Origin of the sequence: Pleurocapsa sp. PCC 7319 (assembly GCF_000332195.1) — a bacterium.
Taxonomy (GTDB): domain Bacteria; phylum Cyanobacteriota; class Cyanobacteriia; order Cyanobacteriales; family Xenococcaceae; genus Waterburya.
Genome location: NZ_KB235919.1, coordinates 260,052 through 375,394 on the forward strand (window position 1 = coordinate 260,052; position 115,343 = coordinate 375,394).

Genomic DNA, 115,343 nt, shown 5'->3' on the forward strand with positions numbered 1-115,343 from the left:
ATCTCTTTGAGAATAAATACCTGAATACCCTAATCGTTCTTGTAGCTTGGAATTGAGACGATTTTGCTGGGAATTTTGTCCATTCATCTGACAACTTTTGATTATAGCTTCAGGCATTACATCATCATCTTCTAATTTAAGAGAGTTGCACAGTTTTGCGGTTTAAGAATTGTTGACTATTATTTAGACTGACACTGGTTGATTTAGCCTTGAAAAGCGAATTGATCCATGTCGTTGATATTTTTTGGCTTTAGTATGCTTTAAATCTGGCATTTCTTGCCAACAGTTGCGACAAAACCAATATTCTCGATTGTGATCTAGATAGTGAAGCATTGGACTAGAGCAACATGGACAGACAGTTGAAACATTCATGATTATTTAAACCAAATTGTGTGAGATTACTAAGTGTTAGGCAGATTAGATTTTTGACAATGAATTTAAGTGTAAGTTTTGATAGAGAATAATGCGCTCAATACCCAGCTTGGCTGCTTGGGAGGTACACATTTCTATATTGTTTTTTAGGTATTACTTCAAACCAAATTTTTAATTGATGATATAAGCTTTTCCTCTCTTTTATCTGATCCTGTTCTTAATCATAGTTTTGAAATTTGAAGAAGCTGTGAAGAACTTAGAAGAATATTAAAAGAATTTTTATTAATTGATAAAAACACAAATAATATTCCAATGTGGTTAGAGACACAATGTCTTATATTACGGGAATTTCAGCTAGAAGATTTATCTCAATTTGCACCAATACTTGCAAATCCACAAGTCATGAAGTTTTCTCCCACTGGTATTCTCTCCGTCGAGCAAACGCAAATAAAAGTAAACAGTTTTATAGCTTCATACAATAACATCACCCTAGATCTTAATTAATTTAATTTGAATTGTTATTCTGTTGATAATATTTATCTTCATAAGAGCGATCGTAAATATATCCTAAATTCTTCTCAGTGCCCAAAGTTTGACGCACTACGTTCATGGTTCTGGCTAAAAGATAATTGGACTCTTTGGTGATGGCAACAGGAGCATAATTTAAGCCTAGCTTAATCACATCATTAATTAGACTGACAATTCCTTGTAACAGGTTTTTATTTTCCGAGAAGAGACGCATTTCATAATCAACAAATATGGGCTGCCAACTGATGTCATCGTCGTCATAAAATCCCTGATAACGTTCTATTAAGATTGGTAGATGATCGCGATGTTCTTCGATGTTGGCAATTGCCTCTTCTGGGTTTTCAGGAGCAAAATATTTTCGGACTACTTTCTGAGCAAACTTAGTCATGGAATCCTGTCGGGAAAAAGTCGAGAAGTATAGATTAGAGCTAGATTTGTCTGAAGCATATCCCGAACCTAAATAAAGAGTTGCCTGTCCCCCAACATAACTATCAATCCATCCTCCCGCTACACCCATTCGAGCATTGAGTAGCTTATCTTCTTCCAGCAACGGTTGAGACAAAGGACGAGTACTTGATAATAACTGAAACTGAGGTTGAGAGTACCAATTTTTTTCCGCTAGCGGTTGATAAAAATGACTAACTCCTGTTGCCAGATCTGTAGTAGCTTCTTCCAGCAAAGGTGATAGACGGTAAACCCCTGGAGGCATCATTTCTGGTTCTTTGACTCCGTGTCGAATCATGGTGTAATAATCAGACACAACACAGATGACATATTGCCCAACGTAGGAGTCGTTCTGTTGCACTTGTGCTTGATAAAAAGGCGATTCAATAATTTTTTCAGCTGTTGCTTCGTTAACGAAGACAAAGGGGACTAAAGTTGCTGCTGTTGGAGGTTGCGATCGCATTTCCTTATAATCAACCGTTGATTCGGTAAAGGCTAATTCAGCATAAGTTAGGGCTAAAATTCCATCAGCAGGTTTTTGTGCCAAAGCTTGACGTACTGGATGAGTAGGGTTATCGCGAAAATCATCACGATCTTTTTCTCTTTGCTCTCTTTTATAGTTAGCATCTTGATAAAGTTCATCAAGAATCTCCTGAGATTGTTGCCAGATACCATGGGTAACCTGGCGGTATTGGTCACGAATTTCTTTATCTTCCACTGCGGAGGCTAATTCATCTAGGGTTTGATAGGTTACAAACTGATCTAGTTGTTCAACTTGATTAACATCCCCCTGAGAAATATGCTGCGCCAACATAACTCTAGTACCAAAGTCTAGCATCACTCTTGCCAGACTAAATTGGGATTTCCACCAAGGAAGATCTGGTTCGGAATCCCCATCGAGAGTCGTGTAAAAATTAGATACTTCAGGACGAAAGTCCGCAGCCAATGCCATATACAACAGAGAATTAACTAAAATTTCTGCTTCTTCTTTAGTAATATTTTGAGGATTAAAATCTGCCCGATTAAATAATTGTTTATTTTGCAACAAAGAACCGTAGGTAGCCACAAAAGCACTGCCAGAACTGGCACCTGAAACACAGGCAACATTGAATCTCGCATTTGCAGGAGCTTTATCGGTTGCATCTCTAATTATTTCTGCTGCCCAAGTTAGGGTAGATGCCCAATTATAGCCATTGCCCGAAGCCGAAAGACAAACAATATTTTCGGCTATTTCGGTATTGTGGTTAATTTTAGTTTCTTTCGCCTCTACCAGTTGACTAGATAAATTAATCGCGACCACGCTAGCGAGCCAAAGAATTTTTATCGAGGCTTTCTGTAATATTTTCAAGACTTATTCTTTATAGTTTAATGACAAAAAAATTGTAATATTTAATCTAATTAAATAAATCTTTTACTGTAATCGCCTGCTCTTAATTGCCTAAAAACTATTAAAAGTGATTTTAAAACGTCTGTACTTTATCTTGTTTATGAGTGTTTGCTTGCTGCTAATAGCTGTAAACTCATCATTTAAAGCGATCGCCAATAATCCTCAAGCTCAAAGCGAAGAAATGACCTGGACTGCTGAGAACTCAGACCCTAGAACACTGGAATGGATGGTCGGTTCACCCCCACCACCTGATAAAATAATTCGCTTTGACGATAACAGTTTTGCCAAGTTTCCTCAGTGGCGTTGGACGGTATGCAACTTTCAGCAGTTGATGCCCACAAAGCCAGTTAGTCGTGAATTGTCAGCAGTTACGCAGTTGAAAAGCAAGGAAGTATCAGGGATTGACGATGTAACCTTTATTCCGTTAGGTGCTGAAGAACCTATGACCTGGAAAGAGTCTTTGGCAGCCAATTTCACGGATGGTATTTTGGTGATGCATCACGGCAAGGTTGTTTACGAAACCTATGCTGGTTGCCTAGATCCCACCAAACGTCATGGAGCGATGTCCATGACCAAATCCTTTATTGGATTGCTAGGAGAGATGTTAATAGCTGAGGGTCAACTTGACGAAAGCAAGTTTGTCCGAGATTACATTCCCGAACTGACAGAAAGTGCCTTTGGTGATGCTACGGTGCGACAGGTTTTGGATATGACAACAAGTTTGGATTATAGCGAGGACTATTCCGATCCCAACGCTGGAGTCTGGCAACACGCAGCAGCAGGTAATCCCCTACCAAAGCCCGCAGACTATACTGGTCCTAGAACCTATTTTGAATTTTTACAAACGGTTCAGAAACAAGGAGAACATGGAGACAGCTTTGCTTACAAAACTATTAACACTGATGTTTTGGGTTGGTTAATTAGTAGGGTTACAGGTAAACCTGTCACTGAAGTACTGTCGGAAAAAATATGGGGCAAAATAGGAGCCGATCTGGATGCTTATATGTCGGTGGATTCTATTGGCACGCCATTTGCTGGGGGTGGTCTGAGTGCTGGTCTGCGGGATATGGCTCGCTTTGGTCAAATGATTCTGAATGAAGGGATGGTAGATGATGAAAGGGTTTTACCTGTATCAGTGATTGAAAGTATTCAGGGCGGAGGCGATCGCAATTCCTTTAAAGACGCAGGTTACTCTGCACTTGAGAATTGGAGCTATCGCAGTATGTGGTGGATTACCCACAACGATCGCGGTGCATTCATGGCTAGAGGCGTACACGGTCAAGCCCTCTACATCGATCCTGGGGCAGATATGACGATCGTTCGCTTTGCTTCCCATCCTGAAGCAAAAAATGCTGTCATCGATCCGACATCTTTGCCAGCATACGAGGCTTTGGCTAATTATTTAATGCAGGTCGATCCTTAGTCGATCCTTACAAGATTTTTCTCCCATTTTTTCCACAAATTTAATTTTTGGACAAGTCTACTGATTAATTGGCAATCCCGTAACGATGAAGCTTTTAGTGCGTAACATCAGTTATTTAAGTAACTTACACGAACATAATTTAGCATCACTTGCCTTTCTGAACAGCTTTCAGTAACGTTGTTAACATTAAGTAAGAAGAAGTTGCGCCAGGGTCTTGATGTCCGACACTTCTTTCTCCTAAATAGCTAGCTCGTCCTTTTCTGGCAATTAAAGGAATCGTTTTTTTCATTCCTTCTTCAGCAGCATTAACTGCTTTTTGCAAGCCTTCAACCACAGAATTATTATCAGCCAGACTTTGTTGGAAAGCATCGACAGCAGGAGATAAAGCATCGATCATTGTCTTATCTTCCAACTGAGCTTTTCCTCGGTAAATAACTCCTTCTAAACCTGCTTGTAATAACTTGACTAATTCCTCTGGTGTTAACTCCTCTTTTTGGGCAGCAACAGCACTAGCTTTGAGAAAAAATGTCCCATACAGTGGACCACTTGCTCCCCCAACGGTAGAGATTAAAGTCATACTTACAGTTTTCAAAATGGTACCAATATCTTGATCGATAACCGTAGGTAACTTTTCGCTTACTTTTTGAAAACCTCGATTCATATTAATCCCATGATCTGCATCGCCAATAGCTGCATCTAATTCCGTCAAATAGTCTTTTTTTTCGGCAATAACAGCAGTAAAACCATTTATCCAGTCAATAATTTGTTGTTGGCTGACCATAATTAGAGATTATATTCCCCAACGAAAAGATATAGTTTTAACAGGAGCATCCCAGAGTTTAACTAATTCATCATCCATCTTAAGCAACGTAATCGAACATCCTTGCATTTCTAAAGATGTGATATAACTTCCCACTAAGTTACGGACAATTTTCAAGCCTTTTTTCTCACAAATTTCTGCTAATTTTCGATAGACAATATACAACTCAGGAATCGGAGTTCCTCCCATGCCATTGACAAAAGCCAAGACTGAATCTCCAGATGCTAAGGTCGGATCGATTAATTCTAAATCTGTCCATTGTTCCTTATCTTCATCCCACTCTCTTAAAATTCTTTTGTAAGCAGAATCTTCAATAATAGAAAGAGCCATCATTTCGGTAATTTCATTGGCAGTTTTCCAGGGTAATCTTTCTCGACCTGGTTCACCATGAATCCCAATACCAAATTCTATTTCATTGTCACCTAAATCAAATAGAGGAGTACCTTTTTGGGGAGTAATACAGGAAGTGAGTGCCATTCCGATACTGCGACCATTAAGATTAACTTTACGAGTAAGTTCGGCAATTTTGGTTAAGTCATATTTAGCTTCCGCTGCCGCCCCGCAAATTTTAGCGGCTAATACAGAAGTTCCCACTCCTCTTCGTCCCTGAGTGTAAAGACTATCTTTAACAGCAACATCATCATCAATGATAATATTTAGCACTCTAATTCCTTCTGAAATCGCTAGTTCCGCAGCCATTTCATAGTTCATTACATCCCCACTGTAGTTATTAACTAGATATAGGACTCCTGAACCAGAATTAACCATTTTTGCTGCTTCTAACATCTGATCTGGTGTCGGTGCAGTAAAAACTTCACCAGGACAAGCTGCATCTAGCATTCCATAACCAACACAGCCATTGTATAAAGGTTCATGTCCACTTCCGCTACCAGACACGATCGCGACTTTATCTTGAATAGGTGCGTCGGCACGATAAATAAAGTTAGGCTCAAAATGAACTTTAATAATGTCAGGATGGGCAACAGCCATACCTGCTAGGTTTTCTTGAACAACATCTTCAGGGTTATTAATTAATTTTTTCATTAGATATTCCCCGAGCTTCAAACTGCTTCTAATTGAAGTCTAAAATTAATTTTGCCGCGCAAAACAGTTGTGTTGCAAAAAGTGACAATAAAGGGCTTCGCCCTAGCTATTAGCTATTAGCTATTAGCTGTTAGCTGTTAGCTCCAATCAAATAGAGTCTTAAACTTTTCTTACGACAATAGCTTTAACAAGGACAAAGGCTTAAGCTGCATGTACTCTCGCAACGCTTTGTCGCGCTACCTGATTGTGGACACCGCCAAGTCAGTGGGGTCTTTACCCAATCTACGCTTTTAGTAGTGAATTTAAAGCTAAAAGCTAAAGGCTAAAGGCTAAAAGCTTTTTGATAATTCTATTTCTATCGTTTGCTTCTAGAAATTGGGATCGCTTTCAAAGCTTTACGATCAATTTTGCTATTAATGGTTAAAGGTAAGTTGTCTAAAAAATGGATTTCTGGAGGAATCATATAATTGGGCATAGTTTCTCCGCAAAAAAGACGAATTTCCTGAGCTGTAGGAACTGACTTATTTTCTTCTACGACTAAAAAAGCAGCCAGTGTAGTATTTTCTTGATTATTCTGGGCGATCGCTGCTACTTGGGCAATGCGTGGATGTTCTCTGAGTCGGCGTTCGATTTCTTCTAATTCGACGCGATTGCCCATAATTTTTACTTGTAGATCGCGACGACCTGCTAGGTAAAGTTCTCCCTTTGACCCCTTATAGGCCAAATCTCCAGTACGAAATACTTTCTCTTCAGATAGAGGGTTAAGAGGATTGGGAATCAAAGCCTTATTAGTTATCTCAGGATTTCGCCAGTATCCAGAAAAGAGATTTGCCCCCCGTAAATAAATTTCTCCAATCTGGTCTGGTTGGTTAATTTCATTTTGCTCTTCATCTAATAAAAGCATTTCTGCACCAGGGTGAGCAAAACCAATGGAGAGATTTTTGGTGTCTGGAAATAAAGGATTGGGGACTTCTGTAAAAGAACAGGCGATCGATTCTGATTGTCCAAAACAGTTGATAATTCTGACTTGAGGCAGTAGAGATCGGAGTTGAATTATATCGGCGATCGCAAATGATTCTCCAGCAAATAAAGTAGTTTTTAGGTGTTGTAGTTTGGCTATATCTTGAGCAGCATAGTGCAATAATAATTTCCAAATTGAGGGGACACAGTTGAGCTGAGTAATTTGATGTCGATTTATATAGCGTAATAATTTTGGGGGAATTAAAGTAAGCTTGCGAGGTATTTGAACTAAAGTCGCTCCACTTCCTAAAGCTAAACCCATGTCTAGTAAGGAAAAGTCAAATTGTAACGGTGCGATAGTACCTATTCTTGCTGGTGATGATAATTGACAGTAATTTACTAAAGCTCTAAAAAAAGCAATTACGGCGCGATGGGTCATCATAATCCCCTTGGGATTACCAGTAGTTCCTGAAGTAAAAATGATATAAGCTAAGTCTGATTCTAGAACCGGTCTTCTACGAGAACGAAATTCTGTAGGTAATGTATCTGGGATGTGGAGAGAATTACCATCTAAAAATCCTAGAAGTATTTGATCGGAATTAGAAATATTTTGTTCATTAGATGATTCCTGAATATGTAGCTTGGCTTCTGTAGTGACTACAATTTCTGCTAATCTTCCTGGTGGAGTTTCTGGACTGACTGGAACAAATACTAAACCTAACAGAGAACAGGCAATTATTAAGGCGATCGCTTGGGGACAGGATTCTAACTCTAAAATTATTCTATCTCCAGCAGCTAAACCGCGATCGTCTAGAATATCTGCATAGGTATGAGAGTAGTTAAATAAGTCTTGATAACTCCATTGACAGTTAGCAGAGATAATGGCGATCGCATTTGGAGAATTTTGAGCGTATTGCAGTAAATATTGATGCAGTAAAACAGGTTGCCAATTGTGGGGATAAGTACCTGGATAAATCTTACAATCGTTCATGAATAAAAATATGGATAATAAAAAGTTAGCAAGCGATCGTGGCTCTAGGAAATTACCAAATTTAGCTTTTGGTAAAGAATGGGCATTATTAGAGTTAGTTACTCTTGGTTTAAATTCAGCTAGCGAACAAGAAATGTTTGCCGAATTAATTAGTGACCAAGATTTGGATTGGCAAGAATTACTAAAACAAGCAACAAGGCATAAAATTACTTGTCTTCTAGCATTTTATATAATTACTAATAACTTGTCTGAAGTCATTACTTTAGATCTAAAACAGCAGTTAGAAACTATTTTGTTTTTTAACAGACACAAGATTAAGATATATCGCAGCAAAGCGGCAGAAATTATTCGAGCTTTAACTAAAAATAAAATTAAATTTGTAGGCACAAAAGGTATTTCTTTAGAATCGACACTATATCAGGGTAATGGTAATCGTACCTTGTCAGATATTGATTTTATGATTTTGCCTAATGATAGAAAAGTTGTTAGTGAAATTTTGGCAGATTTAGGATATCAGATGGGTACTTTTGAGCCAAAAACTGGTACTATCAAACCCCATAGTCGAGAAATGATGATTAACTACAAGTTAAATCCAGATCATTTACCTGCTCATATTTTATTAATTGATGATGTTATCGTTCCTTTTATCGAAGTAGATATTGCTAATAGTTTGACTTGGACTTTGTCTCCTTTTCAAATTCCTGTTGAGGTTGCCTTGGAGAATATTGTTTATCAACCTATTCCAGAAATAAAAGATATTAGTTTACCTTCTTTTGCACCTCAATTTCAGTTTATTTTTACGATTCTTCATTTATTTAAAGAAGCCTGGATTGAACTTACTTTAGATATGAATGGAAAAGATGTATCTTTAAGTAAATTTAGTGATGTAGTAAGAATTTGGAGTAGACATCAAAATGAACTTCAGAACGAAGAGTTTGTAAAAATACTTGAGCAGTTTGATCTTATACAACCAGTAGTTTGGGTATTGGAACATTTAGATCGGACATTGCAAACAAACATTATTTCTAGTTTGGGTTTAGAAGGGAAAGTTACAGAAGAATGGTTGTCTAGTGCGGCTCCAAGTGGAACAAAAGCACGACTATGGCGAGGAACGATGAGAAAACGTCTTTTTACTCAAGATCGTCGTCAACTTTTTAGACAGTAAAGCGGCAAAGCCGCAGCTATTAGCTATCAGCTATTAGCTTTTTGATTGATTTACTAAAGGAGTGAAAATTATAAAATCATACCTCTATTCAGCAACGCCATTTAAGTAAACTTTAGAGCTTAAAGCTTAAAGCTTAGAGCTTAGAGCTTTAAGCTTTCAAATAGCAATTTTCAATTTTTCTGATACTATATCGACAATATCAGAAATCGCTCTAAAGCTTTCATAGCTTATTTCATCCATATCAAATTCAAAACCAAAGACTTCTTCTAGTCCTAAAACTAAGGAGACGGCATTGAGCGAATTAAGACCTAGACTAAACAATTCTACGTTATCGGTTAGTTCACTGGTAGAAATATCTGGCAAATTATCTGATATCAATTGGCGAATTTTTTGTTTAATAGTTTCTATTTGATTCATCTGATTTCCTCCTATTTATTCCGTAAAAGTATAAATTTGCTATACTTGTAGTACTCCCATTCTGGGAGTGACAGGACATTATAATATTTAGTCATATTACCTATACCACCGATTACAGTTTTGCCTCGACTTTCTACCCAAGCATGGGCAATAAATTGACCTTGGTTATCTTTACTAATGCCGATACGTAATTGATTAGGATAATTTTGTTTTGATAGTATTACTTGAGCTGCTATTGCTCTAGCAAGACATTTAACTCCAGGTATATAGGGGCTAACTATCGTTATTGCCCAAATAATTTTATAGATCGAGACTTGTTTATTTTGTTTGGGTTGAGCTATTTTAGCTAGTAGATTACGTAAGGTTTGAAACTGAATAAATTGTAATCCTACTCTAATTAAAATTAGTAGTATTGCTACTTTCAGTAAAAGAAAGCGATCGCTCCAATTATCCTTGACTATTTTATACAGTTGTTCTACTGTCTTGAACATTTTTAAGAGAATTAACTTTGTTTTCTATAGTGGTAATTACCTGATTGATGATGCTGAAATCTTGAGGACGTTCTAACTTGAAAGCAGGAACACTTTTTAATAATTGAATACATTGACTAAAGTGTTTTTCTAAAGCCTCATTCTGTAACAATTGAGCTGGACAAGGAAAAAATTTAGTCAAGGTCATAAATGCTTCCGTGCCCGTCATTGGAGTCATTCTTATTTGATTTCCGATATCTAACGCAAATATCCCCGCTAATGGACAGGGTTCTGAGGTAAATTTTTCTGGTTGTCGAATAACTCTTTTTCGTGAACCAGGAAACAAAGGAGATAAGTTAGAAATATTAAAATCTAAACCTTTGATGGTTGCAGGCCAAATTTTTATCTGCGGAAAAGCAGGATAAACAGTGGGAATATCTTGAATATTATTTATCGCAACCATGTCATCAGCTAATACAGGATAGCCATGTTTGGCAAATGCTGCCGCCATAGTAGATTTTCCAGCACCTGGAGCACCAACAATAACTACAGCATAATCCCCAATTTTTACAGCACTAGCATGAAGCAGAAAAAAGCCTCTTTGATAGAGAATCAAACCTAATGCTTCACTTAAGATATACAAATTGAGGAGTTCTGGCTCGATATCATCAGAATCTGGATCTACAGTTAAATTATTGCCATCTTGGGCTAAAAAAGATCCTACTCCAGACCATTGCAAGTAAGCTTCTTGACTATTACTTTTAACTCCAAAGTAAGCTTGATTGCCTTGACGGAAAATAGAAGTTGATTCTAATGCTGGTAAGCCAATGGTATCTTTTTTAAGATATATATCTGCGTTGGGGTTTCCTTTTGGTAGTACTGGGAGAAAAAAGTCGGAGATAATGTTCAGACCATAGGCTTGATGAGTGAACATAATTTATAGCTGTAATATACTAAATAAGGTAAGCAGAGTTACCAACAAAGAGCTTAAGATGATTTAGCTGCTTACCTTACATTTTTCTGATATAGCAATACGAACTTTTATTAGGACACTCATTACTCGATACTCGTTACTCACCCTTCGGGAGGTGCCCTAAAGGACTTCCTTCGGTCGCGCATTCCCTTGCCCAGATAACGCTCCTGGGTAAACGCCTTACGTCGACGCGGTGAAGCAGTGCGGTCTTGGGGGTTTCCCCCATGAGCAACTGCTGAATCCTTTAGGGGGTCGCACCTTTACTTACGAGCAATCAAATAAACTTGTCCTAACGTAACTTTGTACGGCTATACATGGCGATCGCTTTAAAGATTAGAAATTATCTCTGCTATCCCAAACGGTAGGATCGGATTGATAATCTCTAGATTCACTATCTGCCGAATCTCTCGTTGACCAAAGATCTGGTTCATGATCTCCATCACTATCATAGGCATCTAACACAGATCCATTGGCTGTCTCGACTGTCTTCCCTATCTTCTCTACAGGGTACAATCTGTCATTTACTACTACAGCTTCTAGATCTTTATCTCTATTAATTAAAATTTCATCAGAATTATTGTCACCTGTGATATCAGTAAAATCATTTAAGCTGCCATTGTTAGCTTTTGTTATATGTTGTATTTTACCTAAATTCTTAATAGTTGGTAGTTCATAAGTTTCTTTGATATTCATTATGTCTCCTCCGTTATTATTTTTTATTCTTGATGCTAAAACTTGATTGGTTTCAATTGAACCTGATATTAGCTGGATTTCTTATTTCAACTAATCCCTCATGTTCTAATTCTTCTAGAAAAGATTTCAAATCGCGATCGCATTGTTCTAAATCAACATCATATTTATTTAGAATAATACTTTTAATTTCACTAACAGCTTTAGGTTCCTGTAGTAAGTGCCAAATAGTAGCTCCAACATGATTTAAGCCATAATATTCCTCAGACTTAAGATCGAGAATTACCACTTCTTTATTTAAGTTAGAATAACGTTTATCTTTGGCTGTTACTACGATACTCATTTCTTCTATCATTAGCTTAAGATCTTATTTGGACAGATCAGGATAATTACGGATATACAGAACAAGGACTCTACATTTAGTAGTTATGCATGGTTTTTAGTTAAAACAAGAAGCTTGATTCGCTAATAATACAGAATAATGTCATTCAATTTACACCATATGCTAGCTTGTTCTCTAAATATGTAAATCAGTATTTTCAACTAAATAATTTTAACGATTAAAAATGCTAAATAAGTATTTACACGTAAATATAACTATTTATTAATTATCTTCAATATCTTAATTCTTAAGTATATTAAAATACTTAAAATTAATACGCAATAAAATTTTTTGATCTAAGGTGATCGACGTATGAATTTTGATTTGCTAAAAGCTTCTGACTGAGGATCTAAGTTGAATATAAAAAATTCTAGATAGTTTAAAGCTAAGTAGTGAAAGAGGAAATAGAGAGTACTCTGAACTTTTTAAGCACTATTATTTCAAAATTGACAGACTGGCACAGATTTAGATCTATTTAAATCTTGTAGTGTTTGTAAGCATTTAGATTAATTGGCTACACAGCTTTAATAAAGCTAAAAGCTAACCGCGAAGCGGTTTAATAGGCTAGTTTTTTGGGTTTTGATGTTTTTATAAATTAAGGTTGGCTGAAATAACAATCATGCAAATATCTAAGGTTCATTCTTCAAAAAATCCGGCAAATTTTTGGCTAACTGTTAGAAAAACACTAATTAGACAGCGTGAAGCACCTATCATCAAACAAATTTCACGCGCTCAAAATTTACCACTCTCTTTTGCTCAAGAACGTCTCTGGTTTATTAACCAATTAGAGCCAAACAGTATTGGCTATCAATTTAGTCAAGGATATTATCTAGTTAGTCCTTTAGATATCTCTGCTTTAGAAAAAAGTCTCACGGAAATCCAACGCCGCCACGAAACACTAAGAACTACTTTCGCTATCAAAAAAGGAACACCAGTTCAAATCATAGCTTCTTCCATACCTTATAAATTACCCATAATAGACCTATTAAACCTTTCAGAAGCTGAACTTAATTCGGAAATTAAAAGATTATTTAGTGAAGAATCGCAAAAACCTTTTAATTTAGCCCAAGAACCCTCCTGGCGAGTAAAATTGTTACGGATTAAAGCAGAAAAATATGTAATGCTGCTATCAATGCACCACATTGTCTATGATGGCTGGTGTTTAAGTCTCTTTTTTCGGGAATTAGTCAAGCTTTACCAAGCTTTTAATTACAATAAATCTTCTCCATTACCTGAACTGCCAATTCAATATGCTGATTTTGCCTACTGGCAGAGAGAATGGCTTAAAGATAACGTCTTAAAATCTCAACTAACTTATTGGAAAACAAAATTAGGTGGTTCCTTACCCATCTTACAACTACCAACAGATCGTCCTCGTCCAGCAATTCAAACCTATAGAGGTGCATCTCAATATCTCGCTTTTCCTCAAGATTTAACCAATTCAATTAAATCTCTAACTCAGCAAGAATGTACAACTCTGTTCGTAACTCTTTTAACAGCATTTAAAGTCTTACTTTATCGCTATACGGGACAGAAAGATATTATTGTGGGGACTCCCGTAGCCAATCGCAATCGAGCTGAAATTCAAGAAATCATCGGATTTTTTGCGAATACATTAGCATTAAGAACTGACTTATCAGGAAATCCTACTTTCAGACAGTTATTAAATCGAGTTCGTCAAGGGCAACAAGAAGCCTTAGCCCATCAAGATTTACCCTTTGAGAAACTGATAGCGGAAATACAACCTGAAAGAGATTTAAGTCGTAATCCCCTGTTCCAAGTAATGTTGGTTTTCACTAACACTCCTACTTCACTGGCAGCATCAGAACTATCAGATTTGATTGTGCGAACGATTGGTATTCCCAAAAAAACAGCCAAATTCGATCTCACTTTCTTCCTAACAGATACACCTCAAGGATTAAGAGGAATATTAGAATACCCCACTGACTTATTTGATGCTAGTACTATTACCAGATTGTTAGAGCATTTTCAGATTTTACTAGAAGGGATAGTTGCCAATCCCGATCGCCCTATATCTGAATTACCGCTCCTGGGAAGAATGGAGCGTCAGCAATTATTGATAGATTGGAACAATACCAAGACTGAGTATGCTCAAGATTTATCCATCCAGCAACTTTTTGAAACCCAAGTAGCCAAAACTCCCAAGGCGATCGCAGTCAGATTTCAAGATCAACAGCTTACCTACCAACAACTCAATAACCGTGCTAATCAACTAGCTCGTTATCTGCAAAAACTAGGAGTAAAGCCAGAAAGATTAGTTGGGATATTTGTCGAACGTTCCCTCGATGGAATAGTAGGTATATTAGGAATCATCAAAGCTGGTGCAGCTTATGTTCCCTTAGATCCATCTTATCCTCAAGAACGTCTGAGTTTTATACTCAAGGATGCTCAAATAAGTATCTTGGTAACTCAAAAGAATCTAATTGCTAAGTTACCAGCTCATTCTTGCCATCTAGTTTGTTTAGATGAGGATTGGACTGAGATTGAACGAGAACTGCCAGAAAATGTATCAACTGGAATTCTATCTGACAACCTAGCTTATATAATTTATACTTCTGGCTCGACAGGAAAACCTAAAGGAGTTGCCTTAGAACATCGAACTCTGACTAATCTTATCTCTTGGCAATTAGAAAATACGACAATATCTCAAACTGATAAAACATTACAATTTGCTCCCATCAGCTTTGATGTGTCTTTGCAAGAAATCTGGGCAACTTTGTGTAGCGGGGGAACCTTAGTTCTAATCACAACCGAATGGCGACGAGATACGAATGTCTTACTAGAGCTGCTAGAACAAGAAAAGATCGACAGAATCTTTTTACCTTTTGTTGCCCTCCAACAACTAGCAGAAGTAGCTCAAAGTAGAGAATTTGTTCCCACCAATCTACGGGAAATTATTACTGCTGGCGAGCAACTACAAATAACTCCCGCAATTAAAAGCTTATTTGAGCAACTTCCTCAATGTACTCTATACAATCACTATGGACCCTCAGAAACTCATGTAGCTACTTGCTTTAAACTTCCGAGCCTAACCAAAGACTGGTCTAATCTTCCATCTATTGGTCGTCCCATAGCTAATACCAAAATATATATCCTCGATTCTGATCTTCAATCCGTACCCATTGGTGTCCCTGGTGAGATCTATATTCAGGGCATGGGAGTAGCTAGAGGCTATCTCAATCTGACTCAACTAACTGCTGGAAAATTTATTCTTAGTCCCTTTAACTCTAAAGAAAAACTCTACAAAACAGGTGACTTAGCTCGTTATTTACCTGATGGCAAAATTGAATATATAGGTCGTTTAGACAATCAAGTCAAAATTCGAGGTTATCGTGTCGAATTAGGCGAAATAGAAGCTAATTTGGCTCAACACCCTGGGATAAAGGAAACAGCAGTTATTGTAAATCTAATTTCAATTACAGAGAATGTTCCAGACGAAAAGCGTTTAGTAGCCTATGTTGTTTTAGAAGCTGATCGACAAACTTCTAAAACCGAACTCAGAGAATTTCTCAAACAAAGATTACCAGAATACGCAGTACCAGCTACATTTATTATTCTCGATAAACTACCCTTAATTCCTAGTGGAAAAGTAGACCGTCGTCTTTTAGAAACTGTCCCTTTAACTTCTGAAGGTCAAATCGAATTAAATGCTATTCCCCTGTCAGATTGGCATTTATCTAAACAGGAGCAACAACTATTTTATCCTCAAAATCTAACTCAGGAACTGCTGGCAAGAATTTGGATCGAAGCTTTAGGAATTGAAGATTTTAATCGAGGAAAAACTGAGATTAATATTTTGGATAACTTCTTTGAAATAGGCGGTCATTCTTTAGCAGCAACTCGGATTATCAATCGGATCGAAGAAGTTTTTCAGCTAAGATTGCCCCTACGCTATTTGTTTGAAAACCCTACTATTGTGCAACTAGCAACCAAAATTGACAGTGAACTACAAACTCAATCCGATCGCGCTGTCAAAACCTGGTCTCCTTTAGTAGCAATTCAAAAAGGGGGCAACAAAATACCCTGCTTTATCGTTCCTGGGGGAGCTGGTGGGGAAAATGAATTAATGATTTATGCCAAACTCATTTACCTCCTAGGACAGTCGCAACCAGTTTATGGATTACAAATTTATGGTTTTGAAGAGAGTGGTTGGCAGGGAGAACATGGCTTTCATCCTAACGTTGAGAGTTTAGCCGCAGCTTATCTCCAAGAAATTCGTCAAGTTCAACCCCATAGTCCTTACATTATCGTCGGGGAATGCGCGGGTGGAGTTATCGCTTTTGAAATCGCGCAACAACTTTTTCAACTGGGAGAAGAAGTGTCTTTAATTCTAATGGATACTTTGTGTCCTATAAGGAAGAATACTAAGCCTATTTCTCTCGTCTCGCAAAAGTATTTTGAAGCAATCAATGTGAGTATAAGGAATAAAAGTAACGCTCAACTGATCAGAGAAGCTCATGAAAATTACAAAGCGATAATTAGAAATTATCAACCTCAAGATTATCAGGGGAAAATGAGCTTAATAGTTTCTCGGGACGATCCTAATCAAGAGTTAGTTAAAAACTGGCAATCTTTAGCCAAAGAATGCGAAATTTATGAAGTCTCAGGAAACCATGACTCTTATCTGGGTGAGTTTGTGTCAACTACTGCTCGACAACTAAAAGCCTGTTTAGATTCAGCTCTACCAAACAGTAATTATTTAGAGATAAATCAAACAGAAGTCTGGGATGATTTAGTTTCACAGCAGCAAAGAGAAACTGATAGTAGCAATCTAGTTAAACTAGAGACAGCAACACAGAGTAATTATGCTGAGCTGCTAGGAAAAAATCACTTCTGGCATTTTTTAAACCCACAAGAACGGATAGACGCAGTTTACCAAAAGGCTTTTGATTTGCAACCTAATAATCCTTCGGTTTATTGTGCCTTAGCTGCAACTCAACGCCGAAGAAAACAATTTACTCAGGCGATCGCTGCTTATCAAAAAGCGATCGCCTTAGATCCTTATCATTTTGAAGCTTATCGAGGTCTGGGGAATACCCTTTGTGAGCAAGAAAAACTAGATGAAGCTTTGATTGTCTTTGAGCAAGCGTTAAACTTAGATCCATTTCATCCCGGAGTTTATACTGACTTAGGGGAATATCAAATCAAAAAAAATGATCGAGAAGAAGCTTTAAAATACTGCCAAAAATCCTTAGAATTGCTCAAACTAAATCCTCGAATCAGTTGGGGAAATTATAATAAACTGGCACGAGTATTTAGAGAATTACAAAAATACCCTGAAGCAATTTCTATCTATCAAAAAGCATTAGAGATCTACCCGCAACAACTAAATATTTATGTTCTATTAGGCTCTACTCAAAAAGAACAAGGAAATTTAGCAGCAGCAATATCTAGTTATCAACAAGCAATTAAATTAAATACTCAGCAGCCATTTAGAGTATATAGAGACTTGGCTGAGGCTTTGATTGAAGCTGGAGAAATAGAGCAAGCAATCGTGATCTATCAACAAGCTGTTAATTTATATCCCAATCGAGCTAACGGCTATCGATTATTAGGAAATGCACTGCGCCAAGCAGGACAAATAGAAGCAGCCATTGTTAACTATCAGCAGGCAATTGAACTTAGTCCCCAACAGTCTTTCCATACTTACAAACATTTAGGAGCTATATTTACCCAGCAAGAAAAACTAGAGCAAGCGATTGAGAGCTATCAAAAAGCGATCGCTCTTAATTCAAATCAATCTGGTGCTATTTATCAGAAGTTAGCGGAAATTTTTGGTCAACAGCAAAAATTCAGAGCAGCGATTAATAACTTACAAGAAGCTCTCAAATTACAACCTAAAAATTCAGAAATTCGCCGTCAATTAAATTTATATCAAGCCGAGCTGAAGTGGATTCAAGCTAAGAAATTTAGACAAGCAGGTAATCTAGAGCGAGCAATAAAACTATATAAATCTGGATTAGATATCGATCCTCATAATGAGCCTGCCTGGAGGCAACTTGCTCAAATTTTGCTCAAACAAGGCAATTGGAGCCAAGCAATTGACTGCTACCGAAAAGCACTGAAGTTACGACCAGATTATCCTCATCTGTATCGTCTTTTGGGTTCTGCTTTTCACGAGCAAGGAAATTTGTCAGCAGCAGTCAAACAATACCAAAAAGCGATTGAATTAGAACCTAAACATGTTGAAAGTCATTTAATTTGTGGCAATATTTTACAGCAATCTCACCAACTGGATGCAGCCATTGATTGTTATCAACAAGCGATTGAGTTAAATCCTAATAAGCCCAGAAATTATCGTCTTTTGGGTCATTGTTGGCGTAAACAAGGAGAGTTGGAAAAAGCGATCGCTGCTTATCAACAAGCGATCGAGTTAAATCCTGCTCAATCTGTTGAAGTATATAGAAATCTTGGCAATAGTTTGAAGCAACTAGAGCTTCTAGATAAAGCGGTTGAGAGCTATCAGAAAGCGATCGCATTATATCCAGACGATCCTCATCTCTACCACGGTTTAGGGAATGTTTGGATCACCAAAGGAAATCTGTCAGCTGCGGAGCAAGCATACCATCAAGCTCTGGAGATTAATCCAGAATTGACTCAAGTTGAAAGTAAAATTTCTGCTTTAATTTTTAATCAAGCTGTACCATTGTGGTCTCAAGGAAATATCGAAGCAGCTCGAGAAAAATTCCAAACAATTAATTTAGCCGGTAAACAAGAAGAAATTCAATTACTATGGCCAAGTATTGATAGTATTGAATGGCCAGGGCGATCGTTTAACTTAGCAGATATCTTTGAAACCATGAAACCCCGAGAAATGTCATGGCCCAAGATAACTGTCGTCACACCATCATTTAATCATCAAGAATATATCGAAGACACAATTCGCTCGGTAATTTATCAGGAATACCCAAATCTGGAATACGTTATCGTTGACGGAGAATCTACTGATGGAACCCGGGAAATTCTGGACAGATATCAAGAACAGGTATCAGAAATTATTATCGAACCCGATCAAGGACAGTCTGATGCTATTAATAAGGGTTTTAGTCGCACTACTGGAGAGCTAATTACTTGGATCAACAGTGATGATATGCTCGCGCCAGGAGCTTTGCACATGGCAGCCTTAACTTATTTAAATCATGACTGCGATGTAGTTGCGGGTATTGCCATAACCCATGAGGATTCCCAAAACCCCGAAGAGTTTAGAAGCATTAGGGTCAAAAAACCTAGGGTGAGACAGCATGACTTTACCGTTGAAACTCTTGCTGACTGTTGTCATTATTGGTTTAAAGGTCATTTCTTCATTCAGCCAGAAGCAATATTTACTCGCCAAGCTTGGAATCAAGCCGGAGGAAAGTTAGATGAAGAGCTGGAATATACTATGGATTGCGATTTCTGGTTTAGGATGGCTCAAATCTGCGCGCGTCTGGAGGTAATTAGCTGGCCCATAGCTTTTTATCGTAATCATCCAGGTCAAAAAACTGCCAATCGTATAGTCTCTGTACGAGAACATTTAAAGCTGAGAAATAAATACCACTTAATTGCACCCAGACCAGAGCGCAAACTAGAGATCTTAGATAAGATTAGTTCTTTTCTTACCTCACTTCAGAGAAGGGTACTAGTAATCAGTAAACAAGCTGACTGTTGTTTTTCTGAGCATACCGAATCACAGTTACATAACTTTTTCGCTAAACGTAACTACCATATTTCTTTTTGTAGAAATCTCAAGCACATAGAAGTTACTGCATTCGATGTAGTTATCGTACTAGTTCATCTCAAAAAAGAAGTGGAATTGATTAAAAAGCTTAGAGAACAAGGCTTTTCTGGAACAATTATTGCCTGGTTTTGGCAAAATAATCGCGGTTTCTTCCCTAATATTGAAGTGGCAGATGAAGTAGACATTTCTATTCCCGGACACAAATTTATTGGCGAGGTACTAAGAAACTACAGCAGTATTGTAACCCCAGCTATTTCCGTATGTTCGGCAGAATGGACGGTTTTTCAGGCGCGGAAATTCTTCTCTAGTTGCGGTTATCAAAATCGCTCCGATCAACTTCTAGTAGGTTTTTGGAATTATGAAGTTGTTGAGAAACAGCAACATATGCTGATACCTTATCAAGTAGTTCAATTAGTCGAGCAGCTTAAGGAATCTTTTCTTAATTGTCAGATTTGTTTTGAAGACAAAGCTCAACAAAATGCTGATTTAGGACTCTCATCACAGCACAGGTTTTCCCATTGGACAAAGTATAAAGTATCTTTGCTGTTGACTCTGGAGCGAGAACTTCCTTTCCGTTTATTCGATACTTTATTGTGGGGACAAATTCCGATTATTTCTAGTGATATCTTTGATTTAGATCAGGTGATTTCACCACAAGAGCAAGCGCAGTTACCGATTATTCGACTAGAAAGATACGATTTAGATTGCGTTCGGGATGCTTATCAACAAGCTTTGACTCTATTCGAGCGAGATGGTGCTGAGGGCATTAAGAGAAGACATAAATTTGTCAGAAACAACCATATGTTAATTCATCGTCTTAAAACAATATTCAATCTGCTGGAGAACTCAATATACTAAACTCGATTCCTAAAGTTATAGTATTGGTGCTAACAGGCGAAATACTCTAGCTGATAATTTGAACCAAAAAGGTTTTTGCTGATAAGCATTCAAATTAACTGAGCGCGAAAGATTTAAGTCTTCTTGGAGCATGGATTCCACGTTATTAATGAATTTTTCTGCAATTGAAAAAGTCATTACTTCAAAATTTAAGAAGAATGAACGATTATCGAGATTCGTCGTACCTACTCCAGCTATATCGCGATCAATCAGGATAACTTTTTGGTGCATAAATCCCGAACGATAACGATATAGTTTGATCCCCAATGCTTGAAGTTCAGTGTAGTAAGAAAAAGAACAGAGATATACTGACAAATGATCGGGACGATTGGGTAAAATAATTCGCACATCTACACCCCTTAGAGCAGCTAATTTTAAAGCATTAAGAATCGAATTATTGGGTACAAAATAAGGACTGGCAATCCAGATTCGGCTTTGCGATCGCTCGATTAAGCTCAAAAAAAATAAATTACAATTATCAAATTTATCAGCAGGTCCTGTTGGTAAGATCAAAGCTGTTTGATGATACTTTGTTGATTCTTTTACCTCCCAGGAAACTTGAGGGATTTCTCTAGTTACCCAATACCAATCCCCTAAAAAGACGCTTTGAAGGCATTGTACCGCAGTACCTCGAATTTTCAGATGAGTATCTCGCCAGGAGCCAAAACGAGGGTTTTTCCCTAAATATTCATCACCAATATTTAAACCCCCCATAAAAGCTATTTCTCCATCGACAATTAAAATTTTCCGATGGTTGCGAAAGTTGATTTGAAAACGATTACCTTTTCTTCTGGTACTGCCAAAACCTTTGACTTGAATGCCATGCTGTCGCAGAGATTTAAGATAATTACGGGATAGTTGGCGTGAGCCGATTTTATCGTAGAGTAAATTGATTCTAACTCCCTGGTTGGCTTTATCTATCAAGGCCTGTTTAAACTCATTCCCTATGCGATCATCATTGATAATGTAGGATTGCAGCAAAATATAGTCTTGAGCTTGAGCGATCGCCCGCAACATTTCTCGATAGGTTTGCTGACCATCGATTAACAATTCAATCTCATTGCCTATGGTAAAAGGAAGAGACGTAAATACCGCCGCAAGTTTTTCTAAGGCGCAGAATTTGCCTGGTAATTCGGCTTTAAATTCGTTTATGGTGCTATAAACTTGACTGACTAGTTTATGGTGTTCGAGATAAGCATTTTGTAGGGCTACTGCATATTCCTGAAACTCATTTTTGCCTAAAATCCAATAGAGGGGAATCGCTAACCAGGGAAATGTGATTAAAGAAATTCCCCAGGCGATCGCACCACGAGATGAACGCACAACCATCACTACACCATGAATAATTAGGGTTAATACACTAAAAATAGAGACAAGGTTAATCCCTGATAGCATTTATTTCCTCAAATATAAAGCTCTACAAATAGAGGATTATGATCCGAGGAAGAGATACTATCGATAACCATAGCACTAGCATTTTTTTGTTTAAATCCTCGATAAAAAATATAGTCTAAAGGAGGTGACAACAAAAAACGTTTAATTTTGAGTGCTTCGAGCGGGGGAAAAGTAACAGGGGTCAAGCCCAATTTAGCAGTCATTTGTAAGAGTAGTAGCCAACGAGAACGATTCCATGTATTAAAGTCACCTGAGAAAATTACTGCTCCCTGATGCTGAGCAATCATGGCTTCTATTTCTTGTAATTGAGCTTGAAATTTACTGGTTTCGACAAAATTAATTAAATGAGTATTAACTGCTAAGAGAGTTTCACCATTACTACCAAGAGAATATTCAACAAACAGAGAAACTTTAGGGGTTCCTGTAACTGGTTCTTGGTGTTTGGTAATTTTAGCTTGACTGTTAAGGCGATCTGTCTTGGTCGCAGTTAAAACCCCCGAATAGGTATTGTCAAAAGTATCAATTAAGTTAGGAGCAAAACTCCAACCCATTGAGGCTAATTCCGGAATTTTTTGTTTGATGGTGCAGAGGCGAACTTCCTGTAAAAAAATTTTATCCGGTTGATATTGTTCGATAATGGTCAAAAAATCTTGACTCCAGTTGCGGTTGTGGTTATTTTTGGCGATGTTCCAACTGAGAACTTTAATTGAGTCGTGATTGAGGAAAGAGGGACGAGGATGAGTATTGTCAATAGTTGTTTCGGCAACTTGACCAAATCTATGGGTTGGACTGAATTGTTTCAGATAAGATAATGGACTTTGTTCTTGTAACTCGAACATTGATTAACAGTTATTTGATATAAGCTAGTTTAACATTTAGGAAATTAAGACGATTGAGTATGACACGCCATTCCTTTCAACATGGAGGGATTGAAATTTCTTATTTAGAATGGAACGATCCCATAGAAAGACTATCAGAGGAAAAAAGCTTTAATCAGAATGATTACACTCCCCCCTCAAGGACTAACTTCGCGTCGCCTACTGCTAGAGGCAATCGCCCAAAAAATCATCTCTTACTTTTACATGGTTTGGCTGATTCTGCTATGGTCTGGTCTAGCTTGGCAGAATTTTTAGCTAATGGTTATCACATTGTTGCTCCTGATTTACGGGGACACGGAGAAACTAGCAAACCTGAACATGGCTATACTTCTACAGATATTATTGCCGATTTAGAAGCTTTGATGGCACATTTAGGCTGGACTCAGGCTCATATCGTAGGTCATTCTTGGGGAGGAAAACTGGCTACTATTTGGGCAACTCATAATCCACAGCTTTTTTCCAGTCTGATTTTAGTCGATCCTTTTTATGTCGATAAATTACCCAGTTGGTTCAAATACACCTTTCCTTTGCTATATCGAGTATTACCATTTCTGCAGGGTATGGGACCTTTTGCCAGTGAAGCAGCAGCCGAACAATTAGCTCAAAACCTCAAACAATATCGTCAATGGACTCCTCTCCAACAAAAAGCTTTTCGTGCCAGTATTGAACCCAAGAATGATGGGACTTGGGGAAGTAAGTTTACAGTAGCAGCTCGCAACGAAATTTTTGTCGATGTAATGCTGCAGTCTGGCTTGACTAAGCCTTTAGAGATTCCCAGTTTATTTATCCAACCCACTAAAGGTCTGAATCGCACTCAATGGCAACTCAAAACTTATCACCGTTATTTATCTAATCTGGAGATTCAGCAAGTTTCAGGCAATCACTGGGTATTTTTAGTTAATCCTGATGAATTTAATTTAGCAGTGGCTAATTTTCTAACTAAACACAATAGTTGATTATTACAACCTTCTTCTCTAACTCCTAACTTCTAACTCCGAATTCCGAACTCATTTTAACTAAGTTGCTAAATTGCATTTTTTTGGTTTAACTGGCGATCGCGCAATCTCCCCTTCACAGTAACCCAAGTCATACATACTTGCTGCCTGAGGATCGTGTTCAGGAGTTTGTTTGGATTTTCCCGACCAGGCATCGGCTTTGCCTTGGTTAATCCAGTCTTCGTCAGTCATAAAGGTAGTAGGGATCTCAGTCATCATTACTTACCTCTCATTTTTGGATGTCTTTATCCTTGTTGTATCAGCTTTTATCTTTAGTAAATACTAATTGCAACTATTTGATAACATTTAGCCTTTTGTTCTTCACAAGTTTCTCAAATTAGTAGTCTATAAGTTGAATTAGAGTCATTGGTTAGTACCAACTGATAAATCGATTATTTTGCTGGGAATTTGTTTGAGGTAATCAGCTGAACGAGGAAAGACCATGAAAGCCGCCGACATCATGACTACAAAAGTATTCACAATTCATAGTTTAGCTACTGTAGCTGATGCGATCGCCAAGATACAAGATAAAAGAGTACATTCTCTGATCGTTGAACCTAGTAGTAGTGATGATGCTTACGGAATTATCACTGAAACCGACATTATTTACAAAGTGATGGCACAGGACAGAGATCCTGAATCAGTAATGGTCTATCAAATTATGACTAAACCCTGCATTGTAGTCAATCCAGATCTTAAATTAGAAGATGTAGCCCGATTGTTTGCTGCGACTGGAATTCAAAGAGCTCCGGTAATTCAAAACCAACTCTTAGGAATTATTTCTTTGACTGATTTGATAATGAAGTCAAAAGTATTGCCTCAATCTGCTTCAGACGAATTATCATCGAAAATTTATAAAACCATTCTGCACAACCCAGTAGCTTCTGACCTACAAACACAAATCGATCAAGATTGTGAAGTTGCCTGGGATGTAGTTGAAACATTAGAGATTGAACCTTAATCTTCTATGTCTTGCTATCCCAAGCATGATTGAAAAAATCTGGGAATATGGAGATAGGAGTTTTTTAGCTTAAATTAGAGTCGAGATTAAACATTTAAATTATGGTTCATCAAATCTTTACATAGCATAGGTTTTAGCTATTATATAATCATCTGGCGCGAGACAACAAAAGTAATATCTCCGCTTAAATTAAGCTAATTAGAGTGTTTACCTGATGGCTTTGCTTTATAGTCAACTGGTAACTAGAAGCTCTATATTAGTCTTAATCGATTAGTTACTGGCATGATGCTGAATTCTAGATTCAGTATTGAAACAAAAAAGTATAGATTTCTGGCTAGAAACAACAAATTTCAGCGGTGCAAAAAACTTGTGTCGTCAGATTCGGCTGGAAAACTTCTATCTCAATTAAGGTTTTGGATTTAGTATGGAGCGGTTTGTCGTGCGGAGTGTTGGAAATCAACTGCTCATCATAGCGATCGCCAAGTAACTAATGGTAATTAATTAATTTTTATGTTTAATTTAGATGATATAACTCAGATTGTCGGCTTCGGAGATAGTCTATCTGATTCTGGTAATTCTTTTGCCCTCACTATGGGAGCAATTCCTCCTCCTCCATATTTTTTCGGTAGGTTTTCTAATGGTCCAGTAGCCATTGAATACTTAGCTGATGATCTAGAACTTACTTTAGATCCTTACTATGATGACCTGACAGGCAATAACTTTGCCGTAGGTGGAGCAGGAACTGGAAGTACTAATTCTAATAATGATGATATTGCTCCCTTTTTACCTGGTGTAACTTTGCCAGGATTAGCAAACCAAATTGATGTTTTTATCAGCAGTCTTGATGGTGACAATGCAGATTCCGATGCTCTTTATTTAGTCTGGGCAGGACCCAACGATTTTCTCGATTATCTTGGCGGTAGTATCCCGGCAGATCCCGCAGCATTAATCGAACAGGGATTTAACAACATTGTCGATGGTGTTACTCGTCTGGCAGATTTAGGGGCGAAAAATTTTGTTGTGCCCAATATGCCATCTTTAGGTCGCTTACCTTTTAGTCAAGCTTTTCGGGATGAAGCCACTGCAATTAGTATTGCTTTAAATGGCGGTTTATCGCTTGCATTAGATAATCTGGAATTTTCTTCTAATGCTCCTGAAATTGTAGAAGTCGATTTATTTTCTGCCAATGAGAACATAGCAGCTAACCCAGAGCAATTTGGCTTTAGTAATGTAACCGACCCTTTGTTATTTTCGGGATTGCCATTGCCGACAGATCCAACTGTAGCAACAGGATTTTTCTTCTGGGATCTCTTTCATCCAACCACAGAAGCACATGCTTTATTAGCAGAGACTATTTCGCAAACTGCTACTGGAGCAATACCCCAACCCAATTTTAATGAAATTGTTGGTACGGCACGAAGAGATTTACTGGTGGGCACTTCAGCAGCAGATAATGTTAGAGGCTTGGCTGGTAATGATTTTATTTTGGGCTGGAATGGAAACGATCGCATTCAAGGTGGTACAGGTCATGATCTGCTCGGAGGACATCAAGGTAATGATACTCTCGATGGTGGAAGTGGTCGAGATTTCATTCGAGGTGGTTCTGGAGACGATTTAATATTTGGTGGCAATGACAATGACCGACTGTTAGGAAATGCAGGTCAGGATATCGTTATTGGAGGTAGCGGTCGAGATTTCATTCGAGGTGGTTTGCAAGATGATTATCTCTTAGGTGGAGATGATGATGACTTTCTACGGGGTGATCGAGGAGATGATACTCTTAATGGCGGTGATGGTAATGATACTGTCCAAGGTAATCAGGGAGAAGATTTAATTGACGGTGGAGCAGGAAATGACATCCTAATTGGTGGTCTTGGGGCAGATATATTTGAGTTAACTTCAGATTTTGGCACAGATAAAATCATCGACTTTCAAGTTGGTAGCGATCGCCTTATGCTCTCTGGTGGTCTAACCTTTGGTGATTTGTCTTTTGTGGACCAACAGATTTCTGTCACTACTACTGGTGAAACTTTAGCAATTTTACCGAGGGTCGATACTACTGCTCTAAGCGAAAGAGATTTTGTGGCGACTTAGGTGGTTAACCTGACGTGAGTTAAATACTGCTTTCTTTTCCCTATGATGCTCTAAATTAAGAACTTTATTTATGGAAAATTTACATGAAAAGCTAAGTTTTTCATCATAAATTTACCAGTTTAATTAATAACTGGGTAATTATGGAGTTGGCAAATTAAAAAAATAAATAAATCAACTACTTTTATGCGTATATTTAATGTTTATACAGCCCTAGTAACTACTGTGTTAATGACAGCTGGTTCGGCTCAAGCTTTTGAATTACTAACAGCAGAAGATCTTAATTACAACGGTTTAAATACTCGTGCTGCACTAAATCTTACTCAACAAAAAGAACAGCAGTTTTTAAGTAATTTTGACAGTAGTATTGGTACGGAAGAATTTGAAAGTTTTAGTGATTTAACTTCCGCCAACATGGATTTAAGTTTCCCAGGAGCTGGAACTGCCACCTTTAGTGGAAATGGAGTAATTCATAATATCACTAATACTGCTAATCCCGATATTGCTTACGATCTTGAACAGGGTCTTTATCCAGCATCAGGAAATCAATATTTATACACGGAAGCTACCCCCAATGCTGATGGAACTTTTACTATTAACTTTAGTGAAGAGATTGCTGGTTTTGGATTTTATGCCTATGATTTAGGTGATTGGGGAGCAGAACTTTCTCTGAAACTATATCATGACGAGCAATTAGTAGATACAGTTAGTAATTTACACACAACACAACTTGATGGCAGTACAACAGGTTCAGTAATTTATGTTGGGATTTTAGGCGAACTTCAACCAGATGATACCCGCCAAGTATTTAATCGAGTAGAATTCACTACAGCAGGAAACAATATAGTTAATACTAATCACGATATTTTTGCTTTCGATAATATGACGATAGCTACTGCTAATCAGATTATTACTAGTAATATTTTTGCTGATTAGTATCGATCTTTAAGAACTTACTAAGATAATCCTGAGTAGCTATCGGCTATTTCACATCAAGTGTCTAGCACGCAAAAGCTGATAGCTGATAGCTGATAGGTAGATCCACTTTATTAAACATGGAATGGTTAAGATCGGGGTTAGATGATAGGGGTTAGGGACTAGGGAGAATCATCTTCAATTTTTTTACTGTTCTATTAGACGTTTTATTAGGTGGAGCTACTTAGCTAATCCAATAAAATTACCTTAACTCAAAGCAAAGTTAGTTAAATTGTTAACCTACAACCAATACCGCAGCACCATTAATCTTACCATTGCGCAAAGCCTCTAAAGCCTCATTGGCTTTGGATAGAGGAAAAGCAGTAACTTCGGTGTGAATGGGAATCTGTGGGGCTAAAGCCAAAAACTCTTCCCCGTCTCGGCGAGTAAGATTAGCAACAGAACGTAAGACTCGTTCTGACCACAAAATTTGGTAAGAAAAGCTAGGAATATCACTCATATGGATTCCAGCACATACTACTATGCCACCTTTAACCGTAGCTTTTAAAGCTGCGGGGACTAATTTACCAACTGGGGCAAAGATAATTGCAGCATCTAACTCTTCTGGGGGTAACTCTTCTGACCCCCCAGCCCAGACTGCACCAAGGTTACGAGCAAACTGTTGTCCTTGAGTATCCCCTGAACGAGTAAAAGCATATACCTGCTTGCCTTGATGATTCGCTACTTGAATTAAAATATGTGCTGCCGCACCAAAGCCATAAAAGCCAATTTTCTTTGCATCTTCTGTCATTCGATAGGAACGATAACCAATCAATCCAGCACATAGTAGGGGAGCTGCCTGTAAGTCGGGAAAGCCTTCGGGAATAGGAAAGCAAAAACTTTCATCAGCAACTGTATATTCAGCATAACCTCCAGGGCGATCATATCCTGTAAACAAAGCGCGATCGCAAAGGTTTTCTTTACCAGCTAAACAAAAACGGCAAAATTTGCAAGTATGACCCAGCCACGGTATACCTACACGTGTACCTAGGGGATATTTAGTAGCCTTATTTCCAGCTCCGACCACTGTACCGACAATTTGATGACCTAATACCAAAGGAAGTTTTGGTTTGGCTAGTTCGCCATCAACTATGTGTAAATCGGTACGGCATACTCCGCAGACGTGAACCTTGAGTAATACTTGTTCGGGTTTTGGTTCAGGCAGAGGTAGTTCTCCCTTACGCAAAGCTTGTCCTGCCCGATCTAAAATCATGGCACGCATATCAGTTAACCAAGATGAATTGATAATTTAACCATAGCGAAATACTAATCAACAATGAAGCCATCATCAACTATAGCCGTACAAAGTTACGTTAGGACAAGTTTATTTGATTGCTCGTAAGTAATGTTTCTACAATTCTCACAACTTCCTCAAACTTAAGATTTATCTTAATAATTAGAGTTTAAGGCAAGTAAATATAATGAACGCAGTTTTTCCTAACCGGCGAGAAGCAGGAAAAAAATTAGCCAAAAACCTAACCGTTTATGCCAATCATCCTCAGGCAACGGTTTTAGGATTACCTCGTGGTGGTGTACCAGTGGCTTATGAAATTGCCAAAAATCTGAATCTTCCTTTTGATGTTTGTTTAGTTAAAAAACTAGGTCTTCCCGATCATTCGGAAACAGCAATGGGAGCGATCGCCGAAGATGCTTTATTTCATGATTACAGTGGCAACATAACTATCATTGACGAAGATACAACTCAATATTTCGGTGTTGACGAAGAACAAATCAAAGCGATCGCAGCTAGGGTAAAAGCAGAATTAAGATGGCTTGCTTGTTGCTATCGACACTTTCGTCCTATGCACAAAATTCGTAATCAGATCGTGATTGTTGCTGATGATGGTATTGCCACTAGTTTAACTATGCACGCTGCGGTGAATGTTTTACGTCAACATCAGCCCCAGAAAATTATTATTGCTACACCAGTCGCATCTCTAAAAGCAATTCAACAACTGAAAGCTATGGCTGATGAGATCACTTGCTTGAATACTCCCAGGTCTTTGAGTGCTGTGGGTTTCTGGTATGAAGATTTTAGTCAGATAACCGATCAAGAAGTTTGCGAATTGCTTGCTCAAGAGACTCATCAAACTCTAGCAGAGTCTTGTTAACGGAAAAGCCGCATTAAAGGGAGAAATATTGATGCCCAAACGCCAAAACCCTACTAAGACACCACAATCGAATCCCATGGGATGGAGCTTGATTGTAACTGCAATCTGTCTAATTTTATTTAGCCTATTTTTACCTGTAAACTCTCCCCATAAATCTCAACCCTATAGTCAGTTTATTGATTTAGTAGAGAGCGATCGGGTAGAGAGTGTGACTATCGGCTCTAGTCATATTGAATATATTCTTAAATCTGAATCAGTTGGTAATGAATCAAAGCAGGTATTTACTACAGTTGCAGTAACTCAAGATACAGAGTTGCCACAATTACTTCGTCAACATCAGGTAGAGTTTTCGGCAATTCCTGCCACTAGCAGTGATGGGTTTTGGGGTTTTATCAAATTCTTATTTTTCTTCTTTTTAATTATTAATCTCAGCGCCCTATTATTCAATCGTAGTCAAGAAGGAGGAAAAAGTCCTTTTGCCATTGGTCGTAGTAATGCCCGGATCTACTCCGAAGGGACAATGGACATAACTTTTGATGATGTTGCCGGGGTAGACGAGGCCAAAGCAGAACTATATGAAATTGTTGATTTTCTACAACATGGGGCTAAATATATTCTTTTAGGGGCAAAAATCCCCAAAGGAGTTTTGTTGGTTGGTCCTCCTGGTACCGGTAAGACTTTATTGGCTAAAGCGATCGCTGGTGAAGCAAAAGTTCCTTTTTTTAGTATTTCTGGTTCCGAATTTATTGAAATGTTTGTTGGGGTAGGTGCGTCCCGAGTACGAGATTTATTTGAACGTGCCAAAAAACAAGCTCCTGCCATTGTCTTTATCGATGAATTAGATGCCCTAGGTAAGTCTCGTGCTGCATCGGGAACTTTGATGGGTGGTAATGATGAACGGGAACAAACTCTCAATCAGTTATTGGCGGAAATGGATGGGTTTGAACCCAATGCAGGAGTAATTCTGCTGGCAGCTACTAATCGTCCCGAAGTCCTCGATCCTGCCTTATTGCGTCCTGGTCGTTTTGATCGTCGTATTGTAGTAGATCGCCCTGATAAGTTGGGAAGACTGGCAATTTTAGAAGTCCATGCCAGAAATGTCAGATTAGATAACAATGTTGATTTAAACAAACTAGCAGCCAGAACTCCGGGCTTTGCTGGTGCAGATTTAGCTAACCTAATTAATGAAGCCGCGTTGCTTGCTGCCCGTCAAAATAATACTGCTGTAACTATGGAGGATTTTAATGAAGCGACAGAAAGAATCCTCACGGGATTAGAGAAGAAATCACGGGTACTTAACGAGACTGAAAAGAAAACCGTAGCGTATCACGAAGTTGGTCATGCCATTGTTGGCTCTCTAATGCCTGGAACGGATAAGGTAGAGAAGATTTCTATTGTCCCTCGTGGTATTGGAGCATTAGGCTATACATTGCAACTACCAGAAGAAGATCGTTTTTTAATGATTGAAGACGAAATTCGTGGTCGTATTGCCACTTTATTGGGAGGACGAGCTGCTGAAGAATTGATATTTGGTAAGGTATCTACAGGTGCCAGTGATGATATCCAAAAAGCTACCGATCTGGCTGAAAGATATGTCACTCTTTATGGCATGAGCGATCGCCTAGGACCAATTGCCTATGAAAAGATCCAGCAGCAGTTTTTAGAAGGGATTACCAATCCTCGTCGTCAAGTAAGTCCTCACCTCGCGGCAGAAATTGATCGTGAAGTGAAAGCGGTAATCGAAAATGCTCACCACATTGCCCAAGAAATTCTCCAAGAAAATCAACAACTATTAGTAACATTGGCTCAAATTCTCTTAGAACAAGAAATCTTAGAAGGAGAACAACTGCGATCGCATCTCGCTCAAGCTCAGAAAACAGTCGCCATTGAAAAATGGTTGCAAACGGGAAAGCCAACACGAAATAATTTGCTTGCTCCTCAACTTACTCACAATGGCAAACCAGCAAAATTATCTAAGCTTTGACGCATTCAAACTGCATCCCCAGATTTTGCGAAAGGCAATAGGCATTGGTGACAAGTTAAGGGTGTGTGTTGTTTGTCAACTAGTTTTGAGTAACGAGTAACGAGTAACGAGTAACGAGTTTTGTCACTAAAATAGTCTTTTTGTACTATGAATTATTCTCTAACCTTGAATCTACATATAGTTCTAAAAAATAAATAAGACACTATATATAGTAGTTGACTTAATGCAAATTAGCTTAACTTGTCACGGTTGGGCAATAGGCAATAGGCAACCTAGGTGAATCTAAGCTTCAACTTCAGGAGTAATCAGTAATCAGTAATCAGTAATCAGTAATCAATCAGTAACTTCAGCTCTAGATTATGCTAATTTTGGAAAGCTTAACTCCTTGACGCAAAATCCTACTTTTGAGAGCGCCTTTTGACAGCGTTCAGGACTAGGATCTCCAGCAACAATTCTTCTATTGAGGCGGCTGGCGATCGCCAGCATCTCTTGATCGGGTAGCCAGGGCAAAATTATAGTGTCTCCTTCTGCTGACAACAGAGATATTATTTGTTCGATTAGCCCATTACGAAGAGAGGATTCTGGAAGCAAAATTAAATTGTGCGCTTTCTCAATCAACCAATCGTGGTCCCAGTCATTGGAAGTAACTGCTAGAGCCAAAGTTGCTTTTTGCGATCGATGGTAAAATTCCGGTAAAGCAGTGTCTCCACAAAATAAGACGTTGTTCTCATTGAAAAGATACCAACAGCCCGATTTAATCTCGATTTGAGTTGGTGTCATGATTGCTTCAGATCTCGAAGATATATCCAGCTGCTCAATCGCAGTTGTTGATATTTCTGCTGCCTTGGGAATGATTTGCAGGACTTTTTGCGAAACTGGGAGAATTGACTGCGGTTTTTTGACTAGATCAGAATTTTTGGTGGCTGTCAGCGCCTGACTAATTTCTCTGTGAGTGATTTTTTTACCTTGTTGAGCTTTGGCTAAAAATTCGTGACGGATTGACTTGGGAGTTGAGGGTGCTGCTAACTTATAAAGGGCAGAGGTAGCAATATCCAGTTGATAAAAATTGGTAGTTTCACTAAAAGCTTCATAGACATTGATAAAGTTATAAGCAGTACGCCGACTCCAACCAAATTCTGCTGACAACCAACCTTCAAATTGACCATGTTCCAGTTGCGCACGAACTTGAGTCAATTTCTGTCCAACTTCCCAGACATCTTGAGCTGTGCGGCGCAAACGCTCCTTAATCTCCCCTGTGTATTGTAAAATAACGGCTCTTTGTTGGCGAGATAAAATTTGATAGTTAAAACCAGCAACTGAATGTGTGCTTTTTTGATTAGATATCAACACCATGTGATCAGATTATTTTTGTTCGTGTGAGTGAAAAACTGGGATTTAATGTGTAAGTCTGATTAACTTATCTATTTTAATATTTGTCTATTACGTTTTACTCTGTCAATAGCCATACTTCATCAGTAGTACTACTTAATTTATCAAGGGATAATTAATTAATTTAGTTTAATACTTCTTCATTAATGAAAAAAGAACTAAAAAGCTTCCCTTAATTCAATAACTCGATTTAGTATGAGTATGCTGGACAAAGGCTTGAGATAACTTCTATATTTTATGCCTCTTGAAGGATAAAATGGTTTTTTCTCAAATTTCTTAAGCTTAACAGTTAAAACAAATATTTAAAATAAGACTAAATGAAATTTGTCTCAGATCCTGATATATCCGTCAAAATTGAATTAATGAAACGTCGGATACGTTGGCAAGAACCCGCAATTAAAGCCAGAAAAATTGCTCAAACTAAATTAGTAATTAATGACAACAATAGCGATAATCCGGAATTTTCTTTTTTAATTATTGGTGATAGTGGCTGTGGCTCGCACCTTAAACATCATCCTCAACGAAAAATAGCCGAGATGATGTTGCAGCATCAATCAGACTCCAGTTTTATTCTTCATACTGGAGATGTTGTTTATCAGGTAGGTTCGAGTGAATACTATCAGCAAAATTTTATCGATCCTTATCGTGAGTTTTTAGTTGGTAGTGAGCATCCCCAGCAGCTTGAATACGATCAGTTAACTTTCAAATTACCTTTTTTTCTGGTTCCTGGCAATCATGATTATTACGATTTGCCTCTAATTTATGGTATTTTGGCCCAAGCAACTTGGCTACCCCGTCGTTTTTTGAGGGGTCGAATCGATTTAGATGTGGGTTGGCATGGTTCTCATAAAGGAGAAACCTATGCTAGAGCTTTTTTAGATTACTTAATTGATCTTAAAGTAAAAGCTAATTTAGAACAGTATTTAGATACACACTATACTGCGACTTATAATGGCGATCGCTGCTTAGACTATCAGCCAGGTAAATTTACCCGTTTACCCAATCGTTACTATACTTTTCGCTATGGTGGCATTGATTTCTTTGCCTTGGATTCCAATACTTTTAATCAACCCTTAGCCATACCTGATACAGCAGAGGGAGAAACTCAAAAAGCCAAATTATTAGAGCGTCAAAGTGAATTAGAAAATCGAGAACAGCAGATTCAGGAAGCGATAGACAAACTAAATCGTGAAAAACCCGAAGAGGCCGACCAAATAGACGATTATTATGCCAAATTAGAGCATATTGCCGAAAGTCAACAAGATATTAATAAACAGTTGAATCAACAGTCAGAAACAACTGATTGGGAACAATTAGAATGGCTTAAAGACAGTTTAGTAGCTTCCTGGCAAGATCCAGCAGCCCGGGGCAGAATTATTTTTTTACACCATCCCCCTTACGTAACCGAAACTACGAAATGGAATCAAGGGCAGACTTTGGCAATCCGCGATCGCTTGCGTCAAGTATTTAATGATGCAGTTAAAGAAATAGGTAAATTACCTGAAGGACGTTCGGTAGTGGATCTAGTTTTATCAGGTCATGCTCACTGTCTGGAGCATCTTTACACCAAAGATACTGGAGCTGCCGATTCTTATACCAACTGGATTATTTGTGGTGGTAGCGGTCACAGTTTGCGTCGTCAGCGAAGAGAAGGCACAGTATTATTTCAAAATGCTGATTTAAATTCTCAACCCATTGGTCAATCACACTTGTATGTTGGACGTTATGGTAAGGGGAAAGAGCGAAAACGTCCCTATTCTTATTTAAGTATTAAAGTTCAGGCTGGCGATCGACCTCAATATATCGTCAATCCCTATATCGCTGAATGGTATAAACGTCAATGGAATGAATACGCCCTCGATCCTTTTACAATCGGAGGTATGCCAGAAAAAAGTTAGTGTCAAGAATTAACAGCATACTCTTCCTCTAATAGCTCTAGTAGCTTTTCTTCTAAGGTAGTTAGATAAGGTCGGTTTAATTTAGCTAGTCCATTGAGAATCCAGAAGGCAGCTTGGTCTAGAGAACCTGTTTCATATAACTTAGTCATCCGTACACCTATGTTTTCCAGTGCTTGATATTGTTGAGCGTCAAAGCCTAAAGATTCCAAATTCTCAATTGGTACTTCAAACTCATCTGACCAGGTATTAACCGTACAACTAGAGAGATATACTTGGTCGACAATACACCAACACCCTCCTTTGCCTTTGAGTTGTGAATTATCTCGAACCACGAGGCGACAAATTTCACCTGAAGTAAAAGGGTTGACTAAATTTTGCTCCGCGGCTTGATGAAGACGCACAGCTTGGGCAACAATGGAGCTTGTAGGAACTTGATTGTGGGCTAAATCAACTGCTTCTTGCCAAACTTGAACTTGTACATCATCCTTTAGCTTGGCTTTGATGATGGGACGTAATTGTCGTTGACGAGTTGGCAGGGGTACTTGCCGACCATTGGTCGGCAGATTATCAAGTAAGTTCTGATAAACTTGGGCTGCTGTCATTTTGAGATAGGCATAATCTCGACTATAGCCAAATACATCTTGACAAAACTCTTCAAAGCTGAGGTGAGTGCTTCTATAGAGCCGTAGTTCCTTCAGTTGAGTTAATGCCATCCCGGCAGTATAAAAGGCACTTCTAACTTGATTTTCTAGTTGAGAACGTAAATCTAATTCTGGTGAACTCAAAGGAGTGAAAACGGGAATTGTCCCCACATAATAGTTGGTGGAGGTAGATTGGCGTTGTCTCGATTTACTCACGATTGTCTTACCAAAGAAAAACCTATTTGAGCTAATTGTACCGTTTTTGCTGCCGGAAACTAGTCTTCTCGGCAGTAAAATATTCTTAGTATCCCATATTGTTTTATGCCGATTATCAAACGGAATTACCATTATCCCGGAAGTAGCCATAAACCTCCTCAATTATCTCGGTCTAACAGTAAAACTAAATTTAAAGCCCTGACTTTACCGACCACAGAGGCGATGAAGCAATGTTTTCGGCGATATCTGGAATTAGAAGTAGCAAATGGTAATGCTTGCCCTGATACCGTAGTGACTTATCAACGTCGAATTGATCGCTATCTAATCTGGTGTAGCGATCGCAATTTATCTCCAGCCTTAGTCAGTCGAGAGGAAATTTTAATCTACCGACGATATTTGATAGAAGTACGTCAGCTAAAGTCTTCTACTATTGCTCTGGCATTAGTAGTAATGCGCTCTTTTTATCATGCTTGTCTTCAACAAAATCTGATCAAAGAAAATCCTGTAGTCGGCGTTAATCCTCCCAGAGCCAAGGTTGATGTGGTCGAGCAAATAACCTTTCTTACTTTGGAGCAATTACAACATTTACTATCTTTGATTAGTAACGATAACTCAGTTAAATCATTGCGCGATCGCTTTTTGCTCAGTCTCATGGCATTAGAAGGATTGAGGACTGTAGAACTCAATCGAGCCAATCTTGGCAATATTAGAGGAAGTAAAAGTTCTACTTGCTCTCTTTCTGTTGAAGGAAAAGGAAAAATTAGAACTGTTCCCTTGCGCTCCGATCTGGCAGAGTTAATGTGGCGTTATTTAGAGGCCAGATTAGTAGCAGGAGAACAACAAACACCAAATTCTAGTTTATTTATTTCTCTCTCAAATCGTTTTTATGGTCGTAGATTATCCCGTCGAGGTATCCGCTACATAGTTGATGGTTATCTAGAACTTGCTCGATTAAAAGAAATCGACTCGGAGTCATCTCGGTCTTGTCATAGTCTGCGTCATACCGCAGGAACCTTAGGATTAGCTGGTGGCGCAAGTCTCAGACAAGTTCAAGAGCTTTTGGGACATAGCGATCCTAAAACTACAGCAATTTACGCTCATGTTCTAGAACGACATGAGAATAATCCCGCACTTTGTATCGATGTAAAAATTTGAACCTGACCAAGTAATAACTGATGTCGTATATTGCAAAGTTTTGTAACAACTTGCGTGATCGCTAGGATTGTAATCGGAATAACTAGTAGAAGAGAACTTTACTTTTTGCCAGCTAAAGAAAAATTGATACTATCGTTCAATTTTTCTCGCAACAGCAGAAGTACTGTAGCAGTATTGATGTTTTACATCTTAGCGATCGCATTTTGTTGTTCAAATAAGGAATTTTATGCTAAGTAACCAATCAAATAAAACAGATGTCAATCAACATATAACTAATTACCAAGAATATTCTAGTTTCAGTTTTTCTGACCACAAGCAAAGAGTAGAAACTAGTAATAGAGCTGATTATAACCTTAATCTTGAACTAATTATCTACACTTTAGATCTTTTATTCTTTGAGATGTGCGATCAGTCTCTTGGTACAGCAGAAGTATTGATACTCAAAGGTGTATGGCAAAATAAAACTTATAGTCAAATTGCCATAGAAAACAATTATAGTGCTGATTATTTTACTAATGTGGCAGCTCCAAAGTTATTTAAAAAGCTTTCTAAATTAATTAAATGTCGTATTACCAAAAAAAACTGTCGCTCTTTAATTACTAAATATATCCTTGAATATATATCTACTAATCAGGAAAGCTCTTTAGCTCCAGGAACACAAATTAAAAAAAGTTCGAAGATGATGTCTAAGTATTATTCTAACTTCAAGCAAAAGAATAATCTTTTAAACTCTTCCTTTTTGAAGGATGCTATTTTCTTAGCGCAGGTTATTTAGAAAGTAGGTAAAAATAAGCAATTTGCCTAATAGTTTAAATCAATTTAAATTTAAGTTGTTAATTTAAATTTAGCTATAAGATCTATAGGATTGTAGATAAACTGAAAGTCCCTAAGGAAGTATCAACGGTGAATGAGTTTTCAGGTGATGATTTAAATAATAAAGATTATGAAGAATACCTTAGAAAATTGGCAGTTGAAGCTCAAAGATATCCATCTCGTAGTAGTCAAAGACAGCTAGCTATTAGTCGCTTGGTGAATGAAATTTGCCACTCACCTAAATTAGGTCATCCTCAACAAGGTTCTTGGGCATTCAATTTTTACGAAGATATTTATCATGAGGCATTACAAAAAACTCTACTAGAAGTTTGTCATCGTATCGAGCTTTATAATCCTCAAAATCCCGTAATGGCTTGGGTCAATTTTCGCTTGCAAAAACAGTTTATTAATGTAGTTAATGATTATCGTAAAAAAGGGATCACTAATATTCCCAAGGCTCAGCAAAAGGAGATGATTTGTCTTCCGAATTTAGATAATTTAGATAATTATTTGTCGGTTTCAGACTTGTCTAATGATGAAGAATTATTGCGACAATTTATTGAAAATGATCCAGAAAGATTAATGGGAGCTGAATTTGTCAAAAATCGACCATTTGTGACTTTTCAAGTATTAGCTAAAGCCAGGTTGATTGATAATCGTAGTTGGGCCGAAATTGCTAGTGAATTTGATATTGCATCAACAACACTTTGTAGTTTTTTTAGTCGTCGCTTAAAAAAATTGATGCCCTATTTCAAAAAGTATTTACAAGCATAATTATATGTTTGTACCCTTGAGCGAACAATTATGAATAAGTATTATCTTTAATTTTCCAACAATAATCAAACATGAAAGAGCTAACTTCAACTTGTACCTTCACCGTTTCTCTAGGTTATGCCGAACACAATCTAGCGCAGAAATATAGTCAGCTGCAAAATAGTGTCTCCAAAGCGAAGCAGGTGTATTTAAATATCTTAGCTATATGTGCAGTCAACTTTTATCTTCATTGCTTATCTATTGAAACTAGTTTGCTGGAAAGTGATAGTTTTAATCCTCTATTAGTTAAATTTATGGACGTAGCGGATATATCGTTACCACAATTAGGTCAGGTAGAATGTCGCCCAGTATTACCAGATGCAGAAAATTTAGATATTCCTCCAGATGTCCACTCAGATAGAATTGGCTATATTGCTGTCAGACTAGAACATTCTCTCAAACAAGCTGTAATTTTAGGATTCACTACTGCTGCATCTGCACACATCCCGCTAGCTAAGCTACGCTCCTTAGAAGAATTTCCTTCCTATTTAGCTCAGCTTAAACAGAGTTCATCTAGTTCGCAGTCGTCTTTAGTTTCTAATCAGCCACCTATTCAACTTCATAACTGGTTTGAGGGAGTCGTGGAAACCGGTTGGCAAATGATCGAAACCTTAATACAAGTTAAGTCCGCTCAACCAATAGTAGTGAGGGATATAGAGCAACTAGAAAAAAAGGTTAAACGGGCTAAAGCGATCAATCTAGGAATAGAATTAGACGATTATTCAGTGGTGTTGGCGTTAGTGCTAACTACTCAACCAGATGAAATGATTAATATTTTGGTGCAAGTGTATCCTCGCGCTGGAATACAGTATCTACCCAGTAATCTTCAATTAAAGATGCTTGACCCCTCAGGGAAAATACTTCAAGAAACTGTTTCTGGTAGTCTTCATAACTATGCTCAACTACGTAGATTTAGCGGTCATCAGGGCGATCGCTTTAGTATCGAAATCACTCTTAATCGGGTAACAGTTAAAGAAAATTTTGTCTTGTAGCTGCTGTTCTCATATTTGAGAAGGAGTTGGATTGTTCACAATATGGCTGTGGCAAGAGTACAGCTGGGGACTAAGCTGGTCAACATCAAATTTTTCGGTTGAGACTGATAGGGAGATGGGGAGATGGGGAGAGGGTTGTAAGGTCTGGTTCCTAATTAATAAATATGCAAGTTAAATGTGGATTAGCTTAGCTTAGTTGATTTTAATTCGACCATAACGCGCTTGTACCAATAGACTTACAGCATAGGCTATTAATCCCAAAGCCATCAAAGCTAATAAAACTTTTCCATAAGGTTGCTGGGTTAAGGTCAATAATGCGCCATCTAGTCCTTTGACTTTATTGGGATTAAATTGGTGAGCAGCTTGCAAAACAAAAAAGCCAATCATGATAAAAACAACTCCTCTGGCAGCAATACCAAAACGACAAATATTAATCAACCAGTCTTTATATTGCCAACTCAGCTCACTCAAATCGAGTTTCTTACGAAATTTAATCTTGTAAGCCTCATAAAGTCTCCAAAAACCAATTCCAATAACTACTGCACCAACTAGACCCACTAACCATCTTCCTAAAGGTTGCTCCATGACCATCGCAGTCCAGTCTTGCTTAGAGTTACCGCCACTACCACTATTGCTGGAACCGATAGCTAATAAAGCGGCATTAGCAGCTACCCCTGCATAGCTGACCCCACTAAGAACATAACCTAAGCGAGTGATTATTCCTTTAGCATCTGTACCTTTGTTTTGGGGATCATTAATAGCTTGGACTAAACGCCACATAACGTATCCGACTAAACCAAAGGCGATCAAAGCTAATAATATTTTTCCAAAAGGTTGGGTGGCGATCTCTTCTAAAGCTCCCGTAGTATCAGTAGTTTCTCCACCAATACCAAATGCTGCCAGTAGTGCCAAAATGCCGATAGCACTATAGACAAAACCTTTAGCTGTATAGCCAAATCTGGCAAATGTTTCCATACTGAATAAATCACAAATTCATTATTCAGCTTATTGAATAAGTGTCTTATTTTTATCTATCTAAGTATGTAAGATTATCCCAAATTACTTTTAAGATGATCGCTTACTCGTAAAGCATTAGCGATAATAGTCAGAGTAGGATTGACCGCACCCATACTGGGAAAGAAGCTACCATCAACAACATAGAGATTTTCTACGTCATGAGTACGACAGTTAAGATCGAGAACGGTAGTTTCAGGGTCTGAGCCAAACTTACAAGTACCTACCTGATGCCATACTGCTTTCAGAGGCACTTTTTTGACCATAAACATAAAAAAGCCCACTTTTCTTAGATATCCTTGCCACATATTGACAAAATTTTCATGGGTTTTGGTGTTGTTAGGGGTAAAATTAACTTTTATTTCGCCTGATTCGGTTAAGGTGATGCAATTATCGGGATTGGGTAAGTCTTCACTAGTTAACCACCAATCAACGGAATGTTCTGCTAAATATTCTAATGTGGTTTTGGGTACGGAGTCGGGAGAAAACTCTGCTAATCGATTCCATTTAGATTTACCTGTCATTTGAATTTGTCCTAAGGGATAATCATGTTCGGGACTGCCGAAATAGAAATCATTAAAACCGAGGGTTTTTTGAAAAACGGTAGGATTTGGTTTGTCGGCGATCGCCATAATTGCTGAATGATTGTGTAGCATTAAGTTACGCCCTACCATACCCGAAGAGTTGGCTAATCCATCAAGATGCTTTTCGTTAGCAGATTTTAATAGCAATGCAGCAGAATTAATTGAACCACATGACAAGACAAAAGTATCAGCGGTATATTGTTCCTTATTCCCGCAAATTTCTACTTCGACAGCTTTAATTTTATCGCCACTACTATCAGTAATTAATCTTGTTACTAAAGCATTAATTTTTAACTCTACGTTGTCATATTCTATTGCTGGATCGACACAGGCTTTTTGAGCGTCCATTTTGGCATCGATTTTACAGGGATAAGGATCGCAGGTAGCACATCGAATACAGGGACTGTTATCAGTATCTTCCGTATTGCGATCGACTGCTAATGTCAAATGATGAGGATGTAAACCTAATCTTTGTAAGTCATCTGCAACTTCTTGTAATCTTGATTCATGAGGCAGAGGTGGAAAAGGATATTCCGCAGTCATAGGTGGTTCAGTGGGATCTTCTCCTTTTTGTCCGTGGATCTTAAAAATACTTTCAGCACGAGTATAATAGGGTTCGATATCCTGATAGCTTAATTCCCACGCAGGAGAAATACCCTCCTGATGTTTTACTTCTCCAAAATCAGCTTCTCGCATTCGTTGCAAAGCCGCACCATAAACTTTAGTATTACCTCCCACGTTATAAAAAGCTTGAGGTAAAAAACCATTGTTATCTTTATCGAACCATTTCTCTTGTATTTGATATTTTCTGCCCTGAAAAATTGCGTCAGGATTCCAGTTATCATCTTCTTTAGGCAGGTATCCGCCTCTTTCTAAGATTAGGATCCGTTTACCTGTGGAAGCAACGGAATAGGCAACAGTACCGCCACCTGCGCCTGCACCAATAATAATTATGTCGTAGTGATTCATTTTAATTACTGATTACTGATTTGTCTAACCCAGTTGATTGCCTGATCTTTAACAGTTGCTGCATCAGGCATTTTTTGCAGACGCATCAATTCAGAAATAGCAGCAATATCTCGATCTCTGTTTACTCCTGCGATCGCCATAATCTTGTTATTTTGAAGATAAAACGCGAGGAATTCTGCTCGATCTAGATCGCCATCAATATGTATTTCATCCCATTTTTCTGCGTGTCCTACATATCGTAGTTTTAAGTCGTATTGACCAGACCAAAAGAAAGGAACAATCTGACTTACAGTCAGTCGATTATCAGTATCTTGATGCAACATATTCTCTGCTGCAATCCGTCCCTGTTGTGCTGCTAGTCGCCAATGTTCAATGCGGGTTGATTCTCCCATCGGTGCATAGGGAAAATGAGCTATATCCCCTGCTGCGTAAATGTCTTTAATCTCAGTTTGTAAATATTCATTAACAGGAATACTGTGATCTTGTTCAACAAGTTTGATTCCTTCAAGATAGCTAGTATTAGGCTCGACACCAATACCGACAATAACTAAATCAGTGGCAATTTTGGCACCATTATCTAGAACTGCGTGTTTAACTTTATTTTCACCAGTAAATTCAACTACCTTGGAGCCAAATTTAAAGGTTACGCCATGTTTCTCATGCAGTTTTTGGAACATTTTTCCCAACTTATCCCCCAATACTTTTTCAAATGGGACATTGCTAGGAGAAACGACAGTAACTTCTAATCCCTGTTGGGTTAAACTAGCTGCTGTTTCCATACCGATAAAGCTAGAACCAATTACTAGAACTTTTTGAATATCTTTAATTACATCTAAAATGGAGTTGACATCTTCTGGCTGACGTAAAGTAAATATATTCTCTAAATCTACCCCTGGGACATCAAGATTTCTAGCTTTTCCGCCAGTAGCCAATAGTAGAGAGTCATATTCAAGAACAGATTCATCTTCAAAAGTAAGAGACTTTTTCAGTGCATCTACTTTAGTTACTGCATTACCAAAACGCAATTCGATGTCGTGTTGAGCGTAAAATTCGCAACTACGCAAGGACAAAGAATTTTCCTTGGCTTTACCTTGAAGATAATTCTTACTCAATTTAGTACGGTCATAAGGTAACTTTTCTTCAGCACTAATTAAAACTATTTGACCCTGAAAACCTTTCTGACGTAACACTTCTACAGCACTTATGCCAGCAGCACCCGCCCCTAAAACAATAAAAGTGCGATCATCAGTATTAGGAATACATTTAGCCATTTCCAAAGTTCGTTGTTGAGGGATCTCTGGAGGTAACTTAACTAATACTTGTTCCCCTTCTACCCTTGTAGCGAAAGTTGCTAAAGAATCTAGTCCTGGAGGTTCTTGTTGCTGTCCGGCGATCGCATTAAAACAAGCATTATGCCATGGACAAACAATTTTTTCTCCACATAATATTCCTGTCTCTAGTGGTGCACCGTAGTGAGTACAGAATGCACTGGTGGCATAGAATCGATCATTAATCTTAGATAACAAAATTTGCGAATCTTCTACAGCTATCTGCTGCATTTGTCCGTTTTGTAAATCGTTTACCTTGGCTACAGCTATTTCTTTCATTTATTGTTAACTATCAAACATCTAATTTATCAACTACGGCTGTTATCTTTAAGTAATTTTCAGTTCGATAAGTTCTATCGACACGATTAATCAGCTGTAACTTTTTGACTTGAAAACCATCGCCTGCATATTCTACTTAATCAGAATCGCAGTAAGTCAGAGGTATTTCAGTTACTATTTTCGGTAAATAAAATTTTTTTAGTATCTAACTTTAGTCTTAAATAATTTGACAAGTCTCGATAAAAGAATTTCTTTTCAAGATTTTATAACCTTTATCACTTATTTTTGGGTTCTAAAAGGCTAAACCATATATCTAACTCTAGGAAGATAGAAATAAAGAGTTTTTACTTTAGCATCTAAATATTAAGAATTAGGAGACAATAGGCTATGTTCAGTTCGACATCTAGCATATTTAAGTTTTATGCCAAAAAACTAACTATTATTATTAGTGCAGTTACCATAGTAATTCTCGCTTGGACAAATTGCTTTGCCAATGTCAATTTAAATGCTAATGCTGCAACCATTAGTGATTTACATCTTGCTGCTACTGTAGAAGGAATCAGCGATAAGGTAGAAGGAAAAGTAGAAAAAGATATTGGTACTGTCAAGCGAAATGTTGGTAAAGTAACAGGTCAAACTGAAGGTGCATTAGAACAGGCAAAGGGTAAAGCTAAGCAAGATATTGGCACTACCAAAAACAAATTAGATGAAGCGGGAGATCAAATAGAAGATACATCGGAAAACTTGATTGATTCTGTCAAAAATTTCTTTGAGTAATTACCTAGTTTTAGTGGTAGAAAGTCTGACATTTAACCAATTTAAAGAAAATAAGTAAACTGGTGATAGTTTAGATAATTATTTAAGATCGACTTAGATTATTTTAAAATAATCTAAGTCGATTATTTATTCTATTGTTCGTATTTCCTATGTCTTTTGATGGAGAACATATTATACTTAGATAGTATTTCAGTCTTGGCTCTAATTTGTAGTAGGTATTTAGCTTCTTAAGATCTCAATCATCGGTCAGATTAAATTGGAAAAGCAACCGCAATATATTGGAGATCAATATTATATTTATATTGCCAAAAACTATGTCTGAACCTCAAAAACTTACCCAAGAAGAACTAAGATTACAAGAGGATAGAGAACGTGAAGCGTATTGGCGTAGATGGGGTTGTTATTTAAGTAATCGTCAGTGGGGAACCGTACGGGAAGACTATAGTGCAGATGGTTCGGCATGGGATTATTTTAGTTTTGAACAATCGCACTATCGAGCATATCGTTGGGGAGAAGACGGCATTGCAGGTATTTCGGATAATCATCAACGGGTATGTTTCTCATTGGCGATGTGGAATGAAAACGATCCCTTTTTGAAAGAAAGATTGTATGGTTTGACTAACAGTCAGGGTAATCACGGAGAGGATGTCAAAGAGTATTATTTTCATCTCGATAATACACCAACTCATTCTTACATGAAGTTTCTTTATAAATATCCACAGAAAGCTTTTCCCTATTGGCAATTAGAACATGAAAATAAGAAACGAACTTTAAAAGACAGAGAATTTGAGTTAATTGATACAGGTATCTTTGATAACAACCAATATTTTGATGTCACTGTGGAATATGCCAAAGCCGATGATGAAGATATTTTGATATTTATTCAGGTGGCAAATCGTGCTGAGGAAACTGCAACCATTCACTTACTTCCTACTCTTTGGTTCCGTAATATATGGTCTTGGGGTTATGATGTCGAAAAACCACAACTAAAAATATATAATCAGGCAAAACAATATAGTGTTATCGAAGCGCAACATCCTGATTTGGGCAAAAGATGGTTATATTGCGCCCAACAACCAAAGTTATTATTTACAGAAAATGATACTAATTTTCAAAAACTATCCTGTCAAGAAAATGTTTCTTATGTCAAAGATGCTTTTCATAAATATGTAGTAGATGGAAAACATGATGCAGTTAATTCAGATAAAATTGGTACGAAATTTGCAGCTTACTATACACTAGAAATCGGTGCCGGAGAAACCACTGGTATACAGTTAAGACTCTGCAACAAACCAGATTTAGATATTCCTTTCGGACAACCATTCAATGATATTTTTCAGGTAAGGCAACAAGAAGCAGATGAATTTTATCAGCGTGTTTCTCCTTACTCAAAAAGCCTAGAATTACAGAATGTAGAACGTCAGGCTTTTGCGGGAATGTTATGGAACAAACAATATTATCATTACGTAATTGATACTTGGTTAGAAGGAGATCCTGCCCTACCCAAACCACCTGAGCAACGCAAACAGGGAAAAAATAGTGGTTGGATACATCTTCATACCGATGATGTTATCTCTATGCCTGATAAATGGGAATATCCCTATTTTGCAGCTTGGGATCTGGCTTTTCATATGATTCCCTTAGCGGTAATTGACCCAGATTTTGCTAAAAAACAATTAGAACGTCTTACTCGAGAATGGTATATGCATCCCAACGGGAAAATGCCAGCTTATGAATGGGATTTTGACGGTGTCAACCCTCCAGTTCATGCCTGGGCTGTGTGGCGAGTTTACACTATAGAACAGAAGATTTATGGACGATCCGATAAAAAGTTTTTAGAAAGAGTCTTTCAAAAGCTACTGTTTAACTTTACTTGGTGGGTAAATCAACACGATAACAACAATAACAATGTCTTTCAAGGTGGCTTTTTGGGTTTAGATAACATCGGTGTATTTAATCGTGGTGGCGAATTACCGACAGGGGGTAAATTATCTCAATCCGATGGTACTAGTTGGATGGCAATGTATTGTTTAGATTTACTTACTATTGCTCTAGAGTTGGCACAAGATAATGATGTTTACGAAGATATCGCCACTAAATTCTTTGAACATTTTCTTTACATAGTTGATGCCATGAATCATATGAGTTCAGAAGGTACAGACTTATGGAATGAAGAAGACGGTTTTTATTATGATGTCTTGCATCTACCCAATGGCGAAAATATCGATCTCAAAGTGCGATCGCTGGTAGGTTTGATTCCTCTATTTGCAGTGACCACCATCGAACAAAAAACTCTCGATAAACTACCTAGATTCAAAAAAAGAGTTGAATGGTTTATCAATCAACGCCCTCAACTAAGTCGTAATTTAGCCTGTATGGAGGGATGTGATAATAACTCTCGTCGTTTATTAGCAGTAGTAAATGAGGATAAATTACATCTTCTACTGCAAAAGATGCTCGATGAAATGGAATTTTTTAGCGATTATGGTATTCGCTCTGTTTCTAAATATCATCAAGAACATCCCTATATTTTTGAAACAAATGATGAAACTTACGATGTAACCTATGAACCTGCTGAATCGCCCACTAAGATGTTTGGTGGTAACTCTAACTGGCGAGGTCCTATATGGTTTCCAATTAATTATCTGCTAATCGAGACATTACAGAAATTTGACTATTACTACGATGGTGATTTTAAAGTAGAATGTCCTACTGGTTCAGGTAAGATGATGACTCTCTGGGAAGTATCAACTGAATTAGAAAGACGTTTAATTAATATCTTTCTACCGCAAGAAAACGGAACTCGACCATTATACGGTGACTTTACCAAATTCCAATCTGATTCTAACTGGAAGGACTTGCTACTATTTAATGAATATTTTCATGGTGACAACGGTGCAGGTTTAGGTGCATCTCACCAAACTGGTTGGACTGGTTTAGTTGCTAAGCTGATTATGCAAAGAAGCGAATATAGTAATAACTAATTGATTTGAGCTACTTGGAGACTGGGTAGTAGGTAATTACTTATCACTCAACTAAGCATTGCCACTACACTTTCTTATCTGGCAAGTTAGTGACCGCTCGATCTAACTCATTTAAAGACTGATTATAATTAATAATCGCTTGAAGATAGTTAGCTTTTGCACTTGTCAATCTAGTTTGAGCTTGGATTACATCTGTTTGTGTACCTACTCCTGATTGAAACCGAAGTCTTGCTAAACTCAAACCCTCATCAGCTAATTTCACTGCTTGTTTTGAGGTTGTAATATTTTTTTGACTGGCGGTAAGAGCGTAATAACCTTGCTCTACTTCAAAACGAATTTGATTACGTTGATTGGCAAATTCTGTCTCATTTATTTTAATGTCTGTTTCTGATTGTTTTGCTCTAGCTCTAGCTCCACCCCCATCAAATAAAGTCCAATTTAATCTTGCTCCAATGGTGTAACCATCACTTAGACCTACGTCATCATCATGAACATCAAGAAGATTGTAACTAGCAACAAAACTTACTTGAGGTCTAACACTAGCTAACTCAATTTGCTTTTGTTTTTCATTAATTTCTCTTTGTACTAAAAATTGTTCTAGTTCAGCACGATTTTTATATGCTGTAATAATTGTTTCTTCAAGAGAAAGTTGCCAATCACCGGCTAGTTTAATCGGATCGGCAGTTTTTAGTTCTACTTGTTGTCCCACACTTAAAGTTGTTGCTAGTTGTCTTCTAGCTTCTTTTTGCTCTGCCTTAGCTGTAGTTAGTCTTTGTTGAGCATCTGCTAATTCTACTTCGGCACTTAACACATCAAATTTGGTTCCTAACCCTGCTTGTTGTAGCAATTGAGCATCTTTGAGGGTTTGCTGTGCATCCTCTACCGCTGATTGTTCTATTTCTACCTGAGAGTCGGTATTTTGCAAACTATAATAGTCTCTAACAGTTTCAAAACGGGTTTCGAAATTAATTTCTTCTAATTCTAATTCACTTAAGCGAACTTGGTTTTTCGCCCGTTTAATATCTGCACCTCTTCCTCCTCCTGTATAAAGATCGTAAGTAAAATTCAATCTACCATCGAAAGAACTATTACTTGTGTCTTCATCAATATTTTCTATCTCTTGTTGTCGAGCTAATTCTAATTCTATTTCCGATTCAGCAGTATTAGCTTCAGATAAATTTAGTTGGGTATCAAAAGTAGGAAAAAGTGCTGCTTTGGCTTCTCTTAATTCTCGTTGAGAGCGTTCTAGATTTAGTCGGGCTATCTGCAAATTTTGATTATTGCGAATTGCTATCTCTATAGCTTTTTCTAAAGTAATTGGTTGGTTGGTTTCAATTTGTACTTCCTGAGTTTTAGCGGGAATTTGTAAGGGATTAGCACTAGAGTTAAGATTATTAAAGGTAGAAGCTGAGTCTACTTGTGACTGAGTTAATGACTTGGCAATCAGAGATGAATCATCATTTTCAACCTTAGCTTGATTAACTGTAAGAGGTGGAATGCTATGGGTCAAATCTTGTGCCGTATTGGATTGAAACTTGACTATTTTCTGGTTATTTTGCTCATGATTGATATCAACCACATCTTCTGCCTTAGTTGGAGTTTCAGTACATAAAATAATCGGTACACCAATAGCAATAGCTTTAACTCCTCTAACAGTATCATTCATTCTCATCTCCATTTTTCTAGAAAAGTTTTTAAAATAAATAAAATCAATATACTTTAATAAGTTGTTTCAAAAACAATTAATATAATTCAATATAACTTTTTTGTTTTTTTGATTTTCAAGTTTCCTCTATTTAAAATAACTATCCTGATAATAAGCAATATTTAATAAAAATTTAATTAACAAAATTTAGTTATAAATTGCTTTTTCTTATTTTCTTAGAATATTTAAAACAATCAAAAAAAGTAATTTACTAGTTAAAAAAATAGTTTGTTTTAAAAATATATTAATTCTATAGTTTAAAGCTAAGAGGGGTAGATTGTTTTCAAACTAATAAGTAAAACTTGTATATGTCTCAATTAGGACATACGTATTGATTTAGCCTCAACAGTAATTAAATAATTAACAAGTAACAATAATATGTCTATTCAAAACGCCAAAGCACTGTATAGTCGTCTTTTAGTAGATGAAAAATTTAGAAAACAATTGGAACAAGCAGCTAATTATCAGCAACGTTATCAAATTTTGCAGGCTGCAGGATTTTCATGCACTCATACAGAATTAAAAATTGCTAAAAATGAGCTTTTAAATTCTACGACTAAAAATCAAGAGTTAAGTGAGATTGAACAACAAGATATAATTGGAGGTAGTTCAGTTCAATCTCTACTCGATCGCTTTGACTGTTATCTGTTCAAGGAAAAATAAGATTGACAATTTGCTTTGCGCCAAGCTTTAGGACTAGTTCCATAATATTGACGAAACTGGCGAAAAAAATGATTGATACTTTGATAACCTACTGCTTCAGCAATTTGCTCTACTGATTTTTCTGTTTCCAATAATAAAGTTCGTGCCGCTGTGACCCGACGTTTAATAATCCAGCGATTGAGGGGCTCACCTGTGTGTTTTTTGACTAATCCGGTTAAATAAGCAGGGCAAAAACCAAGGTGTTTGGCTACATCTCGTAAGCTAATTGATTCATGATAGTGCGTATTAATAAAGTCATAAACTTTTTTTAGATGTTCACAAGAAGTAAACAGCGAAGAAAATTGAACGAATTCATCAATTTCTGGTTCAGGCGATTGTGCGATAACTTGAGATTTAACAGCAAACCATTGCTTAAATAGAGTTCTTTGTTTTAGTTGAGCTAAAATTGCTCTCAGTAATTCTTCTGGAGTAAAAGGTTTAATCAGGTAGTCATTTGCGCCTAACTCCATACCTTTTCTGACTTCTTGTTGAGTATTTTTTCCTGTCAGAAAAATTAGGGGAATAATTGCTGTATCAAGATTTTGACGTAGTGTTTTAAGAACTCCATAGCCATCTAATTTTGGCATCGCGATGTCACAGATAGTGATATCCGGTAAATATTCATGAGCTTTTTCTACTCCAATCAAACCATTTGCGGCGTTAATTGTTTCAAATCCTTCTATCTCTAAATATTCGGTTAGCAGTTCTCTGGTCTGTTGTTCATTTTCGATTACTAGTACTTTAGTCATTTCACACTCCACGTTTCACACTCAAGGTTTTAATTACAAACTTGTTTAGTCTCATTAGGTAAAGAAAGTACAAATTCTGTTCCTACTCCAATCTCACTTTCGATGGCAATTTGACCACCAAGAACATCTACTAGCTTTTTGACTACAGCTAATCCCAAACCATTGCCTGGTAGTTGTTCAACATTTTTTCCTCGATAAAATGGTTCAAATAATTGATCAAGGTCACTTTGCGGAATTCCGTAACCTTGGTCTTTAATACTAAAAGTAGTGTGTTTAAAACTACAAGAGACTACAAAATAAATCTCGCGACCATCAGGAGAATACTTGATTGCATTCTCTAATAAATTAGTCAGAATAAGCTGTAGTATTCGGCGATCTACATTGATTGACGAACAATCCCCTTGAAGAACAAAATTAATTTGCTGTATGTGGCGATCGCCTGACTCGAGGTCGGATAATAGATTATGACAAAATCGCTCAAGATTAAGTGGTTGAGGGTCAAACTTTAGATTTTCACTCTCAGCTTTACCTAGAATTAACCAATCGTCGATTAACATATTGAGAGTATCAATACCTCTTTGAAGTCTATCGAGATATTTTTTAACCTTTGATGGCTTCCAGCGATCGCTATAGCGACTCAACAATCGCGAAGAAAATGAAATGATATTTAAAGGAGTCCGCAACTCATGTGAAACCATCGAGATAAGTTTTTTGTTCTGTTCAAGAATTTGTGCACTTTTGTTTGCTGCTTGTTTATATTTAGTAACATCTACCGCTGTTAAAAAGATCGCTGGTTTTTCAGCAAACTGAATTTTCTTAATTGAACAATCTAGCCAGCATTGTTTACCATTTTTAGTTAATAATTTGACTTGTTGGTGTTGCGAGTCAATGTAATTAACAAATTCCGAATTTTGTAATTTTTGTTGAAGTTCAAGTTGCCTTAATAAATCTGTTTTAACTGCTAATTCTTCTTTTGAATAACCAGTTAAAACTTTAGTCATTGGATTTACATAGTAAATTTGATTGTCTTGAAAAATTAATATCATTGCATTGATGTTTTTAAGCAAAAACTGAAATTCAATTAATTGCTCCTCTCTTTTTTCTTGATTTATTTGATCGTCTAGCATAGTCATATTTTTCGAATTCTAAAACTAGAGATATATAGATTGTAATTGGTCCACTTCTAAAATATTTATAGACAAAAAATAATAAAACTTGAATTTGATATTTTATTATTTATACTCAAATACTTTGTCTTTTAGAATTAGATAAAAATTTTCAGTTGGGTATAAATCATTATTTAATATTTTTTTTTAATGCATATTTTTCTTAAATTACTATTTTTATCTTGGCAAAAAGCTTAATTTAATACAACTAACAAAACTAATAAAACGTTATTACTTTAAGTGTAATACTATAAAATCTGATTTATACAGTAAATAAAATAAAGGCGAGAAATATTATTAGATTCAATAAAAAACTATCTTTTAGTCAATCAGCACTTAAGTCTTAAAATTTAAAAATTTTAGAATAAATTAAAATTTTTGAAATAAAAAGTAGCTTACTTCAAGTAAGCTACTTTAAAACTACTATGTGATTATATGAATTACAATAAAATAAATTTGGTAAAAAATAACTTTTCTTAAGATTGATCTTTTTGTAAAACAACAAGAAAATGAATTTTTATATTAAAAAAATGAATTTTATTTAAGACAAAATAAAAGTATCTTTAATATGAAGACGTAGGTAATAAACAAAATTTTTCAAAATTTAGTATTAGTACCATTTTCTATTAAAAATAACTCAATGAGATGCCGCAGAAAATTACTGAATTTAGTAACTATATCAGACGAATTAGTCCTTTCTATTGGTCAATTTCTGCCAAACTATTAATTGTTATTTTTTTAGCAGCAACTATACCAATGAGCTTGACTGCTTATAACAATCTTAAATTAGGTTTGGAAAATTTGGTCCAAAGTGAATCTGATAAATTAGAGGTTATTGCTGTTAGTAATGCTAACCGTCTTGACCAATTTATTCTTGATAATCGTTTAATCATTAATCAAGTCTCTAGAAATGCCGATATAGTTAAATTCTTAACTGTTAACTCTATACTAAGTGAAGAACTTTTCTCTAAGGTTGAAAAAGGCTTAGAAATAATCTTGCGCTCTAGTTCTGACTACGATGCTGTCTTTATTATAGATAAGGATGGTATTTGTCGTGTTTCTACAGATCCAACTTGTATTGGTCAAAATCAGAGTTTTTACGACTACTTCAAAAAAGCAATTCAGAGTGAAGCTGGAGCATCCATTAGCTTTTTGGTAGAAGCAGCCAGCGGACGACCTGGATTATTTTTTGCTCATCCGATTCGTTCTGACAGAGGAGAAACTCTGGGTGTAGCAGTATTAAAAATACAAGGTCCTGATGTGTGGAAGGTGATTAACTCCATCAGGGTCGATTCTCACGTTCAAGCTTTTTTAGTAGATGAGCGGGGAGTAGTCATTGCTCATCCAAATAATTCATTTCTTTATCGTAGTCTAAATAAACTACCTTCAGATACTCAAAAAGAGCTGAAAGCCAAAAATTCTTATGGTCGAGACAAAATTGGTAGCCTAAATCTCCCTGAACTAGCAGAGGTAATGGTGGGAGCAAGACAAATAGGTCATGTCAGCTATTATTCCCCTATTGAGAAAACTCATCAAATAGCTGGTTTTGCGCCACTGGAGACTCAATCTTGGGTACTGGGAGTTAATAAACCAAAAGCCATTTTTGAAGCTCCTATGCGGGCGATGATTTGGCAAAATGGCTTATTTGTTTTGATTGTAGGAGGGTTTGCCGTCATAGCTTCTCTTTTACTTTCTAACCAATTAATTAAATCGATTCGTGCCTTAATTAAAGCAGGAAAAGCATTACAAAGAGGTGAGTTTAAGCCTGAATCGTTGGTAAAAATAGCTCGTTCTCAAGATGACCTAGGTAGACTAGCTGGTGTTTTTCTCAAGATGGCTGAAGAAATAAATAATCGGGAACAATATTTAAAGTCACAAGTGCAAAACTTGCGAGTAGAAATTGATGAAACTAAAAAAGAACGTCAGATATCAGAGATCACCGGAACAGAATATTTTAAAGACCTGCAAAAAAAGGCTCTACGGTTAAAAAATCGCGTCAACGCAGAAGCACAAACAGAGGAAGAATACTTCCAAAAATTACACAAAAAAGCCGAAGATCAAAAAACTCGTTTTGTAGCCAATCTTTGACAGTTAACAGTTAGGAGTTTTGTGATGTCAAACTCAAATATTGAATTGAATGGTTGTTGAGAGAGGTAGCAAAGATGTCGTTAAATGAATTAATTTCTCAAGAAGAATTGTTGGCAGGAATGTCTGCTAAACAGTCTAAAACTTTACTTTTTTTGATTGAGAAACAAACAGCATTATTAGCAGCAAGATCGCGGGTGGATTTTACTCTGACTGATTCGGGTGAGAGCGATCGCGAGTTAGCTTTTCTCCAAGCTTTTGCCATCGATAATTCTAAAATGGAGCGACCGAGAATTCAGCAATTGGAGCGTTTTGCGAGGGACTGGTCAGTATTAGTTCCCGACAATCCTCAACGAAAAGCAGCGTTACTTAAGGCTTTAGGAGAGAAATACAAATTTACTGAATTACTGATACCCAATATACGTCAGGTTTTAGGCTGTGAACAAATACAGTTCCACCAAGCTTTTTACAGACTTTATCAAAAACCTCTAAAAGATGCATTTATCTCTGAAATGTCATTAGTAGATAAATATCATTGGTTGATGTTTGTGATCGCCAAAAGAATTGAATCATTACCATCTTTTTGGTTAGCTACTTTAGTGACGATTGCTTTGGGACTTCCCCAAGCTTTCTTAGCATTACCTATTGCTACCGCTGAGTTGGGGTCTTCAGTAACGGTTATTTTATTAATTGTGTTAGGGGGGATTAACATCCTGACCATGATTTGTATGGCGGAAGCAATTAGTCGTAGTCAAGATTTTCGTTCTGGTAAAACCTTTTTTAAACAACTAGCAGCTAATTACTTAGGTAAGACAGGTTCAATGATTCTAGTTATTGCTGTCAGTATTCGAGTCTTTTTAATTGTACTTGCCTGTTATATTGGCTTGTCGACAACAATAGCCACCTTTACGACTTTACCAGCTACTATCTGGGCAGGAATACTATTTTTGCTGGGGTTATATGTGGTCTCTCATCAGTCATTCCATTTAACTCTCGGGGTCACAATTTTATTGGCATTTCTTAATGTTGGCGTGCTGTTGTTATTCTCTTTGCTCTGTTTTAATCATTGGCAACTAGATAACTTAGATAACCTACTATACCTAGACTGGAATTGGCTGCAAGGAAACTCTTTTAAACCTCAGATCCTAAAGCGAGTTTTTGGTGTTACTCTGATGCTTTACTTTGGACACGTATATGTCGGCGAATGTGCCAAAATTGTGTTGCCCAGAGATCCCAGCGCTAATTCTTTGATTGGGGGAAGTATAGCCGGAACAACTTGTTTAACCTTTCTTTTTTGTCTCTGGGTGGTGGCTGTTGATGGCACGATTGCACCTAATATATTGGCTAGTCAGACCGGGACAGTTTTAGAGCCACTAATCGAAGAAATTGGCTCGCAGGGTCAATTTTTAGGTACAGTACTAGTTACTTTACTATTGGGAATGTCTTGGTTGAGGAGTTCTAGTTCTCTAGTTAATTTGTCTAGAAAGTTGCTTCCCGATCAAAGACAATCTATTGTCACTTTATCTCATCAACAGGAGAGACTGATTTTACAAACTCGCGATCGCTATGATTGCTGTTTAATCGGAATAACTTATCTGAAATTTGACGATAGTAAATTAACCTTTCGTCTCGATTTACAGTTGCAAGGAACGATTTATCAACAAGATATTGAGGTTGATAAAGATTGGGACATTAAAGAACTATTTGCTCAATATCCCCAACTCAATCTTCAGGGAGTTGACCTTAATTTAGAAATTCAATCAGCTAATCGCGATCGAGTCTGTTTAAAAGTTATTTCTTCTATGGCAATGTCTGAACGAGGAAATTGGGACAAAAATGGGTTAAAATCCGATTTTTGGGGTCCAAAACCCCAAAAAACCCCAAAAAACCCCAAAAAACCCCAATATTTAGCTAACCAACGTCCTTTTTTGCTTTCTTTGATTCCCCTTTTCTTAGTTTTTTTATTAACTGAAGGACTTCTACTGGCTGATAAACAATCATTTACCAATGTCGTGGGATTTGCTGGAGTGCTGGGTAACTCTGTTATTGGAGGTATCTTCCCCGTCCTGCTGTTAATTTCTAGTCGGCGTAAAGGCGAACTTTTACCAGGTAGGGTAGTTAAACTGCTTAATTATCCTTGGTTACTAGGAAGTATATATTGCTTCTCTTTACTAGTTATTGTCGCTCATGGTTTATTCATTTGGGAACATCCCTTAGCCCGTATCAGTGCTTTGAGTGTTACGGTGTTGTCTTTAACCGCTACTTGGGTAATGTTGTCAACGGGAGCTTTCATTTCTCGTACTGTAATCGAGTTAGAGGAAAATCAGGGAACCGAAGGACAAAGCCTACTTAAAATTACCGCAGGTGGAAAACCAAAAACAGCCAAGATTAAGCTGGGATATATAGAAGGGGAACAAAATCATCAAGCTGCTGTTGTCGAAATTTCTACTCTATCATCCTTGCGCTACGCCATCTTGGAATTATCAACTAAACAACTGGAGGAATTGAGGGTATGGGGACATAGTAATAACCATAAAATTGGCTCAGTCAATTTGCCTTCAATGCTCGAAATATATCAAGAAAATAACAAGATGCGGTTTGATCTCAAACTATTCGGAGATAAAGTTCTATTGCCTCTGAATTCCCAAAAATGCTGGTGCAAGTTGGAATTTCCAGCAGCCAGACAAACTGTATGAGTTGAAATTCTGAAATTCAATTTTAATTACTTTTAATTACCAAATCTGGAGCAATATTATTATGTGTCAAATTATTTCCGTTCATTCATTTCGTGGTGGTACAGGTAAATCCAATTTAACTGCTAACCTGGCTGCAAGTATGGCATTACAAGGGCAAAGAGTAGGTGTTGTCGATACAGATATTCAATCTCCTGGAATTCACATTATTTTTGGTCTAGACGAAGACCACATGAATTATTCCTTAAATGATTACCTTTGGGGTAATTGTCAGATTAAGGATACTGCTTACGATGTCAGTCATGTCTTAAAAACAGCAAAAACAAGTGGTAGTCTTTATCTTATTCCTTCTAGTATTAAAGCTGGTCAAATCGCTCGAATTTTGCGAGAGGGATATGATGTAGCTCACTTGAATGATGGCTTAAATGAACTGATTCGAGCCTTAGACTTAGATTATTTGCTGATTGATACTCATCCTGGTCTTAACGAAGAGACTTTACTGTCGATCGCCATAAGCGATCGCTTGGTGGTGATTTTACGTCCAGATCAACAAGATTTTCAGGGAACTGCCGTAACTTTAGAAGTTGCCCGTAAGTTAGATATGTCCAATATCATGCTGGTTGTGAATAAAGCACTATCTAGTTCCAATCTTGATGCTTTACAACACAATATGGAAATGACTTACAAAACTCCAGTGGTCGGAATTGTTCCTCTATCCGAAGAGATTGCACAGCTTGGTAGTAGAGATATTTTTTGTTTGAACTATCCTAACCATCCTCTCAGTTTGACAGTAGCCAATATTACGGCACAGATAGTCCAAGAAAAATATATGTTAGCAGTAGGAGGCTAGGATGATATCAAAACTACCAGAATTTGAATCTAGTGTTTTAGGGACTTATGGTGCCACAGCAACTGAAATCGAGGAGCTATCTGCCTACAATCAAAATGTTTTTGACCATAGTAACTGGCAATCATCTCTTCAGTTTCCTTTGGAACCCGAACCTTATGTAGCGATTTGGTCAGAGTATCTTAATATTTCTGAGGAAATAGGTGTTTGGTCGACTCTGAAAAATGTCTTGGTTCAGTTACATTTTCCTATTGCTGAAGGTATTAGCCAAACAGAAGCTTATCGCGCTGCTACTCTAAGGGGAGCCGATCCACATACTATACCTGAGGCTACGGGTCTCAAGCTAAAACAACCAGAAAAACTTGATTTGAAAATTTATCCTAGTTTAGCTGGGGCAATTCCCATTCTACTTCCTGGTAATAGAGAAGATTTTGTAACTTTAGTACAGGCTTTAACTAAACGCAACGAACCTCAAGCCATTCCCCTTTCTATGGGAGCTTGCATGATAGCTGGTTACAATAATTGGTCACGGATTCGTAGATATCGTCAGCAATGGGAGCAAGAAAATTCAGCTAACTCTGGGGATATGGCTTGGAAACAAGAGTTTATGAAGTTAATTCCCTTAAAAAATCTTTATCATGACCGTTTTATTATTCTTAGCGATGGATTTTATAGTAATGTTGCCCCTCAGGATATAGAATTAACAGAATCCGAGTGGCGCCAGTTATCTTTGACAATTCGTTTAGAACACGAATGCACTCATTATTTTACTCGTCGTCTGTTTAACTCAATGCAGAATAATCTACTCGACGAACTAATCGCTGATTATCGAGGTATTGTTGCTGCTATTGGACATTACCGCGCTGACTGGTTTTTGCGCTTTATGGGTTTAGAATCATTCCCTAAGTATCGAGAAGAGGGTAGATTACAAAACTACCGAGGTCAGTCACCACTTTCAGATCGAGCTTTTAAAATTTTACAAGCTTTGGTTGTAGCTGCCGCCAAAAATTTAGAGCATTTTGATCGCAAGTATGCCAAGGAGTTAAAACTAAGTTCAAATCAACCTTTAATGTTGATGGCTTTGACCCATTTGACCTTAGAAGAATTAGCTTCTGACCAGGCTGTTGTAAGACTCGAGACAATCTTTCACCGATTGCAAAATAAAACCAAACTATCCAACACCTAATACCTATTGATGGGTACAAAACAATGACAGAAGTTATATTACAAGAATTAAATAATAGTGATATTGATTGGATAATCACCACAGGGAAACAACAAGAAATTCTCCCAGATACTTTACTAATGCGTGAGGGAAATACTTTTAATAATTTTTATCTTCTTTTAGAAGGAACAGCCACTGCAATACTCTCGCAAAAGCACAATAATCCCTTAGCTCACGCTTTTGCCACTCTAGAAGGTACAAATATTCCTGGAATCGAGATTATGTGCTTATCTCGTGGAGAAATAGTAGGTGAAAATACTTTTACAAACTTTAATTCTCGAGCTATTACTATTAGAGCCTCAGAAAGATGTTTAGTAATGTCTCTGCCTTTGGCAGAAATGAAACATAAGTTAGACCAAGATAAAGGATTTGCTGCTCGCTTTTACCGAGCGAGCGCCATTTTATATTTAAATAGATTACAACATTTGCTCAATCGTCTTGGTCGTAGAAACTTTGCTAAGTCTCAGCCTGTTAGAGATGTACTACATATTTTTGGGCAATTACACGATAGCGATCTCGATTGGGCGATCGCTAATGGAACTCTGGAGAAAATTTCTGCTCAAACTACTTTAATTCGTCAGGGAGGACCAGTTGAAGCTTTATACTTGGTTTTGGATGGACAAATGGCAGTCTCTCTGGAAAGCGATCAAAGCAATCCTTTAACTAATATATTTGCCACTTTAGAAGGGGTAGAATCCTCTGGACGGGAAATCGCCAAGTTGCATAAAGGGGAAATTATCGGCGAAACCTCTTTTATTGATGGTCGTTTGCCTTACGCTACAGTGACTGCAGTCGAAGATTCTTTAGTACTTTCTCTAGCCCGACCGACACTAATCGCCAAACTACAACAGGATATCGGTTTTGCTGCTCGTTTTTATCAGGCGATCGTAATATTATTAGCTGATAAATTACAGGGAATAATCAGTAGACTCAGCGTTGGTAGACGCACTTATGTCCAAGGTAAATCTCTAAATGACCAAATTCAATATGAGGATGAACTAGATGCTAAGACTCTTGAACAAATGTCTTTAGCAGCAACTAGATTTGATTGGATGCTCGAAAGATTAAAGGTAAGTTGAGCGGAAATTTTGGTTCTGTTGCCAAAAAATTCAAACGGGCAGAAAACTCGATTAACCTGAGTTCGATCTTCTCTTCTTCGGCTTACCTCGCCCATCATTTCCCAATTGACGACCAGTATCAAATATGCAATCTTCTCAAGATTTGGTAATTGTTTAGAATAAAGCCACTAATTAGAAGTTGAAAGGCGATCGCTGTGGTTGTCAGGGCGAGTTAACCACCAAGCCCAAGCAATTAACACAAATTGAAACGGTAATCTAATAGCTTGAAACCAATTACTATCAGGGATATTGGCAATCTGAATATGATTAACTGCCATATTAATATTCGCTGGATATACTGCTATGAATAGTAAAACCAAACCCCAAGCTGCAATTTGACTCACAGTAGGAATTAACAAACTAATTCCTGCAATAATTTCTAAGGAACCACTAAGATAAACCAATGCGCCTGGATAAGGTAGCAGATTAGGAACAATTTTGATAAACGGTTCGGGAAAGACGAAATGTAATAATCCCGCCACTATCATACAAACTGCTAGTATGCCTCGGAAAATTTGTTTATTTTTTAGAATAAGGATTTGGAATAAATTTTGAATTATTTTCATGATTTATGGTCATCGTTCTACAATTAGACGTAGCTTTTAGATCGTATTAGGTTATTGTTAATTTAAAAAGAAATAGTCAATATAAAATGGGTCATAAGTTAGATTTAAATATTTCAAAGCAATTATTCATTACTAGGTTCTATCGATGGTAAGAGTATACCTATAACTAAAGATAGTTAAATCTAGACAGTGACAAATAGTATGCTGTAGTTTAATCAACTTATGTTTTAGGAGAAAATTTAAAATGGAGTTTTACGTACCTACTTTAGATAGTTCAGAAGCTAGTGAAAAGCTAAAAGAAACTATATTGACTTCCGAACCAAACGCTAAGGTTAATATCGATCTCGATAACAAAAAAGTAACAATAGAATCTAAGGCATCTGCTGAAACTTTTAAGCAACTAATTGTAGCATCAGGAAATAAATTGGATTGATTAAATTTATTTTGATTACACTTTTTCTAAATTAAATTAAGTCAAGAAAGATAATTAGCCAAACAACTAGTCATGCAAATAGCTCCAGAAATCACATACCGTAATATTGAAAAAACAGATGCGATTGATTCTTTAATTCGAGAAAAAATTACTAAGTTAGAAAAGTTTTGTGACTATATGAATAGCTGTCGAGTAGTTGTCGAAAAAGCTCACAAGCATCCCGACAGTGGTTCTCCTTATAAAGTTAGTATTGATATTACCATTCCCCATGGTCGAGAAATAGCAGTAAGTCATAATCCTGATCGAGGAAAACAATATCCACCTCTAGAAGTAGTAATTCGGGATGCTTTTGAAGCAGCACGCCGTCAAGTAGTGGGACTTTCTACCGAACAAAAGGGAATTAGGAAAACACACCCCGAACAGGAAATAAGTGCCGTCATCACTAAATTGTTTCCCGAACAAGGTTATGGTTTTCTTAAAGCAATCGATACAGGTGAAGAAGTTTACTTTCATCGAAACAGTGTAGTCAATGAAGATTTTGCCCAATTAGAAGTTGGTAATGGCATTAGATTTAAGGCAACTCAGGGTGAAATGGGTCTTCAAGCCACTACTGTACAGATTATTGATCGCCAAAGTTCTGCTTCAAGAAGTGAATTTGTACCCGAATCAGCCGAAAAACCAATGGGCTGGAATTAGTAATTCAATCGAAATTCTTTTTTAGTAACTAAAATGATACCAAGATTTAATAAAGGCGATCACGTTAAATGGAATAGCGGTGGTGGTCAAGCTACAGGAAAAATTACTAAAAAGATCACTCAGCCAACTGAAGTCGAAGGAAAAAAAATAGACGCTACTCAAGAAAGTCCTCGTTATCTAGTCAAAAATGACAATACGAAGACATTAACAGGGCACAAGGCAGAATCTCTTTCCTTAATAAATGAAAATCTTACCAAAGAACAACAGGAAATTCTGCAAGATTTTCAAGAAGCAGTTAATATGTCTTCCCGAGACTTACAACAGTGGTTAAAAACTGAGCAAAGTAAATCTGTTGGGCAAAAAAAAGACGAAGATAGTGAAGCGATCGGACATAAATCTGGTAAACAAATCGTAGAAATTCTTGAGCGTCATCAATCGAATTATACCGATAGTGACTTCAGCCATATGAAAAGGGTAATCAGCTACGTTCACCGTCACCTAGCGCAAAAACCATCTGGAAATATCGACGATAGTCGCTGGCGTTATTCTCTAATGAATTGGGGTCACGATCCTCTCAAAGACTAGATTGCTAAATTGAGATTGACTATAAGTAATTGCTTATAGCTTTTGTAATTAAACCAATGTCAAATTACTATATAAGCTTAAGCTAGTTCTTCATAACCTTGAATGTACTCAGGCTCAAATTTATACAACAATTAAGTAGCCTGAGGAATCAAACTATCGTTACCTTTGGTGATAATAATATATTTATCCACATTAAGTTAAGGTAATCCTTAAAAGCAGTCATTGAATATTAATTGATACATGGTAACAATGTTTTGAGCTCATTTTATAAATTTGAGAATATATCAAAAACTATAATTTTATTTTTAAGCAAATTGATTAATTAAAGATCATAAGTATTTGAAGACCAAATATTCGTAATATATTAGAGTAATTTTATATAATCTATAACTATTAATATAGTCCTATACTTTACCTTTGATAGAAGTAATATTGTTTTGCTTTTTTTATGATTTTAGATAAGTAAACACTGAAGGATAAATAATGCACAATCTAATCCAAATCATTAAATCTATAAATATAAGATCAGTACTAACAGTATTTTTAGCAAGTTGTTTATTGATAATTAATACAGCTTGTAGCCAAGGTAACATTGCGCAGACTGGAGGGCAAGCATATACAGAAACGGCCAAAAGAGCTATGTCTGATACTTATGATGATTATGATGCCAATCAAGATTTCAAAGGTGGTATGAATGGATATAACGATGATCGCAGATATGATGCGGAAACTTCTGCTAAGACAAAAGCACTAATAGATAGAGCTGAAAGCCGTCAAAATGATAATTTAGGTGATTATGTTGAAGGTATTAGCGATCGCGTTAATGATAAAATCGAGACAGCGAAAAAAGCGTTTGATGAAGCTACGGATACGGCTCAAGATACTATAGAAGATGCTACCCAGGCTGGTAAAAGAACAGCTAAGGAAATCAAAGGTAACTTCCAAGATTTAACTTAAGCAAGCTCAGTAAAGCGCGTACTATCGCGCTTTTTTCTATGAATAAATTTGATTATTCTCTAGATTATGAAAACTTAAATTTTCGCGATCGCCCCGATCTTTATCAGGTGGGAAAAGGGGAACAGGGAGTATTGTTAGTCCAGCCTTATAAATCTGAAATTTTACCTCACTGGAGATTTAAGAACCCTGAAATAGCAACTGAATCAAGTAACAAAATCTATCAAATGTTCTTGGAATATTTAGAAAAAAAAGATTTTGTTGGTGCAGATATGGCGCGAAAATTCTTACAGATGGGATACACGCGATCGCGAAGATACGCCAATCATAAAAGTGGAAGGAAATATCGTACTAATCCTCAAAAGGCAAAATCCAAAGCAGCAGAAAAAGAACTCCGAAAAGAAATTTTATCTTTGGATATAGACCCTATAAAAGCCAGGTCAGCAGAAATTTTTAAAGCTAAGTGGCAAAAAGCCAAAAATAATCATAAATACCAGCAATTATTAAAAATCCATAAGCAAAAATACGAAATATAGCCGTACAAAGTTACGTTAGGACAAGTTTATTTGATTGCTCGTAAGTAATGAGTAACGAGTAACGAGTAATGAGTATCCTAATAAAAGTTCGTATTGCTATAAATAACTAAAAATTACACTCAAACTTTTGAGCTGCAGCGTTTAAATAGAGTTTCCTATTATTAATAATTAACGAAGGTTTACCAACTCCTTGGGGTAGATTTCGATTTTCAGGGTCATCAAGATCATTAAATTGACGCAGAAAATCAGTAATAAATACTACCGGGCGATCGCTATTCCAATAACTTTGTAATTGCTGTCGATCAATTAAATAAGCAGGAGGAGATCCTGGAAAATTTGGAGGTATACGATTTTTACCTCCATCAGACAATACCATCACATGGCGGTAAATTCTGCCTGAATTGCCTTTTTCCCATCCAGTATCATGATGCTCAGCAATGTCTTTAGCATTATAATTTTGACCCTGATTTAGATAATAACTTATTGCCCCAGCTGTGCCAATCTCTCGCGAGCCTTCAAATATCCATAGAGTATCGATATTTAAACAAGAATCAGCTGCACGGATCAACGTCTTAGAAGAACGAACATCTTGATAGGCAATAAAACCTTGTACCACAGAAATATAAGTAACAATTAAAGCCAAAAAAACTGGCAGCAAAGCAAAGCGAGATTGTCTTACAATGCCGATGCCAGATATAATCCAACCCAGTCCCAAAGTGATTGGTACAATGAACATCAATAATTTGGTATCTGAATTATTAATAACCGGCGGTAATGATTGAACTATCAAAGAGTGAAAAAAAAGCGTGCTGACAAAACAAATTCCCAGACAGATAGCTATTGCACTATAAATAGTAACAACCTTATTCCGTTTCTTCTCCCTAAAATTTGCTGGTAAATAAGATTGCTTGATACTAATGGCGAGAGGCTGATCGCTTTGCTCTTCACTAACTGAAGTTTGATACCTACTATACCAACCCCCAAAAAGGATAACATAGGGTGGAATGGCAGGAATACCATAGTAAATAAGCCGAGAAGAAAAAGGTAAGAAGAAGATAACGGGCAAAATTGCGGCGATCGCCAGTAATAAAATACCATCGCTATACTGCCTTTCTAAAGTCGAGGCCCGATCTCTAAATCCCTGACGCCACTCTTGCCAAGTAAATTTAAGTACTGAAGGCAAAAATAAAATACCAGGAAAACACCATAGGGCAGTAATTATCAAGTAGCCAAAGGCACTAATTTGAGAGACTTCGTAATCCGGAGGAAAACGACGATCTAGTAAACGATCTAAATGTTCATTAACTACAAAATAATGCCAAAATCCAGGATTAGCCTGTTCCACCGCGATAAACCAAGGTAGAATCAAAGCCAATACTAATAATGATCCTCTAAATAGACGGAGCCTCCTAATTAGCTTCCTATCTTGCCGAACCAATCCCAAAACCAGAAACCCAAGTAAGGGGAATACAATACCTATTAATCCCTTAGTTAATAGGCATAAGCCAAGGGAAATATAAGCTGCCCACCAATAAACCCAAGATTGAGGCTGATAAATTACTCGCCATAAAAAATAGTTGCTAGCAAGTAACAAAGTGCTGAGTAACACATCAATTAAGATTTGATGGGTAAATAAAAACCATCCGACCGTCACTGAAAGCATTAATGCAGCAATCCGACTAGCACTAACTCCCCATAGTTGCCTAGTCCATTTCCAAGCTATGAGAATTCCCAACCAACCAGCTAATCCAATTGGTAAACGAGCAGCAAATTCATGAGCACCAAAAACTTTAGTCGAGAAAGCAATTAACCAATATAACAAAGGGGGTTTATTAAGATAAGGTGAGCCATTTAAATGAGGAGTTATCCAGTTTCCTTGAAATATCATCTCTTGACCAACCATAGCAAAATGACCTTCATGAGGTTCATATAAGCCGTAGTCGCCAATGCCGAACACCATAATCATTAGTGTCACAGCGAAAAGCGACAAATCTATCCAAGATAAAGTTTTGAATGGAAATTGTGTCCGAGCAACTAACAAATCTTTGTGCAGAGATTTACTGTTGTCGAATCTTATAAAAGTTTTCAATACAAGATAATTCCGTATCTAATCGGTTTTTTCCTATTTATATCCTATAATTTTCAGTTTATATTTTTTAGATTAGAGTTATAAGATAAGCCAAACATTTTCGGCAGAAAATTAAAATACATAATACATAATATAATTTATGTGCTGGCAAAATAAATTTAACCGACCACAGTGATTTTGGGCTAGTAAATTAGTTAACAAATGATGTAGATTTATATACTTCTGCTTAGTATAGGACTAAAAAGTCCTGATATTCAGAAATGTTTCGAGATGTTCGTGTTGTACACTTATCGAAACCTTACTGTAATCATCTATCTCTCTGCTGTTGAGCTATTGTTTAAAACATATGTTCTACTAAATTGGTTACTTTCCTCAAAAGTGTGACCCAGGTTCAAACAAAGTCATTAATAGCAAGTTGAGAGGCGATCGCCTTAATTGTCAGGAATAGTTAGCTACCAAGCCCAAGCTATAAAATAAACAATTATGTTTTAAAAAAGTAAGAATTCAGGTGTCAGGAATCTAGGGAAGTTGTTCTCCAACTTCAGCATTAATATTCAGAACAAAGGCGAAAAAATCCACCACGGAGCGACCTTGAAAACGAAAGGTTTGTATCGCATTCAGGTTATTGTCTCTATTTTATGACTTTGGTCCTTTGTTTGAGCTTGGCGATCGCTTTATCTAAATCTGTAATTACTTCTTTGAGAGAAATATCTAGTCTATTGTACTCGTTAGTAGAAATTAAATAGATAATTGCATCCAGTTTATAAAAAGTTTTTTCTAAGTTTTTGAGTACATAAGACATGATAATAATCTCGATTTAATAATCATCAATAACTATTAAGTTGAAATTGGTTTTTACCAATAAAGTTGCCAACTTCCTTCTCCAAAGATACCGTGTCCCTGTAGAGTAATGCGAGCTTCTTTTGGCTGAGCTTTGATTGGCGCAACTTGATGATAGTGTAAACCTGAATGCAGTATCATATTTCCGGTTTTGTAGGGATGAAGTTTTTTGGTTCTAGACTTAAACAAATTCATTATTGAACTTAGATATTTCTGTTTTTCAAAATTAGAAATCCAGTTCCGAAGCACTTCTTGAATATAAGGATCGTGAGTTATGATGAATTCAAATTCGCGAATTTCGGCATCAGTCAAATCAGGATGATACAAGTCAAACAAGAGAATAATTCTGGTAAAGTCACTATTATTCCAAGCCTCGTGAACAAAACTATCGTCAAAAATCAATAGTTTACCTTCAACAAGCTTTCTAGATTTATGTGCGACACAAAGCTCGCAGTTAGCTGGAACTATTAATGGAAGTTGGCAACGCAAAATAAAATTAAATGGACCACAATGAGGAGGAATATGGCTTCTTTTGGTTAAAGCTGAAAAATGTACCATTCCTGTAATTCGAGGAATAGACTGAAGAATTTTTGTCGTTACAGGGCATAAGTCACAATTTTCTTGAAACTTTTTACCGTATAGAGAAAAAGGAAAAGTCTGCCAATCATCACCATCATAATTACCAATAGAATCAGGAAAAAAGTCTTTAGGTTCTTGGTAGGGAATAAATCTATTTTTATCTGCCAAACAAGAGTCTAATAACTCTTGTTGAATCAATTGATATTTTTCTTCCAGTTGTTGAACCCATGCGAAATTTTGCGGTTCGTACCAAGGTTGAGCTGCTAAACCCGGTATGTAGACGTTGGTTGGTCTTTGAAAAGGTTCTTGGGAACGTAATAAAGGTTCTACTTTGGTAAAAACTTTGAACAAGTATTCGATTCGATTCATAATTATTTAGAGTATAAAAGTTATCGATTTGCCATACTTTCAACACATCTATGCAAACCTAATTCTTGATCGGAAAACAGCAACTTTGACGCTCCTTTAGTCTCTTGGAGATATATTGAGTATGGTTTCATGTGTTTTTTGGCAAAATTAACCATAGAAGTATGTTCTAGGGGAATAGTCCAAATGCCGAAGGGAATGTTAGCTGCTGCTTGAAGCTGAACTGCTTTGATGTAAAGGAACGTAATTCGACCCAGCTTTTGCAAATCTGGTCGGATATAGCTACAGCTATAGCGGATAGTATCAGGAGCAGTACGATGATTAATTAGCCAACCAACAACCTGTCCTTTATAACGCAGTCCCACGCTGTTGATAGGCTCTAAACCTTCTTCATATTTAAATGGGATTAAATCTGGATGAATCCATGACTTTACTTCTTGTTCCTGTATCAAAGATCGTTCTCTAGGTGTAATTTTTACCCAAGGAAAAATAGAGTAGGAGGCAGGCAGTTGCCAACGACGACGCATCCAAGGTGCATTGCTCATTTCATGAGTAGATGCTTTGCAGATTACTCTTCGCGGTTGAGGAGACGACCAACCACATTTATCTAGTAAATGTTCCACAGTAGAAGTAGTCGTTTGACCAGTCGTATAAACAAATTCTACGCTTTTACAACCTTCTAAATATAGTTCCTGTTCTAAACGAGTAAGTAAAGCGGTACCAAATCCTTGATGACGATAAGCTTGTGCCACGAACAGAGAAAGAACTTGAGCTGATTTATCTGCTTGAGTTTCAGCTATCCCCAAACCAATTGGTTTTCCTGCAATAGAGATACCTATGGCCACAGTATTCTCATCTGAGCTTATATTTTGTAACCGAGGACGATACGTAGGATAGGTCAAGGGGCTATAAAGTAATGCTTCACCAAAAGTAGTGAGACGAGTCAAACTATGCATAATTATTAATGATGTATTAATCTCTAAGTAGCTTTTCGATGATGAATAACAAAGATTTTTGCTCTTGCTCGGATGAGCAATAGCTTAACCATGCTGCTGCTTCTGGCACTAACCAAGGTTGAATCTGTTTCCAAGTAATCTGATTCAGTTTCAAATAACGTTGGAGATATACAGCGCAAAATAAAATTCGCAGAAACAACCAAAAAAATGAAGTTAAATTAGTTGGTTCTTCACCAACAAGCAGCATTAATAAAGTTAGAGCTACATCAGCCTGAGAATTACCCTGTAAAGCATTAGACCAGTCAATAACAGTGGATTTAGAAGCTGAAAGTATAATATTACCAGGATGAAAATCTCCGTGACAGAGCGATCGCCCCGTAGGCAATTGGTCGAGTAGATCTAATATTGTTTGTTGTTTGTTTTCTGGTAATACTTGTGCTGCTCTAATTTGCAGTTTTCTTTGCTTTTGCAAAGAGAGAAGTTTGGGAACATGACATCGGTGAATTTCGGTTTGTAGCTCTGCCAGTAATCTGGCGAAATGGAATATTTTCCAAGGTTTTAAACGAATATTATTCAACATAGAATCGCCCTCAATCCGTTCGATGACGATTCCCTTCTGACCATCTACTTCGGTAATGCCTTCTACTTCAGGAACAGCTAACCCTGCTTGATATACAATTCGACTAACTTGGGTTTCATATTCTATCCAAGCTGTCGAAATATTCGGATAAAATAATTTAATTACTTGATTATTTCTCCAACAGAATACCTGCGCCGACTTTCCTACTCCAATTTTTTTACCTATATTCATTATACAAATACTGCTATGACTCATAAAGATGTTTTATGGCGTTTGTTTGATTTGTTAGGTACATCTTATGTTGTGGTAAATTCAAGATTTGTAGAGACGTGCGCTGGTTCGTCCATACAGGATTAAGAAAATAATGAAAGTAATAATGTCAGATTTAATATTAATAATGTGTTAATAAAACCCTGACCTAAATAGTGCGATAAATAATAAAAAATAATGTATCTACATGGTTTTTAAAACCTACTGTGTAGATACATTATTTAGTTTTTTAATGGTTATGAGTACCACCATTAAAACTAGTTTTATTTCCTTTACCACCACCAGCAACAGATTCTAACTGCTCTTCAGAAAGCTCTTCTCCAAAAGAAAGCTGCTTTTCTTGCATTACACTAAGTAGTTCTTCTTCGGTAAACTCATAACCTTTTTCTGAGGCAATAGTTAAGATAGCTTCTGGTCCTTCTGCTGATTGTAGTTGCTGACGTAAAACAGCATCAGTTTTAGAAGTTTCGATCATTGTACGTACTGATTCAATTGACATTTTTTCTCTCTGAATAATTTACTTTTGGTTTATTTATTTCAACAATTAAATAATAGCAATTGCAGATAAGGTAATCTAGTAATATTTTTAATATAAAATGTACTTTTTTATTGTTTCGATATCCAAATAACGTACAAAAAAATATCTTAGAGCAAAATAAATAAGGAGTTCTAAGATATTTTTTATAAAGCAGATACTTTTTTAAAAGTAGTAATAATTTCAACAAAAATTATTATATCTAATATATTTTATGGCAAGTTATATTATTCGAGTATATTTTTATCATTACCAGCAACAAAATTAAGCTTAAAAAATGCTACATATGGCTCATGACATCGATTAGTGGCTTGGGACAATTAAGCTGAGATAAATCTGTCAACTTGTGACCTGGTTTTAAGAAATCGATTAACAAGACAATGCGATCGCTCTTGCCCAAATTCCAGGCTTCATGTTCTAAAGTATCATCAAAAATAAAACACTTACCTTCTTGCCAACTTTTTGTTTGACTACCAACCCGCAAAGCGCAACGATCTGGCACAATTAGACCTAAATGACAACGAAGTACCCTATCAGAACATCCAACATGAGGAGTAATCTTAGTACCTGATGCTAGACGGGAAAATCCAACTGTAGTTATGCCTGGGATGGTTTCGGTCAGTCGTGTTGTTTGGGGGCATAATTGGCAATTTTCTTGAAGTTTCTTGCCAAATGAATACAAGCCAAATATTTTCCAACCTTGATTATATATATTTTTTTCAGGCCAATCTATCAATTTTTCGGATTTTAACTGCTCAAATTCTTGTTTGATTAATAACCAATTTGTTTCCAAGACTGAAAGAAAGGGAAAATTACTTGATTCAAAAAACATAATTATTTTTCTGATGATGAGAGTATTTCTGTTTTTACCTATTGCTACACTGCATAGGCTTTAGACTCAATCTGAAATTGGGGAATCTGCTGATATTGAGTTAAATCGCCAACATACTGTTCGCAGACTAAACTAATACGAGACTGCGAAGTTCTAACTTGATTAACCGAATGGGTTAAACTGCCATGAAAGTATAGTAGGGTGTTTTCTTGGGGTTGAATTTTTCCTACCTGGTTTCCTTTTCTAGTTAAAATTAATTCTCCACCTTCCATATCTGATGGCACGCGAACATAGAGGACACTGACCATTTTGGGAATAACAGTCTGGTGACAATATTGAGCAATACTACAGTCAACGTGGGGCTGGACATATGCTCTTGATTGCACAATCAGAGGATTGAGGTAAAAGACATTGCATTGGGGCATTAATGCTGTTTGTAAATAAGGCTGAAGAAAAGGAAACTGTTTGGCAACCATCTCAATTCCTGATCGCTGGAATACAATAGAAAACCCCTGAGTTTCTGCAAAATGCTCGCTTAATTTACTCTCTGCTAGATAAGGCGAAGCAAGTATTTCTTGTTCTAGGGATTTCAAATAATTAGGATTAAAGGCTTTTGAACGTAGAGAATAATATTTGTTTTGAGTTATTTCCATTTATTTGGCACAGCTAGTTGCTAGATAGGGAAGAGTATCAACAGAAGTACCTATCGAAGTGGTTTTGGTAACTCTAGTGAGGGTTTTACCAATAGCGATCATGGTTGTTTTGCAGGCTGGCTCAATTGCTTTACTCTCATTAACTTGACCCCATTTTTCAATTTCATAGTCGCGAGCCTTTTGATATGCTTCTTTATAAGGAAATTTTTCCTGTAGAGGTTCTTTTATGAAAACACTGGAGCTATCATTAGGCTGAACGATACCATAGGGAGTTGCTTGATATAGCTTATGAAAACGACGGTAGTAGCCACCCATCTGTACATAATCCCAACCTTTAATTCCTTGGATTAGACTATAGAATCTAGAAGCTGCGATCGCTGTAAAGACATTAGCCAAAGGATTACGTCCCACTTGGCATTGAATTTGCTCTTCACTAAAATCAAAATGCCAAGTCTGAGAACCATCAGGAAATACAATTTCTAGCTGATAAACTGCTTGCCAGTGGCAATATTCTAAAAATAAAGAGTTCTTATTCTGATTTATAAACTGAAGTAAATTAACGCACACTTCTTGCTTAATCGCTGTCTTCAGTTCGTCGAGATTATACTGCTCTAAATTATCATCGATTAGTCGGCTATCGACATTAACAGGACAGAAATTTAAGCTGTCGAGATCGTCTTCTACCATGTTTACAAAGTCAGAGTGTTGAGGTAGGCGATCGCATTGACCCTGCTCGATGGTAACAACATCTCCTGGATTAAAAGCAAATACTTGCTGGGAAATTTCGGGACGAGTTTGCTGCACATCCCGACAGAATTGTTCGCGTGTTACAGGAAAAACAATCTGGTTTAACCAAGATGAACCGTTGATAAATTTGAACCCATTCGCTCCTGGTGCGATCGCTCTAGGTTGAACTAAATTAACTAGCTTCAATAAGTCACCATAAGCCGAGTAAGGGAAAGAAATACTTTGATTATCTTGATATTGAGTCTCTAGCATTGGTTGCCAGCTAGCCAATAAAAAGTCAACCCCACCATAGCGAGATTTGACCTTGCCTACTGTTTCTGGACTGACTACAGAATCAACTTGATTCCAAAATACTCCATCATTGTCGGCAATAACCATTCCGAATTCGGGGACGCGATTTTCCGAACGAGTTGTTAGTAAACGAGTCGAACCAATGCGAACTTCAGTCCAATCTCCGAGAAAATAGATATTTTGATAGCCTAATTTACGCAGACAACTTTTCAGACACTTATCCCTGGGAATCAGGACATCAATATGTTTGGGCAAACAAGCCAGAGAACGAATATCAAAATGATCTGTATGTTGATGAGAAATAACTAGAGTATCAAATTTAGGAAGGCGATCGATAATTACTTTTCTTTGGGGACAAATGTCTTCTATGTCTTCACAATGAGAATCCCATAACACCGGATCGATTAAAATTTTGCAGTCTTGGGTTTCTACAAAAAGAGAAGCATGACCAATTAGTTGGATTTGCATAGTTGTTTTTAGTGATTAATTTACTAGAGAAAGATGCTGAGAATTACCATTAGAATTGGAATTTTGAGCTAAATCTGGTTTCAGTTTTGCCACTCTAGTTAAAGTCTTGCCAATAATCACTATCGTCGTTGTGTTTTCTGGTTCGATTTCCTGGCTGTTCTCAACTTGACCCCATTTTTTAGTTTCATAGTTGCGAACTCGCTCGTAAACGCGATCGTAAGGAAACTTGGCATATAGAGGTTGTGGAAATGAAAAATTGGAACTTTCATTAATTGATTTAACGATACCGTAGGGTGTTGCTTGGTATAATTTGTGAAAACTACGGTAGAAACCGCCCAAATAAGCATAATCCCAGCCCTTAGTTCCTTGCATAATGCCATATAGGCTAGAAGCAGTGATCGCGTTAAATAAGTTAGCCAAAGGATTGCGCCCCACTCGGCATTGTATTTGCTTCTCGCTAAAATCGAAATGCCAAATCTGAGAACCATCTGGAAAAACTACTTCTAGCTGATAAATTACTTGCCAATGGCAATATTCCAAAAATAAAGAATCTTGATTCTGATTAAAAAACTGAGTTAAACTAAGGCAAACCTCTTGCTTGATCGCCTTTTTCATCTCATGTAAGTCGTGTCCGTCTAGATTATCGTCAATCAGTCGGCTATCAACATTAACAGGACAAAAATCTAAAAGTTCGCGATCATCTTCTACCATCCTTACAAAGTCTGAGCTTTGGGTTAAGTGAGTGCATTCACCTCGATCAATAGTAATGATATCTCCAGGTTCAAAAGTAAATACTTTATCGGCAATTTCAGGACAGGTTCGCTTGGCATCGCGACAAAACTGTTCTCGCGTTACGGGGAAAACAATTTGATTTAACCAAGCTGAACTATTAATAAACTTATAACCATTAGCCCCTGGCGCGATCGCTTTGGGTTTGGTCAAGCTAATGAGTTTTAGTGTTTTGCTATATTCAGAGAAAGGAAATGATAGATTATCGTTATGCTGATACTGCGTTTCTAACATTGGTTGCCAACCAGCTAATAGAAAGTCGATCTGGGGATAGCGAGACTTAACCTCGCGAATCGTGTCTGGGTTTATCCTCGAATCAACTTGATTCCAAAACACCCCATCTTCGTCAGCAAAGATCATGCCATATTCAGGGACACGATTTTCCGAACGAGTAGTTAGTAGATGAGTTGCACCAAGACGAACTTCACTCCAATCCCTTAAAGTGTAAATATTTTGATAGCCTAATTTACGTAGACAAGTCTCGATTAACTTATCCTTGGGAATAAAGACATCAACGTGTTTGGGCAAATAAGCTAGAGAGCGAAGATCGAAGTGATCGATATGTTTATGGGAGATGACTAAAGTATCGAATTCAGGCAGGTGATTGAGAGCTAGTTCTCGCTTGGGGCAAACATCTTGCATCTCTTCGACTATGGCAGGGTTGAAGAGTAAAGGATCCATCAAAATTTTGCAATCTTGTGTTTCCACAAAAAGAGAAGCATGACCAATTAGGTGAATTTTCATAGTTGACTTTTAGTGTTGATTAATTTTGGTATTCATTAAACTGTGTAGCGAGACGAGTAATTTTCCCTTGATGAACTCAGAGCAAAATTCTGGTAATTGCTTGAGTGTCGTTCAAAGAATTTACCATAAAATTTTTGTTGTCGAAATCTATTTTGTGATTCGCTTGCTAAAAAAATAGACTTAGAACTAGGCACAAGATCTAGTAACAAATTCTTATTTTCTCTAACCATTCCCATTGCTAATAATCTCAGTAAATCGGCATAACCAAGATATGTTTCATACTGTTGTTGCTTGTCTGGGGGGATTTTATCGAATTCAACTCCTTTACCCCAACGATGAACAGTATTTGGCTTTATCTTTAATACTTTAGCAATCAGGTTAATACATTTTTCTCGATAGCCATGTTCGGATTCTAGTAAGACGATCTCCTTTTCTGTGTAGCGTGGTCTGCCATTTTCTCTAACATCTTCTAATCCAAACAATCGCCGGCAAAAAATTCTGGGATGCATACTCTGTTCTGAAGCGATACAGGTCTTGATAATTTTGCGATCGATATTTGTGGTAGAAAACATAAACGAAATCTCACTGTAACCTCATCAAAAATAAAAAAAACATTGATTTGACTAATATTTCTTTATTGATGTAGTCTATAAAATATTTTTTTTGACTACAATGAATTAAATATTGTGGAAAATAACAATTGTTTAGAAATAAGTTGCTATAAACATCTATACATAAACTACCAATAAAAAGCTAAAATGAAAAAAGTTTACGATCAAATAAAAAAAGTGAGTTGTTTTATTCTCTAGGAATTTTTATAAATTAGATTATAAAGTTTAAATAAATAAAAGTTATGCTAAACAGTCGTATTTTTTAAATACGAATAATATTAATCAAGAGTTTAGTAATAAGAATTTATTTGGCTTTATAACTAATATCTAAAACTAGGAATTAAAAGCAAATGTCAGAACAAAATACTCTCAATCGCAACGAACTTGAAGCGAGAATCATTGCTAAAGCTTGGCAGGATGAAGCTTTTAAGCAAGAGCTATTAAATAACCCTAAAGCCGTATTCAGTCAAGAAATGGGTCAAAGTATTCCCGATGAAATTGAAATTCAAGTAGTAGAAGAAAATCCTACTACTCTGTACATGGTACTACCTACAAAGCCCACTATTGCCGATGAAGAAGAAGTTTCTCAAGAACAATTAGAAGCTGTAGCTGGAGGTGGTTTTATGGATGATTTTGTTGACGGCTTCACACACACAATTCATAAAGGATTAAAAGGATGCGGAGAAGTGCTTATTAACGGTGAGATGCCAGATTGATCGGGTATATTAGACATTTCTAGCGTATTGCCACCCTATAAGGACGGTGAAGTTTAATTTTCTTTGTGTCTATCTACTTAATCATTGGCAATTTCTTGTCATATTTTCTAACCATATAACTTAACGTAAAAAGTCATCACTAACACTTTACCAAGAGATTTCTAAGTATGTCTGAACAAAATACTCTCAATCGCAACGAACTTGAAGCAAAAATTATTGCCAAAGCATGGCAAGATGAATTGTTTAAGCAAGAACTACTAAACAATCCTAAAGCTGTATTCAGCCAAGAAACTGGATACAGCATTCCCGAGGAAGTTGAAATCCAAGTAGTAGAAGAAAGTCCCACTACTCTTTATATGGTACTGCCCGCTAAGCCAGCTATCGTCGATGAAAAAGAAATTTCTCAAGAGCAGTTAGAAACTGTAGCTGGGGGAACTATCTCGGAGGCGTTTACTTTAATTAAAACAGCTTGGTCGGGGGTAGAAGGTTGCTTTGAATAAAGCCAATCGTTGCTGCTAGCTTCTGAATCAGAATAGCATTAGCTTTCTTTAGCATCTTCAACTAAGTGGGTAGGTGAAGAAAAAAAATGATATGTTTTTTGTTTTAGGCTGTGCTATTTGTCGAGAACTCATCTATAGTTTGTGTATATCTATCCACTTTATTATTTTCAATCGAATATTTACTATAACTACAGCTCATGATAGTAGTTTTGATAAGTATTCGATTGATTGAAGTAACAATTCAGATAATTTAACTTAGAAATTGGTCTGGCAGCTTTTCAAGAAGCAGACTTAATTGACATAAATAAATTACTATAAATGAAAATTTCTCAAGCAGATTTGCTCGCAATTGTCGTACAAGCTAGTACAATTGATGAGCGATTGAGCGATCGCTTTATTCCCGACCCAGAACAAATAGATGATAAGTTAATTAACTCTCGCATTGAGAAATGGTGTCAAACTGTTGCCAAAGGCGATCTAGAAAAATTTGCCAAACGTCTAGCTTGGTCAGATCTTGAACTAGAAAAGATTCGTTATGTCTTGGGAAATATTTGTTTAGCTGCTGGACAAACTCTCCCTGACTGGACAAAAACTTTGCAGGAAATATTGCTCAGTGAGTTAAATATAAAAAATGACCTTACTGACCGTTGTTTTGACCCCAAAAAGCCAATTCCCTTTGAAGAAGTATTTTTGCTATTGATTCGGGTCGCACGTCAAAAATTATTTTCCCAGACAGACAATAGCTATCAACTAGTTTCAGAAGAAGCTTTTACTAGTCTGGAACGTTCTCTATTAAAACAATTGGTATCTATTTGTCTTCCATGTCTACAGTCGGAATTTTCAATTTTTCGAGCATTAAAGCAGTCTTCTTTGACCTCTTTGCTAGAGCAACTGCAAGATAGTGTTTCTGACGAGCTATACCAAAACTTTGTCAATGGGCTAACCACAGGAAGATTGCTGGCTTTCTTCAAAAAGTATAGCGTTCTAGCTCGTTTAGTATCGGTCACTATAGATTTTTGGGTAGAAGCAACTTCAGAATTTATTCGACGGTTAAAATCAGATTTACCAATTATTGAACAAACTTTTTTAAAAGATACCGATCAAGTCGTTTCTATTAAGCCCTGTCTGTCTGACTCTCACAATCAAGGGCGTTATGTAATGGCTCTTACCTTTGCCTCTGGTCTAAATCTGATTTATAAACCAAAAAACTTATCTTTGGAAGTAGCTTATTTCAAGTTACTAAATTGGTTAAACGCCGAGAAATCTTTATTACCTTTGCGACTACTTAAAGTCATTAATCGCAGCACTCATGGCTGGATTGAGTATGTCGAACATTCATCCTGTGAAGATGAAGCAGGGGCAGAGCGATATTATCAGCGTGCTGGAATGCTTTTATGTCTAGTTTATATTCTAGGAGGAACTGACTGTCATCAGGAAAATTTGATTGCCAGTGGAGAACATCCAGTATTAATAGACATAGAAACTTTACTACATCCTCGCGTAGTTAATTTTGCTTGTACAGAAGAACAAGCAGGAGCGCAATTTTTAGCCACGCAGCAACTTATTGAGAACTCTGTGCTTAAAGTCGGATTACTGCCGCAATGGGATTTTGATGCGGATAAACAAGTAGCCTATGATGTCAGCGGTTTGGGGGGAATTGGGAAACAGGAGATTTCTGTAAAGATACCAAAGTGGCGGCATATTAATACTGACAAGATGGAACTAGTACACGAACCTGGAACTATGGCAGCCACAATACCAACTCAGACTAATGCACCTTCATTAAATGGCATTACAGTTTCTCCCGATAAATATGTTGAAAAAATCGTAGATGGATTTGAGCAGATGTATCAATTTCTCATGGAACGAAGCACAAAGCTTCTTCTTTCTGATAGTCCTTTAGCTGCTTTGGCACATCAGCGAGTACGATTTGTATTTAGAAGTACTCAAGTCTATGTCAGTATCCTAGCCAAAACTCTACATCCCAACTTTTTACGGCATGGAATAGATCGCAGTATCGAGCTAGATATGCTGAAGCAAGGACTATTAGTAGCCGAAACCAAGCCTCCTGCTTGGTCGCTATTGAGATCGGAACAACAAGCTCTAGAACAATTAGATATTCCTTATTTCATCGCAGACTCAAGTAGTGATTCTTTGACTGTAAGTTCTGACCTTAGTATTACAGGGTATTTCCAAAAACCTAGTTATAGTGATGTAATTACTAATTTACAGCAGCTAAATAAGCAAAGCTTAGTACAGCAAATTTCTCTCATTCGATCTTCTTTATGTCTGCGGTTTGTCGGTAAGCCAAACAAAACAGAATCTAGTCAGGATAGCAAGCCCCATCTGAGTTTTGAACCAGTTGTTTCCTTAACGCGATCGCAAATGGTTCAAGAAGCTGTGGCGATCGCCCAAGAACTACAACAACGAGCAATTTACGGTACTGACGGTAGTGTTACTTGGATTGGTATGCAGTACATTCCTGGAGCTGAGCAGCTACAACTTCAGCCTTTGACCGATAGTCTATATGACGGGGTTTGTGGAGTCGCTTTATTTCTAGCAGCATTATCAAAAATAACTGGAAATTCTGATTTTCGAGATTTAGCATTAGGAGCTGTACAACAAGTCAGAAAAAATTTACAGGACGAAAAGCATAGATCTTACTCAAAAATCATCAAACGAATAGGAATTGGTGGAGCAACTGGAGCGGGATCTATCGTTTATGCATTAGTCCGAATCAGTCAATTTTTGAATGAGCCAGATCTATTAGATTCAGCCAGAATTATAGCTTCGGAAATCCACCGAGAAATGATTACCCAAGATCGTTACTTTGACCTAATGCGAGGAACAGGAGGAGCAATACTAGGTTTGTTAGCCTTATACCAAGCTACTCTCGATCCAGCTATTCTAGAGCAAGTTACTGCCTGTGGATATCATCTTTTGAATAATCGTGTTGCTAGTAATTCTGCATTTAGGTCTTGGTCAACTTTAGATAATGAATTATTAACGGGCTTTTCTCATGGTGCAGCAGGTATTGCTTACGCTTTACTACGATTGTACGAAACTACACAAGAGCTATCTTTTCTAAAAGGTGCAGAGGAGGCAATTGCCTATGAGCAGAGCGTCTTTTCTCCAATTAAAGGCAATTGGCCGGATTTACGTTCATTTACCATTAAAAACGAAAACTCTTATTCGATGAGTAGTTGGTGTCATGGTGCCACAGGTATTGGTTTAGCGCGTTTAGGGAGTTTGATGGTAATAGATACGGAGGAAATTAGGCAGGATATTGCTGTTGCCTTAAAGACGACACAACGAGTTGGAACAAAGCACCTAGACCATCTTTGCTGTGGGAATTTTGGCAGAATAGAGATGTTATTAGTAGCTGCTTCAGAGTTATTGCGTCCAGAATTACAAAAAACTGCTCAAAAACAAGCAGCACAAGCTATAGCTAGAGCAAAGCAAACGGGGTCTTTTTGTTTCTTTGCTGGAAATCTCAGGAATGTATATAATCCTGGTTTTTTTCGAGGTGTTGCTGGAATTGGGTATGAGCTATTGCGTTTAGGTTATCCAGATTCATTGCCCTCGGTATTGTTGTGGAAGTAATAATCATTGAATCATTTTAGAGACAAAATATGTCACAGAAAGAGAATATTGAAAACTGGAAGCGTGTTGAATATTTGTTAATAAAAAAAAATCAGCAGCTAAAGAAAATAAACAAGAAAGTAGCAAATCAAGAGCAGAAAAAACGACAAATTCTCGAACGTTGTTATCAAAATTAATTAACAGGATAGCTCGTATTTATCAAAAAATAATTCCAGGAGTAAACAATGCAACCCGAATTTTGGCAAAAATCTTGGCAAGAAGGCGGAACCAAGACTAGCTTTCATCGCCGTGATATTCATCCCTATGTTTTAAATGTAAGAATTCAGGTACTAAATTGAGGGATTAAAGAAGGGCGATCGATAACACCGATAGTTGCCAATAAAGCTTGAGTGAAAAAATCCATCACAGAGCGACCCTGAAAACGGCAGGTTTGAATCACACTCAATAAATTAGCTGTATCTTGAAATCGTGTCATGCTGCGAGAACCACCACTTATTTTTCGTTTAGTGACTGCCAATCTTAAAGCACGTTCGGCGAGATTGTTATCAGGCGAAATTTCTGGATGGTCTAAGAAATACCACCATTGGTCTGCTTTTAATTTCAAATTCCGTAATAATTTACCAGCTTCATAACCTGCCTTCTCACTCCACTTACTCAAAGCTAAATTGATTTGAGTTTTTAATTGCGTAGTAGAATCGAGATATTGCTGCCGATGATTATTTTCACGCCATAATCGATGTTGTCGAAAAGCAGAATCCACAATTTCGGTCAAAGCTAGTCCCATTGATCCATTGTCAATTCCTGGTGTTTTCATGAGTCTTTGACAGTGACGACGTAAGTGAGCCTGACATTTTTGTTGTGCTGCGACCGGATAGCCATTGTACACGCTGAAATCATCGGAGATAATGATTCCCGAATACTGCGCGCCTAGTTGGTCTTCTATTTCTTTTCTCGAACGAGTATCCCCCGCTCGAAATAAGCAAAAATTCGGATTAGCAAACACCCACAACCATTCTTTTAATCCTCTTACTGACCAAGGTGTTTCATCAATATTTAAGGTTGGATGATTCTGATTAATCCATTCTTCTAGTTCACTAATGCTGGGCTTAATAGCTGCTGAAATTCTTTGGTTACTGGCAACTAAAGTTCCTAATCCAACTTCAATTTGACCTAACTCCCGCAATAGTTCCTGCTGCTTTTGATAGGGTAGATGCCCATAGTTTCCTAGCCATCCTAGTAATCCCTGTAACTTAATTCCCAAGTCTTGTCCTGGTACAATCTGATGAGACCATTGTGGCGATGTTATTTCTCCACAACACTGACATAGAGAGTGATGACGTTGATACTCAACTATTTCTATTGGTCTTTCTACTAATACTGCTGCTGAGTTGGTTTCAATCTTGATTGATTCTGCTGAGGCTAACAGTTCTCCACAACTCAAGCACTTTTCTGCTTTGAGTACTTCGCAGCGATCTACTCGCCCAAATCCTTTTCTTGTTTTCCCTTGATGTCCTAATTGCCCCCCGGGACTTTTTTTCGGTTTTTGAGACGATGACTTTTCTTTTCTTTCTGGTTTTTTGAGTAAATCTGATGATGGAGGCTTTGACGATATTTTACTGTCTAGGCTTCTGCTTATTTTTAGCTTCTCTATTTCTATTTTTAGCTGCTCGATGATTTCTTGTTGACTCAGTATGAGCTTCACCAGTTCCTTTTTTGACAACTGGTTGAGTTTTTCTAGTTCGTTTAACTCAGGTTCCTGGTTCATCTTACCGTTACATTACCCAGTTTTCTTAACGAGTGCAACCTTATCTCTCTTTTTAATACCTGAATCCTTACTTTTAAATTACGCACCAGCTTATTTTTTGAGGAGTCAGCGAGTTTTAGTTCCTCTATGTGGTAAAGACAATGCTTTAAGATGGTTTCGCGATCACGCTGCTCATGTAATTGGCGTAGAATTGGCACAAGAAGCGATCAAACAATTTTTTCAAGAGCAAAACTTACCATATCAAAAAACAACTGATGATTGCTATGAAGCGGAAAGAATTACTATTTTTAATCGCAATCTTTTTGATTTGACACCCAGAGAAGTTGGTCACATCGACTTTGTTTATGACCGGGCTGCTTTAGTAGCATTACCAATAAATTTACGTCAGCAATATCGTCAAAAAATTGATGAATTAATGTCAGTCGGTTCTAAGTGTTTATTAATTACTCTGGAATTTCAGCCTTATTTAGGTAATACACCACCGTTTAGTATTACTCCTGAAGAAGTTCAAAGTTATTATGGCGATCGCTACATTATCGACCACATCGAGCAACCAAAACTGCCAGAACATCGTATGGTAGAAAAGTTTAATCTAGATTTTCTTATAGAACACGGTTTTTTCTTAACTAAAATTGCTGCTAGAAAAAGGGGAAGCTTTTTGGATACGTTTAAATTTGCTCTAACACCTTGATTAAACTGATTTATTAACAATTTTTAGACTGAGTAGAGCAATCGCAAAGTCTATCTACTAGGGAGCATCCCACTTTTGCACACCCCTAATTTCTGTTTTTTGTCAAGTGTATAAAAACCTTGGAAAAAAGGTCATTTTAGCAATGAGTATAATTACTTAATCGAAAAAGTGGGATGCTCCCTCTCTACTAATTGCTATTATAGATTTTTATTTTTCAGCATAATGTATTTTCTTGATTATAAATATAAATTGTGATGAGCTATTATTATATCTTTTTTTTTATTTATAAAATTAATTTAAAAATCCTTTCGTACAACTAAAGATATTAAATTTTAATTCTTAAATAATGCATTACATAGTAATTAAAAAATTATTATATTAGTTGTATAAGGTTGAATAGTAGATTTTACAAAGTCAATTAAAAACTGAAAAAATCTCGTTTACAAATCACATTTGTAAATATCAATTCAATCTTTACTATAGTTATTTAAAAAAGGAAACCAAAGTATGTCTGAGAATCAAGCTCGTCAAGAACAAGAATTTGAAGCTAATCAAAATCAAACTCCTCAGGAGCCAGAAACTTCTGAAGCCTTATCTGAAGAAGATCTAGAAAATGTAACTGGTGGAGCTTTTACGGGAACAGTATGGCACAAAGATAAACATGGTAATGTAACATCAAAGAAAGGTACATGGCACTAGCTAGCAGGAGATTATACAAATATCTCAGTAGAAAGAAATTATTGATCTGATACTAGTAGTTAGATTATCTGAAAGCAATATTTTGCTAAATTACTACTAGTTTTTGTCTCCCTCGCTCTCTAAATATTTTAAATTTAGGGAGCTTTGATGTATCAAACATAATTTTGGAACAAAATTTTAGTGACATGACTGAAAAAACTGCATTAATTACCAAAATTTAGTCATTGTTTAGATCTATTTTGTTTTATATAGTTATTGCAAGTTAGTAATTGATTTGGGCTTATCAAATTTCATTAAAACTATATAAAATATTGTTTAAGTATTCATAAAAACATTGGTTACTGTTTTATCTCCCATCAACTAACTAATTAAGCAATAACTATATACGATTAGGTTTAATTTCAAAGTGAATAATAACCAGATTGAAGTAAATAATAACTATATAAACTCCTCTACATCAGATCGTAATGTTTTACATAATCCTAATCTCAATCTAGATGCACCTAATATTCGAGTTTTAATTGTTGATGCTCAACAATCTATATGTCAACATCTACAATTGTTACTTGAGCCAGAAGCTGGGTTAGAAGTAGTAGGGACAGCTACTAATGGTGCAGTGGCGATTAACTTAATAGAATCTTTACAGCCAGAGATAGTTTTACTGGATGTGGAAATACCTGTAATGGATGGGTTCGAAACTATAGAAGTTATAGTGAAGCGCTTTCCTGGTTGCAAAATTCTCGTTCTAAGTTCCTCCGATAATAAGGATGATATCAAGAAAGCCTTAAAAGCTGGAGCTCGGGGTTATTTACTTAAAAGTACTTCAATTGAAACGATCGCCGATTCGATTCGTTCTGCTGGCAAGAGGCACTTTCAACTTAGTCCAGGATTATTTACTAAAATTTTCTTGCCTAAATTGAACGGAGAAACAAAAGAAAATACTCAAACTTCAGAATCGGCAAAGCCCGAAAAATCTAAACAAAAAGATGGTTCTACTGCCAAAAAAGAAAACAAAATGTTTCGGCAAGAATCATTAGAGCGTTTATCTTCTCCCGAACGACTGGATCAATTAATGCGGGTAGTTAATCCTAAAAGTTGGATTCCTCTAGCTACACTAGGAGTTTTGGGAGCATCTGCCTTAACTTGGAGTATTTTTGGACGTATTCCCGTCACAATTCAAGGAGCAGGGGTGTTAGTTTATCCCAGTACTGTGGTTCCTGTACAGACAAAAAGTTCGGGACAACTAATAGATTTAAAAGTTAAAAATGGTGAGCTAGTTGAAAAAGGAGATGTCATAGCTACTATTGATCGTAGCGATCGCCGAGAAGAACTAGAATTAGCCTTGGCTCAATTGGCTCAACTAAAAAAGCAAAACACAGAGGCTGAAGGAGTTCAAGATCGACGCAAAAATCAAGATTTACAAGCAATTCAAGAACAACGCCAAACTTTAGAGCAAAGATTACAGATTTTAGAAGATTTAACTCCTACTCTAAAAGACAAAGGAGTATCAGCTATTCAACGTCAACGTCAAAACTTACAACAGCGTCAGCAAACTTTAGAAGAGTTGCGACCGACTTTTAAGCAAAGATTGGAAACTCGGCAAATGCTATTTGAAAGAGGAGCAATTTCTGAAGATGTTTTGCTGGAAGCGAGACAGCAATACTACGATAATATCAGTGGCATTGATGAAGTTGAAGCTCAATTAAAAGAGTTGGATGTTCAAGAAGCGGACGCTCTTCAGCAATATCTTTCCAATTTGAATGAAGTTAAAAATGTCCAAGCTCAAATTCAAGAATTAGACAGTAAAAAAGCCAATTTAGCCCAACAAGACTGGGAAAATTCTACAAATCGTACTAAAGAAATTCAAGAAGTTGAACGTAAAATTGCTCAAATCCAGCAAGAAATCAACAGTGAAAGTCAAATTGTCAGCCAACATTCAGGAAAAATTCTCGAACTCACTGTCAATCAAGGACAAGTCGTAGAAGCAGGAACTCGCCTAGCCAGTATCGATACTGATAATCAAGAGGGCAAACTAGTAGGTGTGACTTATTTCCCTGTTAAAGATGGTAAAAAAGTTCAACCTGGCATGGAAGTCCAAGTTACGCCTCAAACCATTAAGCGAGAAAGATTTGGTGGCATAGTAGGGACGGTAACTAAAGTTTCTTCATTCCCCATTACTACTGAAGCTGCCGCCAATGTGGTAGGAAATCCACAAATAATTGCCGGTTTAGTCCCAGAAACTGAACCAGTAGTAATTCAAATTTCGGCCAAATTAGACTTGAATCCCAGGACTTTTAGTGGTTATGAGTGGTCTTCTTCTGAAGGACCTAAATTGAAAATTTCTTCGGGAACAACCACATCTGCCAGAGTCAAAGTAGAAGAAAGAGCACCTATTTCTTTTGTCTTTCCAATTTTGAGGTCTATCAGTGGTATCTACTAATATTTCTCCACCAAAACTCCAGGATATCTGGCGGTATCTCAAAAAATTGCTGCCTCAACCCAATCAGCGAGTTAAGACACCTACAGTTTTGCAAATGGAAGCAGTCGAGTGTGGTGCAGCAGCTTTAGGTATCATTCTTGGTTATCATGGTCGTATCGTACCGTTGCCCGAACTACGACAAGAATGTGGTGTTTCTCGCGATGGGAGTAAAGCATCAAATGTACTCAAAGCAGGAAGAAGATACGGATTAGAAACCAAAGGTCTGAAAAAAGGCTTAGAAAAACTGCAAGAACTGGCCCCACCCTACATTGTGTTTTGGCAGTTTAACCATTTCTTAGTGGTAGAGGGACTTGGCGAACAACGAGTTTATCTTAACGATCCTGCCAGTGGACCGAGAAGTGTATCCTGGTCTGAGTTTGATGAAGGATATACAGGTGTAGTTCTGGTCATGGAGCCAGGGGTTGAGTTTCGTAAAGGAGGCAAGAAACCTAATGTTTTGGTTTCTTTGCGATCGCGATTGCAATCTGTAGCTGGCGCTTTGGCTTACTGTATGGCAGCAGGATTGTTGCTGACCCTGGTTAAGTTATTAATTCCTGTATTTAGTCAAATATTTGTCGATGAAATTTTAGTCCAGGGAAGAATGGATTGGCTACGTCCATTAATTTTAGCTATGGCAGTTACCGCAGTTTTTCAAGGAGCATTAACTCTACTGCAATTACGCTATCTGCGTCGATTACAAATTAAACTTTCAGTGGCAATGTCTGGTAGTTTTCTCTGGCATATTCTTCGTTTACCTATCGGATTTTATGCTCAAAGATTTGCGGGAGAAATAAGCGATCGCACCCGTTTAAATAACGAAGTAGCAGAGGTTCTTTCGGGACAACTAGCAACCACCATTATTGATACAGCTATGATTGTATTTTTTGCCGTAGTTATGTTTCAGTACGATGAAGTACTGACGATTATGGTGATTAGCTTTGCTGCCATCAATATTTTGACCCTTCGCTGGATTTATCGTCAGCGAGTAGATGCCAACCAAAAACTAATGCAGGATTATGGTAAAGCTGCTGGGGCATCAATTGCAGGACTTCAATATATCGAAACTCTCAAAGCATCGGGAGTAGAATCAGACTTTTTCTCCAAATGGTCTGGTTATTATGCTAAAGCACTTAATTCCCAACAAGAATTGGGAGTAGCTAATCAGTTTCTTTCCGGATTACCCGTACTGTTAACGGCTCTTTCCTCTGCTTTACTGTTAGTAGTTGGAGGTTGGCGAGTTGTTGATGGACATCTTAGTATTGGGATGCTAGTGGCTTTTCAAGCAATAGTGAAGAATTTCCAAGAACCTGTCAACAATCTGGTCAACTTTGCGGGAACTATACAAGAATTAGAAGGGAATGTCATTCGTTTGGATGATGTACTCAATAATCCCACCGAATCCTCTACTAACAATAAAGAAAAACTCTTATTAACTCCGCGAGCAGATAATAGTAAGATCACTCTTCCTATATCTGCTCGTTTAAAAGGATATATAGAATTAAACAATCTTACTTTTGGTTATAGTCGCCTCGATCCTCCCTTGATTGAAAACTTATCTTTATCCGTTAAACCTGGACAGCGTATTGCTTTTGTCGGTGGTAGTGGTTCTGGTAAATCTACTGTGGCAAAATTAGTTGCGGGACTCTACCAACCCTGGTCGGGAGAAATTCGCTTTGATAATCGACTCAGACAAAAAATTCCTTATCAAATATTAACTAGTTCGATCGCGATGGTAGAACAGGATATTTTTCTGTTTACAGGAACAGTAAGAGATAACTTGACTCTATGGGATAAAACTGTCGCCGATAAACATTTAAGACAGGCTTGCCAGGATGCTGCCATTGAAGATGTCGTTAATTCTCTACCAGGGGCTTATAACTCTGAGTTGCAAGAAGGAGGTGGCAATTTAAGTGGTGGTCAACGACAACGACTAGAAATTGCTCGTGCTTTAGTCAACAATCCTTCAATTCTGGTTATGGATGAAGCTACTAGTGCTTTGGATGCAGAAACAGAAAAAATTATTGATGGTAATTTACGAAGACGAGGTTGTACTTGTCTAATCGTTGCCCATCGTCTGAGTACGATCCGTGACTGCGACGAAATTATTGTCTTAGAAAGAGGCAAAGTAGTCCAAAGGGGTACCCACGAAGAACTATGGCAACAAGAAGGAGTTTATGCCCAACTAATTAAAAGTGGAGAAGGATGAATTTGGGTGGGTAGGGGCGAACTGCTGTTCGCCCTCACAGAGGTAAGAAGTTTGGAGAATGGAGAAATAAACCGATGGTTGTTAATTTTGTATAGATATTGAAAATGGTTAGTTCCGAGAGTCAAGCACAATATCCCGAAAATCTAAAAGTACATACTTTTAATAGCAATGAACCAATTCTGCTGAATGACCCACAAACAGTTTGGCAAATTCAATCCGGTTCTGTCTCATTATTTGCTGTCACAGTTAAAGATGGTATGACCGAGGAAAATCGTCGTTACCTTTTTAGTTGTGAATCTGGAGAAGCTCTTTTTGGTACTATTGCTAATCCCAATGAGATTGACTATCAAATATTAGCAATACCAATGGGGGAAGTGACTTTACTGAAGCTCAACCCAGAATTACTCCGACCATTAATTACTAATGAAAACTCTAATTTGACAACTTTAATCGATAAATGGTTAAAGAATTTTGACACCAATCTTTTTAGTTCTACAGTACCGACTATTCACATCAAAGCAGCAGGAAAAGAAAGCTTTTCGCTTAATAAAGGTCAAACTCTACAACCGATCGCAGATACTGTTGTTTGGGTGCAACTTCGAGACGGGTTAGTACGATTACTAGGAATTAAAGAATTAATTATCACTGAGCAGATTAAAATTTTACCCATTCCTCACGATCTCTGGATTGAAGCAAGTTATGATACTCAACTAACTACAGAAATTACTAGTTCGTTGTCAGACATAGATGATTTATTGGAAGGAATATCTTTATTTCATCGACACTTTCTGTTTTGTAATCGACTCATCCAAAAACAAGAGCAAAATGATGAATTAAAGCGATTAGCAGCTCTAGATAATCTCAACCAACAAGTTACGGCAGAAGCTTTAGGGGAGTTAGCATCTCCTTTAGCTTCTCAAAAAGATAACTTGATTATCGGAGATACTCCTCTATTAATAGCTGCTGGAGCAGTAGGAAGATCGTTGGGCATGAAAATTAGTCCTCCTGGTCAATCAGAAGATCTCAGCAGACTTGAAGATCCTTTACAAGCAGTTGCCAGAGCTTCTCGCTTACGAACCAGGCAAGTATTATTACGAGATAATTGGTGGGAGCAAGATTGTGGTCCTTTGATTGGCTATATTCATTCTGAATCCAATAAACAAGCAGTAGCTTTACTTCCCAAGGATTCTCATAGCTACGAATTATTAGATCCCGATAATCATACTCGCATTCCTATTGATAGCGATCGTGCCAAGGAAATCGAGCCAGTAGCTCAGATGTTTTATCGTTCTTTTGCTGATAAAGCCCTTTCTGTTTTCGATATTCTCAAGTTTGCGCTCAAAGGCAGATTTAGAGATATCTTAATTATTATTTTGACTAGCATTGCCATTACTTTGCTCGGAATGCTCACTCCCCAAGCTACGGCGATTATGATCGATAATTCTATTCCCGACAGCGATCGCTTTTCTTTAATTCAAATTGGCTTGGGATTGGTTATTGCTGCTTTTGCCACCGCACTATTTCGTTTAGCTCAAGGATTTGCTCTTTTAAGAATCGAAACGACTTCTGATGCCTCGACTCAATCGGCAATGTGGGATCGACTACTTAATTTACCAGTCTCTTTTTTCCGTCAATTCACGACAGGAGATCTCTTATCTCGGACTAACTCCGTCAGTCAAATTCGACGACAACTCGGCAGTACTATCTTAATTAAATTAGTCACCAGTATTTTTGCCTTACTCAATCTAGGGTTACTCTTTTTCTATAGCGTACCTTTATCATTTATTGCTATTGGTACGGCGATCGTTATTATTGTTTTCACTGTTTTGTCTGGATCGATTTTAGTACGCAAAGTTAGACCTTTACTGGAAATCGAAGGTAACATTTTTGGGCAGGTTGTTCAGTTAATTAACGGAATCTCTAAATTACGAGTTGCTGGGGCAGAAGAAAGAGCTTTTGCTTTCTGGAGTAAAGATTATAGTAAACAAATTAAACTTGAACTTAGTACTCAATTAATTGAAGATATTGTTGCTGTCTTCAATACCGTGATGCCGATACTTACTTCTGGTATCCTCTTCTGGTTCACAGTCCATTTACTTAAGCAGGCAGAGACAACTGGTAAAGCAGGATTGACAGTGGGAACTTTTTTAGCTTTTAATAGTGCTTTTGCTACCTTTATCAGTGGTTCAACTGAAGTAAGTAATATAGCTACGGATATCTTACAGGTTATTCCTCAGTGGCAACGAGCGCAGCCCATTGTCGAGACTTTACCTGAAGTCGATCTTAGTAGAGCAGATCCAGGGCAACTTATTGGCAGAATTAGCATAGATCGGGTATCTTTTCGCTATAGTCCGGATATTCCTTTAACTCTAGAAAATGTCAGTATTAAAGCTGAACCAGGAGATTTTATTGCTTTAGTTGGTGGCTCTGGCAGTGGGAAGTCAACTATTTTCCGCCTTTTACTGGGATTTGAAACTCCTGAAGATGGGAGTATTTATTATGATGGTCAAGATTTATCAGGGCTTGATGTTAGTGCTGTACGTCGACAGTTGGGTGTGGTTTTGCAGAACGGCACAATCATGTCTGGTTCAATTTTCGATAATCTGGCTGGAGGAGCTAGAATTACTCTGGATGAAGCTTGGCAAGCATCTCGCATGGCTGGTTTTGATCGTGATATTGATAGTATGCCTATGGGGATGCATACAGTTATTAGCGAGGGAGGAGGTAATCTTTCTGGAGGACAGCGACAGCGACTTCTAATTGCCAAAGCTTTAATACTAAAACCTCGTATCTTGCTGTTCGATGAAGCTACCAGTGCCTTAGATAATACGACCCAGGCGATCGTCAGTGAAAACTTAGATCGATTGCAAGTAACTAGAATTGTGATTGCTCATCGACTGAGTACAATTCGCAATGCCGATCGCATCTATGTATTAGAAACAGGCAGAGTAGTTCAGCAGGGAAGCTTTGAAGAACTCGCTACTCAAAAAGGACTATTCTCCAATTTGATGAAAAGACAAACAGCTTAAGAAGTTATTCCTTTGTATTGCTAAAAAAATGTGATTTTTAACTTGAAAAACAACAACAATCTACTGTTAAAAGTATTCATAATTAAATTATTAATTGGTCAAACAATTTTAGATTTACTCTTTTTATCCAAATAAAAAGAAAAATTAAAACAAAACTAATATTCTTATATCTGCTATTGCACTGCATATTAGAAAATTAGTTAATCGGTGAAGAGTATACTTGTTTAGTTTAAGCTAGCAAATCATCTAAATAAGACAATTAATTACATCTATTCGTCTAATATCTATTAATTAGGAGTAACCAATGTCTAATAACTATCAAAATATCATTGAACACCTTTGGGAAAATCCCACAAGTAAAGAGGATTTTATGACTGAACCCAAGTCATACTTAGCCAAACAAGGAGTAGAAATCCCCGAAAATGTAAAAGTATTTGCCTATGCAGGCACTTCTAAAGAACTTTACTTAGTCTTACCTCCTCAGGGTAAGCGCAAGAAAATTTAGGTATCAGATAGGTTAGACTTTAGGGGAATCGAAGCAGCGAGAACTTTGAGTAAATAGCCCTGGTCCATGCTGGCTCGCCTCGCTTAGAAACGAGTGCTGCGCTTACAGCTCGTTTCTTGATTAAGTAGATTAATGCTCCATCGTTTCAGTAAAGCGATATTTTCAGGAGCATTGCCTGTACGAATACGGCAGGCATCTTCCCCAAAAGTCACATCTAATATCCAATGGAGTTGGTTCTCAATTGACCAATGCTGTCGGATTGCTCTGCCCAGTTGTTGAGCATCAGGAGAGAGAGAACTAAGATAGAACATCACCTCACGGGTGGTCTTATTCCATAGATGGCGGGTGCGAATAACCATCACGATAGTTTGTAATCCAGACTACTGGGTCTGTTTGTACAAATCCCCCATCTGAGAGATAGAAACAGCCCAAACCTGTCGTTTTTCACGACGGTGATGTCCTGATTCTACTCGTACATCATAACTGTACTCAATGCTCTCAAAGTTGTACGCTTGGGCGTTTTCAAACCATTGTTGTACCTGGGTGTGTAAAGTAGGATGATTAGCTTTCAGTGCCAGGACATAGTCAGCACCAAGAGTAACAATGCGATGGGCGATTTTATGTTGAGTTCCCATCGCGTCAATAGTAATGATGCTTCTGGAAATATCTAATAGTTCCAGAAGGGCTGGAATAGCTGTAATTTCATTACTTTTAGACTCGACTTTAACTTGACCCAGAAACAATCGGTGTTTACTGGCCCAAGCACTGACACAATGTAAAGCCGATTGAGAGCCATTGCGGTCGTACGAACCCTTAAGTGTTTTACCATCAATGGGAATGACCTCTGCCCCTAAATCAATTACTAAACTGCTCAACCAACCATTGAAACTCTTTTCTAAAGCTTGAGGTGAAATTCTTTCAAATAATCTTCGGTAAGTATCGGCACTCGGAATCCCGAAAGGTAAGTTCAAGAAGCTAGATAACCATTCCTCATGACTTACACCGTAAATTTCAATATCTTCCCATCCTTGCGCTCCGCCAATTGTCGCGAGTAAGGCGATCGTCACAATACTGATAAATGGATGAAGCACACCTTGAGAGCCTCTGGGGTCTTCTAAATCCTCAAAATGCTCTGCTAATTGTTGTTGTAATTGTTCGCCATCAATAGCAGGTTTGAGTGACGAGGATTTACTACTTTTCTTTCTGGAGACAGACGCTTCAGCAAAACCTTTAACCATTGGGAATCCTGATTATGAGATGATTCTCTTAGCATATTACAGCTTTATTTTTCTTGCGCTTACCCTGCAATAGCAATGTGTCAGGCTTTGGCATATTGGGCAAATTCTGAGCCACTTTTTTTCTTCTACGCGATCGCAATTATCAAACAAAAAGCGAAGCAAAATTGGCAAATTTACCTTGCAGCTTGTGAACGAACTAAAGTAGATTCTCAATTTCTGACTTTTATTAGAAAATTGACACAGCTCAATCAAGAAAATCAACATCAAAGACTAATACATAGTCTGTTTCAAGAAGTTCCTCATTTGGAAGAGGAAACTAAACAGCGATTTAGAGGACAAATTTATCTGTTTATGGAAATGTATCATCATTTCCATAGTGCAATCTGGAATCACTATTCTTCTACTCATGATTTGTTGCGATCGGTTTCTCTAATCTAATCAAATTCTAATCAACAAGTTAACTTCCTAACAAAATAGCTTCTCAACAAGATAGCTTTTCAACAAGATAACTTCCAAGAGAATTTATGTTTTTAATTCAAGACTATAAAAAACCTTTATTTAAAGAGCAAGTCTTTTTTAATTTTAAAGATACTAGTGTTCAAATTACCTATGGTACTCAAGAATATTTACTCTCAGTTGAACCAGAAAACCAACCGCAAACAACTAAACTATTAAAATTATTACAGACTGGCAATTTATCATTGCCACAATTAGTTCAAGTTTGTCCCGACATTGAGGAACAGATACCTGAATTACTATTAGAGTTTGACCGCTTGGGAATGATCCAAGAAACCCAAGCTCAAATTGCAATTCAGCCAATGACTGGACTACAGTTCTATCGAGAGATACGACGTTTTTTGCAGCGTTGGCAAAACCAGATTGTTCATCCTTTAGCTTTTCAGAAGATGACTGAAGGAACGATTACTAGAGAGCAATTAATTGGCTATGCTCTAGAATCCTATCACGTTACTCATTTGTGTCCTCGTCTGTTGGCTGGTTCCTTAACTAAGCAGGAAACACCTGAGACTTATCAACTCCTTCAAGAATTTTTCGTTTCTGAACTGTATCATGATCGCTTAATCACAAATTCTTTAGCCAGCGTGGGAATTGAAGAAACACAACTTGAACAGATACAGCCTTTACCGATGACTTTTGCTATTTGTTCTGCTTTAGCTGTTTTTGCTCAACAGCATCCTTTAAGTTTTAAATTGGCACTATGGTTATTTGAACAAGACGATCCCAAGTTTTTAGAGTTATTCAAACAGTGTTGTCAGGATCGGGATTTGCCGAGGGAATTTTATCAACCGATTTTGTTACACGCCAAGATTAATGATGAAGGAGAACATGAGCAGATAACCAAGAATTTGCTGGCAGAAGTAGCTTATATTTCCGTTGAAGAACAGTTGCGGGTCAAGAAGAATATGGCAATTCTTCAAGAGTCAATCATCCTACGCGATCGCCATATTATCGATTATTATGGCAATCCTCATAATATTATTCCTCGTTATTTCAGCGGTAATATTACAAAAGCTTGAATTCATTGTGCAATAGTATTTATTTACCAATTAATACTCACTATTGATATGACTTTTATAGCTTTAATCTTAATAATTACTAGTTTATCCAAAAATTAATTCATTGTAATTATCTTTTACTTTTCATAAGCTAGTGCATAGAGAAAATATAAAACTAGAAATATATATGACTAAAAAAAGTAAAATCTATCAACAAGTTTCTGAGCAATTATTAATAGATAAAAATTTTCAAGAACGGTTTTTAAGCGCTCCAAAATCAGTACTAAATGAGATGGGTATAAATATTCCTGATTCAGTTCAAGTTGAGGTTCATGAAGACACGGCGCGGATTAAAAATATTGTGATCCCTGAAAGCCTATTAGAAGAAGACGAATCAACTGCTTCTAATCCTTTATACAGACAAATAGTTATTAAAGCTTGTGAAGATCAAAACTTTAAAACTCAGTTAATGCAAAACCCTAAAGTGGCGATCGCACTTTTGACTGGAGAGAGTGTACCAGAAGATCTGGAAATCCGTGTTTATAAGAATACTTCTATCCTCATGCATCTAGTTATCTATCTCGAAGGAGCAAATGAAGAATTGAGCGAGCAAGAATTGGAAACTGTTGCTGGAGGAAAATCAGTATTATCCAGTGGTAATTGGGCTGGATTGGTCTATTAATGAATGCTTTTTTCTTAATTAAGCAACGCCATATTGTAGCCAGAAAAATAGTTCTACTCTCATGCACTTAGTTATCTATCGCGATTTTGCTATCGAAAAGTTGGGTAAGAAAGAACTGGAAACTGTTGCTGGAGATTTTATTGAGGGACTTATATCTGCTACTCCCTCCTTCAATGCGTTTAGAAATTGGAAGCAAAAAAATGAAAAAAAAACCAATGTTATTGGCTCGACAAAGAGCTATTAAAGCACGCCAAAAGGCTAGCCTGGGAAACTTTAGTTCTGGTTATGAATTTGGTGGGTGGAAAAGTTTACTAGATAATCATGTCCAATCTCCAAAACCGAGTCCCAAAAATTTTTCTTTGAACGACTTAGTCAAGCCAGACTTGGAGCAAAACAAAGTTGCTAACAAGCGCAAACCTTTTGCCGAAATAACTCTTTGTCCGAGCGCACCAGCAGACTCAGATGAGGCTGTGGTGTTTGGTGTAGTTGAAGGGACAATTGAATCTCCTCGCATAGCTTATTTAGATGAATCTCAACCTATTACTGAAGAAATTCAAAATTTAGCGTCTCCTGGCAAGCCATCTGAAATGATGCGTATCGCTACCTCTTGTATAAAAAAAGAATGCTTAAATTTTGATGGTTCGGATTGTCGCTTGGCAAAGAAAATTGTCGAACAGTTACCTAGTGTCACTGAAACCTTACCTGCTTGCCAAATCCGCTCTAACTGTCGTTGGTGGCAACAAGAAGGGAAATCAGCCTGTCTACGTTGCCCTCAAGTTGTGACAGAAAACTACTATACTTCTCCCTTGTTTGAGCGAGTATCAGAGCCAAAGACTAACTAAGATACTGCTCTTATTCAGGGTAGTGTTCCCGATGTCAATGAAATTGCACGCAATGATGCCGATGAAAAGACGGCATCATTTAAATGTGGTATCGATCAGATCCCGTTTCATATAAATGAATAGATGAATCTGATATGGATAAAACCACAAGTTTAAAACCAGTTAAATTTCAGTATTCTCAGGTCATTCAAGCTTCTAAACGACATCGAACAGGTATTGGTTTTAATTTCCCGATTTAAATTTGATCCTATGAAAAAAATATTATCTTGGGTACTCCAGGCGAGTTTTGTAACTTGTTGTTCTCTAATTTCTCAGAGTTTTGTTATGGCACAGCCTATTACCACTGATGGTACACTACCCGAACCTACTGAAGTTACTCCCACAGATGCAGGAGTAGAAATTAATGGTGGAACAGTTAAGGGCGATAATCTATTTCATAGTTTTGACAATTTTTCTGTACCAACTGGGACAGAAGCCCACTTCAATAACAATACTGATGTAGGAAATATTCTTGGTCGTGTTACAGGGAAAAATATTTCTCATATCGATGGTTTGATTCGAGCCAATGGTGGTGCGAATTTATTTTTAATTAATCCTGCGGGAATTGTGTTTGGTTCAAATGCCCGCTTGGATATAGGTGGTTCATTTTTTGGTAGTACTGCTGATAGTTTGTTATTTGATGAAGGTAGTGAATTTAGTGCAGTCAATCCACAAGTAGAACCGATATTAACTATCAATGCACCTATCGGCTTGAATTTGCGTGATAATCCCCAACCAATTAGGAATCAATCTACTGCGAATGATGTCGGATTGGAGGTAAACCCAGGAAAAAACATTACTTTAGTCGGAGGAGAGCTTAATTTTCATGGTGGACTCTTAACTGCACCAGGAGGCAGAATTGAACTAGGTGGTCTATCTACTGGGGGAGAAATTGGGATTACGTCTAATGGGAGCTTAACTTTTCCCGACTCCATACCAAGAGCCAATATTACTTTAAATGATGGCGCAGCTGTTAATGTTGCTGCTGATGGAGGAGGATTTATTAATATTCATGCTCGTAATCTAACCTTATCTAAAGAAAGCCAACTACTGGCGGGTATTACTAAAAACGTTGATATATCCAATGTCCAAGCAGGAGACATTACTATAGACGCTTCTGGCGCGATCGCACTGAGAGAATCTAGTAGCATTCAAAACGAAGTCAATCCTAATGGTGTCGGCAATGGTGGAGATATAATTCTTCAAGCCAAATCTATCTCTTTAGCGAATGAGGCCCAATTGTCTACTGTTGTTTTTCCTGCCTCCGAGGATTCTTTAGGTGGACGAGGTAATGCAGGTAATATCAAGATTCAATCCGAGTCTCTTACTCTTAGTGAGGGAGCTGGTATTTTTAGTGCCAACTTGGGACAGGGCAATGGAGGAAATATTGAGATCGATATCTTAAAGGGGTTCAGCATCAGGGGAAAGGGTAGAATCGATCCGACTAATAATAGTCCAGATATTGCGATCGCCAGTATTGTAGAATCATCAACTAAAGCTAATGCAGGCAATATTACAATTAACGCGGGGTCTTTTTCCTTAACTGATTTTACATCCATAGATGCAACTAATTATTCTGCTGCTGGAGGCAATGCCGGAAATGTATCCATTTACGCTCGGGATAATGTTCTGATTTCAGAAAGTGGCATTAATTCTCTTGCCAGTTTAGGTAATGCAGGAAATATTGAGATTAAAGCCAATACTATTAACGCTGAAAATTACTCTTTTGTAGATTCCAGTAACTTTGGTCAAGGAAATTCTGGAGATATTCTCTTTCAAGCGAACTCTATCTTCATGGGAACTCCATTTATTAGAAGCCAAATTTTTGAGGGAGAAGCAGGGGATATTAACATATTTGTCCAAGATTCGTTAAAAATCGATGGTATAGGTGCCAGCGCTTCCGGGATAACAGTAGAAAGCTTCGGTGCTGGTTCGGGAGGTAATATCAATATTCGAGCTAACTCTTTTTCCCTCTCTAACGGTGCCGTGTTAAACGCTGTAGCTAACGACACAGGTGATGGAGGCAATATTGCGATCGCTGCCAACACAATTGACATTCATCAGGCACTAATCAACGCTACCAGCTTTGAGAGAGGTAGAGGAGGTGATATACAAATTAACGCTACAGAATCACTTGAAATTACTGGGTCTGGTTTAACTATTTTGCAGGAAGATGTTATAGCTCCAGCAACTCAGAACTATTCTATTTTTGAGAATTTTAAGCCTGAGGATGTTCGTAATGCGGGGTTTCAAGGAATTTTAGCTGCAACTATTAGTAGAAAAGGAACAGCCGCAGGAAATATTATTATTGACACTGCCAATTTAAATATCAAAGAGGGAGGTTTGATTGCCACAGCTACTACTGGAGCGGGAGCAGCAGGCAACATTGTTATTAATAACTCTGGATTACTAAAGGTCAACCAAGGATTGATTTCAGCTTCCACAATTAATACTGGATCTGCTGGAGATGTAGAACTTAATACTGCCCAACTTTTGGTCGAGGAGGGAGGACAAATTACGGCCTCTAGTCTCGCTGCTGGAGATGGAGGCAGTTTATCCATCAATGCTACCGAATCTGTAGAGTTAAGAGGAACCGATCCTAGTGGTTTTGTTCCCAGTAGTTTGGTGGTAGGAAGTCAACTAACCAGTGGAACTGGAAATAGTGGGAACTTGATTCTTACTAGTCCTAAACTAACCATTAGGGATGGAGCAATCATAACTGCTAGTACCCTCGGAACAGGAACAGGAGGTAATATTCAAATTTATGCTACTGATTCGGTAAATCTTCATAATGGTGCCAAGGTTGTAGTCAATAGTCAAGGTCAAGGCGATGCTGGAAAATTAAAAATTGCTACTAATTCTCTAACTCTGGAAAGGCAATCTAGTTTATCGGCAGAAACACTTGCCAGTAAGGGAGGCAACATTCAGTTAGACGTGATGGATTTATTGTTACTCCAAGAAAATAGTACTATTTCCACGACCGCTGGTAGTAAAAGTATTGGAGCAGATGGTGGCAATATTGACATCAACGCTGATTTCGTGGTGGCTATGCCTTCGGAGAATAGTGATATTACAGCTAATGCTTTTCAAGGCAAAGGAGGAGAAATTCAAATTAATACTCAAGGAATTTTTGGTATAGCTCAAAAAGATCTTGATCCCAAAACTAATGATATTAACGCTAGTTCTAATTTAGGGGTAGATGGCAATATTACAATTATGACTGGCGTTATTGAAACTTTTCCAGAAATTGCTGAACCCCCAGGCAACATTGTCGAATCAGATGGAGTAGTTGCTCGAATTTGCGATCCTCTAGAAACAGCTGAAGATATTTCAGCTGATACGGAAAATACTCTAACTCTCAAAGATCGAGGTGCTGTTCCGCCTCAACCAACTGATCTTTTGACTTCCAATAACGTTTTAATCAATACCCAATCTTTACTTGGTAATGAACAAATTAGAGATCTAAAACAAGCAGAGAAACCAGAAAAAGCAGCCAAAAATTCATCGTCACCTATAATAACTGCTCAAGGTAAAATTTATCCTGCGCGGGGAGTAGTTCAACAAGCTGATGGCACAGTTATCTTAACCTCTTATAATAGCGATCGCCATCAGCGTACTCTCAATCATTCGCCTAATTGTGGATAGTCTGACCGTCTGAAGCCATCATTGTATTGACATTCCTACGCATGAATGACGTGGGTTTTCACCTTCTATAAAACTTTCTTGAAACTCTAGCTACACTAAATTAGTGACATCCTCCCAACACTGAATTATTTTATCGCTTTCGCTCTAAAATTATTACAGTGTGGGCTTCCATTATCGCTAATGGATCTTGCTCCCCTACTATCCAAAGATAGGTTGCGCCACTTATCTACAACCAAGTTGCCCGACAGTACGACTTGAGAGCCAATTTCTTGCTTTTCGGGAGTCCCCCGATACGTTTCTCTACCTCGGTTACAGATTTCCTGACCAGAGGCAATATCCCTGTTGACAACATAATTACATTCATGACACTCACTTAGTCGAACCCTTAGATCCTTTCTGACTTCAGAGCGACAATTAGGGCAAACCTGGCTAGTGCCACGATGATCAACCCGACCGACAAAGACATCTCGTTTCTGGGCTACATATTCTAATATGTCTCGCAATTTTCCCCAACCAGCGTCTATCGTATGCTTACCTAACATCCCTTTTGCCATAATACGAAAGTCACAATCTTCAACGTAGATTGTATCTGCCATATCACACAGTTTATGGGCAAGTTTGAACTGATAGTCAGATCGCCTGAATGCTATGTAGTTATGTTGTTTAGCTACTTTTAGTTGAGCTTTTTCATAGTTTTTCCCTCGTTTCTTTTTTCTTGACAGACGCTTTTGTAGCACTTTCAGCCGACGATAGGCTGTCTTGAAAAACTTGGGTCGCTTCTCTATATATCCATCGCTTGTTGCCACGTAGGACAACAAGCCGACATCAACACCGATTGCGTGACCATGAGGTACGGGACTAGGAAGCTCAATATCTGATTCTATCGCTACCACTGCAAACCAACCTATTGCCTTTTTCAGTACTCTGACTTGCTTGATAACAAAACTTTCAGGGATTGGTCTATGTAGGTTGATTTGTACTTTTCCTAATTTAGGTAGTTGAATTTGCCAATCACTCACTGGGTTGGTTTTGAACTGAGGAAACAACATTGACTTCATTTGTCCATACTTCTTAAAGCGTGGGAAGCCATAACCTCTAGCTTGGAATGAATCCCAACTATCATGCAATCGTCTAATATTGGTTTGCAATACTTGTGACGGTACAGCTTGGAGTCGTGAAAATTTCTTCTTGGCTTTTGGTAAGTTGTTTTGCTGTTGGTGGTAGCTAGGGAACGGATAATCCGCAGCCATCATATATTCTGATTCTAAACTACACCTATCGAGAGAACATTTTCGACTGGCTATCCAATCTTTTAGTTCTCTGAGAGCGTAGTTATAGCTGACACGGCAAGTTTCCAGCCACTCATCGAGTAGCTCAACTTGTTCATTATCAGGATAGATGCGATAGCGATAGTTGAGAATCATCTGACTATTCTACCACTATCTCTTAGCAATGGTAAACCTGTCCCACTGACCCGCTCAGTTCGCTTTCATGAGGGGCTGTCGCCTGTGGTTTCCCAGGCGTTTATAAGCTCCGTCCCAACGCTAAGTGCTATATGCGAAGCGGTATCCCTTTAGGGACATCCTTGGCACTATAGCGTGGGACTTTCCGCTCACAGGTGTTAAAAACTTGCCATCCCCCTTAAGGTAAGTCTGTGGCTCCCATTAAATAGCGATCGCATTCACGAGCCACACCACGACCTTCGTTAAATGCCCAAACTACGAGGCTTTGTCCCCGACGACAATCCCCTGCTGCGAATATACCAGGAATATTAGTAGTATACTTTTCATGCTCTGCTTTGATATTGTTACGGGCATCTTTTTCTAGACCGAAAGCATCAAGCAGGGGTTGTTCAGGACTAACAAATCCCATTGCCAAGAGAACTAGTTGAGCCGGTATAACTTTTTCTGTCCCGGGGATAGGTTGGGGTATAAAGCGACCATTAGCATCTCTTTCCCATTGAATTTTAGCGGTATGGACGGCTTTAATATGTCCTTGTTCGTCTCCCTCAAACTTGGTTGTAGTAGTTAGATAGCCACGAGGATCGTCACCAAATTTGGCAGCAGCTTCTTCCTGTCCATAATCAAGACGATAAACTTTAGGCCACTCTGGCCAGGGGTTATTAGGAGCGCGTTCGAGGGGGGGTTGGGGCATAATTTCTAGTTGTTCTAGGCTTCGGCAACCGTGACGCACCGATGTACCTACGCAGTCGGTTCCCGTGTCCCCACCACCAATAATGACCACATCTTTATTTCGTGCAGATATAGGGGTATCCTTGCCGTCTAGCAGTGCTTGAGTATTGGCAGTCAGAAACTCCATCGCAAAGTGAATGCCTTTTAAAGAACGACCTTCAACGGGCAAATCTCTGGGTTTGGTCGAACCAGTACAAAGTATCACTGAATCATATTCCGATCGCAATTGTTCGGCTGATATATCTTTGCCAATTTCGGTATTGCAGGTAAATGTTACTCCTTCTTGTTCTAAGAGTTTAATGCGACGCATGACAATTTCTTGCTTGTCCAATTTCATATTGGGAATACCATACATTAGCAATCCTCCTGGACGATCTGCTCGCTCAAAGACAGTTACCCAATGACCTGCTTTATTGAGTTGAGCCGCAGCAGAAAGACCCGCAGGTCCAGAACCTACTACAGCAACTTTTTTACCGGTGCGTTTTTGTGGTGGCTCGGGCTTGACCCAACCTGCTTCCCAACCTTTTTCAATTATTGAATATTCAATATTTTTAATTGTTACTGGAGGATTATGAATTCCCAAAACGCAAGAACCTTCACAGGGTGCGGGACATACGCGACCAGTAAATTCAGGAAAATTATTAGTTTTGTGTAAGCGTTCTAAAGCCTCTTGCCATAGTCCGCGATAAATGAGGTCGTTCCATTCGGGAATAAGGTTGTTAATTGGGCAACCACTAGCCATTCTATTAATGGTGATACCCGTATGGCAAAAGGGCGTGCCACAGTCCATACACCTAGCAGCTTGGGTTTTGAGATTGTCCTCTGGCATAGGCAGATGGAATTCGTCCCAGTTGCGAATGCGATCGCCTGGTGATAATTCAGAAGGTTCTTCGCGGAGATATTCAATAAAGCCTGTTGGTTTTCCCATTGTTGTGTCGTCTATTATGTTGGTTCAGATCAAGAAATTATTTGGTAAGGGCGATTCGCGATTCGCCCCAGCGGTTAACAAAAAATTAGCTTCCACTTATGCGGGCAGCATCACGAGCATTGGCTTCAAAGGCAGCAGTTAGGGCATCGTCCCCACTTAAACCTTCAGCGATCGCTTTTTGAATAGCTTGTAATACTCGCTTGTAGTCTCTGGGCATCACTTTGACAAATTTTGTTGCTGTCTCTTGCCAGTTGGCTAGCACTTTTGCTGCTTTTTGACTGTTGGTATAGTCGAGGTGTTTTTGAATCATCTGGTAAACAGTTTCGCGATCTTCTTCATCTAGAGGTTCAATATCTGCCATTTGCGTGTTACAACGAGTTGCAAAGTCTCCTTGCTCATCAAGAATGTATGCGACTCCACCACTCATGCCTGCGGCAAAATTTCGTCCCGTTGAGCCGAGAATTACAACTTTGCCACCAGTCATGTATTCGCAACCATGGTCGCCGACTGCTTCAACTACAGCATGAACCCCAGAGTTACGAACGCAGAATCGCTCTCCTGCCATACCGTATATATAGGCTTCTCCCCCAGTTGCTCCATAAAATGCCACATTACCAATGATAATATTTTCCTCTGGTACAAAGGTGGAACTTTCTGGAGGATAAACAATTATTTTGCCTCCACTTAAACCTTTACCCAAATAATCGTTGGCATCACCTTCTAATTCTAAAGTTACGCCTTGGGGTACAAAGGCCCCGAAACTTTGACCAGCGCTCCCCTGAAAATGTAGATGTACCGTATCTTCTGGCAGACCTTGCCAGTGACGTTTGGTGATTTCATTGCCCAAAATTGTCCCTACTACTCGATTAGTATTCCTAATTGGCAGAGTAGCTTTAACTTTTTCTCCTTTTTCAATCGCTGGCCGACAGAGATCTAATAAGACACTTAAATCTAAAGATTTATCCAACCCGTGATCCTGGGGAATTTGGCAATAGCGACCTACCTCGGGGTCTACCTCTGGCTGATAAAGAATTTTTGAGAGATCAAGCCCTTTAGCTTTCCAATGATCGACAGCCTTCTTAGCTTCAAGGACATCGGTACGCCCGACCATTTCATTGAGGGTACGGAAGCCCAAACTTGCCATAATTTCACGAACTTCTTGGGCGATAAACCGCATAAAGTTGACGGTGTAATCTGGATCGCCAATGAAATTTTTACGTAGTTGTGGATCTTGAGTAGCTACTCCTGCGGGACAGGTATTCATGTGACAGACGCGCATCATGATACAGCCCAGGGTAACTAAAGGAGCAGTGGAAAAACCGAATTCTTCAGCACCAAGCAGAGTAGCGATCGCCACGTCTCGACCAGTTTTCATCTGACCGTCAGTTTCTACTGCAATACGACTGCGAAGATTATTTAAGACTAAGGTTTGGTGGGTTTCGGCTAAACCAAGCTCCCAGGGAAGTCCAGCATGTTTTATTGAGGTTTGAGGAGAGGCTCCAGTCCCACCATCAAAACCAGAGATTAACACGACATCGGCATGAGCTTTTGCCACCCCAGCAGCAATCGTACCTACCCCAACTTCCGAGACTAATTTAACGCTAATTCGAGCTTCTCGGTTGGCATTTTTCAAGTCATGAATTAACTCAGCTAAATCTTCGATCGAGTAAATATCGTGATGGGGTGGGGGGGAAATTAAACCTACTCCCGGGGTAGAATGGCGAACTTTGGCAATCCAAGGATAGACTTTTTTCCCTGGTAATTGTCCCCCTTCTCCTGGTTTTGCTCCCTGCGCCATTTTGATCTGAAGTTCTTTGGCTTGGGATAAATATAAACTGGTGACACCAAAACGACCTGATGCTACTTGTTTAATAGCACTATTTTTGGAGTCGCCTTGTTCGTTGCTCCAGGTATAACGTTCGGGATCTTCTCCCCCTTCTCCCGTATTGGATTTACCGCCAATTCGATTCATGGCGATCGCCAGAGACTCATGAGCTTCTTTAGAAATTGAGCCGTAACTCATTGCCCCGGTCTTGAACCGCTTCATAATTTCTTCGACTGGTTCTACCTCTTCCAAGGGAATTGGCTCGCGCTCTTTATATTCTAAAAGTCCCCTAAGGGTAAATCGTTGCTGATTCTGCTCGTTGATTAGCTGGGAATATTGTTTATAAAGTTCATAATCTCCAGTTCTGACTGCTTGTTGCAGAGTATGAATAGTTTGAGGACTAAACAAATGAGCCTCGCCGTCTTTACGCCATTGATATTCACCTCCAACATCAAGGGTATGCACATTGACATCACGGTCAGGAAAAGCACGACTGTGTCGCAAGATAGTTTCCTTAGCGATCGCTTCAAGATCTGCTCCTTCGATTCTGGATGCTGTCCAGGTAAAGTAACGGTCTATCACAGAATGGTTCAGTCCAATCGCTTCAAAAATTTGCGCTCCCCGATAACTTTGTAAAGTAGAAATCCCGATCTTAGAAGCGATCTTAATGGTACCTTTAGTTACCGCTTTAATATAGTTCTTGCAAGCAGTTTGATAATCAACATCGACCAGTATTCCCTGGTGAATCATATCTTCAAGAGTGGCAAAAGCGAGATAAGGATTGATTGCTCCACAACCATAGCCAAGGAGAACAGCGTAATGATGTACTTCTCTAGGTTCCCCTGATTCTAAGACGATCCCTACTCTGGTGCGAGTGCCATGACGAATTAAATGATGATGTAAACCTGATACCGCCAATAAAGCCGGAATTGCCGCACGCTCTTGACTGAGACCGCGATCGCTTAAGATGATAATGCTAATGCCATTAGCGATCGCTTGATCCGCCTGGGTACAAATTTGCTTAATTTTTGCTTCCAAGCCCTGCACATCCTCTTGAGGGTTGAATAAAATCGGCAGGGTAATAGACCTAAAATCTCCATCAAGGTGTTTGAGCTTTGCCAGTTCCGCATTAGTAATGATTGGAGTTTTTAACTTAATCAGATGGCAACTTTCTGGTTGAGGATCTAGTAAGTTTCGTTCAGCACCGATGGTAGTTACTGGAGAAGTAACAATCTCTTCCCTAATAGAATCAATTGGAGGATTAGTTACTTGGGCAAACAATTGTTGGAAATAATCATAAAGTAGCTTGGGACGCTCTGACAGCACTGCCAAAGGCGTATCTGTACCCATGGAACCAATTGCCTCAACTCCATTAAGCGCCATCGGTTTAAGTAACATCCGCAGCTCTTCAAAGGTATAACCAAAGGTCATCTGTCTTTGGAGAATTGTACTAGAATCAGCTAAGGAATCAGGTGATGAACCGTTAGATAAATTCGCTTCAGGTAAGGATGCTAAATCTACTAAATTATCTTTTAACCATTGACGATACGGCTTTTCAGTAATAATTGACTGTTTGATTTCCTCATCAGCAACAATTCGCCCCTCTTCCATGTTGACCAGGAACATCCGACCTGGCTCCAAACGTCCCTTAATGGCTACCTGTTCTGGGGGAATGGGCAGTACCCCTGCTTCTGATGCCATAATTACTAGGTCATCTTTAGTTACGTAATAACGAGAGGGACGTAACCCATTGCGATCTAGAACGGCTCCGACCATAGTGCCATCAGTAAAAGCGATCGAAGCAGGACCATCCCAAGGTTCCATCAAACAAGAATGATACTCATAAAAAGCTTTCTTCTCGTCACTCATCGACTCGTGAGCTGACCAAGGTTCGGGAATCATCATCATTACCGCGTGAGGTAGTGATCGCCCGGCTAAGACCAATAATTCTAAGGTGTTATCGAAAATACTTGAATCACTACCATCTATATTGATCAAATTTTGCACCTTTTTCATGTCATCGCCAAATAGCTCCGACTCTAATAAAGATTGCCGAGCGTGCATCCAGTTAATATTGCCTCTTAGAGTATTAATTTCACCATTATGGGCAATATAGCGATAAGGATGAGATCTTTCCCAACTAGGGAAGGTATTGGTACTAAAACGAGAATGTACCAGAGCGAGGGCACTTTCAAGATCGGGATCGTGCAGTTCAGGATAATATTCCCCTACCTGCATTGGCATCAACATTCCTTTGTAGACAATCGTACGACAAGAAACACTGGATTCGTACCAAAATGAATCTCCTAGCTCTCTGCGAATTTCTTTGTGAGTTTTCTTACGAATTACAAAGAGTTTCCGTTCAAAGGCAGCTTCATCTAAGTTGGTCGCCCGTTGGATAAACACTTGCTGCATGAAAGGTTCGCTCGATTTAGCAGTGTTACCCAAAGATGAATTATCTGTTGGTACATCACGCCAGCCCAAAACCTTTTGTCCTTCTTCAGCGACAATCTTGGCAAATATTTTTCTTCCTTGTTCTCGAAGCGCGGGTTCCGGGGAAGAATAAATCATGCCAACGCCATATTGCCCTAATTCTGGCAAAGTAATATTTTCCTGGGCTGCCACCTTCTTCAAGAATTTATGAGGAAGCTGCATCAAAATTCCTGCCCCATCACCTGTATTTGTCTCAGCACCACAAGCACCCCTATGTTCGAGGTTGACAAGAATTGTTAATGCCTGCTCCACAAGTTCGTGAGATTTCTTGCCATTCATGTGGACAATAAAACCAACGCCGCAGGCATCGTGTTCGAAGCGAGGATCGTAAAGACCCTGTTGTAGTGGCAGTTGATTATTGTTCATTGTGATAAACTCAATAACGTTGACAAAGACAAATAAAATAAGGTTTTACTTGAGCCATTAATATAGCCTAAGTCAATTGGCTTAAACTATTTAATGGTTATTTAATTTTACCGGGAAAGGCTAACGTGTCATATTTCTTTAGCAAATGATCACAATCAGATTATATTGATTAGCGTTTGGTTTTGATAGAGCTATTTACCAAGCTTTAAGCAGTAATAATTGTTTTTTTGCTCATTTTTGCTTATTTAACCCGAATTTGTCTATCTTCAGATAGATGTAGATTAAGTTGATAAGTTTTTTATTTCTTACTTAGGAATGATTCTTGCTCAAGACAACCTTGATATTTTGGATAAGTAAGTATCTTAGTCAAATAAAAAAATTCGAGGTCAATTTGCGATGACAAATCAAGCTGATACCAAACAAGCGTATCAAGAAAAAGTTAAAGCGCAGCTTGATAAATTAAATGCTCAGATAGATGAACTCAAAGCCAAGAGCGAGCAAGTAAAAGCTGATGCAAAAATAGAGTATCAGGACAAATTGGCAGAACTTTATACTAAAAGAGATGCTGCCCAATCTAAATTTCAAGAATTACAGCAAAGTACTGAAGAAGCTTGGACAGAAATGCAAAAAGGTTTTGAAAAAGCTTGGACAGAGCTTAATAGTGCTTGGGAAAGTGCTTTAACTAAGTTTCAATAGCAAGTTTTAATAGCAAAACTTGTACGTTAAGTAAAATTACCAGAAAACTAACTAGAAAAATGGACATTGTCAGAATTATTTGTGCTATATTCTTGCCTCCCCTAGGTGTATTTTTACAGACAGGGTTTAGCGCCCAATTAGCAATTAATATCTTACTTACCTTATTAGGATATATTCCTGGTATAGTTCACGCAATATGGATAATTGCTAAAGAGTAAAACTTAGGATAACTGACATTTTATCCTGTCACTTATTATCCCTTGACATTTAAATAATCAAAGATAAAATTCGCTTTTAACTGAATGAGCCAAACTATAGATACTGTTGTCAACAGCTTACAAGATTTACTGGGTAATGCAATCAAAGTTTTGCCAGATCTAATTGCCGCTTTGGTTATTATTATGCTGACTCGCTATGCGGCTCAGTTTACTAGAAGAATTGCCGACAAAATAGGCAAACAAACTTTAGGTAGTAAATCATTGCGGTTATTACTATGTAAAACTGCTTATATTACCACGTGGATAGTAGGAGTTGTATTGGCTTGTGTGGTGGCTTTTCCCGGGTTACGTTTAGGAGATATTATTGCCACTTTGGGACTAGGTTCTGTCGCTGTTGGTTTCGCTTTTCAAGATATTTTCAAAAACTTCTTATCGGGAATTCTAATTTTAATTCAGCAACCATTTCAAATTGACGATCAAATAGTTGTTGGTGATTATGAAGGTACGGTAGATAAGATCGATATTCGTGCTACTAAACTTCGTACTTATGATGGTGAAAGAATTTTAATACCTAATTCAGAAGTATTTACCAGTGCTGTTAGAGTAAGAACGGCTTTCGATCAACGTCGTACCGATTTAGCAGTTGGTGTAGACTACAATGCTTCTTTACCCGAAGCTAAACATATTTTACAAAAAACTATTGAAGGTGTTGAAGGAGTTTTAGAAAACAAAGCTCCAGAGATAGACTTAGTTGGGTTTGGTGACAGTTCAATCGATTTTATTGTTCGTTATTGGACTCATCCCAGACAACCACAGGTGAGACAGGTACAATCTAGGGCCATTATGGCAATAAAAGAAGCATTAGATGCAGCTAATATTGGGATTCCTTATCCTATTCGCACGCTTTATTTTTATAACCAAGATAAGTACAACGATTTTATGCCTGATAATACTAATAAAAATGCAAGTAGTAAAAGCAGCGATCGCTCCTATACAAGTTCTACCAAGTCTAGTAGTTAGCTAGAAGGGTTTTGACTGATGAAAATAGAGATTTGAGAGAATCAATCAGAAATTTGGGTTATATAGCAATATTTTTATATAACATAGAAAACATTAATGAAGATATAAAATTGAGGGCGTGATGTTGGAGGTTGTCGGTTGCCTCCGACATTTTAGTTGTTCGTATAAATGCAATATATAATACTAAATCCGATTCCTAAAGTACTTTTTTATTAATAAGGATTTGATATAAATATTGAATTTTCTTGACAATTAAAACTTCGACTCAATCTCTTGATAGATGTTTTTAAATTGTTTTGCTGAATATACTTTCATCCATAACCTAAATATTTTTAACTATTTTTCAAGGAAGTTTTAATATGGCTAATTTGATAGAATTTAAATTATTCGCTCCGTATAATCAAGAAGCCGCAGTTATTGGTTCTTTTTCTGATTGGCAGCCTGTAGTTATGGAAAAGGGTGATGATGGTCATTTTAGAACTAAAATTGAGCTAGAAGATGGAGAATACGAGTATAAGTTTCGCGTTCGTTCTTTAAGTTGGTTTTTGGAAAAAAATGAATGGGTCGAGGTAGTAGATCCCTATGCGGTAAATATTGCACCAGAAAGTCAAAACGGTACTATTACGATTAAAGATGGTGTAAAGATTGTTGATACTTATGTCTGGCAACATGACGACGTTCCCTTACCTGCAGACCATGAACTAGTTATTTACGAACTGCATATTGGCGACTTTTCGGGTGCTGAAGATGATTCTAAAAAACGGGGTAAATACCAGCACGTAATTGAGAAGTTAGACTATTTATTGGACTTAGGAATCAACGCAATTGAATTGATGCCAGTTAAAGAAAATGCTGGTACTTATAGTTGGGGTTATAGTCCACAACATTTCTTTGCTGCTGAGTCTAACTACGGTACTACCTATGAATTGAAACATCTAATTGATGAATGTCATGGTAAAGGTATTCGTGTATTAATGGACGGAATTTATAACCATTCCAATACTGAATGTCCTTTAACACAAATCGATCACGATTATTGGTTTCACCATTCTCCTACCGATCCAGATAATAGCTGGGGTCCCGAATTTAACTACGAAAAATATGATGAAAATTTAGATGTTAAACCTGCTTGGAAATATGTTGGAGACACCGTAGATTTTTGGACTAAAGAGTATCATATCGATGGTATTCGCTATGATGCAGCCAGACAAATTGATAACTATGACTTTATGCACTGGGTTGTTGATAAAGCTAAAGAAAATGCAGGGATGAAGCCTTTTATCAACATTGCTGAGCATATTCCTGAAGATCCAGCAATTACCAACTTAGAAGGTCCAATGGATGGCTGCTGGCACTACAGCTTTTACCATACTGTCATCGAACACATTTGTGGCGATCGCTATGAACCAGAAGAACTTAAAAACGTCATTGACTGCAAACGTCAAGGCTATATGGGTACAACTAATGTAGTCAACTACATTACCAATCACGATCATGAGAGAGTAATGGTAGAGTTGGGCAACCGCAATATTGTCGATGAAGCAGCTTTTAAACGAGCAAAACTAGCTGTGGTTTTATTGATGACCGCGGTCGGTATTCCCATGGTATGGATGGGCGAAGAGTTTGGCGACTATCAACCTCTAGATCAAGAAGCCAGCAAAATTGATTGGACTTTATTAGCAGGAGAAAATAACAAACATCTATTTGCGCATTACAAAGGTTTAATTAACTTACGCAAAGAAAATCACGCTCTGTATACAGAAAACATCGAATTCTTCCATGAAGATCCAGAATCCAAAGTAATTGCTTATACTCGCTGGAATGACGAAGGTTCTCGTGTAGTAGTTGTGGCTAACTTTTCTGACCAATATTTAGCTGGTTACGCTGTTCCTAATTTTCCTGCCGATGGTACTTGGCATGAATGGACTGGTAACTATGATGTTGAAGCAGGAGAAAGTCAAATTTTAATTGATTTACCTGAATATGAAGCGCAGGTATTTGTTAAATAATAAATAAGGGAATAGGGCGAGCGATTAAGCCGTTTCCATTCCTTACCTATTTTCTCGAAAGTAATAACCTCTGATAAAAGGATAAATATGTGACGTTCTCCTAACACTGAATCAAAGATTACAGTGTGGGCTTCCCTAGACTCGCGACTAGGTATTCCTGCGTTGCACTTACCTAGATATACGACAAGTCGCAAATCCCTGGCAGTACGCACTAAAAAAGGACGTTTGTTATATTATTACAAAGTCCTTTTTTAACTAGTATTTAATAAAATGGGGTTTGGGGCGGAATTCTCCGACCTCGGCAACAGGTCGGGGATGGGTAGCTCACACTGTTAACTTCAGCGTTTGCGTAACCATTTTGCTGCTACCACACCTAGGGCTGCACCGACCAAAGGATTACTAAGGAACTTAAGTAATGCTGGTTGATCTGCCATTACCTCTTGGAAAATATCAGGATGGGAATGATAGGCAAAGCTAGCTAACTTACCAACATCATCTGCGTTCATGCGACGGGCATGATGAGTAGACAAGCCTAGCTGTCTTTCTAGGTCTTTTTCACTTAACCCTCTTTCTTTTAGGTGTTTAAAAAATTCTCTGGCTACATCATCTCGCTCATTAGGTTTGATCTGGGCGATCGCATTTTTTAATTCAGGTTCCATCTGCTGCGGGGGAACATTATCATGATGAAAAGCTTGACGGAATAAACCATGTCTTTCTTCTCTACTACTACGTTGAGCAAAATCATCAAAATTATCGTAATTTTCAGTATTTACAGGCTCTCCGTCAAGAGATTCAACATTACCACCTGCAAGGTCATTCATTATTTGTCTTTTATATCTGTCACTACTGGACATATTTTTTGCTCCTGAAATCAGTAATCAGTAATCAGTTCTTACGAAGTTTGCTCAAGTCGGGGAACCCGCCCAACGCAACTTCGCGCTAATCAGTAATCAGTATTACCTTTACCCTTGGTACTCAATATTGTTAGACTGCACATCGTATTTAGCAGTCAAGATTCTTTCCTTATCTGGTGCATACATCAAAATCGTTAGATCCTGGTCAGGGAAATTTTGATGAAAACCCATAGTTAAGGCTTTAGCTAAAGTCTTAACTTCTGTTGGCTTCACTTGCTCTGAAATGACTACACCCAGTTTGTTATTATCCCGTACGTAGGAATCGCTGATTAATCCGTGGCTAGTGCTAACTACCCAATCGCCAAATTTTTGACCAGCTAAACTGTTGCCTCTCTCTAACTGAGAATAAGTTTCAGTTCTATCTGTAGTGGGATTAGGGAGAGTAGCAGTGGTGCCTGAAGAACAAGCAACGGTAGTGGTAGCAACTATTAAAACTAATAGCGAAGTCACAATAAAACGGCGGACTTTACTAAAATTAATTTCCATAAATACAACTCCAAAGAACATCAATGATGCAATAATTTAATAGTAAAAAAGAGAGAAAGAAAAATTTTTCCTTCTCTACAGGAACAGATATAACTATTTATTAGTCAACTGCATCTTTTACTGCATCTTTAGTATCTTCAACAGCGTGTTGAGCAGATGCTTCAGCCTGCTTAGCTTTACCTTCAGCTTGATCTGCTTTATCGCCAGTGACTTTACCCATTGCTTCTTGAGCTTTACCTTCAATATTTTTAGCTGTAGCTTTTACTCTATCTTCAGTACTCATAAGAATTTACTCCTTGATTTTTAGTATTTGTTGTTACTAAATACAATAATAAAAACTAGACTTGTATTCAATCTATCAAAAGAGATAATTACTAATAGTTTTCCAAAAGCTTGTTAAAGAGCTACTTAAATTTTTAATATTCTTAAAATTCTAACTTCTAATTTATAGGAATAATTGCAATTTATAACTTTTGCGTAGTGACACCGATGATTTTTAAGTTTGTCACTCAACATTACCTATCTCAAGAAAGATGACTTATAAAGTTGGATGAACTAACCTATGGAAATCAATGTATTATCTAGGCTGAAATTATTGAAAATTCATTCTGTTTGTTTTTGTTCGTGAAGATTGACTATTAAAAGGAAAAATAATCGTGTTCTATAACGAAGTAATGCTATTTGCACAAATATTGGTCGAGACTGAGCAAGATTTAGAAGCTATACAAGATGCTTCTTTTATGTTTAATGGACCTCAATTTTTTGCCGCATTGTTAGCAGGTGTGGTGCTAGCTTTTGCTTTTCAATTACTATTTACTAATTTAGGTGTTGCTGCAGGTATTTCTCTAGCTGGCGGTAGCTCCAATTCTTCTCAAAATGACGATAACTCGGGAGGATTGGGTAGCACTATCAAGAAAGTAGGAATGGCAGTAGGTTTAGGGACTCTTATTAGTGTCACCTTAGCTTTATTTATTGCTAGCCTTTTGGCAGTAAAACTGGGCTTATTTGTTGCTCCTCTTTCAGGAGCAATTGTGGGCTTAGTTATTTGGGCAGCTTTTTTTGCTTTAATGATGCTATTTAGCTCTAGAGCAATAGGTTCATTATTGGGTTCAGTAGCCAATACAGCTACCTCCGGTATGCAAGCAATTTTTGGTACGGCGACAGCTGCTTTGGGTGCCGGTGCAGCCAGTAAACAAGTTATTAATACAGCTGAGGCAGCAGCAGCAGCAGTAAAAAGAGAGCTGGGTATGGCAATCGATCCTGTATCCATGCGCGAGAATGTAGAAGATTTCCTACAGTCTGTTAAACCTGCCGGAATCGATTTAGACAGAATTGCTCAAGATTTTGAGCAATTACTAGATGATGAAAATTTACAGGAAATTATCGATAGCGATAGTATTCGTAATGTTGATCGTCAGACCTTTGTTCAATTAGTTAGCGATCGCTCTGACTTATCAAAGAAAGATGCAGAACGTATTGCTACTAAGCTAGAGTCTGTTTGGAATAAGACCACTAACAAGTTATCACCATCAGGCAATCCTCTAGAAAACTTCGCTGGCTACCTCAAAACGGCTACTAAAGAACAGCTTACAGGCACAGATTTTGGTGGTAAGTTGGATTCACTAGTTGGGGAGATGGCAAAAGGTCGACGTTCCCAAACTACTAACCCCATGATTAAAGCTGCTACCTCCTTTGGTGCCAGTAGTCTAGCCAATATAGTTATGGGTCGCACCGACTTATCTGATTTTGACGTTGATAAAATACTCGATCAGCTACAGCAAGTGGGAGGACAAATAGGCGAGCAAACCGATAAGGTGGCATCACAAGTTGGATTGAAAAATAGTCCTGAAACTACTGTTAAGAAAGACATTAGAAATTATTTGGCTAATGCCTATCCTTGGCAACTTAAACAATCTAATTTAGATCGAGAATTTCGTGACCTAATCTACGACCCTGCTGCCGATCCTCAAGCGGTGGCTAGCGATCTTCGACAAATTAACCGTTCTGATTTTGTGGAGCTGCTGAAACAAAAGGGTATGTTATCTCAATATCAGATTCGCAGTACCGCCAATATTTTAGAAGCTATTCGTTTAGAAGTATTAACTACAGCTGAAGCAGCTCATTCTAGAGAAAAAAATATTGAGTTAATGGTAGAAGTAGAAAATTATTTGACTACTACTCCTAAAGAAAACCTGACTCCTGACAAAATTCAAATTGAGTTCAAGCCTATATTAGAGGATTTTGATGCTAGTTATGAAGAGTTAAGTACTCGTCTAGCAGTATTAGATCGTCCAACTTTAGAAAGAATGCTACAGTTGCGTAGCGACATGGATGCAATTGAAGCTTCGGCAATTACTGGGGAATTAGAGATAGCTCGGAATCAAGTTCTCGAAGATAACCGCCAAAATGTTGGTCAGGCTAAAGCAGTTGCTGAAAGACAATGGTTAAAGGTGCAATCTTACCTTCGAGATACAGGTAAGGGAGAACTAAATCCCAACGGGATCAAGCGAGAATTGGAACTGTTACTCAGAGATCCTCAAGCAGGAAGTTCAGCGCTGAGAGCAAGATTAGAGCGTTTTGATCGCGATACCTTAGTTCAACTGTTATCCCAGCGTCAAGATTTAACTGAAGAACAGATCGAAGATACATTAGATACTGTGGAAGGGATCTGGATGCGAGTTACCAATGCA

Annotated in this window: 90 protein-coding genes and 1 pseudogene (2 of these 91 cut by a window edge); 48 read left to right on the plus strand and 43 right to left on the minus strand. The window is 37.7% G+C overall.

Going from position 1 to position 115,343, the window contains the following annotated elements; translation table 11 throughout:
* Both PLEUR7319_RS33965 and PLEUR7319_RS42450 read right to left on the minus strand, forming a co-directional pair.
* Nucleotides 1-117: the 5' portion of a hypothetical protein gene (locus PLEUR7319_RS33965; RefSeq protein WP_019503638.1), read on the minus strand. The gene continues 330 nt to the left of window position 1, outside the view; only the first 117 of its 447 coding nucleotides appear in the window; it begins with the start codon at nucleotides 115-117; its stop codon lies off the left edge, out of view.
* 66 nt (nucleotides 118-183) lie between these two features.
* Entirely contained in the window at nucleotides 184-372 is a 189-nt protein-coding gene (locus PLEUR7319_RS42450; protein ID WP_071592898.1) for a hypothetical protein, read from the minus strand.
* Between the two features lie 312 nt (nucleotides 373-684).
* On the opposite strand from PLEUR7319_RS42450, the gene PLEUR7319_RS0102560 reads away from it, so the two are divergent.
* Nucleotides 685-876: a GNAT family N-acetyltransferase gene (locus PLEUR7319_RS0102560; protein WP_019503639.1), complete on the plus strand. Its 192-nt coding sequence runs from the start codon at nucleotides 685-687 to the stop codon at nucleotides 874-876.
* Between the two features lies 1 nt (nucleotide 877).
* Here PLEUR7319_RS0102560 and PLEUR7319_RS0102565 read toward each other — a convergent pair whose 3' ends face one another.
* Nucleotides 878-2,692 (minus strand): hypothetical protein, encoded by a 1,815-nt coding sequence (locus PLEUR7319_RS0102565; RefSeq protein ID WP_144054226.1) that lies wholly within the window; start codon nucleotides 2,690-2,692, stop codon nucleotides 878-880.
* A 139-nt stretch (nucleotides 2,693-2,831) separates the two neighbouring features.
* Here PLEUR7319_RS0102565 and PLEUR7319_RS0102570 point away from each other — a divergent pair, with 139 nt between their 5' ends.
* Nucleotides 2,832-4,154, plus strand: coding sequence for a serine hydrolase (locus PLEUR7319_RS0102570; RefSeq protein WP_019503641.1), 1,323 nt, complete (start codon nucleotides 2,832-2,834; stop codon nucleotides 4,152-4,154).
* A gap of 145 nt (nucleotides 4,155-4,299) precedes the next feature.
* On the opposite strand, the gene dhaL is transcribed toward PLEUR7319_RS0102570, so the two are convergent.
* The 3 genes from dhaL to PLEUR7319_RS0102585 all read right to left on the minus strand — a co-directional run bounded on the left by dhaL (nucleotide 4,300) and on the right by PLEUR7319_RS0102585 (nucleotide 7,969).
* A complete protein-coding gene (dhaL, locus tag PLEUR7319_RS0102575; RefSeq protein ID WP_019503642.1) occupies nucleotides 4,300-4,935 on the minus strand; it encodes a dihydroxyacetone kinase subunit DhaL in 636 nt (211 codons plus the stop codon).
* A 9-nt stretch (nucleotides 4,936-4,944) separates the two neighbouring features.
* Nucleotides 4,945-6,018 (minus strand): dihydroxyacetone kinase subunit DhaK, encoded by a 1,074-nt coding sequence (dhaK, locus tag PLEUR7319_RS0102580; RefSeq protein ID WP_019503643.1) that lies wholly within the window; start codon nucleotides 6,016-6,018, stop codon nucleotides 4,945-4,947.
* 355 nt (nucleotides 6,019-6,373) lie between these two features.
* Nucleotides 6,374-7,969 carry an AMP-binding protein gene (locus PLEUR7319_RS0102585; RefSeq protein WP_019503644.1) on the minus strand — a complete coding sequence of 532 codons (1,596 nt, stop codon included), beginning with the start codon at nucleotides 7,967-7,969 and terminating at the stop codon, nucleotides 6,374-6,376.
* Nucleotides 7,970-7,979: 10 nt separating this feature from the next.
* Between PLEUR7319_RS0102585 and PLEUR7319_RS0102590 the strand changes: the two genes are divergently transcribed.
* Nucleotides 7,980-9,134, plus strand: coding sequence for a nucleotidyltransferase family protein (locus tag PLEUR7319_RS0102590; protein ID WP_144054227.1), 1,155 nt, complete (start codon nucleotides 7,980-7,982; stop codon nucleotides 9,132-9,134).
* A 156-nt stretch (nucleotides 9,135-9,290) separates the two neighbouring features.
* On the opposite strand, the gene PLEUR7319_RS0102595 is transcribed toward PLEUR7319_RS0102590, so the two are convergent.
* From PLEUR7319_RS0102595 to PLEUR7319_RS0102615, 5 genes are all read right to left on the minus strand, one after another.
* Nucleotides 9,291-9,551 (minus strand): acyl carrier protein, encoded by a 261-nt coding sequence (locus tag PLEUR7319_RS0102595; RefSeq protein ID WP_019503646.1) that lies wholly within the window; start codon nucleotides 9,549-9,551, stop codon nucleotides 9,291-9,293.
* 11 nt (nucleotides 9,552-9,562) lie between these two features.
* Nucleotides 9,563-10,042 carry a lasso peptide biosynthesis B2 protein gene (locus tag PLEUR7319_RS0102600; protein WP_019503647.1) on the minus strand — a complete coding sequence of 160 codons (480 nt, stop codon included), beginning with the start codon at nucleotides 10,040-10,042 and terminating at the stop codon, nucleotides 9,563-9,565.
* On the minus strand, nucleotides 10,014-10,955 hold the full coding sequence (locus PLEUR7319_RS33970; RefSeq protein ID WP_019503648.1) for a hypothetical protein: 942 nt from the start codon (nucleotides 10,953-10,955) through the stop codon (nucleotides 10,014-10,016). Before PLEUR7319_RS33970 ends, PLEUR7319_RS0102600 begins: the two co-directional genes overlap by 29 nt.
* Nucleotides 10,956-11,327: 372 nt before the next feature.
* Nucleotides 11,328-11,687 carry a hypothetical protein gene (locus PLEUR7319_RS0102610; RefSeq protein ID WP_019503649.1) on the minus strand — a complete coding sequence of 120 codons (360 nt, stop codon included), beginning with the start codon at nucleotides 11,685-11,687 and terminating at the stop codon, nucleotides 11,328-11,330.
* A gap of 52 nt (nucleotides 11,688-11,739) precedes the next feature.
* Nucleotides 11,740-12,027: a PqqD family peptide modification chaperone gene (locus tag PLEUR7319_RS0102615; protein ID WP_202804205.1), complete on the minus strand. Its 288-nt coding sequence runs from the start codon at nucleotides 12,025-12,027 to the stop codon at nucleotides 11,740-11,742.
* Nucleotides 12,028-12,685: 658 nt separating this feature from the next.
* Here PLEUR7319_RS0102615 and PLEUR7319_RS37705 point away from each other — a divergent pair.
* The gene (locus PLEUR7319_RS37705; protein ID WP_019503651.1) at nucleotides 12,686-20,662 is read left to right on the plus strand and encodes a non-ribosomal peptide synthetase; all 7,977 of its coding nucleotides are present in this window, start codon (nucleotides 12,686-12,688) and stop codon (nucleotides 20,660-20,662) included.
* Nucleotides 20,663-20,677: 15 nt separating this feature from the next.
* Here the strand turns inward: PLEUR7319_RS37705 and cls are convergent, their stop codons facing one another.
* Together cls and PLEUR7319_RS0102630 are read right to left on the minus strand one after the other, a co-directional pair.
* Complete coding sequence (cls, locus tag PLEUR7319_RS0102625) at nucleotides 20,678-22,096, minus strand: cardiolipin synthase (protein WP_019503652.1); 1,419 nt, start codon at nucleotides 22,094-22,096, stop codon at nucleotides 20,678-20,680.
* 8 nt (nucleotides 22,097-22,104) lie between these two features.
* Complete coding sequence (locus tag PLEUR7319_RS0102630; RefSeq protein ID WP_019503653.1) at nucleotides 22,105-22,935, minus strand: endonuclease/exonuclease/phosphatase family protein; 831 nt, start codon at nucleotides 22,933-22,935, stop codon at nucleotides 22,105-22,107.
* Nucleotides 22,936-22,994: 59 nt separating this feature from the next.
* On the opposite strand from PLEUR7319_RS0102630, the gene PLEUR7319_RS0102635 reads away from it, so the two are divergent.
* The gene (locus tag PLEUR7319_RS0102635) at nucleotides 22,995-23,930 is read left to right on the plus strand and encodes an alpha/beta fold hydrolase (RefSeq protein WP_019503654.1); all 936 of its coding nucleotides are present in this window, start codon (nucleotides 22,995-22,997) and stop codon (nucleotides 23,928-23,930) included.
* A gap of 60 nt (nucleotides 23,931-23,990) precedes the next feature.
* Here the strand turns inward: PLEUR7319_RS0102635 and PLEUR7319_RS0102640 are convergent, their stop codons facing one another.
* The gene (locus PLEUR7319_RS0102640) at nucleotides 23,991-24,185 is read right to left on the minus strand and encodes a hypothetical protein (RefSeq protein WP_019503655.1); all 195 of its coding nucleotides are present in this window, start codon (nucleotides 24,183-24,185) and stop codon (nucleotides 23,991-23,993) included.
* Between the two features lie 226 nt (nucleotides 24,186-24,411).
* Between PLEUR7319_RS0102640 and PLEUR7319_RS33980 the strand changes: the two genes are divergently transcribed.
* From PLEUR7319_RS33980 to PLEUR7319_RS0102655, 3 genes are all read left to right on the plus strand, one after another.
* Nucleotides 24,412-24,930 (plus strand): CBS domain-containing protein, encoded by a 519-nt coding sequence (locus tag PLEUR7319_RS33980; RefSeq protein WP_083892440.1) that lies wholly within the window; start codon nucleotides 24,412-24,414, stop codon nucleotides 24,928-24,930.
* A 510-nt stretch (nucleotides 24,931-25,440) separates the two neighbouring features.
* Nucleotides 25,441-27,024, plus strand: coding sequence for an SGNH/GDSL hydrolase family protein (locus tag PLEUR7319_RS39895; RefSeq protein ID WP_019503658.1), 1,584 nt, complete (start codon nucleotides 25,441-25,443; stop codon nucleotides 27,022-27,024).
* Between the two features lie 183 nt (nucleotides 27,025-27,207).
* Nucleotides 27,208-27,957: a hypothetical protein gene (locus PLEUR7319_RS0102655; RefSeq protein ID WP_019503659.1), complete on the plus strand. Its 750-nt coding sequence runs from the start codon at nucleotides 27,208-27,210 to the stop codon at nucleotides 27,955-27,957.
* A gap of 274 nt (nucleotides 27,958-28,231) precedes the next feature.
* Here the strand turns inward: PLEUR7319_RS0102655 and PLEUR7319_RS0102660 are convergent, their stop codons facing one another.
* A complete protein-coding gene (locus tag PLEUR7319_RS0102660; RefSeq protein WP_019503660.1) occupies nucleotides 28,232-29,218 on the minus strand; it encodes a zinc-dependent alcohol dehydrogenase family protein in 987 nt (328 codons plus the stop codon).
* 199 nt (nucleotides 29,219-29,417) lie between these two features.
* Between PLEUR7319_RS0102660 and PLEUR7319_RS0102665 the strand changes: the two genes are divergently transcribed.
* Together PLEUR7319_RS0102665 and ftsH are read left to right on the plus strand one after the other, a co-directional pair.
* Nucleotides 29,418-30,107: a phosphoribosyltransferase gene (locus PLEUR7319_RS0102665; protein ID WP_019503661.1), complete on the plus strand. Its 690-nt coding sequence runs from the start codon at nucleotides 29,418-29,420 to the stop codon at nucleotides 30,105-30,107.
* A 31-nt stretch (nucleotides 30,108-30,138) separates the two neighbouring features.
* Nucleotides 30,139-32,091: an ATP-dependent zinc metalloprotease FtsH gene (gene ftsH / locus PLEUR7319_RS0102670; RefSeq protein WP_019503662.1), complete on the plus strand. Its 1,953-nt coding sequence runs from the start codon at nucleotides 30,139-30,141 to the stop codon at nucleotides 32,089-32,091.
* A gap of 357 nt (nucleotides 32,092-32,448) precedes the next feature.
* Here ftsH and PLEUR7319_RS0102675 read toward each other — a convergent pair whose 3' ends face one another.
* Nucleotides 32,449-33,444, minus strand: a complete 996-nt coding sequence (locus tag PLEUR7319_RS0102675; RefSeq protein ID WP_019503663.1) for a DUF3102 domain-containing protein — start codon at nucleotides 33,442-33,444, stop codon at nucleotides 32,449-32,451.
* A gap of 353 nt (nucleotides 33,445-33,797) precedes the next feature.
* Between PLEUR7319_RS0102675 and PLEUR7319_RS0102680 the strand changes: the two genes are divergently transcribed.
* A complete protein-coding gene (locus PLEUR7319_RS0102680; RefSeq protein ID WP_019503664.1) occupies nucleotides 33,798-35,378 on the plus strand; it encodes a metallophosphoesterase in 1,581 nt (526 codons plus the stop codon).
* A gap of 2 nt (nucleotides 35,379-35,380) precedes the next feature.
* On the opposite strand, the gene PLEUR7319_RS33990 is transcribed toward PLEUR7319_RS0102680, so the two are convergent.
* The gene (locus PLEUR7319_RS33990) at nucleotides 35,381-36,235 is read right to left on the minus strand and encodes a hypothetical protein (protein WP_144054228.1); all 855 of its coding nucleotides are present in this window, start codon (nucleotides 36,233-36,235) and stop codon (nucleotides 35,381-35,383) included.
* Nucleotides 36,236-36,340: 105 nt separating this feature from the next.
* Between PLEUR7319_RS33990 and PLEUR7319_RS0102690 the strand changes: the two genes are divergently transcribed.
* From PLEUR7319_RS0102690 to PLEUR7319_RS33995, 4 genes are all read left to right on the plus strand, one after another.
* Nucleotides 36,341-37,390 (plus strand): tyrosine-type recombinase/integrase, encoded by a 1,050-nt coding sequence (locus tag PLEUR7319_RS0102690; RefSeq protein WP_019503666.1) that lies wholly within the window; start codon nucleotides 36,341-36,343, stop codon nucleotides 37,388-37,390.
* A 226-nt stretch (nucleotides 37,391-37,616) separates the two neighbouring features.
* Nucleotides 37,617-38,165: a hypothetical protein gene (locus tag PLEUR7319_RS0102695; RefSeq protein ID WP_019503667.1), complete on the plus strand. Its 549-nt coding sequence runs from the start codon at nucleotides 37,617-37,619 to the stop codon at nucleotides 38,163-38,165.
* Between the two features lie 128 nt (nucleotides 38,166-38,293).
* The gene (locus PLEUR7319_RS0102700) at nucleotides 38,294-38,977 is read left to right on the plus strand and encodes a hypothetical protein (RefSeq protein ID WP_019503668.1); all 684 of its coding nucleotides are present in this window, start codon (nucleotides 38,294-38,296) and stop codon (nucleotides 38,975-38,977) included.
* Between the two features lie 71 nt (nucleotides 38,978-39,048).
* Nucleotides 39,049-40,008: a DUF1822 family protein gene (locus tag PLEUR7319_RS33995; protein ID WP_019503669.1), complete on the plus strand. Its 960-nt coding sequence runs from the start codon at nucleotides 39,049-39,051 to the stop codon at nucleotides 40,006-40,008.
* 192 nt (nucleotides 40,009-40,200) lie between these two features.
* On the opposite strand, the gene PLEUR7319_RS0102710 is transcribed toward PLEUR7319_RS33995, so the two are convergent.
* The 3 genes from PLEUR7319_RS0102710 to PLEUR7319_RS0102720 form a co-directional block, all read right to left on the minus strand.
* Nucleotides 40,201-40,983 carry a DUF1206 domain-containing protein gene (locus PLEUR7319_RS0102710; protein ID WP_019503670.1) on the minus strand — a complete coding sequence of 261 codons (783 nt, stop codon included), beginning with the start codon at nucleotides 40,981-40,983 and terminating at the stop codon, nucleotides 40,201-40,203.
* A 74-nt stretch (nucleotides 40,984-41,057) separates the two neighbouring features.
* Nucleotides 41,058-42,575: a GMC oxidoreductase gene (locus tag PLEUR7319_RS0102715; RefSeq protein ID WP_019503671.1), complete on the minus strand. Its 1,518-nt coding sequence runs from the start codon at nucleotides 42,573-42,575 to the stop codon at nucleotides 41,058-41,060.
* Nucleotides 42,576-42,580: 5 nt separating this feature from the next.
* Complete coding sequence (locus PLEUR7319_RS0102720) at nucleotides 42,581-44,182, minus strand: apoptosis inducing factor family protein (RefSeq protein ID WP_019503672.1); 1,602 nt, start codon at nucleotides 44,180-44,182, stop codon at nucleotides 42,581-42,583.
* A 387-nt stretch (nucleotides 44,183-44,569) separates the two neighbouring features.
* Between PLEUR7319_RS0102720 and PLEUR7319_RS0102725 the strand changes: the two genes are divergently transcribed.
* Together PLEUR7319_RS0102725 and PLEUR7319_RS0102730 are read left to right on the plus strand one after the other, a co-directional pair.
* Complete coding sequence (locus tag PLEUR7319_RS0102725) at nucleotides 44,570-44,959, plus strand: CsbD family protein (RefSeq protein ID WP_019503673.1); 390 nt, start codon at nucleotides 44,570-44,572, stop codon at nucleotides 44,957-44,959.
* A 314-nt stretch (nucleotides 44,960-45,273) separates the two neighbouring features.
* Entirely contained in the window at nucleotides 45,274-47,943 is a 2,670-nt protein-coding gene (locus PLEUR7319_RS0102730) for a glucosidase (RefSeq protein ID WP_019503674.1), read from the plus strand.
* Nucleotides 47,944-48,007: 64 nt separating this feature from the next.
* On the opposite strand, the gene PLEUR7319_RS0102735 is transcribed toward PLEUR7319_RS0102730, so the two are convergent.
* On the minus strand, nucleotides 48,008-49,609 hold the full coding sequence (locus PLEUR7319_RS0102735) for a TolC family protein (protein ID WP_019503675.1): 1,602 nt from the start codon (nucleotides 49,607-49,609) through the stop codon (nucleotides 48,008-48,010).
* Between the two features lie 417 nt (nucleotides 49,610-50,026).
* Between PLEUR7319_RS0102735 and PLEUR7319_RS0102740 the strand changes: the two genes are divergently transcribed.
* Nucleotides 50,027-50,311 carry a Nif11-like leader peptide family RiPP precursor gene (locus PLEUR7319_RS0102740; protein ID WP_019503676.1) on the plus strand — a complete coding sequence of 95 codons (285 nt, stop codon included), beginning with the start codon at nucleotides 50,027-50,029 and terminating at the stop codon, nucleotides 50,309-50,311.
* On the opposite strand, the gene PLEUR7319_RS0102745 is transcribed toward PLEUR7319_RS0102740, so the two are convergent.
* Together PLEUR7319_RS0102745 and PLEUR7319_RS34000 are read right to left on the minus strand one after the other, a co-directional pair.
* Nucleotides 50,290-51,099, minus strand: coding sequence for a response regulator (locus PLEUR7319_RS0102745; RefSeq protein WP_019503677.1), 810 nt, complete (start codon nucleotides 51,097-51,099; stop codon nucleotides 50,290-50,292). The two genes, PLEUR7319_RS0102740 and PLEUR7319_RS0102745, sit on opposite strands and share 22 nt — an antisense overlap.
* 29 nt (nucleotides 51,100-51,128) lie before the next feature.
* Complete coding sequence (locus PLEUR7319_RS34000; RefSeq protein WP_019503678.1) at nucleotides 51,129-52,232, minus strand: ATP-binding protein; 1,104 nt, start codon at nucleotides 52,230-52,232, stop codon at nucleotides 51,129-51,131.
* A gap of 678 nt (nucleotides 52,233-52,910) precedes the next feature.
* Between PLEUR7319_RS34000 and PLEUR7319_RS0102755 the strand changes: the two genes are divergently transcribed.
* The 5 genes from PLEUR7319_RS0102755 to PLEUR7319_RS0102775 all read left to right on the plus strand — a co-directional run bounded on the left by PLEUR7319_RS0102755 (nucleotide 52,911) and on the right by PLEUR7319_RS0102775 (nucleotide 60,194).
* Complete coding sequence (locus tag PLEUR7319_RS0102755) at nucleotides 52,911-54,353, plus strand: cache domain-containing protein (protein WP_019503679.1); 1,443 nt, start codon at nucleotides 52,911-52,913, stop codon at nucleotides 54,351-54,353.
* Between the two features lie 74 nt (nucleotides 54,354-54,427).
* The gene (locus PLEUR7319_RS0102760) at nucleotides 54,428-57,046 is read left to right on the plus strand and encodes an aromatic amino acid transport family protein (protein ID WP_019503680.1); all 2,619 of its coding nucleotides are present in this window, start codon (nucleotides 54,428-54,430) and stop codon (nucleotides 57,044-57,046) included.
* Between the two features lie 61 nt (nucleotides 57,047-57,107).
* Entirely contained in the window at nucleotides 57,108-57,893 is a 786-nt protein-coding gene (locus PLEUR7319_RS0102765) for a MinD/ParA family protein (protein WP_019503681.1), read from the plus strand.
* Between the two features lies 1 nt (nucleotide 57,894).
* Complete coding sequence (locus PLEUR7319_RS0102770; protein WP_019503682.1) at nucleotides 57,895-59,076, plus strand: hypothetical protein; 1,182 nt, start codon at nucleotides 57,895-57,897, stop codon at nucleotides 59,074-59,076.
* A 23-nt stretch (nucleotides 59,077-59,099) separates the two neighbouring features.
* Entirely contained in the window at nucleotides 59,100-60,194 is a 1,095-nt protein-coding gene (locus PLEUR7319_RS0102775; protein WP_019503683.1) for a cyclic nucleotide-binding domain-containing protein, read from the plus strand.
* 167 nt (nucleotides 60,195-60,361) lie between these two features.
* Here the strand turns inward: PLEUR7319_RS0102775 and PLEUR7319_RS0102780 are convergent, their stop codons facing one another.
* A complete protein-coding gene (locus tag PLEUR7319_RS0102780; protein ID WP_019503684.1) occupies nucleotides 60,362-60,799 on the minus strand; it encodes a DoxX family protein in 438 nt (145 codons plus the stop codon).
* A gap of 244 nt (nucleotides 60,800-61,043) precedes the next feature.
* Here PLEUR7319_RS0102780 and PLEUR7319_RS0102785 point away from each other — a divergent pair, with 244 nt between their 5' ends.
* From PLEUR7319_RS0102785 to PLEUR7319_RS0102805, 5 genes are all read left to right on the plus strand, one after another.
* Nucleotides 61,044-61,232: a cation transporter gene (locus tag PLEUR7319_RS0102785; RefSeq protein WP_019503685.1), complete on the plus strand. Its 189-nt coding sequence runs from the start codon at nucleotides 61,044-61,046 to the stop codon at nucleotides 61,230-61,232.
* Nucleotides 61,233-61,304: 72 nt separating this feature from the next.
* A complete protein-coding gene (locus tag PLEUR7319_RS0102790; RefSeq protein WP_019503686.1) occupies nucleotides 61,305-61,928 on the plus strand; it encodes an HPF/RaiA family ribosome-associated protein in 624 nt (207 codons plus the stop codon).
* A 33-nt stretch (nucleotides 61,929-61,961) separates the two neighbouring features.
* Complete coding sequence (locus tag PLEUR7319_RS39100; protein WP_019503687.1) at nucleotides 61,962-62,513, plus strand: HVA1 family protein; 552 nt, start codon at nucleotides 61,962-61,964, stop codon at nucleotides 62,511-62,513.
* Nucleotides 62,514-62,996: 483 nt separating this feature from the next.
* Nucleotides 62,997-63,470 carry a DUF6658 family protein gene (locus PLEUR7319_RS0102800; protein ID WP_019503688.1) on the plus strand — a complete coding sequence of 158 codons (474 nt, stop codon included), beginning with the start codon at nucleotides 62,997-62,999 and terminating at the stop codon, nucleotides 63,468-63,470.
* A gap of 38 nt (nucleotides 63,471-63,508) precedes the next feature.
* A complete protein-coding gene (locus PLEUR7319_RS0102805) occupies nucleotides 63,509-64,003 on the plus strand; it encodes a DUF4385 domain-containing protein (RefSeq protein ID WP_019503689.1) in 495 nt (164 codons plus the stop codon).
* Between the two features lie 106 nt (nucleotides 64,004-64,109).
* Here the strand turns inward: PLEUR7319_RS0102805 and PLEUR7319_RS0102810 are convergent, their stop codons facing one another.
* The 11 genes from PLEUR7319_RS0102810 to PLEUR7319_RS0102860 all read right to left on the minus strand — a co-directional run bounded on the left by PLEUR7319_RS0102810 (nucleotide 64,110) and on the right by PLEUR7319_RS0102860 (nucleotide 75,314).
* Nucleotides 64,110-65,969 carry a glycosyltransferase family 39 protein gene (locus PLEUR7319_RS0102810; RefSeq protein ID WP_019503690.1) on the minus strand — a complete coding sequence of 620 codons (1,860 nt, stop codon included), beginning with the start codon at nucleotides 65,967-65,969 and terminating at the stop codon, nucleotides 64,110-64,112.
* A gap of 754 nt (nucleotides 65,970-66,723) precedes the next feature.
* Nucleotides 66,724-66,894 (minus strand): hypothetical protein, encoded by a 171-nt coding sequence (locus PLEUR7319_RS41175; RefSeq protein WP_019503691.1) that lies wholly within the window; start codon nucleotides 66,892-66,894, stop codon nucleotides 66,724-66,726.
* 53 nt (nucleotides 66,895-66,947) lie between these two features.
* Nucleotides 66,948-67,880 carry an aspartyl/asparaginyl beta-hydroxylase domain-containing protein gene (locus tag PLEUR7319_RS37720; protein WP_019503692.1) on the minus strand — a complete coding sequence of 311 codons (933 nt, stop codon included), beginning with the start codon at nucleotides 67,878-67,880 and terminating at the stop codon, nucleotides 66,948-66,950.
* 20 nt (nucleotides 67,881-67,900) lie between these two features.
* Nucleotides 67,901-68,833 carry a GNAT family N-acetyltransferase gene (locus PLEUR7319_RS0102825; RefSeq protein WP_019503693.1) on the minus strand — a complete coding sequence of 311 codons (933 nt, stop codon included), beginning with the start codon at nucleotides 68,831-68,833 and terminating at the stop codon, nucleotides 67,901-67,903.
* Nucleotides 68,834-68,849: 16 nt separating this feature from the next.
* Nucleotides 68,850-69,644 carry a phosphotransferase family protein gene (locus PLEUR7319_RS0102830; RefSeq protein WP_019503694.1) on the minus strand — a complete coding sequence of 265 codons (795 nt, stop codon included), beginning with the start codon at nucleotides 69,642-69,644 and terminating at the stop codon, nucleotides 68,850-68,852.
* Between the two features lie 268 nt (nucleotides 69,645-69,912).
* Entirely contained in the window at nucleotides 69,913-70,182 is a 270-nt protein-coding gene (locus tag PLEUR7319_RS0102835; RefSeq protein ID WP_019503695.1) for a Nif11-like leader peptide family natural product precursor, read from the minus strand.
* A 316-nt stretch (nucleotides 70,183-70,498) separates the two neighbouring features.
* Nucleotides 70,499-71,050 carry an aspartyl/asparaginyl beta-hydroxylase domain-containing protein gene (locus PLEUR7319_RS0102840; RefSeq protein ID WP_019503696.1) on the minus strand — a complete coding sequence of 184 codons (552 nt, stop codon included), beginning with the start codon at nucleotides 71,048-71,050 and terminating at the stop codon, nucleotides 70,499-70,501.
* Nucleotides 71,051-71,094: 44 nt separating this feature from the next.
* A complete protein-coding gene (locus tag PLEUR7319_RS0102845) occupies nucleotides 71,095-71,703 on the minus strand; it encodes a 2OG-Fe(II) oxygenase (protein ID WP_019503697.1) in 609 nt (202 codons plus the stop codon).
* Nucleotides 71,704-73,209: an MBL fold metallo-hydrolase gene (locus PLEUR7319_RS0102850; protein WP_019503698.1), complete on the minus strand. Its 1,506-nt coding sequence runs from the start codon at nucleotides 73,207-73,209 to the stop codon at nucleotides 71,704-71,706. It lies immediately after the preceding gene.
* A 15-nt stretch (nucleotides 73,210-73,224) separates the two neighbouring features.
* Nucleotides 73,225-74,742: an MBL fold metallo-hydrolase gene (locus PLEUR7319_RS0102855; protein ID WP_019503699.1), complete on the minus strand. Its 1,518-nt coding sequence runs from the start codon at nucleotides 74,740-74,742 to the stop codon at nucleotides 73,225-73,227.
* A gap of 35 nt (nucleotides 74,743-74,777) precedes the next feature.
* On the minus strand, nucleotides 74,778-75,314 hold the full coding sequence (locus PLEUR7319_RS0102860) for a hypothetical protein (protein ID WP_019503700.1): 537 nt from the start codon (nucleotides 75,312-75,314) through the stop codon (nucleotides 74,778-74,780).
* Between the two features lie 389 nt (nucleotides 75,315-75,703).
* On the opposite strand from PLEUR7319_RS0102860, the gene PLEUR7319_RS34010 reads away from it, so the two are divergent.
* The 4 genes from PLEUR7319_RS34010 to PLEUR7319_RS42455 all read left to right on the plus strand — a co-directional run bounded on the left by PLEUR7319_RS34010 (nucleotide 75,704) and on the right by PLEUR7319_RS42455 (nucleotide 80,348).
* Entirely contained in the window at nucleotides 75,704-76,069 is a 366-nt protein-coding gene (locus tag PLEUR7319_RS34010; RefSeq protein ID WP_019503701.1) for an NHLP leader peptide family RiPP precursor, read from the plus strand.
* A 167-nt stretch (nucleotides 76,070-76,236) separates the two neighbouring features.
* The gene (locus PLEUR7319_RS0102870) at nucleotides 76,237-76,569 is read left to right on the plus strand and encodes an NHLP leader peptide family RiPP precursor (protein WP_019503702.1); all 333 of its coding nucleotides are present in this window, start codon (nucleotides 76,237-76,239) and stop codon (nucleotides 76,567-76,569) included.
* A 318-nt stretch (nucleotides 76,570-76,887) separates the two neighbouring features.
* Nucleotides 76,888-80,172, plus strand: a complete 3,285-nt coding sequence (locus PLEUR7319_RS0102875; RefSeq protein ID WP_019503703.1) for a type 2 lanthipeptide synthetase LanM family protein — start codon at nucleotides 76,888-76,890, stop codon at nucleotides 80,170-80,172.
* Nucleotides 80,173-80,201: 29 nt separating this feature from the next.
* Nucleotides 80,202-80,348 (plus strand): hypothetical protein, encoded by a 147-nt coding sequence (locus tag PLEUR7319_RS42455; RefSeq protein WP_019503704.1) that lies wholly within the window; start codon nucleotides 80,202-80,204, stop codon nucleotides 80,346-80,348.
* A 146-nt stretch (nucleotides 80,349-80,494) separates the two neighbouring features.
* Here the strand turns inward: PLEUR7319_RS42455 and PLEUR7319_RS0102890 are convergent, their stop codons facing one another.
* Complete coding sequence (locus PLEUR7319_RS0102890; RefSeq protein WP_019503489.1) at nucleotides 80,495-81,937, minus strand: IS66 family transposase; 1,443 nt, start codon at nucleotides 81,935-81,937, stop codon at nucleotides 80,495-80,497.
* On the opposite strand from PLEUR7319_RS0102890, the gene PLEUR7319_RS34015 reads away from it, so the two are divergent.
* The 6 genes from PLEUR7319_RS34015 (at nucleotide 81,864) to PLEUR7319_RS0102920 (ending at nucleotide 91,546) form a co-directional block, all read left to right on the plus strand.
* Entirely contained in the window at nucleotides 81,864-82,628 is a 765-nt protein-coding gene (locus PLEUR7319_RS34015; protein ID WP_083892442.1) for a thiopurine S-methyltransferase, read from the plus strand. The two genes, PLEUR7319_RS0102890 and PLEUR7319_RS34015, sit on opposite strands and share 74 nt — an antisense overlap.
* Nucleotides 82,629-83,135: 507 nt before the next feature.
* The gene (locus tag PLEUR7319_RS0102900) at nucleotides 83,136-83,327 is read left to right on the plus strand and encodes a hypothetical protein (protein ID WP_019503707.1); all 192 of its coding nucleotides are present in this window, start codon (nucleotides 83,136-83,138) and stop codon (nucleotides 83,325-83,327) included.
* Nucleotides 83,328-83,733: 406 nt separating this feature from the next.
* Entirely contained in the window at nucleotides 83,734-85,767 is a 2,034-nt protein-coding gene (locus PLEUR7319_RS0102905; RefSeq protein ID WP_019503708.1) for an NHLP bacteriocin system secretion protein, read from the plus strand.
* Nucleotides 85,754-88,012, plus strand: coding sequence for an NHLP family bacteriocin export ABC transporter peptidase/permease/ATPase subunit (locus tag PLEUR7319_RS0102910; RefSeq protein WP_019503709.1), 2,259 nt, complete (start codon nucleotides 85,754-85,756; stop codon nucleotides 88,010-88,012). Before PLEUR7319_RS0102905 ends, PLEUR7319_RS0102910 begins: the two co-directional genes overlap by 14 nt.
* A 104-nt stretch (nucleotides 88,013-88,116) precedes the next feature.
* Nucleotides 88,117-91,041 (plus strand): NHLP bacteriocin export ABC transporter permease/ATPase subunit, encoded by a 2,925-nt coding sequence (locus PLEUR7319_RS0102915; protein ID WP_019503710.1) that lies wholly within the window; start codon nucleotides 88,117-88,119, stop codon nucleotides 91,039-91,041.
* 304 nt (nucleotides 91,042-91,345) lie between these two features.
* Nucleotides 91,346-91,546 carry a hypothetical protein gene (locus PLEUR7319_RS0102920; RefSeq protein ID WP_019503711.1) on the plus strand — a complete coding sequence of 67 codons (201 nt, stop codon included), beginning with the start codon at nucleotides 91,346-91,348 and terminating at the stop codon, nucleotides 91,544-91,546.
* An 83-nt stretch (nucleotides 91,547-91,629) separates the two neighbouring features.
* Here PLEUR7319_RS0102920 and PLEUR7319_RS34020 read toward each other — a convergent pair.
* Nucleotides 91,630-92,784 (minus strand): annotated as a pseudogene (locus PLEUR7319_RS34020) (ISAs1 family transposase).
* A 75-nt stretch (nucleotides 92,785-92,859) separates the two neighbouring features.
* On the opposite strand from PLEUR7319_RS34020, the gene PLEUR7319_RS0102930 reads away from it, so the two are divergent.
* The 5 genes from PLEUR7319_RS0102930 (at nucleotide 92,860) to PLEUR7319_RS0102955 (ending at nucleotide 99,506) form a co-directional block, all read left to right on the plus strand.
* The gene (locus PLEUR7319_RS0102930; RefSeq protein WP_019503714.1) at nucleotides 92,860-93,222 is read left to right on the plus strand and encodes a hypothetical protein; all 363 of its coding nucleotides are present in this window, start codon (nucleotides 92,860-92,862) and stop codon (nucleotides 93,220-93,222) included.
* Between the two features lie 86 nt (nucleotides 93,223-93,308).
* Nucleotides 93,309-94,319: an iron-containing redox enzyme family protein gene (locus PLEUR7319_RS0102935; protein WP_019503715.1), complete on the plus strand. Its 1,011-nt coding sequence runs from the start codon at nucleotides 93,309-93,311 to the stop codon at nucleotides 94,317-94,319.
* Nucleotides 94,320-94,485: 166 nt separating this feature from the next.
* Complete coding sequence (locus tag PLEUR7319_RS39110; protein ID WP_019503716.1) at nucleotides 94,486-94,980, plus strand: NHLP leader peptide family RiPP precursor; 495 nt, start codon at nucleotides 94,486-94,488, stop codon at nucleotides 94,978-94,980.
* 200 nt (nucleotides 94,981-95,180) lie between these two features.
* On the plus strand, nucleotides 95,181-95,822 hold the full coding sequence (locus tag PLEUR7319_RS0102950; protein ID WP_202804207.1) for a hypothetical protein: 642 nt from the start codon (nucleotides 95,181-95,183) through the stop codon (nucleotides 95,820-95,822).
* Between the two features lie 249 nt (nucleotides 95,823-96,071).
* On the plus strand, nucleotides 96,072-99,506 hold the full coding sequence (locus PLEUR7319_RS0102955) for a filamentous hemagglutinin N-terminal domain-containing protein (RefSeq protein ID WP_019503719.1): 3,435 nt from the start codon (nucleotides 96,072-96,074) through the stop codon (nucleotides 99,504-99,506).
* Between the two features lie 125 nt (nucleotides 99,507-99,631).
* Here the strand turns inward: PLEUR7319_RS0102955 and PLEUR7319_RS0102960 are convergent, their stop codons facing one another.
* The 3 genes from PLEUR7319_RS0102960 to gltB form a co-directional block, all read right to left on the minus strand.
* Nucleotides 99,632-100,930, minus strand: coding sequence for an RNA-guided endonuclease TnpB family protein (locus PLEUR7319_RS0102960; RefSeq protein WP_019503720.1), 1,299 nt, complete (start codon nucleotides 100,928-100,930; stop codon nucleotides 99,632-99,634).
* A gap of 217 nt (nucleotides 100,931-101,147) precedes the next feature.
* Complete coding sequence (gene gltD / locus PLEUR7319_RS0102965) at nucleotides 101,148-102,626, minus strand: glutamate synthase small subunit (RefSeq protein WP_019503721.1); 1,479 nt, start codon at nucleotides 102,624-102,626, stop codon at nucleotides 101,148-101,150.
* Nucleotides 102,627-102,711: 85 nt separating this feature from the next.
* Entirely contained in the window at nucleotides 102,712-107,310 is a 4,599-nt protein-coding gene (gltB, locus tag PLEUR7319_RS0102970) for a glutamate synthase large subunit (RefSeq protein ID WP_019503722.1), read from the minus strand.
* A gap of 396 nt (nucleotides 107,311-107,706) precedes the next feature.
* Here gltB and PLEUR7319_RS0102975 point away from each other — a divergent pair, with 396 nt between their 5' ends.
* The 4 genes from PLEUR7319_RS0102975 (at nucleotide 107,707) to PLEUR7319_RS0102990 (ending at nucleotide 111,253) form a co-directional block, all read left to right on the plus strand.
* Nucleotides 107,707-108,006, plus strand: coding sequence for a hypothetical protein (locus tag PLEUR7319_RS0102975; RefSeq protein ID WP_019503723.1), 300 nt, complete (start codon nucleotides 107,707-107,709; stop codon nucleotides 108,004-108,006).
* A 59-nt stretch (nucleotides 108,007-108,065) separates the two neighbouring features.
* Nucleotides 108,066-108,224 (plus strand): YqaE/Pmp3 family membrane protein, encoded by a 159-nt coding sequence (locus PLEUR7319_RS39115; protein WP_019503724.1) that lies wholly within the window; start codon nucleotides 108,066-108,068, stop codon nucleotides 108,222-108,224.
* An 84-nt stretch (nucleotides 108,225-108,308) separates the two neighbouring features.
* Nucleotides 108,309-109,244, plus strand: coding sequence for a mechanosensitive ion channel family protein (locus PLEUR7319_RS0102985; RefSeq protein ID WP_019503725.1), 936 nt, complete (start codon nucleotides 108,309-108,311; stop codon nucleotides 109,242-109,244).
* 359 nt (nucleotides 109,245-109,603) lie between these two features.
* Complete coding sequence (locus PLEUR7319_RS0102990; protein ID WP_019503726.1) at nucleotides 109,604-111,253, plus strand: alpha-amylase family glycosyl hydrolase; 1,650 nt, start codon at nucleotides 109,604-109,606, stop codon at nucleotides 111,251-111,253.
* Between the two features lie 338 nt (nucleotides 111,254-111,591).
* Here the strand turns inward: PLEUR7319_RS0102990 and PLEUR7319_RS0102995 are convergent, their stop codons facing one another.
* The 3 genes from PLEUR7319_RS0102995 to PLEUR7319_RS0103005 form a co-directional block, all read right to left on the minus strand.
* Entirely contained in the window at nucleotides 111,592-112,107 is a 516-nt protein-coding gene (locus tag PLEUR7319_RS0102995; RefSeq protein ID WP_019503727.1) for a hypothetical protein, read from the minus strand.
* 108 nt (nucleotides 112,108-112,215) lie between these two features.
* On the minus strand, nucleotides 112,216-112,653 hold the full coding sequence (locus PLEUR7319_RS0103000; protein ID WP_026102271.1) for a hypothetical protein: 438 nt from the start codon (nucleotides 112,651-112,653) through the stop codon (nucleotides 112,216-112,218).
* 100 nt (nucleotides 112,654-112,753) lie between these two features.
* Nucleotides 112,754-112,936, minus strand: coding sequence for a CsbD family protein (locus PLEUR7319_RS0103005; RefSeq protein ID WP_019503729.1), 183 nt, complete (start codon nucleotides 112,934-112,936; stop codon nucleotides 112,754-112,756).
* A gap of 391 nt (nucleotides 112,937-113,327) precedes the next feature.
* Between PLEUR7319_RS0103005 and PLEUR7319_RS42460 the strand changes: the two genes are divergently transcribed.
* Nucleotides 113,328-115,343 carry the 5' portion of a hypothetical protein gene (locus tag PLEUR7319_RS42460; protein WP_019503730.1) on the plus strand. The gene runs 1,059 nt beyond the window's last position, so only the first 2,016 of its 3,075 coding nucleotides appear in the window; its start codon is at nucleotides 113,328-113,330; its stop codon lies off the right edge, out of view.

Bases quoted from the DNA above. Each gene is read 5' to 3' on its own strand.
- PLEUR7319_RS0102870 (WP_019503702.1), top strand. From the start codon at position 76,237: ATGTCTGAACAAAATACTCTCAATCGCAACGAACTTGAAGCAAAAATT.
- PLEUR7319_RS0102790 (WP_019503686.1), top strand. From the start codon at position 61,305: ATGCAAATAGCTCCAGAAATCACATACCGTAATATTGAAAAAACAGAT.
- PLEUR7319_RS0102590 (WP_144054227.1), top strand. From the start codon at position 7,980: ATGGATAATAAAAAGTTAGCAAGCGATCGTGGCTCTAGGAAATTACCA.
- PLEUR7319_RS0102610 (WP_019503649.1), bottom strand. From the start codon at position 11,687: ATGAATATCAAAGAAACTTATGAACTACCAACTATTAAGAATTTAGGT.
- PLEUR7319_RS0102805 (WP_019503689.1), top strand. From the start codon at position 63,509: ATGAATAAATTTGATTATTCTCTAGATTATGAAAACTTAAATTTTCGC.
- PLEUR7319_RS0102755 (WP_019503679.1), top strand. From the start codon at position 52,911: ATGCCGCAGAAAATTACTGAATTTAGTAACTATATCAGACGAATTAGT.
- dhaL (WP_019503642.1), bottom strand. From the start codon at position 4,935: ATGGTCAGCCAACAACAAATTATTGACTGGATAAATGGTTTTACTGCT.
- PLEUR7319_RS0102745 (WP_019503677.1), bottom strand. From the start codon at position 51,099: ATGACTAAAGTACTAGTAATCGAAAATGAACAACAGACCAGAGAACTG.
- PLEUR7319_RS39110 (WP_019503716.1), top strand. From the start codon at position 94,486: ATGACTAAAAAAAGTAAAATCTATCAACAAGTTTCTGAGCAATTATTA.
- PLEUR7319_RS0102780 (WP_019503684.1), bottom strand. From the start codon at position 60,799: ATGAAAATAATTCAAAATTTATTCCAAATCCTTATTCTAAAAAATAAA.
- PLEUR7319_RS0102830 (WP_019503694.1), bottom strand. From the start codon at position 69,644: ATGAATATAGGTAAAAAAATTGGAGTAGGAAAGTCGGCGCAGGTATTC.
- PLEUR7319_RS0102835 (WP_019503695.1), bottom strand. From the start codon at position 70,182: ATGTCAATTGAATCAGTACGTACAATGATCGAAACTTCTAAAACTGAT.
- PLEUR7319_RS41175 (WP_019503691.1), bottom strand. From the start codon at position 66,894: ATGTCTTATGTACTCAAAAACTTAGAAAAAACTTTTTATAAACTGGAT.
- PLEUR7319_RS37705 (WP_019503651.1), top strand. From the start codon at position 12,686: ATGCAAATATCTAAGGTTCATTCTTCAAAAAATCCGGCAAATTTTTGG.
- PLEUR7319_RS0102855 (WP_019503699.1), bottom strand. From the start codon at position 74,742: ATGAAAATTCACCTAATTGGTCATGCTTCTCTTTTTGTGGAAACACAA.
- PLEUR7319_RS0102920 (WP_019503711.1), top strand. From the start codon at position 91,346: ATGTCTAATAACTATCAAAATATCATTGAACACCTTTGGGAAAATCCC.
- PLEUR7319_RS0102860 (WP_019503700.1), bottom strand. From the start codon at position 75,314: ATGTTTTCTACCACAAATATCGATCGCAAAATTATCAAGACCTGTATC.
- PLEUR7319_RS42455 (WP_019503704.1), top strand. From the start codon at position 80,202: ATGTCACAGAAAGAGAATATTGAAAACTGGAAGCGTGTTGAATATTTG.
- PLEUR7319_RS0102810 (WP_019503690.1), bottom strand. From the start codon at position 65,969: ATGATTATGGTGTTCGGCATTGGCGACTACGGCTTATATGAACCTCAT.
- gltB (WP_019503722.1), bottom strand. From the start codon at position 107,310: ATGAACAATAATCAACTGCCACTACAACAGGGTCTTTACGATCCTCGC.
- PLEUR7319_RS0102740 (WP_019503676.1), top strand. From the start codon at position 50,027: ATGTCTATTCAAAACGCCAAAGCACTGTATAGTCGTCTTTTAGTAGAT.
- PLEUR7319_RS0102785 (WP_019503685.1), top strand. From the start codon at position 61,044: ATGGAGTTTTACGTACCTACTTTAGATAGTTCAGAAGCTAGTGAAAAG.
- PLEUR7319_RS0102725 (WP_019503673.1), top strand. From the start codon at position 44,570: ATGTTCAGTTCGACATCTAGCATATTTAAGTTTTATGCCAAAAAACTA.
- PLEUR7319_RS0102595 (WP_019503646.1), bottom strand. From the start codon at position 9,551: ATGAATCAAATAGAAACTATTAAACAAAAAATTCGCCAATTGATATCA.
- PLEUR7319_RS39100 (WP_019503687.1), top strand. From the start codon at position 61,962: ATGATACCAAGATTTAATAAAGGCGATCACGTTAAATGGAATAGCGGT.
- PLEUR7319_RS0102630 (WP_019503653.1), bottom strand. From the start codon at position 22,935: ATGTTCGAGTTACAAGAACAAAGTCCATTATCTTATCTGAAACAATTC.
- PLEUR7319_RS0102710 (WP_019503670.1), bottom strand. From the start codon at position 40,983: ATGGAAACATTTGCCAGATTTGGCTATACAGCTAAAGGTTTTGTCTAT.
- PLEUR7319_RS0102915 (WP_019503710.1), top strand. From the start codon at position 88,117: ATGGTTAGTTCCGAGAGTCAAGCACAATATCCCGAAAATCTAAAAGTA.
- PLEUR7319_RS0102660 (WP_019503660.1), bottom strand. From the start codon at position 29,218: ATGCGTGCCATGATTTTAGATCGGGCAGGACAAGCTTTGCGTAAGGGA.
- PLEUR7319_RS0102635 (WP_019503654.1), top strand. From the start codon at position 22,995: ATGACACGCCATTCCTTTCAACATGGAGGGATTGAAATTTCTTATTTA.
- PLEUR7319_RS0102975 (WP_019503723.1), top strand. From the start codon at position 107,707: ATGACAAATCAAGCTGATACCAAACAAGCGTATCAAGAAAAAGTTAAA.
- PLEUR7319_RS0102655 (WP_019503659.1), top strand. From the start codon at position 27,208: ATGCGTATATTTAATGTTTATACAGCCCTAGTAACTACTGTGTTAATG.
- PLEUR7319_RS0102615 (WP_202804205.1), bottom strand. From the start codon at position 12,027: ATGAGTATCGTAGTAACAGCCAAAGATAAACGTTATTCTAACTTAAAT.
- cls (WP_019503652.1), bottom strand. From the start codon at position 22,096: ATGCTATCAGGGATTAACCTTGTCTCTATTTTTAGTGTATTAACCCTA.
- PLEUR7319_RS0102675 (WP_019503663.1), bottom strand. From the start codon at position 33,444: ATGGTGTTGATATCTAATCAAAAAAGCACACATTCAGTTGCTGGTTTT.
- PLEUR7319_RS0102680 (WP_019503664.1), top strand. From the start codon at position 33,798: ATGAAATTTGTCTCAGATCCTGATATATCCGTCAAAATTGAATTAATG.
- PLEUR7319_RS0102875 (WP_019503703.1), top strand. From the start codon at position 76,888: ATGAAAATTTCTCAAGCAGATTTGCTCGCAATTGTCGTACAAGCTAGT.
- PLEUR7319_RS0102585 (WP_019503644.1), bottom strand. From the start codon at position 7,969: ATGAACGATTGTAAGATTTATCCAGGTACTTATCCCCACAATTGGCAA.
- PLEUR7319_RS39895 (WP_019503658.1), top strand. From the start codon at position 25,441: ATGTTTAATTTAGATGATATAACTCAGATTGTCGGCTTCGGAGATAGT.
- PLEUR7319_RS0102570 (WP_019503641.1), top strand. From the start codon at position 2,832: ATGAGTGTTTGCTTGCTGCTAATAGCTGTAAACTCATCATTTAAAGCG.
- PLEUR7319_RS0102985 (WP_019503725.1), top strand. From the start codon at position 108,309: ATGAGCCAAACTATAGATACTGTTGTCAACAGCTTACAAGATTTACTG.
- PLEUR7319_RS33995 (WP_019503669.1), top strand. From the start codon at position 39,049: ATGAAAGAGCTAACTTCAACTTGTACCTTCACCGTTTCTCTAGGTTAT.
- PLEUR7319_RS0102690 (WP_019503666.1), top strand. From the start codon at position 36,341: ATGCCGATTATCAAACGGAATTACCATTATCCCGGAAGTAGCCATAAA.
- PLEUR7319_RS0102825 (WP_019503693.1), bottom strand. From the start codon at position 68,833: ATGCATAGTTTGACTCGTCTCACTACTTTTGGTGAAGCATTACTTTAT.
- PLEUR7319_RS0102730 (WP_019503674.1), top strand. From the start codon at position 45,274: ATGTCTGAACCTCAAAAACTTACCCAAGAAGAACTAAGATTACAAGAG.
- gltD (WP_019503721.1), bottom strand. From the start codon at position 102,626: ATGGGAAAACCAACAGGCTTTATTGAATATCTCCGCGAAGAACCTTCT.
- ftsH (WP_019503662.1), top strand. From the start codon at position 30,139: ATGCCCAAACGCCAAAACCCTACTAAGACACCACAATCGAATCCCATG.
- PLEUR7319_RS34015 (WP_083892442.1), top strand. From the start codon at position 81,864: ATGAGCTTCACCAGTTCCTTTTTTGACAACTGGTTGAGTTTTTCTAGT.
- PLEUR7319_RS0102990 (WP_019503726.1), top strand. From the start codon at position 109,604: ATGGCTAATTTGATAGAATTTAAATTATTCGCTCCGTATAATCAAGAA.
- PLEUR7319_RS0102890 (WP_019503489.1), bottom strand. From the start codon at position 81,937: ATGAACCAGGAACCTGAGTTAAACGAACTAGAAAAACTCAACCAGTTG.
- PLEUR7319_RS0102930 (WP_019503714.1), top strand. From the start codon at position 92,860: ATGTGTCAGGCTTTGGCATATTGGGCAAATTCTGAGCCACTTTTTTTC.
- PLEUR7319_RS0102560 (WP_019503639.1), top strand. From the start codon at position 685: ATGTGGTTAGAGACACAATGTCTTATATTACGGGAATTTCAGCTAGAA.
- PLEUR7319_RS0102760 (WP_019503680.1), top strand. From the start codon at position 54,428: ATGTCGTTAAATGAATTAATTTCTCAAGAAGAATTGTTGGCAGGAATG.
- PLEUR7319_RS0102770 (WP_019503682.1), top strand. From the start codon at position 57,895: ATGATATCAAAACTACCAGAATTTGAATCTAGTGTTTTAGGGACTTAT.
- PLEUR7319_RS0102640 (WP_019503655.1), bottom strand. From the start codon at position 24,185: ATGACTGAGATCCCTACTACCTTTATGACTGACGAAGACTGGATTAAC.
- PLEUR7319_RS0102935 (WP_019503715.1), top strand. From the start codon at position 93,309: ATGTTTTTAATTCAAGACTATAAAAAACCTTTATTTAAAGAGCAAGTC.
- PLEUR7319_RS34000 (WP_019503678.1), bottom strand. From the start codon at position 52,232: ATGACTATGCTAGACGATCAAATAAATCAAGAAAAAAGAGAGGAGCAA.
- PLEUR7319_RS0102960 (WP_019503720.1), bottom strand. From the start codon at position 100,930: ATGATTCTCAACTATCGCTATCGCATCTATCCTGATAATGAACAAGTT.
- PLEUR7319_RS0102720 (WP_019503672.1), bottom strand. From the start codon at position 44,182: ATGAAAGAAATAGCTGTAGCCAAGGTAAACGATTTACAAAACGGACAA.
- PLEUR7319_RS0102850 (WP_019503698.1), bottom strand. From the start codon at position 73,209: ATGCAAATCCAACTAATTGGTCATGCTTCTCTTTTTGTAGAAACCCAA.
- PLEUR7319_RS0102955 (WP_019503719.1), top strand. From the start codon at position 96,072: ATGAAAAAAATATTATCTTGGGTACTCCAGGCGAGTTTTGTAACTTGT.
- PLEUR7319_RS0102775 (WP_019503683.1), top strand. From the start codon at position 59,100: ATGACAGAAGTTATATTACAAGAATTAAATAATAGTGATATTGATTGG.
- PLEUR7319_RS0103005 (WP_019503729.1), bottom strand. From the start codon at position 112,936: ATGAGTACTGAAGATAGAGTAAAAGCTACAGCTAAAAATATTGAAGGT.
- PLEUR7319_RS33980 (WP_083892440.1), top strand. From the start codon at position 24,412: ATGAAAGCCGCCGACATCATGACTACAAAAGTATTCACAATTCATAGT.
- PLEUR7319_RS34010 (WP_019503701.1), top strand. From the start codon at position 75,704: ATGTCAGAACAAAATACTCTCAATCGCAACGAACTTGAAGCGAGAATC.
- PLEUR7319_RS0102900 (WP_019503707.1), top strand. From the start codon at position 83,136: ATGTCTGAGAATCAAGCTCGTCAAGAACAAGAATTTGAAGCTAATCAA.
- PLEUR7319_RS0102995 (WP_019503727.1), bottom strand. From the start codon at position 112,107: ATGTCCAGTAGTGACAGATATAAAAGACAAATAATGAATGACCTTGCA.
- PLEUR7319_RS0102800 (WP_019503688.1), top strand. From the start codon at position 62,997: ATGCACAATCTAATCCAAATCATTAAATCTATAAATATAAGATCAGTA.
- PLEUR7319_RS42450 (WP_071592898.1), bottom strand. From the start codon at position 372: ATGAATGTTTCAACTGTCTGTCCATGTTGCTCTAGTCCAATGCTTCAC.
- PLEUR7319_RS0102765 (WP_019503681.1), top strand. From the start codon at position 57,108: ATGTGTCAAATTATTTCCGTTCATTCATTTCGTGGTGGTACAGGTAAA.
- PLEUR7319_RS0102845 (WP_019503697.1), bottom strand. From the start codon at position 71,703: ATGGAAATAACTCAAAACAAATATTATTCTCTACGTTCAAAAGCCTTT.
- PLEUR7319_RS37720 (WP_019503692.1), bottom strand. From the start codon at position 67,880: ATGAATCGAATCGAATACTTGTTCAAAGTTTTTACCAAAGTAGAACCT.
- PLEUR7319_RS39115 (WP_019503724.1), top strand. From the start codon at position 108,066: ATGGACATTGTCAGAATTATTTGTGCTATATTCTTGCCTCCCCTAGGT.
- PLEUR7319_RS0102665 (WP_019503661.1), top strand. From the start codon at position 29,418: ATGAACGCAGTTTTTCCTAACCGGCGAGAAGCAGGAAAAAAATTAGCC.
- PLEUR7319_RS0102715 (WP_019503671.1), bottom strand. From the start codon at position 42,575: ATGAATCACTACGACATAATTATTATTGGTGCAGGCGCAGGTGGCGGT.
- PLEUR7319_RS0102735 (WP_019503675.1), bottom strand. From the start codon at position 49,609: ATGAATGATACTGTTAGAGGAGTTAAAGCTATTGCTATTGGTGTACCG.
- PLEUR7319_RS0102600 (WP_019503647.1), bottom strand. From the start codon at position 10,042: ATGTTCAAGACAGTAGAACAACTGTATAAAATAGTCAAGGATAATTGG.
- PLEUR7319_RS0103000 (WP_026102271.1), bottom strand. From the start codon at position 112,653: ATGGAAATTAATTTTAGTAAAGTCCGCCGTTTTATTGTGACTTCGCTA.
- PLEUR7319_RS0102840 (WP_019503696.1), bottom strand. From the start codon at position 71,050: ATGTTTTTTGAATCAAGTAATTTTCCCTTTCTTTCAGTCTTGGAAACA.
- PLEUR7319_RS33970 (WP_019503648.1), bottom strand. From the start codon at position 10,955: ATGTTCACTCATCAAGCCTATGGTCTGAACATTATCTCCGACTTTTTT.
- dhaK (WP_019503643.1), bottom strand. From the start codon at position 6,018: ATGAAAAAATTAATTAATAACCCTGAAGATGTTGTTCAAGAAAACCTA.
- PLEUR7319_RS0102695 (WP_019503667.1), top strand. From the start codon at position 37,617: ATGCTAAGTAACCAATCAAATAAAACAGATGTCAATCAACATATAACT.
- PLEUR7319_RS0102950 (WP_202804207.1), top strand. From the start codon at position 95,181: ATGAAAAAAAAACCAATGTTATTGGCTCGACAAAGAGCTATTAAAGCA.